We start from the raw sequence: 115343 nt of genomic DNA on the forward strand, positions 1-115343 counted from the left end.
TCAAAAGTAGGATCGAGGCCGCAAGTAAAGAACTTGTTCCCGACGAGGAGGCAAAATGGGATAATAATAAAAATCTAAAACACTGGTTAAAAAGCTTTAATCAACAACGGTGATTATGTAAAGAAATATCACCTGCGTTTCCGTTATGCATGGGAATGAATAGCCCTTTCTTTACATAACGGAACGCTTAACATAACCTTTTTTACGTGGCCAGTAGCAGGGGCAGGCGTTTAGCTCTGTTCCCAGATGTTTTGCCATCATCAGTGCATGGGGATTATATCTCACTTCGTCTTCGGTTTTCGGATTATTCGTGATAACAAGTGCTTTGGGATTGTCGATCAGCAGTTCCAGTGTCACGCCACCAAGATCATCATACAATTCCTGAATTGCCTCATAGATTGCAGCGCCATCGACTTTAAGTGAAAAGCAGACCGCCTTTTTTCTCGATGCAGCCAGAATCATCGAAAAACAATAGACTTTCCGGTATCTGCCACCAACAACAACTTCGTATTCAGACCAGTCAAACTGCGCCTGATCACCTGGCGGACTTTCGTGTCTAACCGTAGCTTTATTACTGATGTGGTTGCCGACATCTTCATCCACCTTACGGAGAAACCGGTAAATGGGTCCACTACTTCCTTCATAACCCTTTTTCTTAAGTTCTCTGTATATCCTTGTCCCGTTAAAACAGTAGGGTTCGCACCTCCATTCAATGATCTGTTCTTTGTACTTGTCAATCTTAGATTCATATGCCGTTCGCTGATACTTTGGCGGTTCGGTTAACCCAAGCAGTTTTTTAACCGTATTTCTGGAAATGCCAAGAATCTCAGCTGTTGCACGTTTGGATTTAGTCTGCTTGTACACCTTCTGTACAGCTGCCCAGTCTTCCAAATCTTTCACCTCTTTTTTCCTCCTGCCTGCATAATTTTCATGCTGACAGGATTATAATTCTCTTTTTGAGGTGGGTCAATTCACAGTGTCAAATTTCTATGCTTCGGTGTCAATTAAACCAGGATCTTTCTTTCGAGGTGGGTCAATTTTAACCGTTAATGGTGGGTCAGTTTTAATTATAAATCAATACCTGCCGGATGACTTCAAGAAGATATTTAAAAACATCTTATGTTATGGTTCAGCTGGATCTACAATCTTTGTTTTCAAATAATCTAAAAACATTTAAAAACATCTTATGTTATGGTTCAGCGAAGCTTTAGAGGAAACTTGTTTTCCAATCCAAATATTTAAAAACATCTTATGTTATGGTTCAGCGTTGTTGGGGAAGATGCTTCTACCCGGCGAATTTGCATTTAAAAACATCTTATGTTATGGTTCAGCGGGGGCCTGAAGGAGAAATCTTTGAGCTTAACGCCAGATTTAAAAACATCTTATGTTATGGTTCAGCGTCTGTTTGAACAAGTTTTTGAGCACGTTCTTTTTTTATTTAAAAACATCTTATGTTATGGTTCAGCTGAATCCCGATAATTGATCTCGCACATAATTCCGCAATTTAAAAACATCTTATGTTATGGTTCAGCTTTATATTCTGCCAAATTCTAAAGCTGTAATTATATTTAAAAACATCTTATGTTATGGTTCAGCTGCCTTGGCTAATGTGGATCGCTGGGTTAACGGATTTAAAAACATCTTATGTTATGGTTCAGCGGCTTTGAAAATCTGCTTTATTTTGTGGATATCTACCATTTAAAAACATCTTATGTTATGGTTCAGCGCGTGGACGATCACCAACAATTGAAGAAGCTTACTAATTTAAAAACATCTTATGTTATGGTTCAGCAAAAAAGGACGTATGGCACGAGTTAATCAAAGACCTATTTAAAAACATCTTATGTTATGGTTCAGCACAACTCAGTATTTTGAAGGGGCGTAAGGCTGAACTATTTAAAAACATCTTATGTTATGGTTCAGCTTCAGGTACTCAGCGTGATCCGCTGCCCAATCAGCCATTTAAAAACATCTTATGTTATGGTTCAGCAAATCTGCCGGTCAACTTCTCTGGTAGTTTTTAATATTTAAAAACATCTTATGTTATGGTTCAGCATTCCAACAATAACTCCTAATGGGCCAGCCAACATATTTAAAAACATCTTATGTTATGGTTCAGCAACGGTTGTTTCCTTATAGGCGGGAAACACGCATGGATTTAAAAACATCTTATGTTATGGTTCAGCCTGTCGGCTTGCTTTTTTCCCGCTCATACTCACGTATTTAAAAACATCTTATGTTATGGTTCAGCGAGAACAGTTAAATCCATAACCGGCGCTGTCTTCGAATTTAAAAACATCTTATGTTATGGTTCAGCGATTCAAAAAGATCGTAGTCTGGATTGGTAATGACGAATTTAAAAACATCTTATGTTATGGTTCAGCTATTTTATTTTTGCTCGCTGTTATAGGCACTTCATTATTTAAAAACATCTTATGTTATGGTTCAGCCCAACCCGCCAAATATAAGCCAAAACTCGCCATGAAATTTAAAAACATCTTATGTTATGGTTCAGCTGAAAAATTAATAATAGAAACATCAGACACTAAACTATTTAAAAACATCTTATGTTATGGTTCAGCCTAAAGCAATTAGCATCAATATTCGAGGTATCTACATTTAAAAACATCTTATGTTATGGTTCAGCGCGGCGTTTTCGATGGATTGCGTTTACTTAATCAAATTTAAAAACATCTTATGTTATGGTTCAGCATGATGATGGTAATGTATCTACTCCAGTTGAAATAAATTTAAAAACATCTTATGTTATGGTTCAGCATAACCGATGCCGCACTGGCCGCCAAACCCGTCACCTATTTAAAAACATCTTATGTTATGGTTCAGCGTTCAGTCGAAATAACATTAATCAGATCACCAACCTATTTAAAAACATCTTATGTTATGGTTCAGCCTGGAAGAGTTGGAGGATTAAAATGTCTGAAGAACATTTAAAAACATCTTATGTTATGGTTCAGCCGATATTTGCCATTTCCTTAGCCTCCGATTTTCTTATTTAAAAACATCTTATGTTATGGTTCAGCGGCCATATCCGAGTCTGGTGATGAGTTTAATATAATATTTAAAAACATCTTATGTTATGGTTCAGCGGCCATATCCGAGTCTGGTGATGAGTTTAATATAATATTTAAAAACATCTTATGTTATGGTTCAGCGGTTGTGACCCTTAATAACTGTTCCGATGTAATCTTATTTAAAAACATCTTATGTTATGGTTCAGCGCAATACCGCTTTCGACAATTTCATCAAATTGATTCATTTAAAAACATCTTATGTTATGGTTCAGCGGCTCGGTTTGGGGGTTTTATTTTAGGGGGTGGAGGATTTAAAAACATCTTATGTTATGGTTCAGCGGCAGCTTGCAAATCTATAACAGCCGAACATTTTGTATTTAAAAACATCTTATGTTATGGTTCAGCCCCGTGATATCCCTGCCGCTAGTGCTGTATCGGCTGATTTAAAAACATCTTATGTTATGGTTCAGCGTATTAAAGCAGCAACGCCTAGTCGAATATAATGGATTTAAAAACATCTTATGTTATGGTTCAGCTAATCACACAGCCCTCAGCAATGGGGGCTTTTAATTATTTAAAAACATCTTATGTTATGGTTCAGCTTGGCAGCGGGAAAGTATTTTCGCCGGTTATAAACCATTTAAAAACATCTTATGTTATGGTTCAGCCATATGAAGCGTTCTTATAATCAAAATCCATCCCGATTTAAAAACATCTTATGTTATGGTTCAGCCGGGTTTCCTTGCTTTTCTTTTTCACATTGTGAACGATTTAAAAACATCTTATGTTATGGTTCAGCGGTGATCCAGTTGCTCCTGTTCTCAAAATACCATTATTTAAAAACATCTTATGTTATGGTTCAGCAAACCCAAACCTCATTCATGGCTGCAATGTTGGCAAATTTAAAAACATCTTATGTTATGGTTCAGCGCTGACATTTTTTAAAACTTCCTGCCAGATATCGATATTTAAAAACATCTTATGTTATGGTTCAGCGTGCCGCCACCAAAAGCTGCACTTACCCATGCCAAATTTAAAAACATCTTATGTTATGGTTCAGCAAGATCTCTTAAAATATTCGGACAGGTTTCCCAGGATTTAAAAACATCTTATGTTATGGTTCAGCTAACCGCTTTACAAACTACGTTTACTGGGGCTATTGAATTTAAAAACATCTTATGTTATGGTTCAGCGCTTTTCTTGGACGATTCAATACAATCCATTTCCCAAATTTAAAAACATCTTATGTTATGGTTCAGCTATCGGGGTAAGCGCTGCCAATATTGCCAATGTCGCATTTAAAAACATCTTATGTTATGGTTCAGCGGGTTTGGTTAATGTCTTTTTCCTTTGTTTCATTGGATTTAAAAACATCTTATGTTATGGTTCAGCTGTGTTGCCGGAAGCAAAAACAGCTTATGAATACATATTTAAAAACATCTTATGTTATGGTTCAGCGTGGAGGGAAAATGAAAAGAAAACCAAATTATCTCGATTTAAAAACATCTTATGTTATGGTTCAGCGTTGAGAGTGGAGGTGAATAAGAATGCCTGTTGAAATATTTAAAAACATCTTATGTTATGGTTCAGCCAGTGCGGCATCGGTTATTGCGATGGCCGGTTATTGATTTAAAAACATCTTATGTTATGGTTCAGCATCCGGAAAAAAGACAGTGATGAGATCGGTTTTATATTTAAAAACATCTTATGTTATGGTTCAGCACCTCAATACGTACTTATCATCATCGCTTACCATCATTTAAAAACATCTTATGTTATGGTTCAGCGGCAACATTACCTACATTGGCACCATCACCGGCAGATTTAAAAACATCTTATGTTATGGTTCAGCAAAAGTGAGGTGTTAAGGATGGGTCGACCAACAAAATTTAAAAACATCTTATGTTATGGTTCAGCGATGATACGGGTTGATCCGGTTGCCCGGGCATACCCATTTAAAAACATCTTATGTTATGGTTCAGCCAATTAATTTTGATAAGATAAAAAATCTAAACTCTGATTTAAAAACATCTTATGTTATGGTTCAGCGAGGTCGAACGGGGTTACTTGGCGGTTCCCGTAAAATTTAAAAACATCTTATGTTATGGTTCAGCTTTATGGATATAAAACACATTACCAAATCTTATTCATTTAAAAACATCTTATGTTATGGTTCAGCAGATTCACAGAAAAACTAATAATTGTACTCTGTATATTTAAAAACATCTTATGTTATGGTTCAGCCCGATCCTGGCGACTGAAAACTTCGAGGGTTATATATTTAAAAACATCTTATGTTATGGTTCAGCCGATAAATTCCTTTATAAATTCTTCGTCTTTTTCTGATTTAAAAACATCTTATGTTATGGTTCAGCGTTTTTGGATTATTTAAAAACTAAATTTATTTCTAAATTTAAAAACATCTTATGTTATGGTTCAGCTAAACCAAAGCATAGTCTTTGGTTTTTTTTTAGCGAATTTAAAAACATCTTATGTTATGGTTCAGCTCAATAGTATTAATTATATCGCCAGTTGATTTATAATATTTAAAAACATCTTATGTTATGGTTCAGCGTCGTACTACTCGCATCGATGTGGGCAAACGTCAATTTAAAAACATCTTATGTTATGGTTCAGCGTCGTTTGGGCATCGACGATAAAACTTGAAAACATATTTAAAAACATCTTATGTTATGGTTCAGCGGATTAAAGGTCAGTGTCATTTGATAACCAATCTTATTTAAAAACATCTTATGTTATGGTTCAGCGGCTCGCCACCGATTATTTTAAAAGCATCCTCAACATTTAAAAACATCTTATGTTATGGTTCAGCCGAGTTGCCAGACTTCAAAGCAATCAAAAACTACACATTTAAAAACATCTTATGTTATGGTTCAGCCGCTCAAGAAACGCCATCCCAGGCAGAGCTTGGCATATTTAAAAACATCTTATGTTATGGTTCAGCTTCGGTGCAATCTACAATGCTTTCGTACTCACTGCAATTTAAAAACATCTTATGTTATGGTTCAGCTCATTTACCGTTCCCTCCGCTTGATTACAATAATCATTTAAAAACATCTTATGTTATGGTTCAGCGATAAAATCAAATGGATTACGGAGGAAAAATAAAAATTTAAAAACATCTTATGTTATGGTTCAGCATAATTTTTCTATTCCTTCTACTGCATTTCAAACATATTTAAAAACATCTTATGTTATGGTTCAGCAACGTTGCGGGATTTGAAGAATCTCGAAGTTAAGTATTTAAAAACATCTTATGTTATGGTTCAGCGAAGATGATGCTGCGGATGCAGTCAAGGCGATGTAATTTAAAAACATCTTATGTTATGGTTCAGCTTTTGCGACATTGTAAATATAATGCTCGCCTACAAATTTAAAAACATCTTATGTTATGGTTCAGCGACCACCCGTTTTTCGCTCATGATCAGATCAGCAAATTTAAAAACATCTTATGTTATGGTTCAGCCAAGTATCGACGCCGGTACATCGCCCGTTTTTATTAATTTAAAAACATCTTATGTTATGGTTCAGCTCTTTGTCTTCAGCCCAAAACAGTCAATCATTGCTCATTTAAAAACATCTTATGTTATGGTTCAGCCATCATTATCCGTCGAGAACGCCACACCATCAGTGTATTTAAAAACATCTTATGTTATGGTTCAGCTTTTCTTGACACTTTTTTGATATCGAGATTGCTATATTTAAAAACATCTTATGTTATGGTTCAGCGAAAGAATTGGAAAAGGCATCAACGCTCTACCACGTATTTAAAAACATCTTATGTTATGGTTCAGCACGGAATCTACAGACCTGTTGAAACGAATGCAAAAAATTTAAAAACATCTTATGTTATGGTTCAGCAGGGGGTGCTCAGTGGCAGTTAGTTATATGCAGCCGATTTAAAAACATCTTATGTTATGGTTCAGCTCCATACTCACGGATGGCTGTCACGGCCCGGATCAGATTTAAAAACATCTTATGTTATGGTTCAGCTAGATTTTACATCACTACCGATGACGGCAAAAAGCTATTTAAAAACATCTTATGTTATGGTTCAGCGCCGTTTGCATTGTTTGACTGATCGATTCAAAAGCATTTAAAAACATCTTATGTTATGGTTCAGCCAAAATAGTATAAATACAACAAATCATGTATATTCATTTAAAAACATCTTATGTTATGGTTCAGCTGCTTTTGAACTTGCTGGAAAGCTGCCCCGGCATTTATTTAAAAACATCTTATGTTATGGTTCAGCTTACCCTGTGGGACGTTATGGCGAAGCGGTTTGGGCATTTAAAAACATCTTATGTTATGGTTCAGCCGAGCAAAAAGGGGCTGACGGAACGCTGATAATCAGATTTAAAAACATCTTATGTTATGGTTCAGCCTCAACTGGAATGATCCGACTGATGTAACTATTACATTTAAAAACATCTTATGTTATGGTTCAGCTCGCTTGTCAACGTCCCAACTGTTGCCAATATAATATTTAAAAACATCTTATGTTATGGTTCAGCGGGTTGTTGCAGAAATCAGAAAGCGTGGATAAAGAATTTAAAAACATCTTATGTTATGGTTCAGCCGTCAACCACTCGTAAACCATGCTGCGCAGCAGTGCATTTAAAAACATCTTATGTTATGGTTCAGCCGAGATTGCTATTGATGGAATTTTTATTCTCAATATATTTAAAAACATCTTATGTTATGGTTCAGCTGCCTTAGTGTCGTAATTCTCAAAGGCTTTCAAGGATTTAAAAACATCTTATGTTATGGTTCAGCATCAAAGAAGCATTAATTCAAGATGATCGGATTACATTTAAAAACATCTTATGTTATGGTTCAGCTTATTGCTCAGGGGCGGGAAACCGTCCCTATTTATTATTTAAAAACATCTTATGTTATGGTTCAGCCCATCAGCTGAAAAGTTCGAAAGCTGGGTATTCGAATTTAAAAACATCTTATGTTATGGTTCAGCATATCGTTACCGATCTGATCCAATACCCGGATTGACATTTAAAAACATCTTATGTTATGGTTCAGCGGCAAATTTCGCACAAAAAGCCGATGGATCGGCCAGATTTAAAAACATCTTATGTTATGGTTCAGCTTGTCGCCTAAAACGTCAGTGATCCGCTTATTTGCATTTAAAAACATCTTATGTTATGGTTCAGCGCGTGGCGCTGAAATTCATGTATTCCCTGCTGGAACATTTAAAAACATCTTATGTTATGGTTCAGCGGCAAGCGGCAACAGTGATTATGAATAATCAGTTTATATTTAAAAACATCTTATGTTATGGTTCAGCGGTGATCCTCGGATATCCTGCCAATCACGCAAAAAATTTAAAAACATCTTATGTTATGGTTCAGCCCCAAAAGATCGGCAGAAACTGGGTGATTGACGCATTTAAAAACATCTTATGTTATGGTTCAGCCTGTCCATAGCCCGTTAGCCGATGATGCACCGTTGCATTTAAAAACATCTTATGTTATGGTTCAGCCGTTACGCTCTGATACGGAATGGTCAAGGTCTTTAGATTTAAAAACATCTTATGTTATGGTTCAGCTGTCATCCTTATTCTAGCTGGGAACGTGGCTCCAAATTTAAAAACATCTTATGTTATGGTTCAGCTAAAAAGCGATGCAACGAAAACGCCAATAGATGTAAATTTAAAAACATCTTATGTTATGGTTCAGCTGTCTTCGTAGCTGCCGCCGTCTGTTACTGTATTCTATTTAAAAACATCTTATGTTATGGTTCAGCTCACTGTCTACCGTGTCAGATACCAAGATTCCAGAATTTAAAAACATCTTATGTTATGGTTCAGCGGTAACCTACGGAACCCTGATTGGAGGAATGGCCATATTTAAAAACATCTTATGTTATGGTTCAGCTATAGGCGTTGTTGTTGTTCAATGCCCCGGACGAATATTTAAAAACATCTTATGTTATGGTTCAGCGGCCATTCCTTACCCAGGCGGCCCAGGCTAAGTTTATTTAAAAACATCTTATGTTATGGTTCAGCTATAGTAAAATTGCTAAAAAAATAATAATGGAGTTGATTGAATCCCTAAATCATGGCATTATAGAAAAAATTACCAGCTTCTTTTAAGAAAGTTGAAATAAAGGCTGGCGCTCTATAGAAACCCCATTAATTAAGGAAATTTTAATAAAAAATATAAAAAACGCCTGGTAAATTAAAGAAATAGATTTTCAGCAGATTGGAAATTACCTAAAGTTTCTTCTTCAAAAACATCGCCATTAATCAATTTAATTATACACACAAAATCCTCGTCGCCAACAATAATATTTTTTAATTCCTGACGAAGTTGAATGAGTTTAGAAGGTGTAATTGCACCGCGAAAAACAGATTTTTGGTAATGGACTAAATATTTTTTGCAAATTTTAAAAACTTTGTTCACACGTTTTTCGTTAATGTCATAGAATACGAAGGCATAGTTATAATTAAGCGATTTTCCCATGAGTTATTGTTTCTCCTTACTATTGAACGGAATAAATGATTTGTCTTCGAGGATATCCTTGATTAGTTTATAACAATCTAATTTGATGGCGGTTCGATAACTAATCTTTCGTTTGAGTTTGGGATGCTGAAAGACACTTTCAAGTCGTTCTTCGAAAGCGCCAATAAATATTTTGCGGCCATCTTCATTGAGGATACAATAATTCAGTTTCTTCTCAAAGTGTTTATCAACTTGAAGGCGACGATTATTCACAAGATCAAAGATCGTTTTAAAAACAATCACGGGTTTAAAAACTTCGCATAAATCGAGACTCAAAGAAAACCGACCTTCTGATGGCTCGTGAAGAAAACTAATACGCTGATCCAAATGTGTCTGGTAAATCACAGATATTGTCTTGGAATAGAGTAAACTGTTGCCAAAAGAAATCAAAGCATTGATTGGATTATCCGGAGGACGCTTGACACGTCTATTCATTATAAAATCCTCAGGTAAGAAATATTTAAAGCATGAATAAAATCGCTGCCACAATTCCCCTTCAATTTGTAAAATTTGTTTAATGTTGTATGCATTAGATAAATTTAACGGTAACTCCTTTCGAATCCAGTCAATGGTTGGTTTTACATCTTTCTTCTCATGTTTATAATAATGATAGAGAAGTTCATCAATATTGTCTGCGATACCCGAAATAATTGCCTTAGCAATATCGAGACGCTTATTTATTGAAGCGTTTACTTGAGCAACCAGCAAACGGCCGCTGATCAAAGTTTCTTTAGGATAAAAGGTGCCACTATAGCCCTCATGATAGTTGAAAAAATGGATAATGACGTTGTTTTTTGAGAGAAAATCAAGAAGTTTTGTATTGAGGCTTACTTCAGACAGGCAATAAAGTTCCCGGATCCCTTCAATAGGAATATAAGTATTTCGTCCATCCACACGAAAGCAGAGTGAATTATCCTTTCTGGTCAATTCACCCATCGATGTTAGATATCGGGTATGTCCCATAAGAAACCTCCTTTTAGATACAGCAATAAGTGTAATAAGCGCACTTGCTACACTTCCGATTAATAACAACAGCCGGTGGTGCCGGTTTGATTAACAGTTCAACAATTGCCGCTTCAATAACTGATAGCTTTTGAATGTTTTCATCGTCCAAATCTACATAATATATTTTGCGGTCGCTTTTATTTTTTTCAATGAATTCGATTTTCCCCTGGCGTTCAATTCCTTTGTTCTTTAGAACGTTGAGATAAAAAAGAACTTGCCACTTGACGGCTTCATAGTCAGCATCCGATTTTTTGATCTCAACCAAGTAATCTCTGGTAATCTTATCAATTTTGATATTTTCAACAGCGATTTCCGTTTGGGCACTTTCTGCAGCTTTAACCTCATGCAGTGCTTTTCCAATTTTAACATCCTCGCTGTTGTCTTCCAGATTGATCCGATTACCATGAAGCCAGCATTGCCGTTTGCAGTGAATATAATAATTCACCAGAGTACCAGTTATTCTCATGAGCTAACTCCTTTACAAAAAAAGATTATTTTCATGATATTCACGAAATGCATTTCGATCAAATTTGCCATTGGGGAAAAACGTTTCATCACGTACACATCGATAAAGATCACCGATCTGACCTTGATAAGCAAAAGAATATTTTGGCATGGGAATCTGATAAATAAAATAATCCATTTTCTCCGAAAAATTAGATAATCGCACTCGTTTTTCGGCATAGTCCATGGAATTGTCTTTCAGTAAATCAATATAGTCATCCCAAAGGGCACTGCTATCAATAAGAATCCCATCAATTTCGACAGCTTCACCACAAATGAACAAAGAAATTTCCTGGCGTTCATCATCGATAAGCTTCATGTGCTTCTGGAGCTGGAAATAATCAAAATTCCATAAGGTTTCCCGGGCAAAATTTTCAATATTTAACACATTGTAAGCCTGTTTGGATGTATTGATTTCTTTGAGAATGATATCATAAAAGGCAGCAAAATTTTTGTTCTCAAGCAGACTCCACATGGCTTGATCCTGAATCGTGAGGTGCTCCTGTTTTCTGAAATCGTTGTGGTATAAAAGATCGGCAGGATCATAGTTGAAAAAGAAAACCTTGGCACCTTTCTTTTTACAGGAGCGATTAATACGGCCAAGGAACTGTTCTTCTGCATCAAAAAGCGAAATGTCTTTAAAACCCATATCCATATCGATGTCAACGCCAGCTTCAATCACCTGAGTGGCAACCAGAATCAAATTTTTTCCGGTTCGTACCTTTTCAATAATCCGCTTTCTTTCCGCCTTATTATCGTCGCCAGTCATGCATAAAACTTCACGGTTGATACCTTGTGATATGAGTTTGTTATTTAATCGCGTAAAAAAATCTAAGGCTGTCGATTTCTTGATAAATTCAACAAGGATTTTGTTGTCAAAACCAACAAAATCGGGATTGTTTTCGAGTGTGATGCTGGTTTCAATTATTTTGTCTAAAAGCTTATCAAGAATGGACTCCCGATTATATTTTAACAGTGAGAAATCTAAACTTACGCGGTCTTTAAAGAGCGGGTGCTGGTAGTACCGTTGCGGATCTTTAATGAGTCTTGGCATAGGGAGAGCATCTTTTAAACTAAGTTGTCCCAGATCTGGCAAGGTCGCGGACATGATGATGATGCGCATATTTAAAAGTTGGGCATAATCCTGAAGAAATAGGATAATCTCTTTCCAAAGATGGTTCGGATAACTTTGTATTTCGTCCAGAATAATAACGCTGTTGGCAAGATGTGCCAAGGGAAAGACAGATTCCCGGTCGGTACCAAAAAGGGTGTTAAAGAAATTGACATGGGTGGTCAGAACGATTGGATAGTGCAGAAATTGCCGTGCTAAAAGAGATTGCTCATAATCAGTGCATCGATTTTCTATGTCAGGATGTCGTTGTGCTGCGGATGTATACAACTCGCCATCTGGATAATCATCGCTGGAAGTTGTCAATGATTTAATGGAAGTAATACCATTAACCACAGTGATATCATCAGCAATGGATGGGTCAGCATTGAAAGTATTTACTAAACTGCTCTTGGTTTGCTCGACCAGCGTATTAAAAGGAAAAACATAGGTGATTTTATTGAGTCTCGAATCGGATTCCAATAGTTTTAGGGCAAGATTGATAGAGGTATTGGTTTTACCGCTTCCGGTGGGGGCTTCAAAAAAGAAAAGTGATTCATTGGGATTTTTCAGCAGGTTTTCTTCGGCCTCTAAGAAAAGTTCGCTGCGTAAGGTGTTAATATCCTCTTTTTCAAAAGGACTGCCAGTAGGACAATTTTTACTTAACTGATGTTTGTGGATGTTTTGAGTAATGGGCGATTGATTAAATGCCATTTGATAGTTGCGAATATCCTTGATTGTGCCAAAATTTTGAATGGACCCGTTCATGAAATCGGAGGTGGCATAGAAATCGCAGGAAACCAGAAGGCCGAATAGAAATCGACCATAGATGATCCAGGGGATTGACTGCCATAGTTCATTTCTTTTTAGTCCGGTTAGGATCTTATAGTAAGATTGCTCAATAATCCCCGGTTTGTTTATGGCGCTACCAAATGATTCCAGATACAAAATACAATCATGGGGTTTTTCCTTGGCTAAATCTCGACTGATTTCTTCCAGAAATTTTGGGAAACTACTGAGATAACCATGATGCTTGCTAATGATATAGGAATTAAAGACCAAGGTAAAAAACAGAAGATGCTGCTCTTTTCCTTTAAAAGAAAGCACTTTATTGAGATAGTGATTTGTATAAATAAGTGCTGAAAAGTAAGAATGATTGGTGTTTTTTGAGAGGGTAGTCTGATGGGCATGGTTATTCATTTTCTGGCACTGGAAATTTGGATTAGTTTTCCCCAGGTCATGGGTATAGATGGTATTGTAAAGAAGTTCCTTCCACAAGGCTTTGGCTGGATCTGATAAATCGCCGACCAGTCGGTCTTCGAAATGATGAAAAATTGGGTTTAAATTCTTTTCCGCACAAAGTTTGTCAAAATAGCTCATGGTCAGGTTCATGTGTTCTTCTAATAACTCGGATTTAATATTTCCATGCACATCTTTGCTAAGATGCGCATGGAACGGAGTAGCAGTATTAAAATGCTCTTCAAAATTAAAGAGTGGAATTTGATCAAAATACATGGCAGTCTCCTAAAAAAAGATAAGATTTGTTTTGTTGGCATGGTGTAAGGTTGTCGTTTCCGATAATTTTACCGGAATATTGGTGTAAATAAATGGGATGGTCTGATACTGATTGGAATAGGAATCAATTGTCAGTGGCAGTCGTTCTTCATATTTAAAATCAAGTTCGTCAATATCATCTGAAAACAAATCATCTTGAGGAACCAGAGTACCGGATAATTTAGGGAAAAGGCTGTGGATGCGAACGGGTGAATCTGGTGATAGAATCTCGAGTGGGTCAACCGTGATTTCTTCGATATTTGCGTAGTGATCATTTTTCCCAAGGTAGGGGAGATAGACGAAACGTTTTTCGAGGAGTCGATTTTTTAAATCTTGAAGTAATAAGTCTGCTTCTAAATTTTCTAATAACAAATAAATTTGCCAGGTTGGTTTTTCTAACCATTGCTCCTTAACAATCAGATTGCCACCCTCTTCTTTAGACGCATAGCCAACAGAATTATTGAAAACTTGTACTTTTTTAGGAATATAACCTTCTTCATTTAAAGGTTGAATGGCAACTTTTAAATGCTGCAGCTGGTCATAGAATTGAGGATAAATATCTGATTTTTGTTGTTGGTTATAACCATCTAATCCTAGAATTCCACCTAAAATTCCTAATAATGCGATTTTATGAATATGGCCATAGGTATAATATTGATAAGTATTGACATCCGGCTGCTTGAAAAAACCGGTTTCGCCGCTAAGCTTAAAGGTGAGTGTCTCCATTTTTATACCTCGGCTTTGGTAAAGATATTAAAGAGCTTGACTTTGTTTAATTCTCCTTCAAGAATAGTCGTATAGGGATTATAATAAATTTCCACCGATTGAATGCGGTTTTCAAGACTGTTGATCAAATCAGTTATGCCTAATTGAATGATATCTTTGCTGTCTGGATTTTTTTCAAAAGTAATATATTGGGCCAGGTCCGGCAAATAAAGTTCGGGCTCCGTTTCAATAAAAAGCGCAAATTCGTTTTCACAGCCAACCTTGGCATTGGTGTTATACGAAGTAGCAGCAATGGATGCCGCAGTTTTAAATTTTTCATAATCTTCCTGAGTATAACCTTCGGTAACACCCATTTGAATGAAGTTTTTATAAACACTAGGATTAATAGCAAAACCATAAAAATAGTGGGCTTCATTGCTGACGATTTTTGTTCCCAAAGTGGATTGTTCAGCTTCGTCTTTAGTGCTGTCTCTAAAGGGCGAAAGAATCTGTTGTTCTTCAACATTATGACCGTTATATTTATTAAAACCTTGAGTAATCTGAACAGCACCGGTAATTGAAAGGTTATTTCCCTCTTCCGCAAAAGTAGCACCGAAGTTTTTTATATCAATGGCGGTGAAAAGATTTTTAAGAACTGTAATATTATCTCGTTCGTCTTTGAGATTTTGAACATTAAAAACTTCTTCATAGCGTTCTTTCAATGATTTCGGACGAACTTTTATTGCGTCAGACTCGCCCTTTTTTTTAACAATGTCAGTTTTGAAAGACTTAAGATACACAACTTTTTCATTTTGATCTTCCCACATTCGTTTGATTGGGTATTTTAATGCTTTATCGCTTCCGAAAACCTCTCCGGTAGAAATGGATTTAGGGAACCCGGTAAAATCCGCATTCCAATTTGCCATCACCGATTTAATCCCGAGAACGCCGTAAATTCGCTTATTCAACATTAGTTTTTTCCTCCTGTGTTTTTGTTTCTTTGTTGGATTCATAAAGTAGGTTTGGACTTAAATAACCAGCAATCAATGTAACTGAATCGATAGGACTATCAGGAATATATGAAAAAATCATACTTTGAAGATTACCAAAGCGTCGGCTCGGTTGGATTGCATAATTGTATTTCAAAAAAAGCCGTTTAATTAAGTCTTTTAATTTTTCATCCGTTTTACAATTGATAACAGGATTAATTGTTGAGTATACGGGTTGGTTAGATTTGGTTTTGGATAGATAAAAGTTCGTAATCTGTCCAACGGCATAGAAATATTCCAGATCGCTTTCAATGGAATGATCGCCAGTACTGTTTATCTTTTTACGCAATACCTTTCTAATTGGATTCAACTGATCTGCCATGCTTTTTCCTCCTTTAAAATAAGTGATAAATCCGTCACGAACATTGAATTGTTCAATGGCTTTAATAAAATGACCGTTACTGATCGAGTTTTTAATCAGTTCATGTGAGCTTTTGGGGAAGAGGTTTTTAATTGTCCGGGAATCTCCCTTATAAAACCAGGTAAAAAAACCGTTTCGACACCGTAAAAGCTCTTCTTTGACTCTGAAATCATTTAGCCTGATATCGCCAGCCTCTGTAAAATAATTTGTGGTTAAGAATTTTCTAAAGAAGGTTGAATTAATGAGATGTTCAACACTTTTTAAATTAAGATTGTCCTCGTAGGTTAGGTCGGAATGGGCATCCTTGGGAATAGGGATAGCCTGATGAATGACAAAGTGATCAAGATCTGGTGAATAGCCGGCTATTAAATCGTAATCCCGTATTTCCAGCTCTTTGCCTTTTTGGATTCTTAGAAAATAACCATTAAAATTCTTGGAGTGAGCCTGGCTGCTTTCATAAGGATAGATGGGGTCTGGATCATCGCTATCGGTGCTGAAATACACATTTGTTTTTCCCTGGTTGGCATAATTATACAAGTAGTCGAAGAACTTTTTTTGAATATAAACATCATTAGTAGAAAGTAGATAAGGGACTTTGCTTTTGATGCGGGTTTTATTCTCAAGATATGGTTTTTTGGCGTTCATTCCCATGTTGTTGTTGGGAAGACCAAAGATCTGGTTATTAATTAAAATGTTGTAATCGGTGGTGTTATAAATATTTGGCAGGAAGTAACGTTGACTTTCCTGGTGATACAGATTCAAATCGGCCAGAAAAAAGATTTTTAAATAAGTTTTATCAAATTTGATTTGGGGATCGTCAATGAATGAAAAAATGTGCTCGGTGATCCAGGTTTTGCAAAACTCGAGTATTTGAAGGTCAGGAGAGCCAATTGATGTTTCAAGGTCATCATAAAGTTCAAGGCTTTTTTTTGTATACTTGAGTCGTGGATTTTTTAGAATGGCATAGTAGTTGTTGACAATGTCTAAACTAAGTTTGGCATTGCCGGTATTGTCAGGTTGCAAATTGTCTTTTTTTATCCAGAAACTTAAATAGTTATTGCTGTGAATCACTTTTTTTCCATCAATGGGCTTGTTCATATCCAATAATTTTGACAAATAATCACGTTCAATAAAATCATCAAACCCAATTCGTTCAAACTTATTTCTAACCACATCTTTTTGATCAATGATTTGGCCGTCCATATCAACCAGGATATAGGTACCGGGATCAAGCGTATAATTGTCCGTAATCAAAGCATCGCCAGCTGAAGAATATTTTCGCTCAAAAATATCAATGCAATCTTTTAGCATAGTAACACCTCCTAGGCGAATTTATAACCACAGAAACCAAAGCCGCGGGAGCTGGCTTCTAATAACCCACAACCCAAGGCCGTATAGGCAAGCTTTTGGGCGGATGGATTGGGTTCAACCATGAGAGTTATCTTGTCGCCCAAAAGCTTGATGTTTTTATAGGGGACAGCGATTGGCTTATGGTTATCGAATTTAATGTGAGAAAAAAAAGGGAAGTCTTCATCGATTTTTGTATGGGTAATATGGTTATATTTCTTAACTAAATTTGTTTTTAGTCGCTTTTCAAAAGTATCAAGATCCATAACAGTTCGCCAATAACCTTGATCGGTCTTAAGTATGCATGGAGTAAGGGTATAGATTTTTGTGAGTTGAACTTGGGGTAGTGTTTTGGATTGGATGGTGAGGACTTTTAGAAATGGGGTATGAGCGTTTTGTAGGATCAACATAAATAAATGTCCGAGTTCTTCATTGACAGTTCGGAGGGTGAAGGAATAGATGTTACCTTCACGATAGATTTTTTTTGCCTCCACAGGGATAAAACCAGCAAATGAATAGCCCTTAAACTGATTTGCTTCATGCCATGATGACCACGTGATATCGTTTTCAAAACAGGTATCAATAAGTTCACACTGCTTCTGCATCAATTGGGCGATAGAAATGTCTTTTAACACATAGACTTTTACGTCATAGGATAATATTTTCATTCTGCACCTCCTTTGTAAGAATAATACACCCGAAAAATACATCTGTCAACGGTTTTATCCAACTAATTACATATGATGATACAATCTAATTGCATATTTGAAAAAAATCTAAATAAAAACGACATCGCATGTTGAGGTTCGGCAGGTTATCAAATGGTTGGTCATCTAATAACATAATTTAAATACAAAGAATCTGTTGTGGTTCGAAGATTGATTATACCCGAATTTTTTAAAACTGTATATAAGAATTTATGATTTTACCAATTCCTCAAAGGCGACCTGATGTTTGGATAGTATTCTTCTGGCAATGGTATTCACTTCCTTATCATCACTGCATACTTCTTTTTGAAACTGACTAAATTCAATTAAAACGTATCGCGGGGTATTATTTTTTAAAATTATCGCAGCGCCATTCTCATCGACCAGACGGGCGACTTTGGAAAAATTTTGGTTTGCTTCGGAAATTGAAACCAAGTTTTTAGTATCGATCTGCATTTTAAACACCTCACCTTATCTTATCGCAACCAATTATACTATGAATGCAACCTAAAATATTGGCAAGCGTGTGTAGACACACTTGCCAATATTAAGTAATACATGTAAATTATTGCGGGTTTCAGTCCGAAAAAATTACTGGAAAGACTCGCAGTCTTATTCGTTGCAGGGTAAGCCATCAGCTGGTGATCACATCATCTTAATCGCTTCCATCGGGCAGGCTTTGGCGCAACGGGTGCAGCCGGTACAGCGATAGTATTCATCCAGCACCGGATAGGCTTTCTGGTAGCTGTCGATGTCGGTTTTTCGTAGGACAATGCAGCTTAAAGGGCAATCGCCGGAGCAGATCCCGCAGGCCATACAGAGTTCATAGTTGATAACCGGTTTTTTCTTATCAGCCATGGGTTATGCCCTCCATTTCCAGATCGCAAAAGCCCAGATCCTCCAGGGCTGTTTTGGTGGGGATACCGGTTTTTTTGTCCCAACCCATAAACTGGTAGTGAATGCTCATCATTTCATCCATGTTAAACTGCTTACCTTTCAATGGCCCTTCAGTCAATGGCGGCTTACCGCTGAGACGGTCATTCATTTTAAAATCCCGGGGATTGATCCCCTCCCGAACGTTAAAGGACTGGCGCAGGGTTTGCATTCGCAGACCGATGGTCATGTATTCGTTAGGGGTCTTATTCCAGCCGGTAGCAGCATTGAGATAGTCAAATAGTTTAAAGTGATTCAGTCCGCTGACCAGCGCAAAAAAACAACCACCAGAGCCATCCAGAATTTGTTTGATGCAGGCATTAATCATCGATTTCAGGCCGACCTGATTGGTCGCCTCGTATTCGCTATTTTTATCCTCCCCCAGTTTGACCTTGGGCGCCCAGGTGACATCCTCCCAGATTCGCATATAGGTGTAATAGCTGCCAGCACCGATGGTGTGGCGGCCGGGGGTGGGGTCGCAGGAATAATGAATACCGAGGATTGGATCGAGCCGGGGATCATGCATACCGGGTTCCTGACCACCAGCATGGACGGCCAGGGGCGCTGATTCGACACCTAAAATTTCACTGGCTTTTTTAACACCGTGTTGTAAAATTGCCCCGAAACCGGTTCCGGCAATCATCTGTTCAACCAGGGTAATAATGGCAGCGGCATTGCCCCAGGAGAGATCCAGGCCGCCGGTGACTTCCTGGCTTAACCAGCCTTTTTCATAACACTCCATAGCAAAGGCGATGGTGTTTCCCGCAGAGATGCTGTCCATCCCACCCCGATTGAGGAGCTCATTGATCGTAAAGATGGAATCCCGGTCTTTATTGAGAAGCAGGGCACCGAAGGCGGCGACTGTTTCATACTCGGGCTTGTGGGTATGGGTGAAGCGACCTTTGCTTACCGCGCTGATATCGCACAGGCCCCCACAGCCGATGACACAGGAATAACAGTGATATTTCTGCCTTTCATGTTTTTGAATAAGATCCGGATTCATTTGACGATACTTGCGATAGGGGAAATCGGTGATCGAACCCTTCCAATTCTTTACAGGCGTGTCACCCATGGTCATTCCCATGGTATTGGTAAAACCAGTTCCCCATTTTTTGATAATGGCCGTGGATAACATGCCGTCGATAGGGATTGCCTTATCCGTGGCAACCATGGATTTGCCCATCAAAGGCAAGATTGCCCCGGTTGTCATTGGTGGCAGGTTGGAAGCTTTGATTTTTCGGGCATAGTCCTGGCTGATGGCTCTGAGGGTTTCCGGATTCTCAGAACGGATCATCTTTGAACCTGCCAGAACTACGGCTTTTAGTTTTTTTGAACCCATTACCGTACCTACCCCGGAACGGGCCGCCATTCGGCCACCATCGTTGGAAATCCCGGCGATTTGCGATTGGTGTTCACCAGCCGGGCCAATGGTGGCAATTGCCAGCTTTTTGTTGGCGGTAATCATCTGATTGATGGCCGCTTCGGTGGCGACGGTATCCAGCCCCCAGAGCATACCAGCATCCAGGAGCTGGGGGCCGGTGTTATCAATAAAGAGCAGCATCGGTTTGGGAGCCTGACCCTTGAAAAAGATGCCGTCATAACCGCATTGCTTAATGGCTGGCGAAAAGGTGCCACCACAATTGGCATCACCGAAGCCCCCGGTAAGTGGCGATTTACAGACTGCCAGCCAGCGGCCAGTCATAAAACTACCAGTGCCGGTGAGGAGACCACTGACAAAGCCGAGAATATTGTCAGGCCCCAGGGGATCAGCTCCGCCAGGTATATATTTGTATAAAATATAGGCTCCCAGACCGACCCCGGAAAGAAAATGTTCATATACCGTATCGGGAATTTTGATTTCGTCAAAGGTGGAATTTGAGAGATCCACCATCAGGATTGTTCCGCAATAACCTTTCAAAAAATACCTCTCATCCTCCCGCCAGGGGCAGTATAAAACTGATCACATCGCCGTGTTTTAACGGGGTGCTTAATTTGACTCGTTGGTAATTGACATGGCAGATCAGCAGCGGCTGCAGCACCAGGGGAATTTTCAGCTGGCGGTAAACAGTCAATAATCGAGCGCCTGGGGGTAATGTCATCATACCATCCTCATCCAGATGGGTCAGGCTGGCAAGGGGTGGGGGAAAGACCTGGACTTTCATTTAAGCCTCGGGAGCTCTTTCCGGGCACAGCTGTCTCAGGATGTCGCAACATTCCTGATAATTCATAATCCGGGGAACCGGGTAGGTGGGATTCCCTTCTTTTAGAATCCGCTTGGCCAGTTCGGGAATATCCTTTTCCTTCAGAGCGTAAATGGTGGTGGGGATACCCATATGGAGGTTCATCGATTTGATTTTTTCGATGAAGAGTTCCGCCAGGGTTTCGTCATCATACATGGCTTCGCCCAGACCGGCATAGAAAGCCAGTTCGGCCAGTTTTTTTTCAGCGGCTTTTTTGGAAAACTCAAGAATGTAGGGCAAAATAATGGCATTGGCTAAACCGTGGGGAACCCCGTAAAAGCCACCCATGGCATGGGCAATGGCGTGGACATAGCCCACATAGGCTCGGGTGAAAGCCAATCCAGCATCAAAGGAAGCCTGAGCCATTTTCAGACGGAGCTCCAAATCCTGGCCATTATGATAGGTATCTTCAAGATTATTGATAATAATTTCAGTGGCATTCAGGGCTTTTTCTTTAACAAAAGCAGTGTCGTATTTTCCGATGTAGGCTTCCACTGCGTGGGTTAGGGCATCCATTCCGGTCGTAGCTGTCAGGGAAGGGGGCAGGCCGACACTGAGCTCCGGATCAAAAACCGTAGCCAGGGGAACCAGTTTGGGATCGCTAATTACAAATTTCTCGTGATTTTTAAGATCGGTGATTACGGCACAGATGGTTGCTTCTGAACCGGTACCGGCAGTGGTGGGGATGGCAAAAAAAGGCGGCAGTCTTCGGGTCAGTTTAAACAGCCCCCGCATTTTTTCAATGCTTTTGCGGTTGGTGACTTTGGCGGCAATAATCTTGGCGCAGTCGATGGGAGAACCACCGCCAAAGGCGACGATGCCCTGGCAGTTGCTTCTGTAATACAGAGCCAGACCGTCCTCGATATTTTCGAAAGTGGGATTGGGTTGGACCTTGTCAAAGACGATGGCGTCAATGCCATTGGTTTCCAGAGAACATAAAAAGGAATCCAGTAAACCCATTTTATGCAGGGGTTTGTCGGTAACAACCAGAACTTTATTCACCCCGGAAATCGCAATGATTTCGGGAAAACGGCGAACCATGCCAGGGCCCTGAAGGACCGGAGGAATCGGTAGGGGCAACACCTGGGCGACTTGCTTCATGACTAACTGAGAACTGCGGTAAGGAGCATTTTGAATGGTCTTAAGTACTCTTTGCATCAGATAACCTCCATTTTGTTACGGTAGCATTGATTAGAGCTTTAGGGATCGAAAGCACAAGGTTAAGTTTATTATCGTTCAGGAATCATCCCTTGGCTTAAATATGTTATTCATTATATCACAACGAAAAATAAAGAAATTAAATGGCTGAAATTTAAGGTTTTATAAAGAATTTTGACATTTTGGGATGAATCCGGGCTCGGGTCGGTTTCGACCCGGAACCCGGTGATGTCAGGTCATCATAAAATCTGGAGCAAACCAGTAACGATACGATAAAAGCGGATCATTACTCAATACAGCCCTGGGGGAACTCCGGGGAGCAGACAATTTCTTCGTAATCCAGCTCGGCATTGTTGACCATCCAGAGGCCATGAACATCACAATAGGCATAAACCCGGATAACATCCAGTGATTCGACGGTGAAGAAGGCTTCAGGTGGATGTTCGGGCGTCAATTGCACATATTGGCCACCGTTTCGGGTTTGGACAAAGATCCATAAAATGGAATGATCGGTTGTCATCGGATGGGGAACGCTTCCCACCTTAACCTGAAGCTGGTGGTCGGAAAAAACAAGCACCGGAAGGTGTTTTTCCTTGGCGGCATCAACGGTATTAGGGGCCAGCAGCGTCTGGGAGTGGTTGCAGTATTGGGTCAGGGTGCCGTTTAGTTCCAACAGCACGGCGTTGCAGTCGTTGCATTGGTAAAATAACTTGGGATCCATACGATTACCTCTTTCTTCTTGATTCAGATATAGCTTTTAATTAAGGTCTCGATAGCGCTCTGGGGAACGTGTTTATCAACAAGGGGAGTGTTATCAAAAAGTTCCGGGCGTTTATCGGCGTAGGTGGGGGTGGCTTGTTGATAAAGGATGCCAATCGGAATGGCATCTCCGAATTCCATTGCTTTTTCGATGGCGGCCAGTTTATTGGTCGGATCATAGCGATCATCCAGGGGTTTCACCCGTTGCTTATAGTAGGCAAAGGTGTTGACTTTATTAAAGCTGACACAGGGCTGGAGGATATCGACCAACGCGTAGCCGGGATGCTTAATTGCGGCAGACATCATGTCGGCCAGATGTTTTTTGTCACCGGAAAAGGAACGGGCCACAAAGGTGGCGCCAGCGGCCAGGGCAACCAGGAGTGGATTAAAGGTTGCACCCATATTGCAGGCAGCCGCTTTATGAAGCGGATCGCAGGGGTCGGAGGTGGGCGAGGGCTGGCCCTTGGTCAGGCCATAGATCTGATTGTCGTGGACAAAATGAGTAATATCGACGTTACGGCGAATGTTATGAAGAAAGTGATTTCCCCCTTCGCCGTAGGAATCACCATCGCCAGTATTGACAATTACGGTCAGATCATTGTTGGCAATTTTAATGGCGGCCGCCGCTGGCAGAGAACGGCCATGGAGCCCACTAAAGCCATTGGCAGTGATGTATTGATTGGTTTTGGCGGCTTGGCCGATCCCTCCGACCAGAACCACCTGATGGGGTGGGGTAGCCAGCTGATTCAACACTCCGGTGAGGGTCTCGAGAATGGCGTAGTTGCCGCAGCCAGGGCACCAGGCGGTATCGTAGGTGGTAAATGCTGGTTTGTTCATGTCAAAAGCCTCCTTTAAGATTTTTAATACCATTGAGAATATCGTCTACAGATAACTGGCGGCCATCATATTTGAGAATGCTGTGGTCGCAGTTGATCAGCGCTTCTTCCCGGATTAACGATGCCAGTTGGCCGGTGGCGTTTTGTTCGACATTGATTATATCGACCACCTGGGCGGCAAAATGACGAAGCCGTTCGGTTGGCAGGGGATAAATATCGCCAAAAATCAGGGCCCCATAGTTATTTTCGTTCTGATTGAGAATATCTATGGCTTCTTTAATGGCTCCGCTGGTGGAACCAAACCCTACCAGCAGCGACTGGCATTGATGGGAGCCCCAGAATTCCGGTTCGATCAGTTCTTCTTTTAGGGCGTTTAGTTTATTTTGCCGTTTATTGACCATCTGATTGCGGACGGTTGCCGATTCGGTAATCTGGCCCCAGGGATCATGTTCATCACTGTCCACCCGGACCAGGGCCGGGCTTTTCCCCGGGATGGCTAGTGGTGAGATGCCGTTTTCAGTGAGGGCATAGCGTTGATATGGCAAATCATCCGTTGCCGGAACCATCGGGCCTGGTTGGTCAAAGTGGACAATTTTGTTGACATCAAAAAGCGGGACGGTGGTGGTGGAATCGGCCAGATACTGGTCGCTTAAGAGAATGACCGGAATTTGGTATTTCTTGGCCAAAGCCAGACTCCGGGCAGTCTGATAGAAACAATCGGCATGATCCCGCAGGGCGATGACCATCCGGGGGAATTCCCCCTGGGAGGCCGAGATGACAAATTTCAGATCACTTTGTTCAGTTCGGGTGGGAAAACCGGTGGCCGGTCCGGGACGTTGGACATCAACAGCGACCAGCGGGATTTCGGCGATACCGGCAAAGCCCAGGGCTTCCACCATCAGCGAAAAGCCTCCACCAGAGGTGCCGGTCATGGCAGCGGCTCCGGTATAGGAGGCCCCAATAGCCATGTTGATGGCGGCAATTTCGTCTTCAGCCTGTTCGACGGCAATGGACATGGAGCTGCTTTGAGCATTAAAGAAATCAAGCAGACTGGTCGATGGTGACATCGGATAGGCTGAGTAAAACCGGATTCCGGCGGCTACAGCCCCCAGGCCAATGGCGGTATTGCCGGACAGTAAAAGCTGTTCTGACGTTACAACTGGCGATAAATGATGAGTGGTGTTTAATAAATCATAACCCATTTTGATGGCAGACAGGTTGACATCGACCAGGTCAGCCCGAAGACTTGCTTTTAAAATACCCGCAACCTGATCAAGGGGAATATCAAAAAGTTTCAGCAGGGCTCCGGTAGCCACGCTATTGATGACCTTGGAGTTGCCAAGGTTGGCAGCAGTTTTTTTCAGAGGACATTTAATGGCCCGGAAGTCATCAATCGCTAACGACTCATCGCATAAAATAAAACCATCATAGGATAGTCGGGACTGATGTTCCTGATAGGTGGTCTCATCGATGGCAAAGATCCCATTCAAGATGTCCCGATGGGCGTGAAGGGGTTGATCGCCAAAGCGGATCTGGGTGAAATTGTGGCCACCTCGGACCCGGGACATAAAATCACGGATTGTAAAAAGATGACAACCCGATTGTTTCAGCATTTTTTCAAAAATTGCGGACATTGTTTCAATGCCATCGCCGGCGGCGCCGCCTAAAAGTATGTTATACATACAAAACCCTCCATTCAAAGATAATAGCCCAAAAGAAAAATAGGCTTTATTATTGATTACCCAATTATTGGAGTTCTAAAAGAATGATTCTGATTTTCTCGTTTTTTTAATTCAGGATGGCTAAAAAGTTTTGATTTGGCTGATCAAAAAAGATAGAATAGGCAGTAGCAATGAATTCGATATAAAAAAGGGGGAAAATTATGTCAACACGAACAAAGCGCCAGCGATCGCTAGCAGTTTTGGCGGTTTTGATTCTAATGGGCATGCTCCTGGGAGGGTGTGTCCAATCAGCAGCGGTGGTGGATTACAGCGAGCCGGAGAACTGGGCCTATCTGCCGATTGAAAGCGACCGCAACAAGGCGTGCGATGTATTTTTTGTGGCGCCGACTGTTTATCTGGGCACCGCTGAGATTCATTCCATGGATCTGGCCGACGAAGCGACCAAAGCCCAGTTTTTAGGAGCCACCACGATGGAAAAGGGAATTTATGACGGGTCAGCCAATTTTTTTGCTCCCTACTATCGCCAGGCCGGACTGAATGCTTATACCATGGAGCCAGCTGAAGCTGAACCGTATTTTGATCTGGCTTATGACGATGTCGCCCGAGCGTTTGATGTTTACATGGAAGATTACAATCAGGGCCGACCCTTTGTGCTGGCCGGGTTCAGTCAAGGATCAGAAATGCTGCTGCGACTGCTGGAAGAGAAATTTTCCGATCCGGCCTTGAGTGAGCAGCTGGTGGCCGCCTACTTAATTGGCTGGCGGGTGACGCCGGCGGATCTGGCTCAGTATCCGCATCTGAAAATGGCCCAGCAGGCCGGTGATACCGGGGTGATTATCAGCTTTAATTCCGAGGCGGTGGGGGTCGAAACCTCGTTGATCGTTCCTGATCAAACTCTGGGGATTAACCCTCTGAACTGGAAAACCGACAGTACCCCGGCGACGGCTGCAGAAAATCAGGGAGCCGTCTTTACCGACTACTCCGGGGCCATTATCAAAGAGATCCCCAACCTGACGGGGGCCTATCTGGATCCCACCCGGGGTACACTTCGGGTTACCGATGTCGCAGTGGCGGATTATCCGCCGGTGCTGGATATTTTTTCGGACGGCGTGTACCATCTTTACGATTATCAGTTCTTTTATCGTAACCTCCAGGAAAACGTCACCCAGCGGATTGCTAATTATCAGGACAAGGCATCCTGAGACTTTCTTAAGCGATTTATTTTTTCTTGTCAATTATACATTAATAGGCTATAATGTACAGGTCGTGCTAGATGGAGAGTTAGCGGTGCTTTGTAACCTGCAATCCGCTGTAGCAGGGTTGAATTCCCCATCGAGGCGCCAGGGTTTGAGGTCTGCCAGAGGAAAGTGGCGTTGAGAGTTGGACCCTTCGCAATAGAAACTTATGAACCCCGTCAGGTCAGGAATGAAGCAGCGGTAAGTAGGATCTTCTATGTGCCGGAGGATTATCTGATTTGAGCCAACTACCTGTGTAACGCTTGGAAATTGGTAGTCGAAGTGGGGTGCACGACAAAAAAGTCTATTGAATGTCAAACAGAGTTTGGTATTCAATAGACTTTTTGCGTTGCGGCAGAATCATGATACTTAATGGTCATCATGGAATAAAAATTAGGGATAATCTATATTTTAACAAGTATTCTTGCTATAATGAAAAAAGTTCAATCTGACTAGAATCGGATACCGCCGTGGCGGAAAGAACCATTGAGAAAGTTAAAATTAAGAATGTGAGGAAAAACCCATGCGATTTTTTCAAGTGAAGCCAGCAATTTATTATGGGGAAGGTTCCCTGAAACAAATTGAGAAACATAATTTTAAAAACGTCTGTATTGCCACTGACCAGGGGATGGTCAAGTTTGGCTTGCTAAAAAAACTAACCGATGAACTGGATGCCAAAGGGATTTCGTATCATGTTTTTGCCGATATTGAGTCTGATCCTTCTACCGAAATCGTCGAAAAAGGACTGATGCATATCATCATGAACAAACCCGATGCGCTGATAGCCATTGGTGGGGGATCGGTTATTGATGCTGCCAAGGCGATTATTTTTTACTGCGTCAATTTCAAACGGATCTTTTTCGAAGACCGCTATGTTCATAAACCGACTTTTATTGCTATTCCGACCACCGCCGGAACCGGCTCTGAGGTTACCGAATACGCCGTCATCACCGACAAACAGAAGAATACCAAAATTCCCTTGACCGATATCCTGATGATGCCGGATGAGGCGATTCTTGATCCGCAGCTGATTGAAAGCGTCCCAGCCGGGGCCACCGCCGCAACCGGAATGGATGTCATGACCCATGCCATTGAAGCTTTTATTTCCACCCAGAACAATCCCTTTGCCCGGTGTTATGCCAACAAGGCCGTGGAACTGGTTTTCCGCAGTCTCTATCCCAGTTATGTGAATGGCTCGGATCTGGAAGCCAAGGGCAGCATGCAGATTGCCTCCTGTATGGCCGGGATTGCCTTTAACAGTGCCGGTCTGGGTATTACCCACAGTATTGCTCATGCCTTCGGTGCGATGTTCCATCTGCCCCACGGATTGGCCAATGCCATTGTACTGCCCTATGTGATCAAATTTAACGGCCAGGACGAAAAGGTTCAGCATCAGTATGCCCGGCTGTTAAGTGGTTCCGGCATTCTGAATGTCTCCGGCAACGCCACCGAAACCCTTTATAACAGTGTGGTAGCGCTCAGTGCTTCATTGAATATTCCTGCTTCGTTAAAAGCCTCAGGAGTTTCGGAAGCGGATTATCTGGACGCCCGGGAAGAAATGCTTAATAAGGCGATGGCTGATATCTGCACGACGACCAACCCGGTGGAAGTGACCAGAGAAAAACTGGGAGGCGTTATGGACCAGGCCTACTACGGCATCTAAAGGCATATTAATAATCAAACTTGAGCTCTGGTGTTTTGCGCCGGAGCTTTATTTTTGTTATAATAGATAACTAAATTAGTAAAAAAGAAACGACCACCAAGTGATGAACAAGCGATGAAAAGAGGGAAAAGAGATGACCATGACGATTGTTTTTTATGGATTGGCGGCCATTGGGCTCGTTTTTTCCTTGGTCAAAAGCCGGGAAAAAACAAAAATGGCCTTAATCAAGGCGTTAAAAGCTTTTGAGAATATTTTGCCCCAATTTTTGGGGATTGTGTTGCTGATTGGGGTGATCCTCAGCCTATTATCACCGCAGCAGATTTCCCAACTGATCGGAGAAGACTCAGGATGGGTTGGGGTAATTATTGCGACCGTGATCGGTTCAATTACGTTAATACCGGGTTTTCTGGCCTTTCCATTGGCGGCGGCATTGTTGGAAAATGGAGCCGGCTATATGCAAATTGGCGCTTTTGTATCCAGTTTGATGATGGTGGGAATTGTGACCATGCCGGTTGAATTTCTGTATTTCGGGAAAAAGGCGACGTTTTTACGAAATGGCATGGGACTGATCTTTTCGATATTGGTTGCGCTGGTTATAGGAGGGGTTTTGTCATGAAAAAGAAGAGCGTCGAATTGGTCAAGCGGTATCGTTTTTTTGGGATAATGATTGTAGTCACCCTGGTTATACTGGCTGTCAAACCAGCCATGGGGGTTCAGGTTTACAGCCTGGCAATCAGCAGTGTGTTAGAAATGCTGGGGGTACTGCCGCCGATCTTTATTTTAATTGGTCTATTGGATGTCTGGGTAAAAAAAGAAACCATGGTCAAATACATGGGCAAAGATTCGGGGATTATTGGGGTATTATTGGGATTCTTTCTGGGAGCTGCCGCCGCCGGTCCGCTTTACGGGGCCTTTCCGGTGGCTGGGGTATTCTTAAACAAAGGCAGTCGGTTGGCCAATGTTTTTATTATCGTCGGGGCCTGGGCATCGATGAAAATACCATTGCTGCTTTTTGAAGTGGCGGCCATGGGCTGGCAGTTTACCCTGATCCGTTTGGTGATGGATGTTATCGGGGTACTGGTGATTGCCTATAGTATGGAAAGAATTCTCACCGATGCGGATGAGCGGCAGATCTATGAGTTGGCCCGCAAGATGAATCAATAGCTAACGGTGGCAGCACCACATAAAAAAGACACCCTTTCATTGATGAAGGTGTCTTTTGATTTAATGGTGGATTCGAAAAATTTAACTCAGTGAAGCTGCCAAGCCAAACAGTGCAATCATTGCCACAATGGCAATAACTGCAAAGACGATGTTGATAATAATCAGCACCAGACCAATGGTTTTACCGGTCTTGGCTTTTTTATTATCCGGATCAGCGGCATACTCTTTTTTGCCGTAGACAAAAGCCATGATGGCAGTGACTAGACCAGCCAGGCTGACAATTGAGGCGATGGTACTCAGACCGATCGTTGTCAAAATGATATTGACACCAATACAAATTAAAGAAATAATGCCAAAGGTAAACCCCTTCATTCCATCTTCAAAACTCATAATCATACTCCTTCCCTATTTCAAAATTGTTTCTGAGTTTATTATACCCGAAAAGAATAGCTGTAAACGAGTAATTTATTAGAAAATCAAGATTTAACAAATTTTAGTGGTCGGGAAATGAAACGATGTGGTTTTTTTTAGCGCGCTGACGCAGACATTGTGATAGCCTGACTGCTGATAGACTGGATAAAAAAATATATTTCAGCTATAATGGGGTCATGAAAAATTTTGAAACCTTTAAACAATCCTATCAAATAAAACTGAATCCCCAGCAGGAACAGGCGGTGGTGCGAACCCGAGGTCAGAGCCTCTTGCTGGCGGTGCCGGGCAGTGGTAAAACGACAGTGATTATCTGCCGGATCGCCTATTTGCTGGAGGTTTTACAAATCGATCCGGGGGAAATTCTGACCCTGACTTTCAGCCGGATGGGGGCCCGGGATTTAAAAGCCAGATATACCAAACTGTTTGGCGAATCCCAGGCAAAAACCCTCCATTTCAGCACCATCCACAGCTTTGCTTTGGGGGTCATCCGTCATTATGAGCGGAGCTACCGGCGCCGGGCCCATACGGTACTGGGGAATATCACGCCGGTGATCCGGGAGTTATACCGGCAGCTTTTTCAGGAGCATCCGGGGGAAGTTGAACTGGGCGAAATTTGTCAACGGATCGGCTTTTGTAAAAACATGATGCTGACCGAGGCAGAAATAAAACTGCTGCCACCACTGGAGGTTGATTTTCTGGCAATCTATGAAGCCTATGAAAGCTATAAACGCCAGGAACAACTGATGGATTTTGATGACATATTAAAATATGCCTGGGGACTATTAAAAAAGTACCCTGAAATGCTGGCCTTTTTTCAGAATAAGTATACCTATATCCATTTGGACGAAGCCCAGGATACGTCAAAGATTCAGTTTAAAATCATTGAACTATTAACCGGGAAAAACGGGAATCTTTTTATGGTGGGGGATGAGGATCAGAGTATTTATGGTTTTCGGGGCGCTTTTCCTGAGGCTTTACTGACCTTTAAAGAGACCTGGCCTCAGGGCGAGGTCTTGCTGATGGAAACCAATTACCGCAGCACCCGGCAGATAGTTGACAAGGCCAATGCCTTTATCAAGCTAAACCATGAGCGCTACCAAAAAGAAATGGTGGTGCCTGGGGACAGGTCGTTTACTGGGGTGCCAATTGCCCGGGAATGGGTGACGTCCAGCGAAGCTCAGTATCAGCTGATCATTGAAGCAATCCGCCGGGAAGGCAAGGAAATCGCGGTGCTCTATCGCAACAATGAGTCGGCTATTCCCCTGGTGGATCTCTTCGATGTGGCTGGGATCACGTATCAGATCAAGGAACATAGTCCACAGTTTTTCGGTCATTTTCTGATTAAGGATATCCAGCTTTTTTATGCGTTTGCCGTAAATCTGGATGATATCAATTTATTCACCCAGGTTTACTATAAGATGGATACGGCCATCTCCCGGGAAACCATCAACCAGCTGGAGCGGCGACATAAACCTGGCGAAAATGTCCTTGACACCCTGATCAAGATCAGTGGTGACCGGGCCTGGCAGGTTAAACGGCTAGAAGAACTTAAGGCCGGGTTTGAAAAACTACAGGCGGTGCCGCCGCAGCGGGGAATTGTGATGATTCTGGATAGCCTGGGGTACCGCTCTTATCTCAATTTCCGGATCAGTTCCGGACAATCAGAAGAAAGTATAGAGCAGAAGCTGACGGTGCTGAAGATCCTTGGTGGCCGGGTTAACAATTTTCCGGACTTTTTTGATAAGCTGGAAAGGCTGGCCGAAAAGTTGCAGGAGCCTCAAACCAGAAAGGCGAAAACACCCCGAGTGACCCTATCGACCCTTCATTCCAGCAAGGGTCTGGAGTTTGAAAAGGTCTTTATCATTGATGCCACCGAAGGGCAGATTCCCAATGTCTCCAATGCCCCGGAAGATGCCAAAGCCTACGCCGAAGAAGTCCGGCTCTTTTATGTCGGTGCCACCCGGGCCAAACAGGAATTGATATTTCTCTGTGTTAAACACCGGGACAAGGACATCAAACCTTCGCCGTTTATTTCTTATTTAATTGACGGTCTACCCCGCAAAAAAGCGGCGCCGGAAAAACCGGGGCTTCGGCATCGTGAGAGTTTTGGCCGTCAGCAGGGCAAATGGCAAGATTATCATACCGGTGCGGCCAGCGGTGCTACTGTTGATCTGGGGGCTTATCAGCAGGGTCGGGTGGTGATTCATCAGCGTTTTGGGGCCGGTACCATTCTGACCCGTAACGGCAATATTGCCAGTATTCATTTTGAAACAGCCGGGGAAAAGAAAATGAATCTGGCTGTCTGTCTGGAAAACGGCGTGATCAAATGAGGGGTCTTGACAAAAATAAAAATTAGGGCTATACTCAGAAAAAACAAACCGGTGATGGTGGAGTAAAGTCAGCAGCGCATTTAAAGCGAGTTGGGGATGGTGAGAGCCAAACAGGAAGCGGACTGGCATAATGGGCACCTGAGGGTGTGAGGAAAGGGCAGGGCCTGAGTATTTCACAACGTTTCATCCACGTTAAGGGATGGCAGATGTGATGGCATTTGCAGATCAAGTGCACAGGTTAGATTAGCCTGTGAATAAAGGTGGTACCGTGGGTTATTTTGACTCATCCTTTTATTGTTGCAGACAATAATGGGATGGGTCTTTTTTATGTCAGGAAAGAGGAAAAGAAAGATGGAAACTTTAAAAAATTTACAGGCACTGGTCAAGCGACTGGAAGAGAAAAGTCCTTTTTATCAGCAACGGTTTAAAGCCGCCGGAATTGTGGCGGATGATATTAACACCATGGCTGATTTTGAGCAGCTGCCTTTTACTGATAAGGGTGATCTCCGCAATGCCTATCCCCTCGGTTTGCAGGCGGTACCGGACAGTGAGGTGGTACGGATTCATTCTTCATCGGGAACCACCGGCCAGCCGGTGATCATTCCCTATACCGCCAGCGATGTAGCTGATTGGGCGGAAATGTTCGCCCGTTGTTATCACTATGCCGGGATGACCGATGAAGACCGGATTCAGATTACCCCAGGCTATGGGCTCTGGACTGCCGGGATCGGCTTTCAGGCCGGGGCCGAGAAAATGGGCGCCATGGCGATTCCGATGGGGCCGGGGAACACCCAGAAACAATTGCAGATGATGGTCGATTTAAAAGCTACAGTGCTGGCCTCGACCTCATCCTATGCTCTGTTGCTGGCCGAAGAGGTGGCCAACCAGAACCTCGGCGATCAGATCCATTTAAAGCGGGGTGTCATCGGTTCAGAACGCTGGGGTGACAAGATGCGCAGCCGGATTGCCGAAGAGCTGGGGATCGAGCTGTTTGATATTTATGGCCTGACTGAAATCTACGGCCCCGGCATTTCCATTGATTGCAGCGAACACGACGGGCTCCACTACTGGTCGGATTATCTGTACTTTGAAATTCTTGACCAGGAAACTCTAAAACCGGTGCCGGAAGGCGAGTATGGCGAGCTGGTGATCACCACTTTCCGGAAGGAGGGGGCGCCGCTGCTGCGCTACCGTACCCATGATATCACCCGCTTTATTCCTGGCCCCTGTGCTTGTGGCTCGGTTTATCCCCGTCATGATCGGATCATCGGCCGTACTGACGACATGGTCAAGGTAAAGGGGGTTAATATCTACCCCGGCCAGATTGATGAGCTGTTAAAAACCGTCGATGGGGTCAGCAGTGAATATCTGGCTACCGTGGATCATCAGGACGGCAAAGACCGGGTGGTTCTGGCTTTTGAAGTTTTAAATGGTGTTGATCAGAATATGATTGAAGCTGAGGTGAAACGGCAGTTTAAATCCCGGGTGGGCTTAAGTGTTATTCCCCAGGCCAACTCGATAGGATCGTTGCCTCGATCCGAGAAAAAAAGCGTCCGGATCATCGATCGTCGCTTCAGTTAAGAAGATATCTCTGAGGAATCACAGCGATCAGATCGGTACGAAAACCCGTCTTTCCAAAAAAATGCCAGAAAAATTGATTTTTTATCCGGAATTGGGTATAATGAAATCGGCCACCTTGATTTAAGAGGAGAAAAAAATGAAAACAAAAAAACAAAAGAAAAACCGATTCAAAATCGTTCTCAACGAACCCACTGGCGAGAGTTCCGGGTGTAAGATCATTGAAGATACCGAAACAGGAATTAATTACTTATATCATTTTGATGAATTTGGCGGCGGACTCACGGTACTGATTGATGAAGAAGGTGAACCTTTAGTTGCCCCTGAAAAATAAAATACCCAGACCCTGAAAGAGATTTTCTTTTTCAGGGTTTTTGTATGCATTTTATTTCCGGTAAAAGTTTATTTCCATAAAATAGGTGTATAAACAAAAAAGGATATAAAAAATTGAACCCAAGAATTTAGCACCGAAGTGTTTGGCAGAGACCAGAATAAAAAAATGGAGGAAAAAATGAATACTTATATTGAAGATATTTTTGCCAGAGAAATACTGGATTCCCGGGGAAACCCAACCATTGAAGTGGATGTGATACTGGAAGATGGCACCATGGGCCGCAGCATTGTCCCATCAGGGGCCTCCACCGGGGCCTTTGAAGCGGTGGAACTACGGGACAAAGATTGCAGTCGCTATCAGGGTAAAGGGGTATTAAAGGCGGTCGACAGCGTGGCTTATGCCCAGGAGTTTCTGGTGGGCATGGATGCTTCCGATCAGATAGCCGTTGATGGAGTGCTGATTTCTCTGGATGGCACTGAAAACAAAAGTAAGCTGGGTGCCAATGCGATTTTGGGGATTTCCATGGCTACGGCCCATGCGGCGGCCAAATCATTAGGGTTGCCCTTTTATAAATATCTGGGTGGCGTTAATGCCAAACTGCTGCCGACCCCGATGATGAACATTTTAAACGGCGGGGAACATGCCGACAACAATGTTGATATTCAGGAGTTTCTGATTATGCCGGTGGGTGCCCGGGACTTTCGGGAAGCGGTGCGGATGGGCTCAGAAATCTTTCATCAGCTCAAAAAAGTGCTTGGCGAAAAAGGGATGGCCACCTCAGTGGGCGATGAAGGCGGTTTTGCCCCGAATCTCAAATCCAATGAAGAAGCGCTGCAGTTGATTGTAGAGGCCATTGAAGGCGCTGGCTATCTTCCGGGTGAAGATGTCCAACTGGCGATGGACGTAGCAGCTTCGGAAATGTATAATGAAGAAACCAAAAAATATTTTTTGGCTGGTGAAGGGGTTGAAAAAACTGCCGAGGAAATGATTGCGTTTTATGAAATGTTAATTGACAAGTATCCGATTATTTCAATTGAGGACGGTCTGGACGAAGAGGACTGGGATGGCTGGAAAATCATGACCGAGCGGCTGGGAAAAAAGGTGCAGCTGGTTGGGGACGATATTTTTGTCACCAATACCGGGCGGCTTAAACGGGGCATTGATACCGGCGTGGCCAATTCAATTCTGGTCAAAGTCAATCAGATTGGGACCCTGACCGAAACCCTGGATACCATTGAAATGGCTAAACGGGCCGGTTATACCGTGGTGGTTTCCCATCGCTCCGGTGAAACCGAGGATGTTACTATTGCCGACCTGGTGGTGGCCGTCAATGCCGGACAGATTAAAACCGGGGCGCCATCCCGAACTGACCGGGTGGCCAAATACAATCAGCTGATGCGGATTGAAGAACAGCTGGGTCTGCTGGGTGACTACGCCGGGAAAGATGCGTTTTATAATATCAAATAAAGAAAACACAAATAAGGAAGTGAAACAATGTATTTAAAAGGATTGGGTATTGCCTGTCATCCGCCGGTGTTGATCCCGGAGGTTGGGCAAGGCCGAGAAAATGAAGCACAAAAAACGATCCGGGGATTACGGGATCTGGCGCTGAAGGTGGCCGAAATTAAACCGGAGGTGATTGTTTGTATTACGCCCCACGGCAATGTATTTCGCGATGGCGCAGCAGTGGTTTATGAAAATCAGATCAGTGGTGATTTGCGAAATTTTGGATATCCGGAGATCAGCCTGACAAAAGACTGCGATATGGGGCTACTGGATGAGCTGAATGTGGGTTTTGCCAAAAATAACTGCCACACCATTTTTTTGAATCATAAAATTGCCAAAGAGTATAAAATTGGTCTGGAGCTTGATCATGGGGTGTTGATACCACTTTATTTTATCGAAAAATACTATCGAAGCTATAAGATTGTCCATGTAACCATTGGTGATCTGAGTTTGATTGAGCTTTATAAAATGGGGACAGTAATAAGAGAAGCCATCGAAGCCCGGGGCAAAGAAGCGATGATTCTGGTTTCGGCTGATCTTTCGCACTGTCTTAAAGATGAGGGGCCATATGCCTTTAATCCGATGGGGCCGTTGTTTGATGAAAATATTGTTAATGGCATCAAAACCAAGAATTACTACTCGATTCTAACTGTTCCCCACCAGGTCTATGAACCCGCCGGTCAATGCGGGTTAAAACCGATCGTGATGGGATTGGGCGCCACTGATGGTCTGGATACCGAAGCCACGGTCTTTTCTTATGAAGGACCTTTTGGGGTTGGTTATATGTCGGCCTTTATCGATTTGACCGATAAAAAAATCCCCAGTCTGCTTAGTCGTTATGAAGAAGATAAAGTGCTTTCCTATAAAGAACGGCGTTTAAACGAAAGCCCCCTGGTAGCATTGGCCAGGGCGACCATCAATACCTGGGTACAACGGGGCCGGAAGCTGAATTTTGATCATTACAAAAGTCAGGTTGAAATCGAAGCCGATGTTCTGGGTGAACTGGAAAACAATCAGGCCGGGGTTTTTGTCTCGCTGCATAAGCATGGTGAACTGCGGGGCTGCATCGGCACCACCGGTCCGGTGACCGAAAGTATCGCTCAGGAAATTATCCGCAATGCCATTGAGGCATGCACCTATGATCCCCGGTTTATGCCGGTGGAAGAGCAGGAACTGATGGAGCTGGAAATCAAGGTGGATGTCCTGGGTGTGCCCGAAGTGGTAAACAGTTTGGCCGAATTGGATGCTAAAAAGTACGGGGTTATTGTCGAGAAGGATCTCCACCGGGGTTTGCTGCTGCCTGATCTGGAAGGGGTCAACACGCCGGAAGAACAGATTGCCATTGCCAAACGAAAAGCCGGTATCGCTGAAAGTGACAGCGATGTGATTTTGCAGCGCTTTCAAGTGATCCGGCATCAGTAAGCATTAAAAATTGGTCAATTGATCTAAAAGTTTTGAAAAGGCAACAGGTAAGGCCAGGTCATCGATCTCGGACAGCGCCTTAAACTGATAGTCTGTGCGTGTGTGCGCCTGGTTGGAGACGAGGTGGGAAGTTGACACTGGTTCCCGGATTGCATTGCCCAAATCAAAACCATAGATGGACATCTCCCAGACAATATGGGAAAAAACATGGCGGTTGGTGCCGATAAAGATAGGTTCATTTAGCTCGTGGAAATTTTCTGCGAGCTTTTTTTTGATGTCCTGGCCATGGCCAGCCACGGTTTCGGTAATCGGAAAGGACCACATCCCGGATAACAGACCAGAATCTGGCCGGCGCACAAAAAATAGGCAACTGTTTTGTTTGACGATGCCAACTTCCATTTTTTTAGTGAGCTGCTTCGTTTTTTTCTTTTTGACCGGAAGCTGTCCGGTGGTTCCGGCGGCATGACTCTGACAGCCACTGCGGATCGGGCAGATCAGGCATTTGGGACTTTGGGGAGTACAGATCACGGCGCCCAGCTCCATCAGTGCTTCATTAAAATCGCCAGCGGCATCTGGTAGAATACCTTCAATAAAGCCAGTCATCCGCTTTTTTGTTTTGGCATCGCCAATATCATCAAAGCTGTTGCCATAACGGCTGATTACTCGGAGAACATTGCCGTCCACGGCACTAACCTTCTCATTAAAGGCAATGCTGGCGATGGCACCACCGGTATAAGGGCCAATGCCCGGGAGCTTAAGCAGTTTGGCAAAGGTTTCGGGCATGTTACCCTCATAGTCAGAGACAATAATCTGGGCCGCCTGATGGAGGTTGCGGGCCCGGGAATAATAACCCAACCCCTCCCAGGTCTTAATGACCTCATCGACCGAGGCTTGAGCCAGGGAAAAAACAGTGGGGAACGTTGCTATAAATCGGTTATAATAGGGTATTAATGTATCAATCTGGGTTTGCTGCGCCATAATTTCCGAGATCCAGATATAATAGGGGTTCCGGGTTTGGCGAAAGGGCAGATCCCGCTTCGCTTTTTGAAACCATTTAAGTAGATCGGTCTGTAACATTTCAATTTGCTGCTGATTTATTTTGGTATCGAGCATTTGGTCTCCGTTCGTTAAAGTTCATTCATTTCAAAGTATAAAATAAGGCACAAGATGTAGTATAGAACAGTTTCCTAAAAACTATCTTGTCCGGCTTTAATCAGCCCCGAAAGGCCAGGACAAGAATTTACCCCATCCCCCATTATGGCATTAGAATGGGCGAAAACACGGTTTGTAATTGGGATGGGGTCACCATTTAGACCCGCAAACGCCACAAAAAACTTGACATAAAATGGGTAGGATGGTAAACTTGCTGTAACAAACGTGTAACTTTTATTTATGCAATTTTGACAAAATGAAAGGTTTTATTTATGAATAGAGAGAGAGAAACCGGTGGTTTTCTCAAGAAATATCCAGGCGTCAAGATCGGAATCATTGCTTTGATTCTGCTTCTGGTCGTGGGTGTTTCCAGTGCTTTTACCGTTGAAAAAGAAGTTTCGGTCAACTTCGAAGGCAAGGTATACACTGCCAATGGAAAACTACTCGAATCCCTGGAAGAAGTTCTGATTGCCAATGAACTTCCGGTCAGTGACGAATATAAATATAGCGTGCCGTTGACAACCTTGTTTAAAGATGTCATTGATGTAACAATTGAAAAGAAGATTTCCGGAAATATCCAAGTTGATGGAAAAACCATTGCCTACTTATCAGGCGGTGCCACTGTTGGCGATGTTCTTGAAGAGAACGGGGTCAAGCCGGATGAGGATGACAAGGTTGAACCGGGATTAAATACCCCATTAACTGAGAAAACCGGAACAATCAAAGTAACCCGGATATCCTACGTGGAATCAACTGGCATTAAAGATGTGCCGATGAAGGCCACCATCAGAGAAAATCCTGAGTTGCCGATGGGCACCCGAATTGTTGTTCAGGTTGGACAAAACGGTAAAGCCAACAAGAAAGAAAAGATCCGCTACGAAAATGGTGTCGAAGTCAGCCGGGAAGTGATTACCTGTGAAGTCATCATGCCAGCGGTGGAAGAAATTATAGAAGTGGGTCCCTCGACAACCATAACAATGCCGGAGGCGGTAGAAGTATCTTCGGTTATTGGGAATGTCAATGTCGAAAAAAGTGCTACCGGTGACGGCAGTACAAGCATAAATCAGGAAAGTGGTTTTAAAGGGAGTATGGTGGTCAGTGCCACTGCTTACACCGCCACTGGCAATAACACTGCTTCGGGAACTGTGCCACAGTCAGGCCGAACGATTGCCACCTGGGGAGGAATTCCTTTCGGAACCAAAGTTTACATCCCGGCGCTTGGCGGTATTTATACCGTTGAAGATCGGGGTGGCGCAGTCGGCTATGGTATTATCGATATTTATATGGATAGCGAAGCTGAATGCGAAGCCTGGGGCCGACAAAACATTGAAATATACTTTGTTGAGTAGTAAAAAAGACGATGATTTTCATCGTCTTTTTGTTTGCCGATTTTTAGCGGAGCAATGGTGGTTTGGAGGCAAATGTAAAATGGCGGACCGAAAAAGGTGATGTTGGGAAAAAATAGAGGTATCGTTTTTGTACTCAGAAAAAACATTATTCTAAAAAAATACACTTGTACTTTGTATACAATGCTTGTTATACTACTCCTATATACGAAATAGCGTGTTGTTTTGCTATGGAACTCGGAGGAAGACATGGAAATTAAAATTGTTAAAACAGCAAACCCCAAGGAAAAACCAGAAGAGGACTCGTTGATCTTCGGTGTCGAATTTACGGACTATATGTTTGAGATGGACTATACTGAAGGGATTGGCTGGCATGATGCCGTCATTAAGCCCTACGGCCCCATTGAGATCATGCCTTCAGCCATGGTGCTTCACTATGCCCAGGAAGTTTTTGAAGGCTTAAAAGCATATAAAACGCCAGCTGGTGAGATTCAGCTGTTCCGACCAGATGAAAACTTCAAACGAATGAACCGCTCCAATGCCCGGATGTGTATTCCGCAAATCGATGAGAATTTTTTGCTGGAAGCCTTAAAAGCCTTGGTTAAGATGGATGAAAGCTGGATTCCTAAATCCCCGGGAACATCGCTTTATATCCGGCCATTTGTTTTTGCCACCGATCCGTTTATCGGGGTGCGGGTTTCCAAACGCTACAAATTTATGATTATCATGTCGCCAGTGGGATCTTATTATAAAGGTGGGATGGTTCCCAGTCGCATTTATGTGGAGTCAGAATTTGCCCGAACGGTTCGTGGTGGTACCGGTGAAGCCAAATGCGGTGGTAATTACGCTGGTGGTCTGGCGGCTCAGCAGAAAGTTCATGAAATGGGTTTTGAACAGATTCTCTGGCTGGATGGCGAAAAAAGACAGTACATCGAAGAAGTGGGCACCAGTAATGTCTTCTTTTTAATCGATGGCGTTTTTGTTACCCCGTCACTGGAGGGAACGATCTTAAACGGCATTACCCGAAAAAGTGTGATCGAACTATTAAAGCACTGGGGCGAAACCGTGGAAGAACGTCGGATCACCATCGACGAATTATATCAGGCCTATCAGCAGGGAAAAATCACCGAAGCCTTTGCCACCGGCACAGCGGCCGTTATTGCGCCGATTGGCACATTAGGGTGGAAAGATGTGGAGATGACCTTTAACGACGGTAAAATCGGCGAATACTCGCAAAAAATATATGATACCCTCTATGATGTCCAAACCGGCAACAAGGAAGATCCGCTGAACTGGATTGTTAAATTATAAAAATTAAAAATTTAAAAAAAGTTTATCAAAACACTTGACAATAGGCGTTTTCACTGGTAATATTAGTCTTGCATTTTGAATTACGAGAGGTACCGAAGTGGTCATAACGGGGCGGTCTTGAAAACCGTTAGGGTGCAAGCCCACGTGGGTTCGAATCCCACCCTCTCGGCCATCAAATGCTTGAAAAGTAAATAATCACATTTGCATTATTACCTTTGGAGAAGTACTCAAGTGGCTATAAGAGGTGCCCCTGCTAAGGGTATAGGCCGTTAACGCGGTGCGTGGGTTCAAATCCCACCTTCTCCGCCACCAAGAACTACGCATCAAATATGATGTAAGATATGAACCTGTTACGTAAAGTAGCAGGTTTTTTTTAGAATATAATATTTGGAGGAAAAAATGAAACCAGAATTAAATAAAATGATTAAAGAAGATATTGAAAGATGTAAATCTGCACAATCGACTAAATCTGGATCACCAAAATTATATCAGGAATTAATAGCTAAATATGAAGATATTTATCCAGGCTTTAAAACTTCAATACCTGTATATGTTAAAATGGGGACATTGGGAGAAGACTTTGATTATCGAGATGAACTTAATGTAATTAAATCAAAATTAGAGACTAAGTTGAGACTTGATCCGATCGATGTTTCAGAAGATGTATTAAATAAAATAAAAAGAGAATTGGAGCAGTGCAGGGAAATAATTTCAAATCCTGAAAAGCAAAATGAGAACACTATTAAAGGATTTTATAGACCTTTTTCAAAGAGATATAATGATTATATTGAAAATAAGTCGGATTCTATTATTGGGTATAACGAGACAGAAAATACATATGATGTCGAACTTTCATGCGATGAATTTTTGGATAATTTATCATTAATGCAAAATGATCTTGAATTGTTTTGTGATGAACACACTAAATTTGGGCAAAAAACCTATGAGGAAGAATGCGATTTGACAAAAAATGAGATTTCCAAACCGAACATAAACAATTCAAAAGATGTATTTGTTGTGCATGGTCACGATGAGGAAATTAAGCAGGAAGTTGCGAGGTTTATACAAAAGTTTGATCTTAATCCAATTATTCTACATGAACAAATAAGTGAAGGTAGGACAATTATTGAAAAAATTGAGGCATATTCAAATGTGGAGTATGCTATAGTTTTGTATTCGCCATGTGACATTGGTTATAAGTACGGAGAAGAAAATAATAAAAAAGGAAGAGCGCGACAAAATGTTGTTTTTGAACATGGTTACTTAATTGGTAAATTAGGGAGAAAAAACGTTTGCGCACTGAAAAAAGGTGAAGTTGAAACTCCAAATGACATTTCGGGAGTAGTCTATATTGATTACGATACAGCTGGAGGTTGGAAACTTATAGTTGCTAAAGAAATGAAAAAAATATGGCCGCACCTTGATTTAAATAAGCTATATTAGTCCTATTTCATTTACTGAACAGGAACATGAATCGCTGGAGTGTTTGTTGAGGAAAAGAGCGATAAGTTAAGGGTGGTTGAGACGAGAAAACATAAGGATTAAGAAAAGAAATGATACAATGAAAGTCATTGGTGATTGATATAGTATACTAAAAAAATTATGTTACAAAATATTGTATTACTAAAAGAATAGTGGTATGATAAAAATGCCTTAAGGGAACTTTGTTTAGCATAGTAGGCTTAAGGGTTGAGGTTTATTGTCAATAGACACGATAAGAATTTATCTGGCTCTATTGAGCTGGTACATCCACCAAGGATTACCAGAGTAGTGATAATCATTAAACATATTGATTTCATTTCGAACTCCTCTGAGGTTATTATAATATAATAATCTATTAGCGAATTAGGATAGCAATTATTCTAAAACATGTTTGCTTATGCAAACAAAAGATAATTCGGTTTTTTGTATACCTGCTGGCTTAGGGATGCTATCCCCCATGTCAGTGGGTATTGCGCTTTTTTGTGAAAGGAATAATATGGAACTTGAAGAATGGAAAGAGTCCAAAGGTTGTGATTTGAAAAATTATGCGCATTTTGACAAAAGAGTTTCCATCAATGATAGGTGGTCATATATTAGCAATCCTAAAAAAATTAGTCAGCACAGCTTTTATCCCTTTATTCACTATAAGCAAAATTTTAATAAGTTCAATAAATTGAAAGGAAAAAAAACGAAGGAGCGAGATATTTGTTATTCAGCGCATATTGATCGATGTATTTATCAATACTATTCTTTTCTCATAAATGAGGAATATAATAAAAGAGTTATCCAAGATGGAATTAATAATGTAGCAGTTGCTTATCGCAACGAATTAGGGAAAAATAATATACACTTTGCAAAAGAAATGTTCGATTTCATAAAGGCTGGCTATTGTAGGGATATTATAATAGGTGATTTTACGGATTTCTTTGATACATTAAATCATAAATATTTAAAAGAAAGATTATGCGATCTATTAAAAGTCAAAGAATTAAAGGGTGATTATTATGCCGTTTACAAAAATATTACAAAGTATTCCAAATGGGAGTTAAAAGAATTATTATCCTTAAATGGTTTGAAGGATACTGTGAAAGATAAACGGGAATTGAATAAAAAATACAAAGTGATTTCGTTTACAGTATTTAAACGACTTAAAAAAAGTTCATGTTGTAAAAATACATGTGATTATGGGATCCCTCAAGGTTCAGCGATTAGTGCTGCGCTGTCAAATGTGTATATGTTAGAGTTCGATAAAAAAATTACTGACTATATTGAACAGAACAACGGAAAATATATGCGCTACAGCGATGACTTTATTATTGTTTTGCCCCACAAGGAGAGCGAAGAATTTAAAAAACATTATGATTTTATATTCGAAGCTATAGGAAAGATCCCAAATTTAAAATTACAGGCAGATAAGACACAGGTTTATAATTATGAAAATGGTGAGTTGTGGGATCAGAATTTAGAGACCGGTTCAGGTAATGAAAAAACCAATCCAGAAAAAGTAAGCTTAAGTTATCTTGGTTTTACCTTTGATGGTTCAGAAATAACAATTAGAGATAAAACAATAAGTAAATATTATTATCGTTTATATAGAAAAATAAAAGCTACAGTTAAACAAATTGAGAGTGGTAAAAAAGTAAGTTGTAAAAAAATATATTTAAAGTATTCTGAGAAGGGTGCTTATGTAAAAGAAGGGAGGCATATCGGTAATTTTATTACTTATGTTGATAGAGCAAAAAAAGATTTTGGACAAAAGGAACCGATTGATCGTGGAACAAAAAATCACATGTATAAAATTAAAAAACACTTAAACAAGTGATCTTTTAGTGGGTATTTTCGGTTTTCTTATTTAAGCCATAATTTGCGAAGTTCTGAAATGAAAAAAAATTGTCGTTAAGTTATTAGGGCGAATTACCGAATAAGAAGAGCCCAAATCTCGATTATAAGAGATTTGGGCTTATTTACAATCAGAAGAAGAATTTTTATGCCAACACCAAATAATTATAGAAATATTTCATTTCAAGATATCTCCTCTCAAAACCTTTGATTTAAAGGGGGGTCGAAATTCCTCGTTACGTGTTCTCGGGAATTCTGTTTTTGCTTCTCCCGTTCATTAACTTCTTTCGTAAGCGCTTAACAACAGTTACCAAACCAACGGAAACAATCGATATCTTACCTTTTTGCAATACGCATCATATCCCTTTAGCTCATCTTTAAGCAAGGCTTCTTCTTTTTGGATGCGAAGCACTAACATTGGTACAATTAAAAGCATCGGTACAATCGCAACGTAAGAGCCCAAAGCCAACGGAAGAAATAGGGATATTACAATCATTCCCGTATACATCGGATGTCGCACCAGTGCATACGGCCCTGATTCTATCACTTTCTGTTCTCTTTCCACCCGGATAACTGCGGACGCAAACATATTTTCCCGAAAGACAATAAATATAAAAAGATATCCCAAAAGTGCCAAGACAGCTGATGTAAAGATAAGCCATAGTGGCACTACCGACCAGTGAAAACGATAATCAAGTCCTGGTAAAATAAATCCGAGATAAAATAATTTAAATATAGCTGGCGATTGATTGGTTTTATCTTTTTTTTGAACCGTTGATCTTCGCTCTAGAAATTCAGGTGCTTTTTTTGAAAAATAAAGAGTGATTCCAAGTGTAATCAGAGTGAAACCACCCCATACCATCCAAGCCTCCCAAAAATGCAGACTTCCTGCTGGCAGAAAAAAGATTACCCACAATAATATAGTCAGTATTAATGGAACTAGAATCTTTTTTTCTTTCATAAATAATCCTCCGTTCCTTTATAATTTAAATATTTTTGAATAAGTGCCTTGTGACGCATTTGTGCTGGTGATAGCACTTGCTTTGCCATATCATCCATCAGTTGTTCTTTGGACTCACCCAAGCCAATCTGACCATAAAGCATTTCTTTCAGTTCTGGCACTGCCTTAATAAATTCGCTTCCTTCTCTGGCAAGACGCTCCACTTCTGGATCATTCTCTGCCATTGTACGTAAAGCAGCTAAACGTTCCCCAAATGCCACCGCTCTCTGATAGTCATTGGGATGTTCTTTGAAATATTGCGCAATACCGTGTAAATTCTCCTTAAACTGGTCGCCCCACTGAAAATCCTCTATGATCCCAAAGGCTTTATGATGCTGTTGAATTGCTTCTGGACTTTCCCGAATTTTATAAGCCTCTTGTATGGGCTCAAGTGTTCTAGTCAAGCAAAATTGTAATACCGAAAGCTAGTTTGAATGCCTCATTTCGAATGGTGTTTTACCATCATTATATGTATGCGGACGACGGTAATTATACCAGTCAAAGATGTATTCATAAATACCCTGATTCAAATCTTCATCGGTTTCAAATGAATACTGATAAACGAATTCTGTTTTCATCGTATTATAAAAACGCTCCATTGGAGCATTATCGTATGGATTTCCAGCCCTGCTCATGCTTTGGGTAATGTCATTTTCAGCGCAAAAGGCAATGAATTCTCTGGATGTATACTGAGAACCCTGATCACTATGGAGGATCAGTTGATTGTTAGTCGAATTGGATTCTAAAGCAATCGCCAGTGTTTCAATGGCAAGATTTGAATCAATCCATTTACTGTTAAGGCTGGCAACGATGCTCCGATCATAGAGATCGATTATGCTGCAATTATAACGTTTTGTACCATTTTTTAAATTCAGGTATGTGAAATCGGTACACCAGACCTGATTCGGTTTTTCAGTCGTAAAATTCTGTTCAAGCAGATTATCAAATATATGATGCTGATGGCCTTTAATATATGGCTGCTTTTTACGGCGGACAATAGCTTTGATGCCGATTTCACGCATATAGGAATAAACGGTACCGTAAGAACACTCAATACCTTTGCGGTTCAGTAGATCACAGATCATTCGGTATCCAACCGTTCCATTCAGTTCATGATATGTATTTTTAATGTGCTGCTTCAATGCTTCTTTTTGTTGGCGATAGGCTGATTTCCGGTTTTTAAGGTAGTTGTAGTAATCATTTGGGTAAAGATTAAACCGGTTTAACAACCAGTTAACACCAAACTCCAGGTGATACTCACGGATAAACTCATATTTTTTTAGTCGATTTCCTTCGCAAAGAATGCTGCTGCCTTTTTTAAGAATTCATTTTCCTTTTTGGCTTCAGCAAGTTCTTTTTTCAATTGTCTGATTTCAAGCATTTGATCTGTTTCATTTTGAAGTTGAGGATTTGTTTTGCATTCTTTGCGGTGCTTATCAAGCCAGTATCTGAGCGTACCACTACCTAAGTTGTATTCGTCTGTCAGACTTTTGATGGTTCGGCCTTCCTCTAGATGAAGGCGGATGATTTTTTCCTGAAGGACACGATCGTATTTTTTATTTGACATGTTTTGTAACTCCTTTTCAAGTTTGAATTATATCATCAAACTCGCTCCGGGTGTTACAATTTCATTGTAGCAGAACACACGCAGGCAATTGATTAAGAAGCGCAGTCCATGATTTAAATTCCAATATGGCGAAACTCTCATTGATAAATTTGTCGGCAATGAAGAACTGGAAAAACATTTAAATTCCAATATGGCGAAACTCTCATACTTGCCGACCTTCTTTTAAATAGGCTAACACCTTCATTTAAATTCCAATATGGCGAAACTCTCATGATATCATCTCCCGGGGCTCCAAGGGGCTTGCCCCAATTTAAATTCCAATATGGCGAAACTCTCATTAAACAGGAATTTACCAACGATGCGGTCAATCTGCATTTAAATTCCAATATGGCGAAACTCTCATTAAACAGGAATTTACCAACGATGCGGTCAATCTGCATTTAAATTCCAATATGGCGAAACTCTCATAAAGCTAAAAAGTACATGACAATGGAAGATGTTAATTTAAATTCCAATATGGCGAAACTCTCATTCGATCACGCTCAAAGCCTATGAAAAATACGATACAAATTTAAATTCCAATATGGCGAAACTCTCATTAAAAATCCCGGCCTGACACTACCAAAACGACCAAATTTAAATTCCAATATGGCGAAACTCTCATTGTGATGGATTTAGAATTGAAAGGGGATGATGCACTATTTAAATTCCAATATGGCGAAACTCTCATCCCCAACACCCTGGCATCCTGGGCAGTCATCCATGATTTAAATTCCAATATGGCGAAACTCTCATTGAAATGACTTCCATGTTCTATGATTATAAAAATATTTAAATTCCAATATGGCGAAACTCTCATTTTTTGTATCATGGTTGAACAGTAAATGTCAATCAAATTTAAATTCCAATATGGCGAAACTCTCATCAGACGCAATTGCTCCCTCCCGCTCTTTTAGGCCTATTTAAATTCCAATATGGCGAAACTCTCATCAATCGTGGCCACAGCAAGTTTCGTAGTATACAGCTATTTAAATTCCAATATGGCGAAACTCTCATGTGTTCAGGAAACCATGCGCCGCCACGATTGAAGACCATTTAAATTCCAATATGGCGAAACTCTCATCCTTCGGAGTTTCTGATATAAATATAGATATCAAGTATTTAAATTCCAATATGGCGAAACTCTCATAAAAGTTTGAGCATGGACTGTTTTAATTTGATTGCAATTTAAATTCCAATATGGCGAAACTCTCATATTATCGATCATTATGGAAGCTGTTTCTGATGATTTATTTAAATTCCAATATGGCGAAACTCTCATGGTGGCGTTCCAGAACAAAGAACTGTCCTCATCCATATTTAAATTCCAATATGGCGAAACTCTCATAAGATCAGTATGCCGATGGAACCCCAGCTTAACCATATTTAAATTCCAATATGGCGAAACTCTCATTTCGAAGCATTAAAATATTTGCAGTATATTACGTCATTTAAATTCCAATATGGCGAAACTCTCATTAGGATTTCCATTTTTAGATAAATCACCTTTTTTAAAATTTAAATTCCAATATGGCGAAACTCTCATCTGAATAAACGGTAACGCCAGCAGTTCCGCTGGACCCCATTTAAATTCCAATATGGCGAAACTCTCATAATTAAAGATGCGGAATTAATCGAAATCGAACCGAATTTAAATTCCAATATGGCGAAACTCTCATCTGATTTTACAGTTGTCTCAATTTTCGGCAATTTCCCATTTAAATTCCAATATGGCGAAACTCTCATTCAACTCAATCAACCAACGATCCGGACAATAACAAATTTAAATTCCAATATGGCGAAACTCTCATTTTTGGTTCGTTGCAGCGTCGCCCCGTTTTTAATTGGATTTAAATTCCAATATGGCGAAACTCTCATCGCTTATTTGCTGAATCATTTCCCACATCAAATAAATTTAAATTCCAATATGGCGAAACTCTCATTGGATCCATTCAAGAGCAGTGTATGTTTATAACTTAATTTAAATTCCAATATGGCGAAACTCTCATTCAAGGGCCTCAGCGATCTTTTGAAGTGTTTCATTTTATTTAAATTCCAATATGGCGAAACTCTCATTCGGCGTTTTGTTGATTGTCACATGCCCGTCACTGATTTAAATTCCAATATGGCGAAACTCTCATCAATGTCATCCACCTTTCTGCGCTTCCAGCCGTCCCAGATTTAAATTCCAATATGGCGAAACTCTCATCAAATCTATGAGTATGCCCCGGATCACCTGCGTTGTATTTAAATTCCAATATGGCGAAACTCTCATACAGAAACCCTAAGTGGCAATTGACGAATAATGATTAATTTAAATTCCAATATGGCGAAACTCTCATGAATATGGCGCGACGAAGTACAAAAGCGATGACAACATTTAAATTCCAATATGGCGAAACTCTCATTTCAACGAACGGGCCAGATCCCAGGGTCTGAGTTAATTTAAATTCCAATATGGCGAAACTCTCATGGTGCTATGATCAGAATGAACGTGATGGGGGTATCCATTTAAATTCCAATATGGCGAAACTCTCATAGGTGGTTAATCCGTTGGCATTAACTACACTTACGCATTTAAATTCCAATATGGCGAAACTCTCATCAGGTTGCAATAATTGAGCAGGTAATTAAAAATAAAATTTAAATTCCAATATGGCGAAACTCTCATTGGAATCCATCAGTCAAGAACGTTACCTTTTCTCCAGATTTAAATTCCAATATGGCGAAACTCTCATGACTGCACTCGAATTGATTAACATCCGACTTAATGCATTTAAATTCCAATATGGCGAAACTCTCATTTGTAACCTTCCCGTCAATAATGACTGAAAAATAACATTTAAATTCCAATATGGCGAAACTCTCATCAGGCGGTCAGGCGCAGAGTAACAATCCGGAAACAATTTAAATTCCAATATGGCGAAACTCTCATTCGCTCTGATCCAATATCCCCAATATTGAAACCGATTTAAATTCCAATATGGCGAAACTCTCATCCAAACGTGGCCAGCGGATGTGATTTGGAATTAAGATTTAAATTCCAATATGGCGAAACTCTCATTAAGCCTTTAAACATTGACGTCATCTGTGACATTGAATTTAAATTCCAATATGGCGAAACTCTCATCGGGCCTATTGCAAGGGCTGCCCGGAAAGTAAATACATTTAAATTCCAATATGGCGAAACTCTCATGCGATTTCGGCATTGCTTAAGCCCTTTCCCATACCGTATTTAAATTCCAATATGGCGAAACTCTCATCAAACATTGACGCCGCTATTAATGCCGCTATCGATCATTTAAATTCCAATATGGCGAAACTCTCATGCGCGTCGGGATTAGATTATGGAATCTCAAATTTCAATTTAAATTCCAATATGGCGAAACTCTCATTTTTGTGGTCCTGTAATGTAGCACTTTCGTCTTTCCGATTTAAATTCCAATATGGCGAAACTCTCATGAGTGCTGGTGCTGGGGTTGTTCTAAGTGTAGCATCAATTTAAATTCCAATATGGCGAAACTCTCATTCCCCGGCTGCTGCTGGCGATAATCAGTATATCCATATTTAAATTCCAATATGGCGAAACTCTCATAGTGATTACCTTCTTTCTCTAGCTGAATGAAGCTTCATTTAAATTCCAATATGGCGAAACTCTCATGATAAGCAGCTGCTAAACTCGCAGCTTGTGATCTCATTTAAATTCCAATATGGCGAAACTCTCATGGTCGGCAACGATGAAGTCGCCGGAACTGAGAGTCATTTAAATTCCAATATGGCGAAACTCTCATTCATACGCTGTCACATCGATTTCGCCATTTTTGTTATTTAAATTCCAATATGGCGAAACTCTCATAAAATCCCCGTATTCCTGCGCTTCGTCATAACCTTTATTTAAATTCCAATATGGCGAAACTCTCATCGGCCATCATAACGAAAGAACAGTTTAACCGAGTTCATTTAAATTCCAATATGGCGAAACTCTCATTCGGACTTGAGTATATATTCCGGGGTCAATGCCACATTTAAATTCCAATATGGCGAAACTCTCATAGAAAGGTTTCGGCGTCGGTTTTGACGTCATGAAGCATTTAAATTCCAATATGGCGAAACTCTCATGGAAAAAATGGTGGATGTGCATCTATGATTATACCAATTTAAATTCCAATATGGCGAAACTCTCATAATTGCCGTTCTTCGAATGATAAAAACCGCTTAACAATTTAAATTCCAATATGGCGAAACTCTCATGGAATAATATTTTTATACTTTGCAATTGCAGTTCTATTTAAATTCCAATATGGCGAAACTCTCATGATAAAAACGATTATACTTTAATGCTGTTATCGTCCATTTAAATTCCAATATGGCGAAACTCTCATGTGAGTGTTAACATTGATTCATATGACTTTTTTAATATTTAAATTCCAATATGGCGAAACTCTCATTCTATTTCAGCCTGTAAATTATCTGACGTCACATTATTTAAATTCCAATATGGCGAAACTCTCATGGTCTTGGCAAAATTGCACAAAAAGTTAGTTCAACAATTTAAATTCCAATATGGCGAAACTCTCATTCTTAACAAAAATCTTGACATAAGTCAAAATTTATATTTAAATTCCAATATGGCGAAACTCTCATAAAAACGTATCGGTAAGCGAAGCGGCTCAGCTGCTATTTAAATTCCAATATGGCGAAACTCTCATAGAATACTTGATGGTGACATTGTTTTCATCCGTAAACATTTAAATTCCAATATGGCGAAACTCTCATGGATACCCAAACCGCCGACAGCAATTGATGCAGCATTTAAATTCCAATATGGCGAAACTCTCATTTTTCCATATTTGATTGCAATAAATGTTACGAAAACATTTAAATTCCAATATGGCGAAACTCTCATATTGGACAAAATTGCAAACTGATTATTTAGCTAAATTTAAATTCCAATATGGCGAAACTCTCATGAAATTACACATAAGTTAGATGATATTAATGATCCTATTTAAATTCCAATATGGCGAAACTCTCATACATTTATGGCTTGTTTGTCAGGTTTAATTGTATTAATTTAAATTCCAATATGGCGAAACTCTCATCCGACGGTGATCGGGAGCGTAGCGACCGTTTGCCGTATTTAAATTCCAATATGGCGAAACTCTCATTGTATAGTGCAAATGATCTTAGAAAATTATTAGACATTTAAATTCCAATATGGCGAAACTCTCATTGCACAGCATCGGAAGTTTGGTTATTCCATTGTTTATTTAAATTCCAATATGGCGAAACTCTCATAAGGGAGTAAATAAAATGCAAAAACATGAAGACCAAAATTTAAATTCCAATATGGCGAAACTCTCATATAAAAATATAATATTAAAATCACTTGCTTTAACTAATTTAAATTCCAATATGGCGAAACTCTCATTTAAGCCCAGAAGCTGCCATAACAGGTAACGCCAATTTAAATTCCAATATGGCGAAACTCTCATAAATGTAGATTTTCACAGAAAACCCTTCAAGAGTATTTAAATTCCAATATGGCGAAACTCTCATTAAATTTATATTTGTAACCTTGACTCAAAGAAATGTAACATTTAAATTCCAATATGGCGAAACTCTCATTGCATTATATCTATTGTGACAATTCCAATGATAATCATTTAAATTCCAATATGGCGAAACTCTCATTGTTTAAAAATTTTAAATGTTTGGATTATATAAATGAATTTAAATTCCAATATGGCGAAACTCTCATTTAAATCACCTCATTATTTTATATATCCTATTATATGATTTAAATTCCAATATGGCGAAACTCTCATTTGATCATCGTCCTCGTCCTCGTCGATGCTATGCCAATTTAAATTCCAATATGGCGAAACTCTCATGCGCTTTCTTTTATAGCGCTCGTTTAGTATGTTTCAAAGGTCTGTTTTGTCGACCTCTATAATTTAATAAATTTAAAATCAAATTATTCAAATTTAGCTCAACAATCATTATTCTTTTCCCATGCTATCAACAATTGTCAACCCCACTGTATTTTTACATGATCTCAGGTCGACAATTATAGAAAGTTATCCGTTTTATCATCTTCCCTTGCCCATAGTTCTTTTTTCAGCCATCGCTCATTTCGACTTTTAAATAAAATAACCGAATCTATGTCTTTACGAACATATTCATTTAATTCATATCTTAAATTCATGATCTGAGGTTCAGATAATTCCCCTTCAAATACAGAATTTTGGATGTGGTTTAAATATTTCTTGCATATTTTAAACGTCTTACTAAGTACACGCTGTCCACCATCATCGCCGCAGATATCATATACTAGAATAACATACATTTCGTTGCACCTCTACCACCAAATTTTAAATGGTTCATATTCTTTTTCTCCCAGCAGATGTTTAATCATTTTATAGCATTCCAACCGAATTAAGTATTGATAGGACACCGATTTCTCCAGATCCCGATGTTTGATTGTCGTCTGCAATTTGGCATCCAATTCGGCTACAATTGTTTTAGAGGCTTCTTTGGTTAAATGTAAATAGTTCAAATTCTTTGTGAAACTCTTTTCTGTAATCTGATTGCGATTCAACAACGAAAAAATCAGTCGATCTGCTAACAATGGTTTAAAGATCTCAGCTATATCCAAGCATAATGAAAATCGTCTTGTTCCCGGTTCATGTAAAAAACTGATCGTTGGGTTTAATTGAGTCTGATAGATTTCTCCCAAAACTTTAGTATAAACAAGGGTATTGACAAATGAAATCAGCGTATTGATCATATTGTCCGGAGGATTCTTAACACGTTTTGTAAAATCAACATCCTGGTCTATGATTTTATTCCAAACCGAATAATAAGTTTTACGAATATTGCCTTCATATCCCATAAGTTCTTTTATTCCTGTCGTATTGGGTACGTTTTTTCGCAAATCTTCAATGGTCTCCATTTCAGTTTTAACATCTTTTCCGCGACCGTTATAATAACGTAAATTTCTGAATATATTATAGGATGCGCCATCGATCAGAGCTCTGGCTATCTGCATTCTTTTTTCATTGTCCTGATAATACTCAACCTGTTTAACAATGATATTCCCCGAAACCAACTGTTCTCTGGGATAGAAACTGCCTGTGTAAAAGCTGTAATAATTGAAAAAATGTATGCACACACCATATTTTGCCAACAAATTGATCAAACTGGTGTTCAAACTCATTTCTGACATCACATAAAGATTCCCCATATTTTCAATGGGCAAATCCCTATTTCCATTCGCTTCACTCGTAAAAGTTATGGTATTATCTTTTCTACGAATGATACCATCATTATAAAAATAATAATCTCGTTTCATCGTCACCCTGACTTTCAAATAAAACACAAATCATGATAGGCACATGCTTTGCAGATCGCCATTTTCCTAAATGGCGGCGGTATTTCTTCTTTTATGATCTTTGTAATATTAGCTAGAATTTTTTCAATTTCGACAACATCTTCTTCTGACAGCGATACTTCAACACTTTGTTTCAATAACGGATAATCGATTTTTGCGGTAATCCCGATTGCACCTTTTTTCAGCAAATAATAGAGATAATATTTTACCTGGAGAATACTAGCTTCTTCAATTTTTCTGCTCTTTTTTAATTCGTGAAGAACTTTTTTCGTGCGAATATAGTCAATATTAATGACATTGTCGATATTGATATGCTTATCATCCCTGCTATAAGCGTTCTCATCGAGGAGTTTTCCTATTTTGACTTGATCACTGTTTTGTTCCATTTGAATTTCATGATAAAAATACCAAAGCTTTCGGTGGCAAACCTGATAGTAATAAACCATTACTCCAGTAATCTCTTTTTCCAAAATGCATACCTCCTTCATTATCATTGCTTGAGTTTCAAAAGAACTCTGCTTTTCTGATGGTTTGAAAGTCCATCTTGCGAAACCCCAGCAAGTCATCATATTGACATTCCAAAACCTTTATCGATTCAAATCTTCCAATTTGAATCGGGGTATAAACTGTGGCCTCTCCACGAGCTTTTGCCTTTTCGTAATTTTTTGCGTGATATGATTCTACTGAAAGCGAATAAGCATATAGCTTTTCCTTTAAAGCCATTTTTTCTTTTGTGTTTGTTTGGGGATGATTGATCTTTTCTGCCAATTCAAGTATTTCTTCCCTGTGAGCATCAAAAACCGGGCTGGGAATGATCTCCGCAGTTAGAATATTACGGAGTTTAATATCATCCTGCTTTAATTGATAAGGCTTGATGGTCGCAATCCAATTACATTTTTCGATATAGGCCTGGTAATAATTAGAATTTTTTAATTTTTCGGTTGTGAGGTTCTCATTGATCAAAGCGAGTTTTTCCGCTTCTGTAATCGGCCCGTTCCAGTTCCCCAGGGCTTCCTTTGAAATATTAAAAATATCCCGATCAATAAACCCGCGATTATCCATAATAAATAGATTCTCATTGATAACGGTATACACAAAGCAATTTGTCACTTCAGTCGGTTTTACACCCTTGCGATTACAACGTCCAAGTCTTTGAAGCAGAGAATTAAGATCCTGCAACTCTGTGAACAAATAGTCAAAATCAATGTCCAGACTCGCTTCCACCAGGGAGGTTGACACCCAGATGCCATTCTGAATGTCAACGGTTTGGTCATCTGCATCATAAGTTTTCCCAAAATCTTTAATAGCGGCTTCTTTTTCAGCGCGATCCCCCCGGGTAAATTTACTGTGCAGTAAGAATAATTCATCTTTCGATACCGTGTCTGCTTCGCTGAGTTTCTCATAAATCTCCTGCGCTTTTTTTACGGTATTACAAATGACCAGTATTTTATTGCCTTGTTCTAATGCCTTGTTGTTTTCATATTGGTTTATAATATCGCTAACGCTTAATTCTTCCGCTTTGACCAGCATATTATGACGCAGAGTATTATCATAAAAACTCTGCTTGATCAACCCAGGGATTGCTTTATTCAGCTGATCTTCCACAAAAGGCGCTAGTGTGGCCGTTAAAATAGCAATCTTACCGCCCAATTCGCAAATCCGCTTTAACCCCATCACCAGATAAGCTAACAAGTCACTATCATACATTTGTATTTCATCAATGACAATTTTTGAATAGGACAAGGTTGTCAGTTTAAGCTCATACCCCTGATATTTAAAAACGAAATCAAAAAGCTGATCCATGGTGGCGATATTTAATGGTATTGAGTGTTTTAGACCACGATTACAATATTCTTCAACATCAAAATCCTCCCGATCAATTCCAGTCATTTCTGTTTTACTGTTCTCCATCATGCCCAGATAGTAAGACAGTGAAGAAGAGTGGAGCAGTGCCACCCGTTCATCCAGTTTTTCGGTGACAATTTTTTTCTTTTGATCCGCTACAATGCGATGATAAATAGCATTAATAGAGGTTCTTAGCGGCAACACAAAATAGCCTTTATGATTACCGATCCATAAAAGCCCGGCTTCGGTTTTACCCATGCCGGTTTGTGCCACAGCAATGATATTTTCATTTCTGTTTTTAATACAGAAATTCTGTAAATCATTCCACTGGTACCCCAGGCGATCGAGACCACTTTCTAAAAAATCATTGGGGTATTCCGATACATAACCGCCACTGGCACTATAATCGCATTTGTGAAGTAGGCCCTTGATCAACACAACCTGATCATCTTCAGTCCACATATTCAATTTATATTGAAGACTATGCTTGACAGGATAACAAGTAAAATTCTTTAAGAGTGATTTACACAAATCTTTTTTATCTTTTAACACTTCATAAGGATCAGCATAATCGTGATGAAATAAAACAGCTTGGACCACTTTGTAATAGTCTTCCTGGCTATCGAATGCCTTGGGATCAATGAGAAAAATCGATAAAATGTTGTGATAAACTTCCCGTTCCAATGACATCCGGATTTTTTTGTCACTCATTACTCGATTTTGGAATTCGGCATTCGCCTTCCCAAAATCATGAAACCAGCAGGCTTTTTTTGTTAGTTCATATACTTTTTCATTGTCGATATAGCCAAGGTTTTTGATCCGTTCCAATTCTCTTAACAGTTCGAGGCTATGTTCCTTTATGGTCTTATCCGGTTTAGCCTGATATTCTTCTGGCTTCTTCATAAATCCCCCTATTTCAGAAACGTGATTTAAATCAAATTAACAATATACGCTTGCTCACCATCTCTATCCAGCCAGACCCTGTCGCTCGTTTCTTCAATACAGTATTCTGAAAGATATAACACTGATTTCTTGTTGAAAATGCGTTTCCCATCGATTATTTGATAATTTTTGTTCAAGCCATATCGTGTGCCGCCTTCGCCTTTTGTCTCATCTCCGATATTAGTTGGCATCAGCAAGCCTTTTTTAATGTCACGATAATCCAGGTACGCTGAATAGGAACTCGTTACATCACAGTCATCATCCTGCACCAGTTCAACAATTTTTGCTTCGATGACTTCAACAAAATCTTCACTACGACCAATGGCTTTCAAATTGTAGATATTGTTCAAGATGTCTTCTAAAATATTGTCTTCGGCTGCCACATGTATAAGCAGTTCAATATTATTGAGTATTTCATAAAACTTCAGTGATGTTATCAAGGAACGAAACTTTGAAATGGGTTTGGTATAATGATTTTCTTTATACTTTTCAAACTCGTCTTTTATGTGTTTTTCGGTCGCTTTAATTTGCGCTTCTCTGCGGTTGAGTTTAAGATATTCTTCCGATTTTTTATCTAGCCTGTTTTTTTTGCTTTTTAAAGTTGCTTTACGACGTTTGATCACTTCTAGAACCGGTTTAATACGAGAATTCTTGAACACCTCAATTTGGTTATTCAGATCTTTTAAATCAATAAACTCCTGGTACAATGCTTCATTGAAGATGTTAGCATCTGCTCTTATTCGAAAATCACAGCCTTTAGACTTCCGTGGTGCCACAACCTTTTCAAAAGCCGTGGATAGTAACTCCGGATTTCTCATTTTGACCAAAACACCCCGATCAGGAAAAATTGAATTCAAAAAGCAATGATCGGTATAGGGTTCACGGTGCATTGACTCATATTTTCCCTGGATACTCAAATCCATGGGGTGATATTCTCTGTAGCCGCAGGCATCATGGAGTGCTCCGATAACGGTTGAAAAGGGTGGTAATGGATAGGTCATTTTATTTGTGTCGCTTTCCTCCTTACGATAATTGGCACTGCTCTGCTGCAACCGGATTCTTAATGCCTTCATAAAAATCACCTTCTTTCTAGCTGTTTGTCATCACACCCCATACCAGGCATCGATTTCTTTGTATAAATCGCCAAAGAATGCTGTCATCGATTTCGGCTTTAACTGTTTCACAATTTCATCCTCATTTAAAAACTCTTTGCCTTTAAGTAAACCACAGCTAAATCCTTTTTCCAGCTTACCGATTAAATCTTCACTTAATTCCAGATTTTCGCCTTGGACCCTAACCACATTTTCAAAGTAATGGGTTTTACGGGGTGACATGCCACCCACGATAAAAATTGGTTCAGCATTGTCCAGGTTTCCTTTGACAACCAGACTCAAATTTTCAACGGTTTCGACAATGGCTTTCACGCGTGCTGCCTTTTCTTCAGAGCTGGCTTCATTGTTAAAATTTTCATCCTTGCCAACCATTTCCAGATCAATGGTTAAGCTATATACTTTTAATGATTTATCATACTCATACTGATATGGCATTAAACCTGCGGGATTATCTTTTGTCTTTTCCTGTAAATTAATTCCTTTCTGCCGTGCTTCAGTACTGGCCAAATAAAGGTTATTGTGGAAACGGGTCTCATTGACAAAGTTATCGGTTGAAATCGCATCAGTAAGATAGAAGGAGCTCTTACGGATATAGGTCGTTCCTTTGGTGCTCATATAACCACCCTCCAGTGCCTTACAATTGGCGGCGTTTAAATCTTCGGTTACCAATTTTTGTGTAGCACCGTCGACTTCTGTCTGGAGATCATCATATAAACCACTTTGTACCATTATCGCATTTTTTAAGCTTTCACGACTCCGTATCGAATAGACTTTTTTATTCTTGAATACTTTTTGCACACTGGAAATATTTCCCAAACCTTCTGAGTAATTGGCGGTCATATTTGCCACAATCGTTAGTGTTAATGCTTTTTTCATGCTTGTGTTCCTCCTTCATTTTTTGTCTTATAATCAGTCTCGTTTCGCAATGCATTGATAAATGTATAGGCAATGTCTTTATTGTTTTCAAAATCTTCAAATAAATCATAGGCAAAATTAAACGAAACATCTGAATAATTGGATAATTGTAAAAGGATCTGACAAACCCGATCATAATCCTTAAAGACAATTGCGCTGGTTAATTTTTGGCGATAGGATTCAATTTTATTAGTCGGTATTTTTTTTACCACTTCTTTGGCACAGGCATAAGCGCCACTCATTTTCTTTTTCATCATTTCTCCCCCCCTGCGGATTAACCAATTAATCTCAATAAACTGACTTATTAAATAATCATTGCCGTTTTTTTGTTTTAAGAACAGCTCGATGAGTTCATCGGTTAATATTAAATTTAAAATACAATTGGTCACTTTTTCCTGAATATCGATGTAGTAATTGTCATTGATTTTTAAAGAAAAACAAAATGACTTGTAATTAATAAAATCAATTTTACCCATGGTTTTTAAAATTTTCATACTTTCTTTACGGATATAGAGGGTTTCAAAAAAATCACGTTCCCGATTTTTGTAAATCACTTCTACATCTTCATCGATAAAACCCGCCGAATGAATAATACTGTTGAACAAGGAAGAACGGACATTCTGATTATTGTTTTTGTTTTCATCATGATCTTTTTGGATCTGATGACTTAAAAAGGTATGCGTCTGTTTTAGCTGCTTTAATGAGCGATTGGCATTGATAAAAAACGCCTCCCGATCGCCATTAAAAGCGAAAGGAACCCAGTCAAAGAGAAGAGAATCTATTCCAGTTTTTGTTTTTGCATTGAAATTATAGGCACTTGAACGACCTTTTTTCCCCACATCGAGGGAATAACCTGTTAATCGGCAGCAGTCTCCACTTTCATTGCACAGTTGATAGGTATTGTTGTAATTGGCATAGAGATTTTTCTTATACCGGAAACTCTCTTTGGTTAAATGATCCCTGTTTTCTTCGATAGCTGTCAGAATCTCCTGCTTGTTCTGACCATCAAACTTCATTTTGCTAAAAACACTTTTCATCACAGTATTTCCCGCTAACCATGAATTGATTTCTTTCAATTCGTCGTCATTAAACTGCGATTTCTTCAGCTGTTCCTGGATCAGCAGTGGGTATAAGTCTTTTGAATAAATTTTTCTAACAAAATCAAAATAGCTTGCTTCTGTCAAAAGCGCTTTTGCAAAACATAGATATTCAAAACCTGTTTCACTTTCATACACAATTAGCGCCTGATCCGGTAAATCTTTTACTATCTCTACTTCATTGAGCAATTCAACTTCTTTTTCAACAATCGGAATTGCCAGAAAGTCAAAATACTTCATCAATCCCAAAGCCGCAGCCGAATAACGCCACTCGTTAGCTGACAATTTAATGTAGGTTTTTTCGTTAATTATAAATGCTTCAATCACCTTGAACCTCCTTTCAGAACAAATCCTGGGCAATTAATTCAAGTAGTCCAAAACCAGCACTGTGACGGGAACCCATTCCGGCATCATAAAAATACTGAAGCAAGTCAGCCTCTGCTTCGAATTGAAACAACCCTGTCGAAACAGGTATAAAGCGGTTATAATGCTTAACTGGCACAATTTTGCAATTTAAAGGTTTACATTTTAAGTTCTCGGCTTTGTTTTCTCCCAATCCTGCCCGGACAGCCTGGTTAATCAGGACCATTTTCAACTTCTCAAGAAATAAATCATCATTATGGACGTAATAATTGTCGGTATTTTGTACCCGGTCATGGTCTCTGATACAAAGACCCGAACCCATTGCGGTCTGAAAAATAACTCTATTGGTGATTATCTTTTCGATCTTTTTTTCATGAATGGCAACAAGTTTCATTTCATTGCTGTTCGGTAATGGAAATGGCTTATTTTTCTGGGCAATAAAAGCTGCATACATAATAAGGGCAACCTTATCCTGATCAACAGCCGAAAATAAAACTTTCAACTGGGGTTTACCCAATATAATTTTTTCCTTTTGAAAATCAGGTCTATTAAATACGATCGAGAATGAAAACGACTTTGCAATGGTATCCTTATAAAAGCGATCAAAATACTCACCGCCTTTTGCTTCAGACAGTGACTTTTTTATAAAAGATATCATGATCTTCCGGTAATCCAATGGAAATTCCAAATTTTTTAAATTAAAATATAATTCGAGTTTCAATAGATTTCACCTCCTTTAATCCTAAACAGCTCAATACGTCCCAAAGAAGACGGCTGTTATAAACTGATCGTTTTAGCAAGCTCTTACATAACAAAACCCTCCTTAAGAATTTATACTTCTAATTTATAACTTTAATGCCGAACTTTTTTCAGCACAATGCAAATGATAATTAATCATTTAGATTTAATTATTTTTAACTTTATCTTAACATATCTTTTTATTATGACAAATTATTTTTCAACTTTTTTGTTTGATTTTCATTTTTTTATTATTATATCTTTATTGTTGTGCCATATGTGGGATAGGTTCTCATAATTTTCGCAATTTTTAAATAATTCTACATAATTTCTTTTAAGGTTATTTATCTAACCGATTGCGCTGCTTAAAACCTCGGCGTAACCATAATCCTATTGAGAAAAAACAGCCACTACATTATAATCAAGGTAAATAGAGGAGGTTACGACCATGTATATTATCAACGACATCGCTTACGCCGGGGAACCTCCGCCGATGCTGAAAATCAAGTCGGTGCGACCGCTTGGCGACTACCGTTTGTGGGTGTGCTTTAGCACCGATGAAACAAAAATTTTTGATTTTAAACCCTTGCTGGATGACCCCGTCTTTATCCCCCTCAAAGACAAGGCCGTGTTCGAGCAGGTGTATGTCGACTATGGTGTGGCCGTATGGAATGATGGCGATATTGATATTGCCCCAGAAAAACTCAATGCCGACGGGATTGCGGTCAACGACGCTGAAATTGCCTGAACGCTTTCACTTAAGCTTATTTAAATAACTGCCAAACAAAAAAACAGCGACCCGACATCGCTGTTTTTTAATTGCTTTTTTTATTTGCTTTCCCTACTCCCGCTCCTCCCCCAGCTCCGCCACCACCTGTCTCAGCCGTTTGGGGATCGGCACCCCCAGGGCACCGAGGTTTTCGATGATGCTTAAGCCTTCATTGGAGAGGTAGAAGAAGATCATCGCCGAACGCAGGGGCACACCGTGTGCGCCCGGGTTGACGGTTTTAAGAAAACAGGTTGAAAGGGTTAGGGCTGCTTTTTCCGGTTAACTGATTACCGAAAACGAATCACCAATTTTAACAATTTGTCAAAAAATGTTTCCCTACCTTTACAATGGCTTGATACCGCCAGATCATACTACAGTTCCCGGCCGTCCCGGAGGCATTTAATCTGAACGATGCCCGGCCTATAAAAATTGAGCATCAAAAGATTGTCGTTTGCACAGCTCGCATTTTTACAGTTTCATCAGCTGACTCAACCATTTGTATTCCACCGTTTCCGGTTTAATATGCCAGACCTGATTGCCATTAATCACCCTCGTCATAACCTTTTTCTGATAAAGATGGTTTTTTAGGGTATACTATACCCTATCAGCAGACGATCAAACGGACTGAAATAAAAAGGAGGTGCCCGATGAAAAATGACACTGCACCCAACACAAAGTTATCCACCAACGTGATCCGGATCACCGTGATTGCTCTGGCCATTAATGCCCTGGACTATTTTTTAATCCGCAACCTGTTTTCTGACGTTGCCAACCCTACTATTTTTTACGGTCTTGGTTTTATGGTGCTGTTTATGCCAGTGCTCGCTGTTTATCTGCACCGACAACAAAAAAGCGCTAATCCGGAGGACAACGACCAGCCTGACAGCTGTGAAATCGATAAAACTGCTTTAACCCGTGAAATTGATGAAAGTGAAGCCCGCTATCGGGTTCTGGTCGAAAACTCACCGGCAGGCATTATCACCTGTGACCTCGACGGTAACATCACCACCGTCAATCCGGCTACCCTGAAACTACTGGGATCGCCTTCCGCACAAGCCACCAAACAGATCAATGTGTTTACCTTCGGGCCCTTGGTTGAATGCGGTATCGCTGGCAGTCTGAAAAAAAGTCTGGAAACCGGAGAAATCGTCACCTGCGAAACTTTCTATACCACCAAATGGGGCAAAAAGGTTTATATGCGGATGCATTGTGCCCCGCTTCACAGCTTTTCCGGTGCCATCGTCGGGGTTCAGGGAATTCTTGAGGATTTCACGGCTAATAAAAAAGCCCAGGATCAACTTAAGACCTATTATCACGTCATTGAGCACAGTCCGGTGGCGGTGCTCATCAGTGATAATAAAGGGCAGATTGAATACATTAATCCCAAATATGTTGAGCTGACCGGTTATACGCCGGATGACGTCCTCGGCAACAATGTCAGTATGTTATATGCCAGAGACCAAGCGTCAGCGGAATATTATCAAGAACTACTTCATGAGGTCCAGACGGGTAATGTCTGGCGTAGAGAAGCTTTTAATGTGCGCAAGAATGGCGAGGGTTACTGGGAGAATATTTCCGTCTCCCCGGTACTGGATGAAAATGGCCAAATTTATCATTTTGTTGTTTTGAAGGAAGATATCACCAAGCGCCGGGAGGAATCAGAAAAAGCAAAATACCTGGCCTATCATGACAGTCTGACCGGGTTGTCCAATCGCAGCCTTTTTTATGACCGACTGATGATAGCCGTGGCCAATGCCACCCGTTATCAGAGCCAGATGGCGGTCATGTTTCTGGACCTTGACGGCTTCAAGGAAATTAATGACACCTATGGACATGATACTGGCGACGACGTTTTAAAGGCCGTCGCCGAACAGCTCAAAACAGTCATGCGCAAAGGCGATACCGTCGCCAGAATGGGTGGTGATGAGTTCACCCTGATTGTTCCGGAGTTTGAAGATATAAGGGATGTGGAATTAGTGGCCGAAAAAATTCTTAAGTCGCTGCGTCAGCCCTTAACGGAAAAAGCACTACTGATTACCCCCAGCATCGGGATTGCCTTTTATCCCCAGCACGGCATCAATCATGAAGCCCTGTTAAGCCATGCCGACAAGGCCATGTATCAGGCCAAAAAACAGGGTAAAAATAATTATCAGATTTATGAACCGGATCAGGAAACCACAAATCCAGACCGGCACCAGTACAACACGTAGCCAATAAAACCAAACCCGCAAAAAAAAGACAGCCATCACTAGCTGTCTTAACTATTTTTTAATGGTCGGAGTGAGAGGATTTGAACCTCCGGCCTCATGGTCCCGAACCATGCGCTCTACCAAGCTGAGCCACACCCCGTAATATGTTGCATTTCCGACTCATATATTGTAAACTATAATAGATAAAAACACAATCATAAATTTAAATTTTTTCGATGTTAAGGAGGAACCCTACCATGCACAAAAGAAACCCACTCTATCGTGTTGGCGCATTGGTTTTAGTCGCCGTTATTGTTTTAAGTCTTCTTGTTGTTTACAGTTTCTAATCTGAATGAATATTCGCGTTATTGCTGTTGGAAAAATAAAAGAAAAATATTTAACCCAGGCTATTCAGGAATACACCAAACGACTAAGCGCCTATTGTCGCCTGGAATTAATCGAAGTTAAAGATGAGAAAATTCCAGAAAACGCCAGCGAAGCTCAGCGCCAAAAAGCCGTGGACAGTGAAGGACGCCGAGTTCTTTCTCATTTGAAAGATGATGAAATTCTGGCCACCCTGGAAATACAGGGCGATCAACTGGACTCACCAACTTTTGCCAGGAAAATCGAAAACTATGGCATTCAGGGAAAAAGCCAAATCACCTTTGTCATTGGCGGTTCCATCGGGCTTTCCCCTGAGATTACCAGTCGTTCACAATGGAAATGCTCCTTTTCTAAAATGACATTTCCCCACCAGTTATTTCGAGTGATGCTGTTAGAGCAAATCTATCGTTCCTTTAAGATAATCCGTGGCGAAACATATCATAAATAGCTAATTCAATTTAAACACTGAGAGGTAAAACATGCCGGACTATGTACTAAAAGCCACCGCCGGAAACGGACAGATTCGGGTCTTTGCGGCAACGACACAGGGACTCGCCGAAACCGCCCGTAAGCTTCATCACACCAGCCCAGTCGTTACCCAGGCATTGGGCCGATTATTGACTGCCGGTTCACTGATGGGGTCAATGATGAAAAATGCGGATGAACTGATCACTTTAAAAATCGCCAGTGATGGCCCACTCAGCGGCTTATTGGTAACCGCCGATGCCAGCGGCAATGTCAAAGGTTATCCCTATGTCAGTGATCTTTCTGACACCATGGAATCCCCCATGCCGGTTTCAGAAGCCATTGGCGATGGTGCCTTGAACATTTTAAAAGATATCGGTTTAAAAGAGCCTTATGTTGGTTATTCACCACTTGTCAGCGGTGAACTGGCCGAAGATTTAACTTATTATTATGCGCAATCTGAACAAATTCCCACCTCGGTTTCCCTAGGCGTTTTATTAAATGATGATGGCACAGTCCGACAGGCTGGGGGATTTATTATTCAATTAATGCCGGATACCGATGATGACGTGATTGATGCCCTGGAAGCAGCCCTGGCTGATACCCCATCTTTGACCAAACAGCTTGACGAAGGAAAAACGCTGGAAGAAATTATGGAAGGTCTGTTTAAACACCTGAACTTAAAGATTTCCAAAACAGAAATCACCCGGTTTATTTGTGATTGCTCCCGCCAGCGTATTACCAAAGCACTGATATCGATTGGAAAAAAAGATCTAATCGACATGATCGCAGATCAGGAAGATATCGAAATCAACTGTGACTTTTGTAAGGAAAAATATCTCTTTACCCCCGAAGACCTACAGTCCATCCTGGATCGCATCATAGAAAAAGAGGGTTGATATGGCTATAAAATCGCGCTCCAGTGGTGTCTTGATGCCAGTTCCCGCCTTACCGGGGGATTACGGCATCGGAACGTTAGGCAGTGATGCCCGCACTTTTGTTGACCTGCTTCAATCCATGGGCTTTGGCTACTGGCAAATTCTGCCAGTAGGTCCTGTGGACAGCTGTTTTTCGCCATATAAAAGTACATCCGCTTTTGCTGGTAATCCCCTTTTGATTGACCTTGAACGGTTATACCAATGGGGTTTATTAACTGCGGATGAACTGGCAACCGGTAAATCTACTGCTCCTGCTTACTCCATTAATTATCCCGATCTGATCTGCAATCGTCATTCTATTTTCAAGCTGGCTTTTTCTCGACTCACACCAAAGCAAAAAACAGACATTCAAAACTATGTCGAAGCCAACAGCGAGTGGCTTCCAGATTTTTCCTTATATACAGTTTTAGCCCAACATTATTCTGAAGAAGACTGGACTAAATGGGACAATCCGAATCTGGTAAAGCGAACGCCAGCCGCACTTTCCATCGCCCGATCTGACTTTTGTGAAGAGATTAATTTTCAGAATTTTCTCCAATACACCTATGCTAAACAATGGTCGGCTCTTAAAGATTATGCTAATACAAAAGCGATAAAAATTATCGGCGATATGCCCATATATGTTGCGCATACCAGTGCCGATGTGTGGTGCCATCCGGAGCTTTTCCTGTTGGACGAAAAAGGCTCTCCCATTGAAATTTCCGGGGTTCCTCCAGACTATTTTGCCAAAAACGGTCAACTATGGGGTAATCCATTATATCGTTGGGATGTGATGAAAAAAGACCACTATTCCTGGTGGATGCGACGGATAAAAAAAGCACTGGCGGATTTTGACATGGTTCGAATCGATCATTTTCGGGCCTTTTCTGCATATTGGTCAGTCCCGGCAAGTGAAGCAACTGCCAAAAATGGTCGTTGGATTCCCGGCCCGGCGATGGATTTCTTCAGGCAATTGGAAAAGACCTTTCCCAAACCGAGTATCATTGCTGAAGATCTGGGGCTTCAGGATGAAGACCTGGTCAAATTGTTAAAAGACACCGGTTTTCCCGGAATGCGGATCATGGAATTTGCCTTCATTGATGATTTGGATAATATTCATCTGCCCCATAACTACAGCGCCAATACCGTAGCCTACTCAGGGACCCATGACAATAATACACTACTGGGGACTTTTTTTGACTACACCCCGGAACATCGTCGTTATGCTTTTGACTACTGCGGCTACACTGAGGCCTGGGAAAACCAATGGCAGATCGGCGGCCACCAGAGTCCTTCCTGTCGGGCTTTTATCCGCACCCTTTTTCAGAGTGCTGCCAATTTAGTCATCCTGCCCATTCAAGATATTTGCGGATATGGCTGCGACACACGCATGAATGAACCCGGAACCACAGCGAATAACTGGGTTTTTCGAATGACCCGGGACGGTCTTTTACAAATCGATGTTGATTGGTACAATCGTATCAATCATCTCTATCATCGAAAAGCTCTGTCTGTCATCTGACTACGGACGATCTGATTTCCTGATTTTTTCTGCAAACCATTACTTTAGCGCGCTAATGCAATACTGCAGATTGTGTAAATCAGTGTCATTAAAACAAGTGTCCGTATGATTCAAACATTTCTTAATATAAACTTGCAATAAAAGTGTAAACTTTGGTATAATAGCCACAGGTAAAAATTAGGAAAAAAAGAAAAAGGAGGACTTTACCTTGAAAAAACCTTTATCAGTATTATTGTCTCTGGCTTTGGTCGTAACCATGGCCGCTGGTTGTTCTAGCGGAACAACAACAACTTCTTCTGGGGATAGCGACGTCATTAAAATTGGCGTATTCGAACCCTTAACCGGTGCAAATGCCGCTGGTGGCGAGCTGGAAGTTGAAGGGGTCGAATTGGCCAACAAATTGCGTCCAGAAGTATTAGGCAAAAAGGTTGAATTGGTCATTGCTGATAACAAATCAGACAAGGCTGAAGCAACAACTGCTGCTGCCCGTTTAATTGAAAAAGACAAGGTTGTTGCCATCTTAGGTTCCTGGGGATCTTCACTCTCCATTGCTGCTGGTGACGTTGTCAAAACAAACCAAATTCCTGCCGTTGCGCTTTCAGCAACCAATCCACAGGTTACCGCCGGAAATGATTACTACTTCCGTGTTTGCTTCCTTGATCCCTTCCAGGGAACGGTCATGGCCAACTATGCTTCTAAAAAACTGAATGCAAAAAAAGTTGCCATCATCCAGGAAGTTTCCAATGACTACTCAGTTGGCTTAGCTAAATTCTTTACCGATTCTTTTGTTAAACTAACTGGCGATCCAAATGCCATCGTAGCTACTGGTAATTACAATACTGGCGATCAGGATTTCAACGGAATCTTAACCAATATTAAAGCTGCCAATCCCGATGCCATTTTTGCTCCTGGTAATTTCACCGAATCCGCATTGATTATCAAACAGGCCCGTGCCCTTGGCATCACTGCTCCATTTATTGGTGGTGATACCTGGGAAACAAACGAATTCATCACCGTTGGTGGTGCTGATGTAGAAGGCGCAGTCATGTCAACATTCTTTGACGATACCAATCCACTGACAGAAGCCGGTAAAACATTTGTTGCCGAATACAAAAAAGCTTATCCTGACCGTGAAAACATTGCAGCTGTAACAGCCCTTGGTTATGACGGCTACATGATGACCCTGGATGCGATTGAGCGAGCCGGATCTGCTGATCCTGTTGCCATCCGTGACGCACTGGCGGCCACTAAAGACTTTGAAGGCGCTACTGGGATGATTACCATTGATGCCAATGGTGACGCTACTAAAAATGAAGCGATCATTAAAACCGTTAAAGATGGTAAATTCACCTACATGGATTCCGTTACAATTGACTAACAAAAGTCACAAATTACCATAAAGAAGTCATATTTTATGTGACTTCTTTTATGCGCAAGGGTGCGCAAAACAAAACGTACACTGTCTGTTTTGTTTGTGCTGCCTTCACAACAACTAACTTTGAGGGTATTTGTATGATCAGATACCCTCAATTTAAATTAAATGATATAACGAGGTTATAATTATGGTCGTTGGAATGACAATGGAAACATTCTTGCAGCAACTAATAAATGGTTTATCTCTTGGGAGTTTGTACGCGTTGATCGCCATCGGTTACACGATGGTTTATGGTATCTTAAGACTGATCAACTTTGCCCATGGCGATATCTTTATGATGGCTGCCTATTTCACATATTTTGGGATTGCCGTGTTCTTTCTTCCCTGGTATGTCACGTTTATTATTACAATTGGGTTAACCATTTTACTCGGTGTCACGATTGAACGGGTAGCCTATCGTCCGCTCCGTGATGCACCTAAAACATCACTATTAATTTCAGCGATTGGGGTATCATTTTTGCTTGAAAATGTTGCCACTTACTTATTTTCAGGAAAGCCACAAGCGTTTCCAGAATTCCCGCTTTTGACAACACCTTTCTTTATAGGCGGTTTGTCGATTCAACCGGTTTCTATTGTTATTCCAATTGTTGCGTTTATCTTGATGTCAGCACTACTTTTTATGATTAATAAAACCAAACTTGGTATGGCCATGCGGGCTGTCGCAGTCGATTATGATACCGCCAAACTCATGGGTATTAAGATCAATGGGGTCATTTCTTCAACCTTTGCCATCGGTTCTGCGCTAGCTGCCGTCGGTGCTATTTTATGGTGTATGAAATACCCATCGGTGTTACCCCTCATGGGCGTTGTTCCCGGATTAAAATGTTTTATTGCCGCCGTAATCGGTGGAATTGGTAATGTTAAAGGCGCCGTTCTTGGGGGCCTGATCCTCGGGTTTTCGGAAGTACTGATGGTCGCCTTCTTTCCAGCACTTACCGGTTACCGGGACGCCATCGCATTTGTCATCTTAATTATTATTCTGCTCTTTCTTCCCAATGGTCTCCTTGGTAAGAAACAAGTGGAAAAGGTTTAGGGGAGGTACCAAAAATGAACGAAACTCAAAACAGCCTCGGTGCCTACTTAAAACTTCACTGGAAAACAGCGGTTTTCTTAGTTGTTCTCCTGATTGGAATAGGTTTAGCCGATATTTTTGTTGATTCCTATATGCGTCGTTTACTGAATTTATGCGCAATTTATGTCATCGTCAGTTTGGCAATGAATCTGGTTAATGGTTTTACCGGTCAGTTTTCATTGGGACAGGCCGGTTTTATGGCGATCGGCGCCTATACTGTCGCCATCTTTACAGTGCCTGTTGAATCTCGTGCGGCCATTTTTTATCTGGAACCGATGGCGCCTTTCTTAGCTAACATCCAGTTGCCCTTTGTGGTGGCATTGATTCTGGGTGGTCTGGCTTCAGTGGTGGTGGCCTTCTTTATTGGCTCCCCCTGTCTACGGCTTCGGGGTGATTATCTGGCCATCGCAACTCTCGGGTTTTCGGAAATTATTCGTATTGTCTTTACCAATACGCAATCGATCACAAATGGCGCCCTGGGTATTAAGAGTATTCCCACCATCAGCAGTCTCTGGTGGACCTATGGAACCGCTCTGCTGATCATTATCGCAACCATTTTACTTGTTTACTCGTCCTATGGCCGGGCCTTCAAGTCCATCCGAGAGGACGAAATTGCTGCCGAAGCGATGGGGGTTGGGCTCTTTAAAACAAAGATGACTTCCTTCCTGATTGGAGCATTTTTTACTGGCATCGGTGGTGGATTATTCGCCGCCCTATTGGGTACTGTTGATCCCAAACAGTTTTATTTCACCCTGACGTATAACTTTTTGCTGATCATTGTCCTTGGTGGAATGGGCAGCATCTCCGGAACCATCATTGCCAGTTTCCTGGTTACACTGGGACAGGAAGCCCTGCGTTTTCTGGATGAGCCCATGGCCTTCGGCCTGGATCTGCCGATCTTTCGACCCGGTCTGCGAATGGTTGTATTTTCATTCCTGCTGATGATTATCGTACTTTTCTATCGCAAAGGCTTAATGGGTACCAATGAACTCACCTGGGATTTCATGGCGCAGAAATTCCAGTCCATCAAGAAAAAACTGAGCCGAAAAAAGACCTCGACTGAAGGAGGTGGCAAGTAATGAGTCTGCTTAGAACAGAAAATGTCATCATGCAGTTTGGCGGTGTTGTCGCCGTCAACGACTTAAATATCAATATTAAAAAGGGTGAACTGGCTGCCCTAATCGGACCCAATGGGGCCGGTAAAACCACTGCCTTTAATGTCATCACCGGGGTTTATACGCCCACCAGCGGCAAGGTTCTTTTTACCCCAACCGATAAAAGCGGCACCGCCACTGAAATTGATATTACCGGTAAAAAGCCGGATAAAATCACAGCTCTGGGTGTCGCCCGAACCTTTCAGAACATCCGCTTATTCAAGGAATTGTCTGTTCTTGAAAATGTTCAGGTTGCTACCCACTTAAATACTGATTATAGTTTTTTATCTGCGATTTTGAGAACCCCCAAAGCCCGGAAGGGCGAAGCTCAGGCTAAAGCCGACTGTGAATTTTTGCTGGAACGATTGGGACTTATTGATTTAAGAAATGAAAAAGCTTCATCGCTCCCCTATGGACAACAGCGGCATCTGGAAATTGCCCGGGCCTTGGCAACCAAGCCACAGTTACTGCTGCTTGATGAGCCAGCAGCCGGAATGAATCCTCAGGAAACTGATGAACTGACGGATCTGATTTTTAAACTGAAAACGGATTTTGATCTGACCATTTTTATGATTGAACATCATATGGATCTGGTCATGGAAATTTCTGATCATATCTATGTATTGGATTTTGGCTGTACCATCGCCAAAGGAACCCCAGATGAGGTTCAGAATAATCCTAAGGTTATTGAAGCATATTTGGGGGTAGACGCCGATGTTGAAGATTAGTAATTTACAGGTCGCTTATGGCGGTATTGAAGCGGTTAAGGGCATTGATCTGGAAGTGCCAGAAGGCAAAATCGTGACTCTGATCGGAGCCAATGGGGCGGGAAAAAGCACCACGCTGCGAGCCATTGTCAATTTGGTTAAATCAAAAGCTGGCAGCATCACCTATAACGGTGAAGAACTGCTGGGCCTTGATACCACCAAAGTCGTTGACAAGGGTATTACTCTGGTTCCGGAAGGACGGCATGTATTTCCCGATCTGACAGTGCTGGAAAATCTCAAGATTGGCGCTTATATGCGCAAGGATAATCTGGACGCCGACATCAAGCATATTTACAGTCTCTTCCCCCGGCTGGAAGAACGTTCCTGGCAGGCCGCAGGCACCTTATCCGGTGGCGAGCAGCAAATGCTTGCAGTTGGTCGGGCCATGATGAGCCGGCCAAAACTATTGATGATGGATGAACCATCCTTGGGTCTGGCCCCCTTGGTTGTTCAGGGTATTTTTGATATCATCGAGACCCTTAATAAAGAAGGAATGACCATTCTTTTAATTGAACAAAATGCCAATATGGCCCTTCGGGTCGCTGATTATGCCTACGTACTGGAAACAGGCAAGATTACCAAAGCTGGAACTGGCCGGGAACTACTGGCTGATGAAAGCATTAAAGAAGCCTATCTGGGCAAAAGCCAACGAAACAAATAAGAAAAACTCCAATTATTCAGTTTTGAATAATTGGAGTTTTTTTATCGTCGCGAAATAATGACTTTGTTATTAATCGTCAGCGTTTTGTTAAACACCCGTTTGAATTTTTTGCCACATTCGTTGATGATCATATTATCAAATACTGAATGACCGGTTGTGAGGACATTCAGCTGGACTTCTTTTTCCAGAATCACGCAATTCACATCCTTGACGACACCATCCATACTGCGATCCAGATATTCTGATATTTGCAGAAACAAGCTCAATTGATCGATGAGGTGCCGCTCTTCATTCTGGAGCAGCCCCATGTATTCTTCCGAAATATGGATTTTTTTATTGGTACGATGATTAAGCGCAATAAAGGCACTCATTAAAAGCTCTTTCTGTTCGATCCCCAACAAACCGGAGTTTAAAATAATATAAAAACTATGCTCGTGATGATTTCCAAATTGAAGCTTGATGCCAACATCATGAAGCATGGCCGAGGCCCGGATCATCTTGCGGACGTCTTCTTTGATGCCATGGAGTGGTTTGAGCTGCTCAAACAGGTTTTCGGTCAGCTTCAGCACATGATAGGCGTGAGGGATATTCACATTAAAGTTTAACATGATATTGACCAGCGACAGTTCAAAAATATCATAAACCAGATTGTCTTCATTATAGCCAAAATAATCGTAGATGATACCATCCCGTAACCCGGCATTACTGATAATGAGTTCTGGCGAATCAATATGTTTCATAACCCGTTCCAGGGTATGGCTCGAACCCACGAAAATATCGATCCGACCCTTGGACAATCCTTTAAGATTTGAACGTTCCGCTAAATTCATACTGGCGGCCATTTCGCAGATCCGCTTGACATCATTGGATTTCATCCGATAATTATGGGCAATTTCCAAAGGATAATCGATGAAACTCCGGTGGATCCGGCCAACATTTCGAATTGTCCCACCCACGCCAATAACCGGCAACCCCTCAGCCTTTTTAAGGATTGCAATCGTACTAAATGCTTCTTTTAAAAACTCATCGAGAGCTTTCAGTTTTTTCTCTGATACCTCGTCGGTCAAATCAAATTTTTCGGCCAAATCGATGGAACCAAAGGGCAAACTCACCGCCTCTACCTTCTTGCGGTCTTTGATCAGCACAAACTCGGTACTCCCACCGCCGATGTCCATCAGCAAGGCGTCTTTAACATCAAGGGTGTTAATCGCGCCCAGGTAATCCATTGAAGCCTCGACTTCTCCGGGAATAATGGCCACATCCAAACCGACTTCGGTTTTAATTCGCGCCACATAGTCAGCTCCATTTGATGCTTTACGAACCGCAGCCGTTGCTACCGCAATCACCTTTTCGATCCCATAGGCATCACACATACTGACAAACATGGTCAGGGTTTCAATTCCAAAGTCCATCCGATCCTGCTGGAGTTTTCCGGTTTCAGCCAGCTTATCATTTAGACGGACATTCACCTTGACATCGTCAATTATCTGAAAATATTCGTTATTGTAGTACTCGCCAATCACCAGATGGACACTGTTTGAGCCAATGTCGATGACTCCAATATTTCGTCTATCCATTGCTATTCTCCCTCAATATTATGTTTTATAACGGCTTTATTCTTGACCTGTTCAAATTCTGCTTCAGCTTCTTTGCAGAAGTAATCCTGACAGGAAAGCAATTCCTTGCCACGTTTGTCAACCCGGATATACTCTCCTGTTTCAGTCATTATCCGGGTTTTGATGGTGTCTTTTAAGGTAATCTCCAAAATGTGTTTTAATTTTTTCTTTAAGCTCTCTTCTTCAACCGGAAACAGGGTCTCAATTCGCCGGTTCAGGTTTCGCTCCATCCAATCGGCACTGGACAGAAAAATATCTTCCTTGCCCTGGTTGTAAAAATAATAGATCCGGCTGTGTTCCAGGAAGGTTCCCACAATGCTGTGAACCGTGATGTGCTCACTGATGCCCGGTAACCCTGGTTTGAGTGAGCACATTCCCCGAACAATCAGTTGAATTTCCACCCCAGCCTGAGAGGCCTCATAAAGCTTATTGATGATATCTTCATCAATAAGTGCATTCATTTTGGCAAGGATTTTACCTTTTTCTCCCATTTTGACATTTTCAATTTCCCGGTCAATGGCGATGTAAAAGGCATTTCTGAGCGTTTTCGGCGCCACCTCGATCTTTTTCCACAAAGTGTAGTGACTGTAGCCGGACAAGAGGTTAAACAAGGTTGAAACATCCGACCCATAACTCTCTTTGGCAGTGAACATTCCCAAATCGGTGTAAAGACCGGCGGTCACATCATTATAATTCCCGGTTCCGAGATGGACATACCGCCGGATCCCATCGGACTCTTTGCGAACCACCAGAATCATTTTACAATGGATTTTTAGCCCTACCAACCCATAAATGACATGACACCCAGCCTGCTCCAGTTTCTTCGCCCAGACAATATTATTGGCTTCGTCAAAGCGCGCTTTGAGTTCGACCAATACAGTAACCTGTTTACCATTTTGGGCTGCCTGAATCAAGGCTTCAATGATTGGCGAGTCGCCACTGACCCGATACAACGTTTGTTTGATGGCCAGCACATCGGGATCGATGGATGCCGCCCGGACAAAATCAACCACTGTTTGAAAAGACTGATACGGATGGTGCAAGAGGCGATCCTTCTCCCGGATGACTTCAAAGATGTCGTCAACCTCATAGAATTCATTGGAGATAAGCGGGGTATAGCGGGGCTCCCGGAGTTCATTAAACTCGCTGCGGTTCTGAAATTTCATAAAGCAGGTCAAATCCAGGTTTCCCTTGAGTTCATAAAGCTCACTTTCGACAATTTCCAATTCATGCATCAACCATTTTTTCATTTTTTTACTCATGTCCCGGGTTACTTCCAGTTTAATGCTGGCTCCCCATTTACGTTGCTGAATTGATTTCTCAATTTCAATCAGTAAATCCTCGGCTTCATCCTCATCGATGGCTAAATCGCCATTACGGGTAATCCGGAATTCACTGACCTGCTTGACATCATAACCGGTAAAAAGTTCATTTACAAACGGGCTGATTAAATCTTCAATAAAAATATAGTTTAGCACTTCCGACTCTTTCGCTTTCGGTAAGGCAATGATTCGATCCAGAACCTTGGGGATTTCCAGGATCGCCATAAAATCTTTTTCATCCTTAATCTTCGCCTCGGTGTCATGGAGCATGATACACAGATAAACCTGATTGTTTTTTACTAACGGAAACGGGCGACTGTTGTCAATTGCTTGTGGCGTCAAAACCGGATAACACTCATGCCGGAAATAATGAAGGGCAAAGTCTTTGCCTTCCTCATTCAGTTCATCATAACGCAAAAAAAAGATATTGTTCTGATTAAGCTCCGGAATGATCGATTTTGATAAGCAGGTATACTGCCGGGCCATCATTTCCTGAGTCATGCTGTTAAGAACTGCCAACTGTTCGATCGGGGTTAGTCCATCTACCGATTTTTTGTTGTAGCCAACATTAATCTGATCCATAATCCCAGCAACCCGTACCATAAAAAACTCATCCAGATTCGATGCCGTAATCGCCAAAAATTTCAACCGATCCATTAACAGGTTGCATTTGTCATAAGCCTCGTCTAATACCCGGTAATTAAAATCCAGCCAACTGATTTCACGGTTTATAAATAATCTACTTTTCATGATTCAACCCTCTTAATCTTTAATATCGGTTTAATGCCATAAACATTCTCCATGGTTGCCCGACTTGCCTTAAAGAAATACTCTTCCAACTGAAAATTTTTCCCGGTGGTTAATTCAAGCATCAGTTTTTCGTCCTTGACATGACAGTGAAGGTTTTGTATTTTTTGCTGATAACTCTTATCCAGGGCAATGGCCAGCTTTAAAATAGCTGCCAGTTTAGCTACCAGCAACTGTTCTTTTTCATCACTGGAATGAACCTTTTCTTCCACTTTAATAAAATTCGTTTTAACCGCCTCGGCGACCTTACCCATCACCGCTTTCTCTTCCTGGTTAACCCCGATAATGTCGGTTGTTTCAATAATATAGCGGCTTTGCACCCAAAAATTTTTATGATCAATAAAACTGCCCACCTCCATCAGATAACAGAGCATCGATAAGAGCTGCCGCTCTCTTTTTCCCAGTTGGTGATATTTTTTGAGCGAGTCAAATATCTTTAAGCTGATTTTTTCAACAAATTCCGAATGCCTGTGACTGGTATGATACTTTTTACCGATGGTTTTAGCAGAAAGATAACTGCCCTCTTCGATCCATTCAATCAACTGTTGTTTTTTTGTGATCTGGAATTCAAAATCCAAAAAAGCATCGCCGATAATCATCGGAATCAAAATAAAGGTTTCGACTCCTGTTTCAGCCAGTAGCTTTAAATAAAGCATCAGGGTATGATTCAGGGTTTCTGCTTCACTTTGATCCAAAAGTGGGTACTTTTTCAATAATTGGTTCACGGTCAGATCGCCCGCCACCTTGCACAGCTTCCCAAAATCCTCGGCATTGATCACATAATAATCCTGTCGTTCCGTGATGCCACAAAGCTGAGCAATGACATCAACTTCGTGGGAGGATACAAAAAGTCTTTTAATGTGACGTTTTCTGATGTTTTCAACAATATCCTGGGTATTGATGGAGATGAACTCCATCAATAGCGTTTCAAAGCGCTCCGAGTTTTCTTCGATGGATTTCAGGATTTCCTTCATTTTTAAATAACCCAGCTCAGCGGTCTGATGATAATCAATGACTCCATTTTTTAGGAGTGCCACTGACACATTCCCGCTGGAGATGGATGCCAGCATCTGATCCTCTTTGGTATCAGTGATTATATTAAATTGCGGATCGCACTTTAACACCATATGGCGATAAATAAGATGGGTCTCTTCTTCCTTGTCGAGAATTTCCACCTCGTAACCACCGGTATTGATTTTGATTTGTTCAAGAATATAAAGCCGATTTCTGGCTTCACGGAGAGCTGTTGTTCCAAATATTTTAATCGATTCAACGCCGTAGGTTTTAGACATTTCGATGTATTCATTAATCGTTTGACACAAGGCATATACAGATTTAAATGAGATCTCCCCTTTAGTAAAGCTCTGACTCCCAAAATTAATGGGAAACATGGCTCGATCCAATATTTTAATGCAGCCTTTGCCCCGCTGTCCAACGATCAGTTCACAACGGATTGAACCAATATAGATTACTGAAAACCGCTTAATCATAAACGTCACCTCGCATTCTTTTTTCTATTTTATCACAATTTAAACACTTTTTTTGTTAAAACTAATCGAAACACTGATTTTTTTTCAATAAAACAGCTCATCAGGGTAGTTATGTTTTCAGCGCTAGCGCTTTTATGTTACAATAGTAAAAGACTTTACATCAGGAGGAAAATCTTTTGCTTGGAACCATTATCAATGCCGCCGCCATTGTTGTCTGCGGCCTCATCGGCCTATTATTTAAACGGGCTTTACCACAACGTCTCTGTGAAACCATTACCCAAGGTCTGGGACTGGGCGTAGTTGTCATTGGCATCACGATGACCATCGAAACCGAAAACATTATGCTGATGCTGCTGAGTCTATTATTTGGCGGCATCCTGGGGGAACTGATCAATATTGAAAAACAATTAAAACGAATTGGCGACAGCCTGGAAAAAAAGATGAAAAACAATAGCAATAATATCTCCCACGGCTTTGTCAGTGCCTCCCTGCTTTTCTGCACCGGCTCGATGGCCATTATGGGTGCTTTGGAAAATGGACTCACCGGGACGGTCAGTATTCTTCTGAGCAAGTCGCTCTTGGATGGTATTTTTTCGATGATTCTCTCATCGACTTTAGGAATCGGCGTCGTCTTTTCCGCTATTCCAGTTCTTCTCTACCAGGGCAGCATTTCACTTTTAGCTGGCTCAGTCAAAACCCTGCTCTCTCCGGAAATGATCACCGAAATGAATGCTGTTGGTGGCGTTCTAATCTTGGCCATTGGTATTAATATGCTTAAAATCAAAGAGCTTAAGGTCGGCAACCTGCTGCCAGCAGTTTTTATGCCGATTCTGTTTATCTGGATCATGGGAATTTTGGGAATTTAGCATAAAAAAAGTGTAGAATTCAAAACCGATTCGGTTAAATTCTACACTTTTTAAGCAAGCCATCATTACGACTTTTTTTATACTAATTGAAAACGCTGTTTAGACTTCTGAAAATGCGTTTTTATCAACGCCACATTCTGGACATACCCAATCTTCAGGAATATCGGCAAACGCAGTTCCAGCTGCTACCCCGTTGTCTGGATCTCCTAATTCTGGATCATATACATAACCACAGATATCACATTCAAATTTTTGCATTGTATTTCTCCTTTACTCTTAGAATGACATATTTCTATTATAATCATTCTAAGCAATATTACAATGTTTTTTTTTTACTATTCAGTTTTTTCTCGCAATTTTCATTAAAAAGCAAATGCGTCAGATGAATTGTCGAAGATTGGCCGCACCGATCAAACCGGCTTCATTTCGAAAGGTAGCCAGCACAATTTCAGGCATTGCATACTGGGGATAGGTTAAACAACTTTTGGCGCTGGCCTGAATCCGGTTTAAAAGAAAAGCTCCAGCCTCAGACAAGCCACCACCAATTACGAATATCCCGGGATCTATGAGATCGTTGATGTTGGAAATGGCCCAACCTAAATATTTAGCCAGCCGATTGACTGCTGCCAACGCCAGCCCATCACCAGCTTTGGCAGCATCAAAAATTCGTTTGGCATCATAAGTGTCGTCTTTTTTTAATTCGGACTCCACGCCTTCATCTAGTTGTTTCTGACAATAGCGAATCAGTGCTGTTGCCGAAGCAAAGGTTTCAAGACAGCCGTTTTTGCCGCAATTGCAGTCGTAGAAATTTTCTTCCATGATCATGTGGCCGGCTTCTGAGGCGACCCCATGGGCTCCCGAAATAATCCGATCATTGATGATCACCCCACCACCGACACCGGTGCCAAGGGTTAATAACACCGAGCTGGTTCGACCCCGAGTGCTGCCAAATGCCGCTTCAGCAATACAAGCTGCCGTGGCATCATTAACCAGAAGCACCTCAAGTGCCAGGACTGCTTCGAGATCTTGCTTTAGTGCTTTGTTCTTCCAATTAAGATTAGGACAGGAAACGACGGTTGATCCATCCCCTGAGAGGATTCCGGGAATTCCGATTCCCACGGTGGTTTCTTCCGGTGAAAGCTGAACCAGTTCGTTTATTAATGCAGCAAGATCACTCACTACACGATCATAGCCCATTTGGCTTTGGGTTTTGACTCGCCGTTCTTCCTGAATGACACCCCGATGATTGACAATACCACCTTTAATTGCGGTGCCACCTAAATCAATACCGATTCCCATCCTACTCCTCCCTTTTTAACTGATGGCTGTGGTTGATAATCCCGCCATCGAATTAAGACTAATCAACGACACACCTAGACTAAGACCAGCGGCTACCACTTCCAGTCCAATCACTGGAAGCGCCGTTTTTTTGTAACTCACACCGTAGACAATGGCCAGACCAATAATGGTCAGGACAATCTGCCAGATATTGAAAATGCTGAAAATCCCTCCCAGGAAGGCCACCCAATCCATCTCATAAACCTTGGTCATATCAATCGGTTTTTGAAAGAAAATATTGAGAATGTTCTGGAAAATTTTGGGGAAATAACTCAGGCCGACCACATACACTGCTGTCTTAAACGAACCCTCACCCCCCATTTTCTTTAACACCAGATTAAAGATGGCTGCCTTCACCACCATGGCAACTGCCACGCTGATGATCCCGGAGATGATTCCGGTAACAATGCTAATGGTTTTAACCATTCCCATCTGATCAGCTGGCAGATCCATGGTGCCTACCACATTTCCGGCAATGACACCTGTTAAACAGCCGATCATGGCAATAATCAAAATTGGGATAATCAGAGAATGTTTTTCTTTTTCGGCAACCTGTTTAAAAAATCTGACCGGATTAATTAATAAATATAAATAGTTCATCCTTACTCCTTCTCGTTTCAAATTTTTATCCTGTCTTTGCAACCGCTTATTCACACCTTAAAAATTGCAAGCTCAGTTATTTTTATTATCGCTTTCTGATATTTTTGCGCTCTTTCACTATTCACTGCGGATCGCATCCAGGGAACTGAGATTGGCTGCTTTGATAGCCGGACGAACGCCGGACAAGAGCCCGACCAGCGCCGAAAAAAACAAGGCAAAAACAACCAGACCGGGGGTGATGTAGGAAATCGTCACACCCCCTTCACCACCGATAAATAAACCCGCAATCAGATTGATCAGTACCGATAGCACCAGGCTGATGACAATCCCCACCAGACCGCCGATCAATCCAATCATGGTTGATTCGGCAATAAACATGTTGCGGATATCCGAAATCGATGCCCCAATGACCTTCATGATCCCAATTTCCTTGGTGCGTTCATAAATGGACATGGTCATGGTATTGACAATGCCGATACAGGCAACCAACAAAGCGACCCCACCGATACCACCCAGCAGAATCTGAAGCATCTGAAAGACGCTGCCCATCGAATCCAAAATCTGTTGCATCGAAAAGACTGTAAATTTCATCGCTTCAACTTCAGAAGTGACATCATTTACCACCGAAGAATCCTCGACGGTCACCAACGCCTGGGAATAGCCCTGCTTCTTGACATTGGCTTTCCTCCCGGTCTGCCATTCGTTCAGGTCTGTCACCAGATGATAGTCAGCGATGATCGAGTAATCCTCATTTCCCCCAGTGGCTTCCAGCACACCAGTCACCTTCAGCTTCTGAGTCTTTATCTCTTCTTCGCCGTTGGCATTGGTACGTTTGATGGTCATGGTAATGTTCTGGCCTATTAGATCTTCCGGTTTAACCGCACTGGCTTCAAGTTGGGTTGACGCACCGGTGTAGGTAAAGCTGGTTAATACATCTTTGCCAAGGATCACACTGTTTTCATCGTTGGCTCCAGGCTTTTTACCACTGGTTGTAACATAGCGCATATCTTCCAGGACAGCATAGTCCACGCCCATCAGAGAAACCCCATATTGCTCACGATCAACTTCTATTTCCCCGCCGCTTAGATTGACCACCGGCGTAACCGCCACGACCCCATCGATTTTCTTTAAATCTTTGATGGCATCATCATTAAGGATTGCTTTATCGTCCGTTTTTCCACCAGCCATCGCAGTCATCCCCATCGAAGAGAGATCCTGATAGACCTGTAGCGTGGTCACAGAACCAATCCCGGACAATTCATCCGTAATGCTCTTTTGAGCCCCGTTTCCAATGGAAACCATCACGATGATCGAGGCCGTTCCGATGACTACCCCAATAATTGTGAGGATTGTTCGAAATTTCATCCGCCAGAGATTCTCCCAGGATAATCGCAGGAGTTCTTGCTTATTCACACCTTCACCCCGCTAAGCGCCAATGCCAAAGATGACTCTGAGAAATTTTTGAAAAAAGTTCTCGTCTCCCGATTCCGCCGTCTGAGTTGTGGCTTCCTCAGAAACAATGGTAATGTTCTTTTCGATTACCCGTTCATTATTGAAACTGTCCATGTATTTTACGGATATTTTCCCGGGAAATTCACCACTTTGACTCGTGGTGACATCAGCGGAGAAGTCATCGTTATCATCTTTTTCGAAGGTGCCATAATACTGATAATCTTTGGAGAAATCGACACCATCAGCAGATACACTAACCTGCACCCCACGCACCGGATTTGATCCAAAATTAGCAATTTCAAAATTGATCGGGGTAACCCCTTTATCATTCTTAGCTAAAACAAAACGATCTGGGGCAATAATCGACATCGATTCACTTTCATTGATTACAATCCCCACTGTTTCTGTGAAATTATAAACACTGCCACCACTGGTTTCGCAATTGATTTGCAAATTTAAATTATAATTTTTAGCCTCAGCATTTGGTGATGTCACCATGGGAATCTCAATCGTTGCACTTTCACCAGAAGGAATTTCTTCCCGATAGAAATGACTGCCGCTTCCTACCATCGAAAAGACCCCCAAGTCATTCGCGCCCGACTGGGACAATACATCCAGGGTTACATTATGGGCATCATAGTCACCATGATTGGTTAAGGTAACCACCATCTTGAATTCCTTACCGGGTGATACCGTCGCCGGATTGAAAGTGACTGAACTGATCTGAAGCAACGGTTGTTCCGGTGCCGCCAAAGCTGTTGGCATAAAACATAATGATAGCAGGATAATCACCAATAGGGCTGAAAGCAGCGGTTTTGTCTTCATTTCAATTTTTGTTCTTTCTTTCATAATTTCTCCATTTCTTTGAGTATTCATTCTGATCAATGTTTATTGATTGACTTCGGCCTCAATCAGGCCATCACACATGTGGATTACCTTGGTGCAGTATTTAGTCGTATCCGGATCATGGGTGACGATGACAAAGGTCTGCTTCTCTTCCCGGTTGAGTCGGGTAATCATTTCCATGATGTCGGCACTGGTTTTGGAGTCCAGATTCCCGGTGGGCTCATCGGCCAGAATTATTTCCGGATGATTAACCAGCGCCCGGGCAATACTCACCCGCTGTTGTTGGCCTCCAGAAAGTTCACTTGGTTTGTGTCCCATCCGATCCACTAAGCCAACAACTTCCAGCGCTTCCTGTGCCCGTTGTTGCCGGATTTCTTTTTTGACCCCGGCAAAGGTTAGTGCCAGTGCAACGTTTTCCATGGCTGTCATGGTGGAAATCAGATTATAGGACTGAAAAATAAATCCCAGGTGCTCCCTGCGAAACAGACACAGTTCATTTTCAGTCATGTCGCTGATGCGATAATCACGAATCATAATGTCGCCGGAAGTAGGCGGTACCAGTCCCCCCAGAACGTTTAAAAAGGTGGATTTGCCTGATCCTGAAGGACCAAGCAGGGCCACCATTTCTCCCTGTTCAATATCCAGATCGATTCCCTTGAGGATATGAATGTCTTCCTTCCCCAACTTGAAATCTTTGTGCAAATCTCTGACTTGAATAAATATTTAGATCGCCCCGCTTTCATTTTATCTTTTTCAACCATTTAATTGCAGATTATTATAACACAAATCAACACAAATTATTCCAGATTTAGTCTTTTTTTCATAATGGTTAGGGTCGTGTAATAAAAACCCACTCCCATTACCACATTAAGTACGGTTGAACTATTAAGAAGCCAATTGATGGTAGTGATGGCATCGCTGCCATTTAGAACACTGTTCTCCAGATTTCCGATGGCAAAAACAGTCATAAAAATCGACATGATAATCTGGAGTGCAATCGTAATGACGATATAAGCCCCAAACGCAGCGACAATCCGGTGCTGATTAAATAATTGGCCAATGGCTATGGCTGCATAGATCATCAGAATCGAAGCAACGGTTTCAACCAGTAAAAAAATGATCATTTCAAAAATAAAAAAATTCAGTTCCATTCCAGTCTGCAGGTAAAACATTGAGTAAGCTGACCGGATCGCCTGAGTCAACTCCATCATCGAAAAGTTCCCCAGCGAGAAGATAAAAAAAGTCAAAAAAATCATAATTGTACAAACAGCCGACCAGATTAGGCCAACGACAAGTTTGGAGCATACCAGCTCCCAGGTTTTAACTGGCAGCGAAAACATCAGGTAGCCTTCGTCAGTAAATAAATTTTTATAAAAGCGCTGAATGATCATGACCAACGTCATCACACATATGGCTACTACCAGCACAAAATAGAGAGTGAAGCTGATACCTAAAATGATTTCCGCTACCTTATTATTGGATACCGCTTCAGAAAAGAAATCCGGAGCACCAATTGCCATCACCAATTTGGTGAAAACTGTTAAAATCAACAGGGCGCCGTAAAGAGGAATAAAAATTCGGCTGGTGGCCCTGGTTTCATGCTTAATTAATTTTGCTAACATTTAAAAACCTCCCTGAATAATCCATCCACAGACTTATTATGGGTTTCCCGGATTTCATCCACACTGGAACTCAATGCCAGTTCGCCCTGATTAATAAAAATAATGTCATCCAATATCTGCTCAACATCAGCAATCAAATGCGTCGAAATAATTACCGAGGCCTCTTCTTTATAATTGGTGATGATCGTATTCAATATATAGTCTCTGGCGGCTGGATCCACCCCTCCAATGGGCTCATCCAGGAGGTAGAGCTCAGCTTGACGGCTCATCACCAGGATCAGTTGCACTTTCTCCTTGGTTCCCTTGGACATGGTCTTGAGTCGATCATCAGGGTTGATATTTAGATCTTTTAACATGTTTTCAGCTTTAATGCGATTAAAGTCAGCATAAAAATCTTCAAAGAAAGCAATGATTTCACTGACCCGCATCCAATCATTTAGGTAGGTTCGTTCCGATAAATATGATACTTTCGCTTTGGTATCGACCCCTGGAGGCTGACCGTCAATAATAATTTCCCCTGCTGTTGGCACCAGCAAACCAGCTGCTATCTTTATAAAGGTGCTTTTCCCGCTGCCGTTTGGTCCCAGTAATCCAATGATCCGGCCCCGGGATATTTCCAGGTTGATTTGGGAAAGGGCTGTTTTCTTTCCATAGCTTTTGGTTAAATTCTTAGTGCTTAATATGGTCATCTTCCTTCTCCCCTTCCTCGATCTTTTCCATCAATTCCAATATTTCATTACGACCCATCCCCAACTTTTTCATTTTTTCAAGGAATGCGCTAATTTCCTGAACTGCCAAACCCTTTTTTGCTTCTTCTATCACTTTCATATCCTCCGTAATAAATCTGCCGCTGGTTCGTTGTGCAAAGACGAGTCCCATTCTTTCCAGTTCTGCCAATGCTTTTTGCATCGTATTGGGATTGACGCCTGCATCCATTGCCATCTCTCTCACTGATTCAAGTTTTTCTCCCGGTGCATAAATACCGGAAATGATTCTAAGCTCTATTTGTTCCACCAACTGTTTATAGATGGGGCGATCGGAATCGATAATCCATTTCATGGCTGTCCTCCTTTGTATTATTGTATTACTTGATTAATACAATAATACTATTTAATTAAATTGTCAAGCGTTATTAAACAAAAAAGAAAAAAACAGAACTCCGAGAGCTCTGTTTGAAGTTTACTCATCATACCGCTTTGATATATCACGGCTTAGACTTCTTTGATTTCAAAAGCACTAACCATCTGTTTAAGCAACTGTGCCTGTGCGGACAGCTCTTCACTGGCAGCAGAACTTTGTTCGGCAGTGGCGGAATGGGTTTGAACTACCGTCGATACCATTTCAATTCCCTGATTAATCTGTTCGATCGCGCAAGCCTGATCATGAGACGCCTCGGCAATATTTTTTACCAGATCGGTAACAATTTCAATCTCTGCCAGAATTTCTTTTATGCTGAGCGCTGTATCATCGGCGATTCGGCTACCAACTTTAACCGCATCAATGGAGTCTTCAATCAGACTGGTGGTTTCTTTGACGGCGGATCGACTGCGTACTGCAAGATTTCTGACTTCCTGGGCAACGACTGCAAAACCTTTGCCGTGCTGTCCGGCCCGGGCCGCTTCCACTGCGGCATTCAAGGCTAAAATATTGGTCTGGAATGCTATATCATCAATAACCTTGATAATTTTGGAAATATTTTGTGACGATTCATTAATCGCTGTCATAGCGGCCACCATTTTCTGCATTTGGGAATTGCCATCGATGGCATTTGTTCTCACTGCCAGCGCCCGCTCATTGGCTTCATTGGCGCGACTAGCATTATCTTTGGTTTCAACGGCCACTTCCTCAATCGATGCCGACAATTCCTGAATTGAACTGGCTTGTTCGGTCGTCCCCTGTGCCAATGCCTGGCTACTGTCAGAAATTTGGATGGCACCTCCCTCCACCTGGGCTGAAACCCCATCAATATCGGCAAGGGTGGTACTCAGTTGCCGATTGATGTCGTTAAGTGATCGTTTGATGGCTGAAAAATCGCCTCTGAATTCGGTGGTAATTTCCTGATTTAAATTACCCTGTCCCATTGCCGCCAACGTACCTGTTATTTCACCCACATAGGCCGCCAATGAAGTGATCGTCTGATTAAGATCCTCTTTAATTCTGGCATGATCGCCCTTGTATGCACCCTTAACCACCGTTTGAAGATTTCCTTGGGCCAAGTCCTGAAGCACGCTGGATGCTTCTTTGACCGGTTCGATAATCGCATCAAGCGTCTGATTAAATCCCTCAATGACCATGGCATACTCACCACAAAACTTACTGCTATCGCCTCGATGGCTTAAATCACCTTCCACCGCAATCTGAGCCATGGTTTCAGTTTCAGCCACCAATTGATAAATATTTTCCATCATCCCCACCAGGGTCGGCATCAATTTATCATTTTCGCTGCGCTTGCCATTCTGCTTTAAATCGGCCAAATCACTGAGATTGCCTTCCCGAATATTCCCTGCTATTCGTGTGATGGTCAGCAGCAGCCGACGAATCCCATTGATGGACTCGGCAATTTCGGCATAAATCCCCAGGTAATCACCCTGAATTGACTGAGAAAAATCATTCTGATTCATCAGACCCAGCACCCGATTACCATCTTCCAGCGCCGCTAAGCCATCAATGCAGGCGTTGATGCTATTCTTAAAGGTTTCGAAATCACCATAGTAGGTGTCTTCTATTTTTTCGGGGATGATCCCACATCCAATCTGACTGACATATTCAGCGGCAACGTTTATTGGTACAACCAGGGCATCCAGTGTGCGATTAAAGCCAATCAGAATTTCTTTGAACCCGCCATTAAAGGCATCGGCATTGCTACGGATCTCCAACTGCCCGGCAACAGCTGCTTGAGCTAGCAAAGTAGACTCGGCAATCAGTCCCCGAATGGTTTTTATGGTCTGCTTTAACGCCGGGGTTATTTCATCCTGATCATCCTTGGCCTCAATGTTAGCCGACAGATTCCCGTTTGAAATCTGATGCATGGTTTCAATGACAACGTGCTGCAGATCATCCGCAAAATGGTCCATGGCCTCCGCCATTTCTCCCACCTCATCCTGACACTCCATCTTCAGTCGCATCCCCAAATGACCCATACTCATTTCTTTGATCATCACATTAATTCGAGCCATCGGTTTCGTGATGGTTGACGTAATCAGAAAGCCCAGCAGTAACGAGAGGATTACTCCAACAACCAACAAGATGATCGTTAACAAAGTTGATGATGCCGCAATAGCCTGGTTACTTTTAGCGGTATCTTTTACAATCACCAGTTTAAGCTCCATCATTTCACGATAATTGGCTTCAATTTGCGTATAGATTGTTTCAAACTCACTGCTCTTTGCTAGAACTCCTGCTTCGGCTGATCTCCCCGCACGTGTCAGATTGATCATTTCGGTGACCATGGCATCAAATTGATCTTTAAGCAGATAGGTTTCATCGGCGATTTCAATGGCTTTCGAATCCATCAAGGTCGTTTGAAACGTTTTAAGATTGGAGTCGAATCGAGCGTTTCTTTTTAAAATTTCTTTTTCAATGGCATCAATGTCTTCCGGCGTTGTGGCCCGGGTTAAATCATCAACTTTGCCGATAATTCCCTGAAAGGAATCGACAATATAAACCAGCTCGCCTAGCGGCTTGGCCATTTTCTCATATAGATAAACATCCTGCTCACTGATTTTGTAAATCCCCCATAGTCCCATGGTGCCAATGCACCCAGATATGGCGGCAATGATCAGATATCCCAGAATTATTTTTCGGCCTATTTTCAAATTATAAAACAATTTCATTTACGCTTCTCCCCTCTGCTGTTGATTTATACCATTAACGCCCTGATAAACTAAATAACAGCGGTAAAGATGACAGATTTACCTGTTTTCTTCATCGCTGTTAAAAGTCTAACATGCGTGGCAATGCCATATGTTAACGGCATGGAAAGATTCTATTAAGAGTCTGTTAATTAATCCTCAAAATTAGTTTAACTCAGGATCGTTCCGATCGTCAGAATAATGATTACTGGAACTAATGAGATAACCAGGTTTTGAACACTTAGGGGAAATGTGATAGTCTTGGACTGCTGCTTTCTGAATTTTGAAATATTTTGATAAATTGGGATTAAACCGACAATCGCGATTAGTCCATAAATTGGTAACATTCCGAATACTACCATGATAATAATAGCGGCAAACCCCAGATAATAAAGCGCCGCAAAAATATTCAGAGCGTTTTTCACACCAGTGTAATAAGGCAGGGTAAAACGATTGACTTTCACATCTTCATCAAGGTCACAGATATTATTAGCCAACATAATATTGGCAATCCCGGTTATCGCCGGGATTGTAACAACTCCCAATTTCAGTAGGTCCATGATGTTAAATGACACTTGCAGAAGCCAGTTTGTAAAAGTAACATAAATTAGACTAGCTTCAGGCGCATTAATAAAAACCACTAAGAAGGGAATAAACAAGCCCATAAATAATCCCGAAAAAATTTCGCCTAGCGGCATCCGGGAAATCGGTACTGGACCGAAGGTATAGAAAATCCCCACACCAAAACAGAGGGCGCCCAATACTAGAACAATCACTCCGGTATAAAATACCAGGACCAGCCCCAATAATATGGCCAGAATCAAAAGGAAATACAATATCTGCTTCGCGGTTTTTTGAGAAAATTCCAAGATCTTGCCATTTGCTTTCACATCGATATAATTATTTAAGGCGGTTGTTGCCATATCAAAGCACAGCATTGAGATGAAAAATAGCAGTGTATTGCGAATATCAACCTGTTTGTAGGTATACAGAACATAACTCAAACCCAGTAAAAATGGCAACAGACTGGCTATTTTTGTCCGAATTTCGACATAATTCAAAAACCGTTGGATCATCCGTTAATTCTCAACTTTCCAAATTCGTCCCAAAATCTTACTCATTAATTGCTGCTGATACGTGTTCGGCAGGGTCGCGATCATTTTTTTTGTCTTGTGATAATATTTTTCGGCCACCTCATGGGCCATTGATACGCCACCGACACTGACCACCTCAGCGATGATTTCGTTAATCTCCACCACTGTCAATTGTTGCTGCCGGATCCGCTGTTTGAGCTCGGGTTTTTTCAAAAAAGCAAAAATTAACGGCAAGGTGATGACTTCATCGGCCAGGTCATGCTTAACCGTTTTTTTCGTTACCATAACATCGGCTTGATAATCGGCACAATCATCCAGAATCTGAAAAGCCAAACCCATATTGTGACCAATCCGCCCCATAAAACGGGCTTCTTTATCACCACTTCCATTGATGATGGCTCCAGAATACATCGCCAGCGCAAAGAGTGCCGATGTTTTCCCAGCAATTATTTTCAGGTAATTTAAAACACTTAGATCGGTGTCTGAGTTATGTTTAAATTGACGCAGTTCGCCTAAACATATTTTTGTCATAGCCTGGGTAAATTCTTTCAGCTTTTCGGGATAATGATTGGAAATCTCAGCCACCATGGCAATCGCAATGCAGAAGAGGTAATCACCACAGATTACCGCTTCTTTTTTGCCAAACTTTTTTTGCAGACTGGCTTGTCCCCGGCGGATATCAGCCTCATCGATGATGTCATCGTGAACCAGGGTGGCAAGGTGCAGAATTTCCACTGCCGCTCCGGCAATAACAGCATCCTGCGGGACAAGTCCTTCTTCATCCATTGCCGACCCCAACAATAACATCGCTCTTAAATTTTTTCCAGTTCCCAAAGTCAGGTGTTGCATCATCGCCTGGATTAATTCATCAGTATCCAACAAGGTCTCATCGATCAATCGTCTAACTGCTTCAAGAGCAGATTTGTAGTCCAGTCGTGGTGATAATTCACTCTTAATCATGATAAATATATAGTTTTCGGACGATTTTGATATTCTTATAGTGCTCTTTTAACCAGGGTATTGCATAATAATCAAGTCCGAATACGCTCCCTCCGCCAAAAATAACTGCCACTGCCGCAAAAATCATCCACCATGTACTCAGATAAAGCCCGGTAGTTGTCACAAACATCCCCTGGAGAACGATTGAATATAGGGCGGAAATGGTGGTGAACAGACCTAGAATCAACAAGACTCCGACAAGTATTTCAGAATAAACGATCACCGACTGAAAAAACACTTCTGAGCTCCCACTACTAAGAATCACAGTGTTGGTAAACCAATCCATAAGACCCATTTGTAATTTAATGGCAATATCCGATGTCTGAATTACAATAATTTTAAACAACCCTAAGATATTCCAATTGATGAGCAGATTTCCGGCCGCTTCAGCACCCGCTCCGGCTGCAGTAGCACTTGATACCGCATCGCCGCCACCAGTACCAGCCTGGAGAATCGAGTAATACAAATCATTTGCGCCTTTAAAAAACGGTGTCAGCATCGGCTTTTGGAGCCAACCTTCATTGACTTTCTTGATTCCCTCATAGACCCAGAAGGCGCCCAGAAAAACCCGTAGGGGCACCAATAAGAAACTGGGGGTTCGATTTGAAAAATGGCCGCCAACGAAACTCCGGCAATTTCGGATCGTAAAAAACTCATGTCGCATATAACTAAAGACCTTATTCCATCCCAAAATTTGGATAAAGTAAATAATATTAATAAAATGTTTTACAAACTGAGAGAGAAACGAAGGTAAGGCAAATTTCTTTTTGTCGGTGCCGACATAAGAAATCCCATAACGCCCGCCGATACTAACCATTACCCCATGGAACTTGGGCGCATATTTCTCCATTTTTCCAGTTCCGGTAATGACACTGGTTAGATTATGGGCGACAGTAGCTGCGGATTGTTCACAGTTTTCGACCATTTGTGGTACTGGCGTTGATTCACCCTCAGGAATATAGAAAATATTATCCCCGGCGATAAAAACATCATCTTTTCCTTCCGCTCTGAGAAATTCATCGGTTTTAATACGGCCACGACCAACCTGGGTAAGTTGAACGGCCTGGTTGGCAATATCTGAACTCTCAATGCCAGCCGCCCAGACAACCGTGTTGGTAGGCAGTTCCTGATGCTGATCAGCCTGTTTGAGGCCAATGAAGTCGGCGCCAATACAATCAACAGCTGTTTTTAACCTTACTTCCACGCCCATTTTTTCCAATCGTCTTTTTGCTTTTTCTGAAAGTTCCTCTGACAAATTAGGGACGACTCTGTCCATCATATCAACCAGCGTAATTTTTACCATCTCGCGCTCAATTTCAAATTGCTTGCAGAGTATCGGTACCCATTCCGCCAGTTCTCCGGCCATTTCGACGCCGGTAAATCCGGCCCCTAAAACATAGAAGCTTAGTAATTTCTGTTTTTCTGCTTGATCCGTTTCCTGCAAAGCTCTGGTGAACATTTCAAAAATATGTCCCTTCAGCTTGATTGCATCTTCATAAGACCAAAGTTTATAAGTATAGTCTTCCGCTCCACAAATACCAAAAAACGACGGCTGTGAACCCGAAGCCATTACCAGATAGTCGTAGCTATAGCTGGATTTTTTTCCCGTTAATTGTTTTTTTTCATAATCAATCGCAGTGATCGTATCCACTTCCACATCAACATTTCGACCTTCAAAAATACGTTTGATGCTGATTCGGATACTATCTTCTTCAACGCGATTTGCGGCTACCTCGTGCAGCTCCGTGAGCATGGTATGATAGCTTTCTTTGTTGATTAAGGTAATTTTAACATCCGTCTGACTTTTCAAACGTTTGGCAAGCTTCTTTGCAATCAGAATACCCGAATATCCGGCCCCTAATATAATAATATTCTTTTCCATAATGCACCTCCGGATTTTAACTTTTTATTTCACAACTTTTTTTCACTATTCTCATCATTTACTTTTTGCTTAAATAAATGAAAGCCTCTAAATTGATGTATTTCACACTTCAATTTAGAGGCTCCCAAAATTTTTATTGTGAAATGTCAAACAATTACTGCTATTGCTTTAATTCCTGAACGCCAGTAACTGAACTTGTTGCATCCATTTTAAAAGTAGCCTGGGCTTCGGGATTTGTAAAATACAAATTCCCTTCTATTTTTTGATCTTTAAGCTGGAAATCTGTGGCGGTTACGTAAACATCGCCGACAAAAGTACCATGCTCAATGCTAGCTTTGGGACTATTAATGGTGATCTTTGGTGCCGTCAGCGTGAATCTGGCCGTGACATTTCGGGCGTCATCCTGGGTATAGAGACCAATCTTTCGTTGAACAATGTCGTTTCCGGCATCATCTTTCTTACCATTGACAAACTCACCATCCAGGACCAGGTCGGAATCGATTTTTAAATCACCGAGTGTGGCAATGATCCAGGTACCATCCTTACTGATGGCTTTAATAAAAGCATCTTCAGTATTGACAAGTGAAGCCGTGGTGACAACGTCTGTTGTCTCTGCATCTTTTTTGTCTGTGGTTGCCGGAGCTTGCGTACAACCTGAAATCAGTATTGCAAGAACCAGCAGCATTCCCAAAATTACATTTCTTTTCATTTCTTTCTCCTTTTCATTGAAAGTATTTTAGCTTTAATAAAGCTTGTTATAATGATACCCAAAAGAAACCATTGTGTCAAATTAAAAAAACCGCGCTAACGTTTCCTTTTCTTACGGTGAATGGAAATCATCAACCCCAAGCTTAAGATAATTGCGGTGAAATAGCCCAGCGCCCCCAAAGCCGGGATTCCCATGAACAGTGGTGTCATATCGGTGGTGGCAATGAAACTGGAGCTGATCAGAAGTGCTGCCAGAATAATGCAGATCACGATCTTATTAACCATCTGGTCGATTTCAGCCAAGGGCTCATCCGAACCCATCACCTCCAGATTGACTTTCAACTGCCCCTTATTGGCCAGACTCAAAAAATCGGAAATTTGGCCGGGAACACTGATGGCCTTTTCGCCAGAAATCAGGATTTTTCTACGATTTGTTTCCATAAAATTATTCAAGTCAAAATTGGCAACCTGCTGACCGGCCATATGATTGGCCATGATCCGGACAAAATTAGCGTCCGGAGAGATTTCGGCAATGACCCCTTCGATGGTGATCATCCCGCGGCTCAGCATGCTGATCCCCCGGGGCATGCCGATATGATTTTCAGCAGCGATCCGCAAAATCTCTTCTAAAAATCGGCCCATATTGATATTGCTGAGTTCTTCGGTGCCGTAGACATCAAGCATCCGGTCAATCGATTCATATAACAGTGAATGATTGATCCGTCGACTCTTGTGAACCCCCAACGATAGAATGGCCCCTTCCAGGCTTTCGACATCACGACTCGCCACGGCCTTGACACTTCGCCGTAGTAGTCCCATTTCACGCTTGGACAGTTTCCCCATCATCCCCAGATCAATCCAGACAATCTGACCATTTCTGATAAAGATATTGCCCGGATGGGGATCAGCATGAAAAAAACCATCATCGATGATCTGTTTAACATAATTTTCAGCCAGTTTAACCCCGATTTCCTGAAGATCATAACCGGCGTCCTGCAGTCGTTTTTTTTCATTGATTTCGATACCGACAATGTCCTCCATAACCAGAACCTTTGAGGTCGTAAACTGATTGTAAATTCGCGGACAACCGATGTATTTGATTTCGGCATTGAGCTCGTTGAATAATTGGGCATTCTTGGCTTCAAACAAAAAATCCATTTCCTGCTGGGCAGTACTCCACATTTCATCGACGATCATCTTAAAATCGACCACATCGCCAATGTTGCTGGCAAGATTGAGAATCCCGGTGGCCCGGTTTAAAAGTACCACGTCCTGAGCCATCACCTTATAGATTCCTGGGCGCTGCACCTTGATCACCACCTTGGCACCATCAACCAATTCGGCAGCATGAACCTGGGCGATTGAAGCCGATCCCAACGGTACCCGGTTGATTGTCCGAAATACCTCATCGATCGGGCAATCATACTCGTCTTCAATAATACGAATAAATTCATCAAAGGGCATCGGGGTAACCTGTGAACGCAGTTTTTCAAGCTCGCTACAATACTCACTGGGAAAAATATCCCGACGCATCGACATAATCTGGCCAATTTTAATAAAGGTTGGCCCCAGGTCTTCAATGATCAATCGAAGTTTTTCCGGAGTCAACCCTTTGGTAATCTCATGTTTTACCAGAATGGAAATAATTATTTTAAGCCGTCTTCCATTGGTTTCCATTGAATTTTTGGTTAGATCTTTTACTGTTACACCGGCATCACTTAAGTTCATCAATTTCCTTTTCGCTGACATTTTCTTCTAAATCAGAAACCTCGATGATTTCCTTCTCAACTGGGGCTGCCGTCGTCATCGCCTCCAGTTTGTCTTTAATCTTCTGAAGCTCTTCGGGGGTCATCTGATCGAGACTATCAATAACGACTTTCGCACTCGGAGCTGTTTCTTCTTTGACTACATTAACCGTCACTGTATCTCTGATGGTTTCTTTGATATTATGTTTTAACTCTTCATTGAGAATTTTGCCCTGCTGAACCGTCAAATCACCTTTTTCCACCAGTTCATCGATGAGAATCTTTGATTTCTCAGCGGTGATTGCCACTGCACCGACGCCAAATAAAAACACCTTTTTTAAATCTTCGCTGATATTGGTTAACATTTTTCTCCTCCTGTTTTCATCAAATTTATTTAGTTTTTCCATTGGAATAATAGACGATTTTAGCTATGATGATCTTTATTTATCTCAGTGTGCCCTTTTGGGGAGTCGCTCCATTCTTATAAAAAAGCACACCGCCGATAAAAACAGATGTTAAAAGACCTATCGCAAAAAATATACCCCGTTCTTTTTAAATCAATCACCAAACGGCATTATTTTCATTTTAATTCTGCAATTTAAAACCACCTTGAATCAGACCTTCCCGAATCTGGCGAATGTGTTCGTAATTCCGGGTTTCCAACTCGATCCGCAAAAAACAGCCATTGATATCTGATCCTTCATTGCTCCGCTCATGGTGAATGGAGATGACATTGCCACCGAGATCGGCAATAATCTGGGAAACCTTCTTCAGCTGACCGGGCTTATCCAGCAGCTCAATGTTAAATGAACAGGTTCGACCGGAAGTAAGCAATCCCCGTTTAATGATTCGGGATAAGATCGTGACATCAATATTCCCGCCGGAGACAATGCAGACCGTCTTTTTCCCTTGAATCGGTAGTTTGCCAAACATCGCTGCTGCCACCGCCACTGCCCCGGCCCCTTCAGCAATGAGCTTTTGTTGTTCAATCAGAGTCAGAATAGCCGTCGAGATTTCGTCTTCGGTCACCGTGACAATTTCATCGACAAAATCACTGCAGAGGCTGAAAGTCAACTCACCCGGTTCTTTCACCGCAATCCCATCTGCAATGGTGGATACCTGAGGTAACCGACAGATTTTATTGTTTTTAATCGACAGCTCCATACTGGGTGCGCCACAGGCCTGCACCCCATAAACTTTAACATCCGGCTTTAAGGATTTAAGGACATAGGCAATCCCGGAAATCAGACCTCCGCCGCCAATTGGGACGATCACTGCCTCCAGATCCGGCAGACTTTCCAATAATTCAAGTCCGATGGTGCCCTGGCCGGCGATGACAAACTCATCGTCAAAGGGATGGATAAAGGTATAACCCTTCTCAGCCTGAAGCTCCAAGGCTTTGGCATAGGCCTCATCATAGCCGCCTTCAACCAGACAAACCTCGGCGCCATACGCTTTGGTGGCCTCCACCTTAGAAATCGGCGCACCGTCCGGCAGGCAGATCAGAGCTTTGATCTGATTAATCGCCGCCGCCATCGCCACTCCCTGAGCATGATTGCCAGCTGAACAGGCAATGACGCCTTTGGCTTTTTCTTCGTCACTAAGCTGGGATATTTTATAGCAGGCCCCCCGAACCTTAAATGATCCGGTGATCTGCAGGTTTTCGGTTTTTAAATAAATATCACTGTCTGGACAGATTTTGGGCGCATGAATCAGATCAGTGGGACGGACGTATTTTTTTAATGTAAATGATGCGTGGTATATTTTATCCAGTGTTAGCATTAGCTCTCCTATAATATTTTACTGTTAGGTAATTGCGAAACTGCCGTGAGCTTTGTGCCCAGTTTCGCACGAAACAATTGTTACACTGTACGGCGGACAGTTCGCTGAACTGTTCGCCTACACGTTACACAATTGTTTGTGGAAACTGCACTCAAAGCAACCATTGTTCGGTGCTTTTTCATTTCGCAATTACCTATATTTTACTGTTTTTATTTGGGTTTGGCCATCTCACTGGGGTACCATTTTAGAAACCACAGTGAAAATGCAAAGGTTGGGATGCTCAAAAGAATCGGAATGATCGCTGCGAAATTGATCAGCAGCGTGGTATTAAGCCATAGGGCCAGGCCTGCCTGGGCCAGAAATACCAGTGACCAGATATAACATAACAACCGATTGGTTCTTAGAAACAACACGTTTTTAAGGGCGTTGCGGCCATTGAAATAGTGGGTGTAGTCTGCTGTTAATGGAACCGTCTTTAAGGTCGAAATGACCCAAATCAGGGCCAGGGCAAAATACCCGATGATTGCAAAAGTGTTTCCCTGATAATCCGATCCAAAGGTTACCACCATTAAACTGAGCAGAGAAAAAGTTAATAAAGTCGCCCGTTCAAAATAAACCAGATCGGTGCCCCGCTTGATACCGCAAAGGATACCACTGATCATCATCGGAATCACTACTCCAATCAAGGGATTGTAATTGGCAAAAAGAAAACAGAAAATCCAGGGGCACATTGCCACAAAGAACCAGTAGGGGGTGTTTTTAAAACTGATCGGCACCAGCCGTTTTTTCTTATCGGGATTTAAATTGACCGGTCCAAACAAGCCATCGAGAAAGGCATTGAAAACCCGCATATCGCCAACAACGGCGTATTTTTTTTCTAATAGCGATTGGGCGGCATCAATTTTACCTTCCAGGATACGCTCCAGAGTGGTCAGCGTGATGCTGATCGCCGTTGTCTCCCGGGCAAAATCATTTCGGAGTAAGGTACAGGTTTCATCCTTGATCACCAGCTGATAGCGTTCTTTTATGTCGGTAAAATCAATCTGGAGCACCGCATTCATTTTAGGCCGGATCTTGGGATTAAAGGCAGCCTGAACCTCTTTCATATAATTCCAGGCGATCAGACCACCATCAGAATCCTTCATCCGGGTATCATCCACTCCCCAACTCAGGTTGGTTGTCTGAAGATAGGTTGGCGTTTCCACAAAGGGTTTTGCCAGACCTTCCCGTATTTTTGGTGAAATGCTCAAGTTTTCACCGTATTCTTTTCCGGCTATTTTAACCAGATCCAGATACGGGCCGGTCAGATTGTCCAGCTGGTGGATCCCCAGCAGTTCACCTTCAACGCAAATAATTTTTTCCCACTTATCCTTGCCAAAAAGATTATTAAACTGTTCTTCGACTCCCTCATAATTGTTCTTTTTCGATGGAAAACCACATGTGCTGATCAGCACATGTTTTTTATTTTGCATTTTTTCTGGGTTCCGGAAGGGATGTCCGTAGGTTCCCCTACCTTCGTTGTCAATAAATGGGAGCAGTGCCGGTTGGGTTCGTTCCATAAATTTTTTCATGGCGCTGGAGATCCCATAATGGTACAGCGGCGTGGCCCAGATCACAATATCGGCCTCTTCATATTGATGGAACAGTTCCGTCATATCATCCTGAAAAACACATTCTCCCGGGGTGGTCGTCCAGCAGCTATGGCAGCCGGTACAGGCACTAATATTCTTCTGGATTAAATTGATGGTCTCGACGACTGTTTCCGGATCATACTCAATTAACCCCGATGTAAATTGTTCGGCAATGATCATTGTATAGCTTTTGGTTGATTTATGACTGCCGTTTAACAAGAGAACTTTACGCATGGTATCCTCACTTTCTTATTTAACTAACTGAAAAAGGTCATCAAATAAACGATCCTGTTGGTGGCATCGTTTTTCCTAATATATAATACCTCATCTCCCAAAATTATAACAAAAAACATCGCCGACGAATACACCTAATTTGAAACTTATGTTTTATCAGTTCTGGGATTAAGGCATCCTTCGTGTGTCACGTGTTATAATGATACACAAAAGCGTCTCATTTTGACACACGAGACACAGATTCACCATCAAAAAAACCAGTTTCCGGCTTTTTTAAGCGTACTTTGTTTTGGCATGATTATTGCGGGTATATAATTACACGTCCATGTTTATGGGCAAATATATGGTGACTATACCAAAAGGAGATTATCATGAGTAAAACAAAAGTATCTGTTGTAAAGGTTGCACAACCTGAAGGCAATGCCTCTTTCATGAACGGAAAATATGTCCGGATTGAAGAGGATGTCAGAAAAATTGAAGCCGCTGTTGCCGAAGCAGTTGAACTCGCTATTGGTTCCCTTGATACCATCATCAAGGAAGGCGATACGGTCTTAATTAAACCAAACCTTGCTTTCCAGGCTCCCCCTGAAAGCCACGCCGTTGTTGATCCCCGAACCATCGAAGCTGTTGTTTCTTATGTTAAGAAAAACTCCAAAGCAGGAAAAGTCGTCGTCGGCGATAACCCTTCCTTAGGCATGCATGTTGGCCGGGCCAAACCTGCCTTTAAAGATTCCAAAATGGAAGAAGCTGCTAAACTTGGCGGCGCTGACGAAGTCATTTATTTCGATGAACATGATGTTGTTCCGGTAGAAATTGAAGGGGCTAAATTATTCAAACATGCCACCGTTTTTAAACCCTTCATGGATGCTGATGTAGTCATCAACCTGCCAAAAATGAAGGTTCATTTAGCTGGTACCGTTACCTTAGGCCTTAAAAACTGGAATGGGATCATCCCCAATTGTCACCCCAACGATCAACAGCAAGGGGCTCACCGTATCGAGTTGGGGCAAAAAATGGCCGATATGTATCGAATTCGCCATGCCGATCTGACGATTGTTGATTCCGTTATTGGGATGGAAGGTCAGGGACCGCACGCCGGAACCCCGATTGAAATGAACCTGATTGTCGCTGGCACCGACACCGTCGCTGTCGATTCGGTCGCCTGTTCGATTATGGGCTTTGAACCGATGGAAATTCCTGCTATCCGCTGTGCCGGAACCGAAGGTCAGGGCGAAATCGATTTAGATAAAATCGACGTTCTCGGGAACTCCATTGAATCAGTCATGAAACATTTTAAACGTCCCGGTGGTGATCCCATTGGGATGTATGCCGGGTTGACATGTATCATGCAACAAACCTGTCCCGGTTGCTTTGTTAACGTCCGCGGTGCCCTGGACTCATTTGCGATCTCTGGAATTGACATGAACAAATTCCTGGCTAAATCCGGCGAAGTTGTGGTCATCGCCGGTGGTGTGCCAGACATTGATCCGCAATTTTGTGCCGGTAAAAACGTCTTTATTTGCGGCGATTGCTGGGAACTATTCCCCTCAGCAGACAAGGTTCGGGAAGCCGCCTCACTGGCTAAATCAGTAACCTATTATCCCGGTTGTGCACCCGTATACATTTTTGCCCAACTCAATGGTGATCTTCAGAAACTGGCTGCTGGCAAATAGATTTTCTACTCTCGGTATCAGGGGATTCTCCCCTGATACCCTTTGCTAATCAATTGCAAAAGCAATCGCCTTCGCAAGAAACAAACCAACAAAAAAGAGGAGTGTAAACGCTTTGAAAATTTCTGCTGATTTTGAGATGGTCAAAAAAACCTGGGAGGACTTTGTTATTTCCGGGAACATCGGTAATCATGTCCGTAAACCGATTATTGATTCCTGGCTGCGCTGTCAACGAGCAGGACTTGATCCCCGGGCTTTAAATCGCACCCCAACAGTCAGCGAAGAAAATTTTAGAAAACGCCTCGAACAGAATCAGTTGCTTCTGAATGTCAGTATTCCCTTTATGGTTGAATTACAGGAATTTGTCAACAAATCTGGTTTTTCCACCACCCTTACCGATCCTAATGGCGTCATTCTTGAACTGATTTGTGACCAAGCTATTTTAAAAGAAGCCTTCACCAAAAATCTGGTTCGGGGCAGCATCTGGAATGAACACATGGCCGGCACCAACGCCACTGGTTTAGCCATTGATCTGCTCCAGCCAATTCAGGTAATCGGCGCCGAGCACTACTATGAATGCTATCACGAACTAACCTGCTCTGCCGCACCAATTCTTGATGCCAACGGCAAACTGCTGGGCGTCATGGATATGGCTGGACCTAAAGAAATGGCCTATCCCCATACATTGGGCATGGTTGTTGCTGCCACTAAAGCAATCTCCCGACAACTCTGTATTGCCGAATCCCATCGCCAGGTTGATTTAACCAATCACTACCTAAGAACCCTGATCGACTCGATGACCGATGGGGTGGTGGCAGTCGATCTCAAAGGCAAAATCATTGGCATCAATTCTCAAGGTGCCAAGATTTTAAAAACCACTACCTTTGAATCCTACGGGAAAAATATTCTGGAAATTATGGACGGCGAAACGATTCTCGATCATAACGGCGATGTACCGCCATCATTTGAAGAAAAAGATAAGCACATTATTACAAAGAGCAAAAAAATCAACTGCCTGATTAACAGTAAACTGATTCTTCACGACAATGGCACCGTCGCCGGAGCCGTTGCCACCCTGAAAGATCTGGATAAAACCATTCTGGTTTCGGAAAAAGCCAAACGCAAAGGCACCCGATTTACCTTTGATGATATCATCGGAGAAAGCTCCGAGCTACTACGCTCTGTCCATCTTTCGCAAATTGCTGCCAAGGGTAGCGCGACCGTTCTTTTAGAAGGCGAAAGTGGAACCGGTAAAGAAATGTTTGCCCAGGCCATTCATAATGCCCATCAATCAGACCAGCCCTTTATTGCCATTAATTGTGCAGGAATTCCCGAAAGCCTGATTGAAAGTGTGCTTTTTGGCTATGAAGAAGGATCTTTTACGGGAGCCAGCAAACACGGAAAAATCGGAAAATTTGAACTGGCCAGGGGCGGCACCATTTTTCTCGATGAAATTGGTGAAATGCCCTTAAACACCCAGACCATCCTGCTACGGGTTTTACAGGAGCGGTACATCCAACGCATCGGTGGAAACAAGGATATTCCCATTGATGTGCGGGTTATTGCCGCTACAAATAAAAATCTTGCCGAAGAAGTTAAAAAGGGGCGGTTTCGACAAGATCTTTACTATCGACTGAATGTATTGCAAATCAATATTCCACCGCTACGCAAACGAAAAAAAGACATTCCCATTCTGGCTGAGTTTTTTCTGCGTGACATCACCCAGACCTGCGGTAAATACATCGAGCCCCTCCACCCTTCCACTATCGCAACGATGCAGGAATATGAGTGGCCGGGCAATGTGAGACAATTTAAAAATGCCATTGAACAGGCCGTCAATTTTACCGAAACCAATCGCATTGACAACTATTTTATTGCCAGTTACTTACCCAATATTAACGCTGAGCTGACCCCGAAAGAAAACCTTCCTGTACAAAAAAAGATTATTGAAACACTAACAGAGCAACCCAATGTGGACTTAAAAAATATCGAACTCACCACCATTAAAAAAGCCCTAGCTCTTTTTTCTGAACGCAAGAAAGCAGCTGAGTACCTGGGTATTTCCCGGAGTACCCTGTACCGCAAAATGAAACTGTATCACCTGGAGGACTAAGCATGAAAAAAGACCTCATTTGGATTGACCTGGGACTGATTTCCTATGAAGATGCCTTTGTCATCCAGGAACAACTCCATAAAAAATGTGTCACCAAAACATGCCCGGACACCCTGCTTTTTCAGGAAAACTATCCGGTTATCACCCTGGGTCGGGGCACTCATGAGCAGAACCTGCTCCTGACCCCAGCTGAACTTTTGGATCAAGGTATTGCTCTGACAGCGGTTAGCCGTGGCGGTGATATTTCCTATCATGGCAATGGTCAATTCATTGTTTCACCAATTCTGCACTTTGATCAGTATGTCAAGGGGGCACATCAATATGTTCGCTGTCTGGAACAGGTGGTTATTAATCTGCTGGCTCATTATCAGCTAAAAGGCAAACGTATCAAAGGACGCAGCGGCGTCTGGGTTGTAGAACCCGAAACCGGCGAAGAAAAGAAAGTCTCCGCTCTGGGCATTGCGGTATCCCATGGGGTTACCCTCCATGGCATATCGATTAATGTCAACCCCAACCTCGAACATTTTAAGGCCATCATTCCCTGCGGCATTGCAGACAAAGGTGTCACCTCCATGGAAGCCTGTGGATGTCCCCCGATCAACCTGCCTGATCTGCGTGACCAGTTCATTTTGGCCTTCGATGAGATGTTTGGCAGCAACACTACTAAAAGAACCATTGACGAAATTGTCAGTCATAAACGTTAAACTGTGTCTTAAACAAATAGTTGTTAATCTTGAAGAAAAAATTTAAAGGAGAACCAAATGAAATACGAAATAGCAATCCCCGAATTCGCTGAAGGCGCTGAAGAAATCAATTTAAGACAATGGCTTGTGGCTGTTGGCGACACGGTTAAAAAAGGTGATAACATTGCTGAAGCAGCCACCGATAAAATTTCTATCTACATCGAATCCCCAGCCGACGGGGTTCTTTCTGCGATCCTGGCGCAAGAAGATGATCGCGTTTTAGTTGGCCAGATTATTGGCGAAATTGAGGGTTAAGAACATGGCCGGTATACATCAGGATAAGGTTATTATCATCACCGGGTCGTCCCGGGGAATTGGTTATTCGTTTGCTGAATATCTCAGTAATGAAGGGGCCAATATTGTTATTATTGGTCGAAATATTGAAACTGCCAAGGCTGCTGCCGAAAAGCTGCCGACCAAATGTATTGCTATACAATGCGATATCTCGTCCGAAGCAGACGCCATCAGAATGGTCGACATTGTTATGGAAACCTACGGGAAAATTGATGTGCTGATTAACAACGCCGGAATCTTCCCCGTTAAAACCTTCAGCGCCATGACCCTGGACGACTGGAAAGCGGTGATTGACATTGATTTAACCGGCACCTTTATCGCCACTCATGCGGTTTACAAGGTGCTGGAAAAGCAAAAACGGGGTAAGATTATTAATGTGGCTTCCATCGCCGGTCGGGTTGGTGGACTCGGGTTTACCCATTATTCCGCCGCTAAAGGTGGTGTCATCGCCTTTACCAAAGCCCTGGCCCGGGAAGCTGCTCGTCTCAACATTCAGGTTAATGCCATCGCTCCAGGAGTTATTGAAACCGACATGGCCAATTCAAACTTCCCCAAATATGCCCTGACTGAGCACACCAAAAATACCCCGGCCGGTCGACTGGGAACAGAAGAAGACTTATTGGGGATTATCTCCTTTCTTTGCTCATCAGGCAGTGATTACATCATCGGGCAGACCATTGCCATCGATGGTGGTTATACCATGATCTAATGTGGATCTGACCAAATTGTTGAGGAGACTTCCATGAATATACAAGACTCGTTTATCAAGCTAAAAACCAGTGATGTCACCATCACGTATCTGGAGGCCGATGGCCAGGAATTTACTCAGACCTACGCCACGCTTTTTGAAAATGCCATGAAAGTCCTCGGCGGTTACCAGTCAGCCGGTCTAAAAAAAGGATCCCTGCTGGTGTTTCAGCTAAAAAGTATCCAGGCCCAAATCACCTGTTTCTGGGCGGGCATCCTGGGCGGCATGGTTCCCGCCATCCTACCCCTGGCCCAGGATGAAAAATCACGGGCTTATCTGCAAAGTGTCCTTAACACACTGGAAGACCCCATCATTGTCAGTGATCTGGAAGGGGTAACAACCCTGTTTGAAAACAACCAGCTGATGTTTCGGGCCTTGACCGAATCGTCCCCGGGAACCATTGTTTCAGTGTGTGACACAGATCCTGGAATGATTCAGTTTACCTCCGGTACCTCTTCGGATCCGAAAGGCGCTGTTCTGACTACCCGCAACCTCCAAGAAGGCGGTGTTGCCAGCAGTATCATCGTCCGCGACAATGTGCAGGAACGCTATCTAAGCTGGCTGCCGCTATCCCATTGCTTTGGTTTTGTCGGCTATCATCTGGTTCCGATTGTCAACAACTTTCCTCAGTATTTAATGAGCCCGCTGCAGTTTGTAAAAAACCCCAACCGCTGGCTGGAAAAGCTCTCGCAGTTTTCCGCCACTGTCACCGGAGCGGCCCTTTTTGGCATCGAACTATTGCTGAAAGTCGGCATTAAACAGAATCGGGCAGTAAATCTTGACACTCTTTATATCTGCTTTTGCGGTGGCGAAGATGTCAATCCCCTTTCCTTAACCGCTTTCGAAGATCAAACAGCCCCAATGGGTTGGACCCGGGATACCTTAAAACCAGCCTACGGTCTTAGTGAAACCACCATGGGTGTGGCTTACACCCCCTACGGTTCACCCTTCCGGATGGATTATTTTTTGGGCAGCGGCATTGCCATTGGCGAAAAACTGTTCTTCTGTGATCCTGATGATGATACCATCGGCCGGATGTCAGTAGGTGTTTTGGACGAATGTAATGAGGTCGTCATTAAAGATCTGAACGGAAATGTTTTGGATCCGGAATATCTGGGTCTGATCCATATTCGTGGCACCAATGTCATGCAGGGATATTATTCCAAAACTAAAAACACCCCTACCGGGGTGGATGAAGACGGTTATTTTAACACCGGCGATCTGGGCTTTTTTCGAAATGGCTGGTTGAATATATTTGGCCGCTATAAAGATATTATTATCGTCAACGGTGAAAATTATCTGGTCTCCGATCTGGAAAAAACCGGCAAGCAGGCCTTGCCTGAGAATACCAACCTGATTGTTGTTCAGGGCAAAAACCGGAACACTCAGGACAACTGTCTGATTCTCTTTAGTGATTCCAAAAATCCGGAAACTTTTACCCTGGCTGGCCAGTCTATTTCTGCCATCTGGCAGCTTCCGATAAAATGGGGTGTGATGATTGACGAAATACCCAGAACCACCTCTGGAAAAATCAACCGGTTAGCTTTGGCTGTTGCCTGGGAAAACGGCGACTATGATCATTATGATCTGGCCATTCCCTTAAGCAACGTTTCTGAATCAACCCTGGATGGACCATATAATGAGATGGCAAATTGCTGGGCCAATATTCTGAAAATTTCGCCAGCGATGATTGGGCTTGACAGTCATTTTATTTTTGATCTCGGCGGCGATTCGCTGGGTCTGATTGATCTGATTAACCAACTGGAGCAGACCAATGGGATTAAAATAAACACCAATCAGTTCCGCAACTACCTGACCTTAACTGAAATGACCAATTATATTTTGTCACTTTAACAAATTTTTTAATATTTTGCTGACTCATCAGCAGTAATGGAGACAATTATGAATGTAGATCAATTAACAAAATTATTGGAAGACGTCAAAAACCACGAATGCGAGGTCAATACCGCTCTGGAGTTGCTAAAAACCTTGCCCTATGAAGACCTTTCCTATGCCAAAGTGGATCATCACCGGGAGCTACGAAACGGTTATCCGGAGGTGATTTACAGTCCCGGAAAGTCGCTGAACCAGATTAAGGGGATTGTCGAAAACATGCTGACCCGATCCACTGGCAACATCCTTGCTTCCCGGGCTGAACGGAACGTCTTCGACACCATCAAATCCATTACCCCTGATGCTATTTATTACGAAGAAGCCCGCTCCGTGGTCGTCAAACGGGAAGAATATAAAACCACCGAAGATTATATTCTTGTCGTCACGGCCGGAACCTCAGACATTCCGGTTGCTGAAGAAGCCGCTGTAACTGCCATGGTGATGGGCAATCAGGTCAAACGACTCTATGATGTGGGAGTCGCCGGGATTCATCGGCTACTTGGCAACGTCCCAATTATCAATCACGCCAAAGTCATTATTGTGGTGGCTGGTATGGAAGGTGCTCTGGCCTCAGTCGTCGGTGGACTCACCGATAAACCTATCGTTGCCGTTCCCACCAGTATCGGTTACGGCGCCAGCTTTGGTGGAATCTCGGCTTTACTGGGGATGCTGACCTCCTGCGCCAGCGGGATTGGTGTTGTCAATATTGATAATGGTTTTGGGGCTGCCTGTATGGCATCAAAAATTAACAAACTATAAACATAAGCGAAATTTCATCAGGGCGTGGCCCAAAGAAGGAGAATTGTCCATGAAGGTTTTATTTTTCGATTGTTTTTCCGGTATTAGTGGGGATATGGTTTTGGGTGCCTTTATTGATTTGGGTATTGATCCAGCATACCTTGACGCTGAACTGAAAAAGCTGAATCTCAGCGGGTTTCGCATCGAAGCCGAGCAAACCATGAAAAAGGGAATTTCCGGCACTCGCTGTCATGTTATCCTGGAAGCTGACCGACACCATCATCGGCACTTTAACGATATAAAAGAAATCATCGAAAATTCAACCCTCTCAGACGAGGTTAAAAAAACTGCTCTGGCTATTTTTATGCGGGTGGCAGTCGCCGAAGGCAAGGTTCATAATGTTTCGGTTGAACGGGTTCATTTTCATGAGGTTGGCGCTCTCGATTCAATTGTTGATATCGTCGGGGCGGCCATCTGTTATCATGCCTTAAAACCGGATCTGGTTTATGGTTCCAAAATAAATGTCGGCAGCGGCTGGGTTCGCTGTGCCCATGGTCTCTTACCGGTACCAGCTCCAGCCACCGCAGAGATCCTCTGTAATTCCAATTTCGAAATGTATTCCAAGGCCATAGACGGTGAATCAGCCACGCCCACCGGGGTGGCCATTCTCGCTGAATTGGCTACCTATTCCCCGACCACCCCCAGTTTTATTCCGGAAAAAACCGGCTATGGTTTTGGCGGCAAGGATTTTGGGGTTTTAAATGCTCTGCGGATTATTCAGGGGCGTAAATCTGAAGCCAACACCATTATGGTGGTAGAAACCAATGTTGATGACATGACTGGCGAAATGGCTGGCTATGTCCTCGAAGTTTTATTGCAAAACGGTGCCCTGGATGCCTTTTACACGCCGGTCTATATGAAGAAAAACCGCCCAGGCATCCACCTGACGGTTCTCTGCAGCGAAGCCCGGCTGCCGCTGATTGAAGAAATTATTCTAAAGGAAACCTCCACCATCGGCATTCGCAAATACCCGGTTGAGCGAACCTGCATGCACCGGCATTTTAAAAAAATAGCAACTCCACTGGGTGAAGTAACCATTAAAATATCCCAACAGGGCGATATTACCCGGGCTACCCCGGAATATGAGGATGTCAAAAAAATCGCCCAGGAATCGGGCAAATCGCTGTGGGAAGTATTAGAAATGGTTGAAAAACTAAAGTAGCGTTGCAAACCAGTAAAACAAAAGACTCAGATGCTTAGCTTTCTTAGTCTTTTGTTTTGTTGTATCCACTGATATTCCTTTTAAAATTACCCTGATTTACTGAAGCTTAAATTGATTGGTCTGTCTTTTTAATATCTCAGCCTGGTTAAAGAGTTCTTGACTGGCGGCGGCAGTTTCTTCCGATGTTGCTGAATTAGTATGAACCACGTTGGCAATAATACTGATCCCTGAATTGATTTCGTGAATATTTTGGGTTTGCTGCTCTGATGCTTTGCCAACTGCTTCAACCCGGGTTTCAACGGCTTTCATACTCGCTTTGATTTCGTCCAGTGCTTCCGACACCCGATTTGCCACTTCGATACCGATTTTGACATTCTTTCCCGATGCTTCAATCAAACTGGAGGTTTGTTTTACTGCGTCAGTCGTGCGGATGGAGAGGTTTCTTACTTCGCTGGCGACCACTGCAAACCCTTTGCCATGTTCCCCGGCCCGAGCGGCCTCCACACTGGCATTTAATGCCAGTACATTGGTTTGAAAGGCAATCTCATCGATTACTTTGATGATGTTTCCGATATTCTGCGATGAATCATTAATGTCATCCATACAGGCCAGCATATTATGCATTTCCCGGTCACCGCTGTTAACCTTAGCCTGGGCATCACGGACCAATGCAACAGCTTGACTGACACTTTCGCCGTTGATGGTAGTCTGCTCATCAATTTCGTTGATGGAGGCAGTCAGTTCCTCAATGGAACTGGCCTGTTCCGTGCCGCCAATCGACAGGGATGTGCTGGCCGTGGAAATATTCTGGGCACCCATGGCAACCTCTTCCGAAGAATCCGCTATTTTTTTTAAAGCTGTTCGCATATTAACGATCATCCGCTCAATCGCCACGGCTAATACGCCGATTTCGTCTTTACTTTTGACCGTTTCAACTTGTTGCGTCAGATCGCCTTGCGCTACCCGATTGGTGACTTTTTCCAGCATCACTAATGGTCGGGTCATCCGGTCAGTAATGATCCAAATGACAATGCCCGCCAGCGTAACGGCCACGATGGAAAATAAAATCAGCATATTTCTGAAATCCGTAGCCAATTTGTCATAGATGGTATTGGGAATTCCCACGTACCAGATGCCGATCACCTCGCCCTTGGCATTGGTGATCGGTTTATAGACTGTTTGGTTCCAGACACCCACTACATTGGCCTTACCGATGTATGTTTCGCCCTGATCCAAAACAGTTTTTTTAACCACGTCGGTTGCCTGCGTATTAACCGCCCGATTACCTTCTGCATCTTTTACGTTTGTGGCAACCCGGGTATCATCTTGAAAGACCGTTACCGTATCCCCTGTTAACTCCCCGATTCGATCAACAATTCCGAAATTATCATTCATTTTCACCGAGCCTTTGTACAAATCGCCCTCTTTAATAATCCAGTCCCCGGGAATCTGCTGATCCAGGAAAGCCTCGCCCAAAGCAGCATCACTCAGGAGCTTGGAGCGGGCTGCATCAAGCACTTTATTCTGCATGCTGTTTACCGCATAAATACCGATTCCAAGGTTGATTAAAACAATGGCCGACACAAACAGGGCTACGATTTTATACTTGAATTTCATCAATCATTCTCCTTATCGGTAAGTATATTGGCTTATTTATATTTTTATCCAATTTGCGCGCCGATAAACAAAAAATGCCAGCTTCCTGTTTTCAATTACCATAACCTGAGCTATAAGATCCGTCTATTTTCTTTATTTTAACATAATAATCCTCCGTATCACGCAATAAAACACCGATAACTTGTTAAAAACAAGGTGCCGGTGTTTTTTTGCTTACCTTTGATTTTCAGACAGCTTCTTGATTTGTCGTTGGATTATCTTCTGCTGTCGTTTTTTCTTTTGTATCTGCCAATTTATTTTGGGTCGTAAAGACCTTGCCTTCGCGGTACCCCTGAGCATAAAACGAATAATGATCATCATGATTCTTCTCTTTAATGTGCGCACGTTCCATCGGTTCAAGAATTGCTTTAACTTCCGGTGGGACCACCATCACCAGCCCCCACTCCTGATGCACATACTCCTGGGTCGTGTAAGCGTCATCCAAACCTTCATAAAAACCCTTACCATAAGTTTCACACGCTTCATTAATGATATTAGCTGGCTGCTCATTTAACTTCATCACTTTTTTTATCGCTTTGATCTGGGTTCGCACACAATCAACAGCATAGGCAAAAATGCTGTTGCAAATCAGCGCATCTTCCTCGTAACCATGAAAAATAATATAATGGCGTTGCGATCCGGACGGCGTGACCATATAAAAGACACAGCAGTTGTTCTCCGAAATCACATCCGCCAGGCCAGTCATCCAATGCTCACTGCGGGTTGTATAATAAATATCACTATCCACTTTAATCGGATTTTCATCATGGCGCAATAATTCCCGTTCAGTCAGCTTGTATTCAACCATCAGCTTTTTTGCTTTTAATATTGCGTAATTTGCTTCATTGGGATTGGGACTTCTACCAAGGGCTAACAGTTTTTTTATTCGATCTTTGATATTGGCTTCCATTTTTCTTCCTCGTTTTGAACTTTCTGCTTTTTGCCAAAAACAAACACTTCAATATAGAATCCATCTTAATTAAATATCATTTTACTATACATCTCTTATTTTATTTGGTATGGCTCCAACTGTCAAGAACGAAGACGGAAAAATTTATGGATTCTTAATTATTTTAGGATGGGATTTTCAAACCGTCGCCACTTAAGGGTTTTCTTTCCATACTGAATCGCTTTCTGGGGACAGCGGTTGATACAGGCGGTGCAGTGCGTACATTGTTTTGCCGTCCAAACCGGCTTGTTATTAACCATTTGAATCGCCGAAACAGGACAAATTTTCTCGCATTTTCTACAACCGTTACACTTGTTATCAGCATAAAAGAGCCTGGTTTTTCGGCCATGGACGTATAGCGGATAGGCCACCTTGGTCAAAAACGATTTTTTTCGTTTGCTGCCATCATTTTTCTTTTTCTTAGATATCGCTGCGATAATGTCAGTTAGCTTTTTATCTGTTGCAATCTGTATTTTCTTTTGTAGCGCTGGCCCTGTTGGTTGGTACATCATAATGTAATTGCTGGCCATCTTAAGTTCAAACGCAGCATCAAGCGATACGTTTTGTTTTTTCAGCAGATCTTCCAGCATTTTCGGTGTTCCACCCATTCCGCCGCCGCACGTTATCACACTAAATACATATGGTTGCCTACCGGCTTCCAGATTTTGTTCAATTATGAGCTCAGCGATAAAATCAGCTACAATTGAAGGTACGCCATAAAAGTAAACCGGGAAAATAAAACCAATTCTTTCATCGACTGAAAGCGAATAAACAAAATACTTCTCTTTCATAGCCGTGGTTATATCGACGAGTCGCTCTCCCAGCTCATCACCAATCCTTTTTGCCACATACAACGAATTACCGGTTCCGGTAAAATAAAATATCATCTTCTTCTCCTTTATTTTGAGTATGTAATTTGATACGCTACTTGCATTGTTTCATTAACAGTTCAATATGCTCCACCAATGTTTTTAAGTGCAGCAACCTGCTTTTTTCCGGATCCAGATAATAAAAATTCATGGTTCCTTGCTTACTCACATTAACAATCTTAGCATCCATCAGGATTTTGATATGATGGGATACTGCTGGTCGGGACAGATTGACTTTTTTGGTAATTTCCCCTACCCGAATGCCAGGATAGCACCCATTTTCCATAATTGCCACCATAATTAACTGTCGGGTTTCATCCCCGATGGCGGTGAGTAGTGGTTGACAATCTTTGAACATTTCAATCAGCGCTTTTTGCTCGTTACGCATTTCTAGCACTCCCTTCCTCCGTTTAATGGTTTAATTCATTAAACCATTGCTAACAGTATACATGAATAAATATTTTTATCAACATCGGGAAAGAAATTCGAGACCATTCAAGTTGATTATCTGCGTTTTTTTCATCCGATCCGTATTCAACGACTGTAAAGCAATTCCCTCCTTCAGGCCATTTATTCCCCACAATCACACTTGACAACGGGTTAAAAATACAATAAAATATTAATCATATATAGTTACTATGATTAATGTGAAGGAGTGTATTATGGATAACCTGACCAATAAATATCAAGCGTTAAAAGATTACCTGAGCAAACTGGAAAGTGTCGCTGTAGCCTTTTCTGGTGGTGTTGATTCGACGTTTTTGCTAAAGGTTGCTTACGATGTCTTAGGAAAAAAAGCGGTTGCAGTGACCGCCCGGTCCGAGAGCTTTCCCAAGCGCGAATTACAGGAAGCCACCGCCTATGCTGAAGAATTGGGTGTCGATCACTTTATAATTGATTCGGAAGAGCTGGATATTGAAGGTTTTTCCCATAATCCCAAGAACCGCTGTTATTTATGCAAGTCCGAGCTTTTTACCAAGATCAAAGAAATTGTGACTCTTCAGAAATTAAATTACGTTATTGAAGGCTCCAACACTGACGATGATGGTGATTACCGACCGGGACTATTAGCGGTAACCGAGTTAGGTGTCAAAAGCCCGTTACGATTTGCCAAGCTTTCCAAGGATGAAATCCGTCAGCTGTCGAAGGAATTGAATCTTCCCACCTGGAACAAACAATCCTTTGCCTGTCTGTCTTCCCGATTCCCTTATGGCGAGAATATTACCCCAGATCGCCTGCAGATGATCGACCAGGCTGAACAATACCTTCTTGATCTCGGCTTCCATCAGGTGCGCGTCCGCTATCACGGTGACCTGGCCCGGATCGAGACCGATGAAGCCGGTTTCGAAACCTTAGTTAATGAAGGTATTCGCAGTAAAATTCATGATCGTTTTAAAACCATTGGCTTCACTTATATCAGCCTTGATTTAAAAGGCTATCGAACCGGCAGCATGAACGAGACGCTATAAAAAAACAGGATTGCTAGACTCTTTGATTTAGTAATCCTGTTTTTTGTCGTCTCTTTTATCATATTCTAATCTAACTAGCTATTGTGCCAACGCATTGTTTTTTCATCATTTTGTGCTGTCACAGCTAAATCATAAAAGCGCCTTAATAAGGCTTTACCATATGTTTTATGTTCAATAGTATTACAAAATACATCGCCTACACATTCTGGATGAAATTGAACGCCCCAGACGTTTTCCTTATATCGAAGTGCATGGGTCGTCTCAAAATCATTTTCTGCCAATATCACGGTATCAGGTGGTATTTTGGTAACGGTCTGAAAGTGGGACGAATATGCACTAAAACGGGCTGGTAATACCCCCAGCAATGGATCTTTCTTGCCATCTTCTGTAAGATGAATCTCAACCTCGCCCTTTTCTTCCCCCAGTTCATGATAGTCAACCGAACCACCAAAGGTATGGGCAAGCAATTGATGTCCAAAACAGATACCCAAAACAGGAATGTTCTTTTTAACAACCTGTTTTAACCATTGCGCGGTTGCTACCCCCCAGGGTTCCAAATCCGTTACCATTGAAGGGGAACCAGTAATAATAATGCCAGCAATATCGTCCGGCAGAATTGGTACGGCATTTTCATAGACTGAAATTACCCGGACATCATCATATGGTATTCCGATACATTGGGCAATGCGGACATCACAGTCGCCACATTTGTTGATCACATGTTGATCCGATGATCCGGTCTTTATAATGAGTAGTTTTTTCATAATAGTTCCTCCTTCAAACAACGTTCTTTTCATACTTTTCCTATATGTAATAAATTATATATAATAACGTGCTAATTGTCAATAGAAATGGCTGATGAAATAAATAACATTATTCATATTATTTTTATATGTTTTATGTGTTTTATTCTTGCAAAAACAAATGGTTCCTGTTATAATAAATCGCATTAAACATATAAAATTACTATGATATGAAAGGTGGTGACCTCATGACTAAATCCATGTGTTGTCTGATGTAGTAATTACATGTAGTAGATAAACTAAAAAAAATTAAAAATTTTATGATTAGAAAAGAGAGGATCTCAAATGAAAACTAAACGAATTATCGGATTTATTGCAATTATAAGCATTTTGCTGATCGCCCTGACAGGTTGTTCTTCATCAAGTGCTGCCACAACCGAACCAGCAAAGGTTTTGAAAGTAGGCGTGTGTGCTGGACCATATGGCGATATGTTCACAGAAGCCATTCAACCATCCTTAGAAGAAAAAGGCTACACCGTTGAAATCGTCGAATTCTCAGACTATGTTCAACCAAACAAAGCATTAGCCGCCGGTGAAATTGATCTCAACCTGTTTCAGCATTCTACTTACTTGACCAACTTTGCCAAAGAGAACAACTTAGACCTAACCTTCATCAAAGAAGTTCCCACTGCTGCGATGGGAATTTTTTCCGAAAAATATAAAACCATTAATGACATCGAAGATGGCGCTACCGTAGCGATTCCAAATGATGCGACTAACTTATCCCGAGCTATTCGAGTCTTGGCGCAAACCAATATTATCACCATCGACCCAGCTGTCGATCCTAAAACAGCCACTCAAAACACCCTTTCCAGCAATCCTAAAAATTTACAGTTTGTCGAAATCGAAGCGCCCCAATTACCAAGAAGTCTTGACAGTGTCGGCATTGCCGTGATTAACGGTAATTATGCACTCAGTTCTGGACTCAACCTTTCTGATGCCCTTTATAATGAAAAACTGTCTGAGGGCTACATCAATGGTGTCGCTGTCCGAATTGAAGATAAAGATTCCGATTTTGCGAAAGATGTCATTGCCGCAATCGAATCCGATGCCTTTAAAAAAGTAATCGAGGATCCGACCAAACAATATGTTTCTTTCCAAAGACCATCTGACTATTAAAATTTTAACAAAAGCTCAGTTAATTTAAAGAACTGAGCTTTTGCCTTAAATCCTATAGAAAAAGGTAACGATTATGATTGAATTCAAGCATGTCTCTGTCAGCTTTAAACAACACAAACAAATTTTTGAGGCTGTTAATGATGCCCATTTTAAAATTGAAAAGGGTGAGATCTTTGGTATCGCCGGTTCAAGTGGTGCTGGCAAAAGCACCCTGCTTCGTACCATCAATTTATTACAGACTGTTTCCTCCGGTGAAATATTGGTAGACGGCGAAAATGTCACCAATTATCGGAGAACACAGTTGCGAATACTCCGTCGCAATATCGGGATGATTTTTCAACACTTTAATCTGGCCCGAAATCTAACCGTCTATCAGAATATTGCCTTTGTTTTAAAGGCAGCAGGGAAATCAAAAGTGGAAACTGAAACCCGGGTCAATGAATTACTGGATCTGGTCAATTTATCGGAGAAGTCCAATTCCTACCCCGCCAACCTTTCAGGTGGTGAAAA

At 41.8% G+C, this 115343-nt stretch carries 92 protein-coding genes, 3 tRNA genes, 1 other RNA gene and 2 CRISPR repeat arrays (1 of these 98 running past the window's edge); of the genes, 38 read left to right on the top strand and 58 right to left on the bottom strand.

Annotation, left to right across the window (positions count from 1 at the left end):
• Nucleotides 1–171 precede the first annotated feature (171 nt).
• The 17 genes from istA to BI182_RS15565 form a co-directional block, all read right to left on the bottom strand.
• Nucleotides 172–900, bottom strand: a complete 729-nt coding sequence (istA, locus tag BI182_RS15485) for an IS21 family transposase (RefSeq protein WP_286809195.1) — start codon at nucleotides 898–900, stop codon at nucleotides 172–174.
• Nucleotides 901–1104: 204 nt separating this feature from the next.
• A CRISPR array of direct repeats spans nucleotides 1105–9078; the repeat unit is 30 nt; unit sequence ATTTAAAAACATCTTATGTTATGGTTCAGC.
• Between the two features lie 172 nt (nucleotides 9079–9250).
• The gene (cas2, locus tag BI182_RS15490; RefSeq protein WP_286809197.1) at nucleotides 9251–9535 is read right to left on the bottom strand and encodes a CRISPR-associated endonuclease Cas2; all 285 of its coding nucleotides are present in this window, start codon (nucleotides 9533–9535) and stop codon (nucleotides 9251–9253) included.
• 3 nt (nucleotides 9536–9538) lie between these two features.
• Entirely contained in the window at nucleotides 9539–10537 is a 999-nt protein-coding gene (cas1b, locus tag BI182_RS15495) for a type I-B CRISPR-associated endonuclease Cas1b (protein ID WP_286809199.1), read from the bottom strand.
• Nucleotides 10538–10550: 13 nt separating this feature from the next.
• Entirely contained in the window at nucleotides 10551–11045 is a 495-nt protein-coding gene (locus tag BI182_RS15500; RefSeq protein WP_286809201.1) for a CRISPR-associated protein Cas4, read from the bottom strand.
• A 12-nt stretch (nucleotides 11046–11057) separates the two neighbouring features.
• Complete coding sequence (gene cas3, locus BI182_RS15505; protein ID WP_286809202.1) at nucleotides 11058–13706, bottom strand: CRISPR-associated helicase Cas3'; 2649 nt, start codon at nucleotides 13704–13706, stop codon at nucleotides 11058–11060.
• A 9-nt stretch (nucleotides 13707–13715) separates the two neighbouring features.
• Nucleotides 13716–14471 carry a type I-B CRISPR-associated protein Cas5b gene (gene cas5b / locus BI182_RS15510; protein WP_286809203.1) on the bottom strand — a complete coding sequence of 252 codons (756 nt, stop codon included), beginning with the start codon at nucleotides 14469–14471 and terminating at the stop codon, nucleotides 13716–13718.
• A gap of 2 nt (nucleotides 14472–14473) precedes the next feature.
• Nucleotides 14474–15463: a type I CRISPR-associated protein Cas7 gene (locus tag BI182_RS15515; protein WP_286809205.1), complete on the bottom strand. Its 990-nt coding sequence runs from the start codon at nucleotides 15461–15463 to the stop codon at nucleotides 14474–14476.
• Nucleotides 15411–17171: a type I-B CRISPR-associated protein Cas8b/Csh1 gene (locus BI182_RS15520; protein WP_286809207.1), complete on the bottom strand. Its 1761-nt coding sequence runs from the start codon at nucleotides 17169–17171 to the stop codon at nucleotides 15411–15413. Before BI182_RS15520 ends, BI182_RS15515 begins: the two co-directional genes overlap by 53 nt.
• An 11-nt stretch (nucleotides 17172–17182) precedes the next feature.
• Nucleotides 17183–17875 carry a CRISPR-associated endoribonuclease Cas6 gene (locus tag BI182_RS15525; protein ID WP_286809209.1) on the bottom strand — a complete coding sequence of 231 codons (693 nt, stop codon included), beginning with the start codon at nucleotides 17873–17875 and terminating at the stop codon, nucleotides 17183–17185.
• A 249-nt stretch (nucleotides 17876–18124) separates the two neighbouring features.
• Nucleotides 18125–18370 carry a type II toxin-antitoxin system Phd/YefM family antitoxin gene (locus tag BI182_RS15530; protein ID WP_286809210.1) on the bottom strand — a complete coding sequence of 82 codons (246 nt, stop codon included), beginning with the start codon at nucleotides 18368–18370 and terminating at the stop codon, nucleotides 18125–18127.
• A gap of 189 nt (nucleotides 18371–18559) precedes the next feature.
• Entirely contained in the window at nucleotides 18560–18772 is a 213-nt protein-coding gene (locus BI182_RS15535; RefSeq protein ID WP_228881669.1) for a 4Fe-4S binding protein, read from the bottom strand.
• Nucleotides 18765–20765 (bottom strand): aldehyde ferredoxin oxidoreductase family protein, encoded by a 2001-nt coding sequence (locus BI182_RS15540; protein WP_286809213.1) that lies wholly within the window; start codon nucleotides 20763–20765, stop codon nucleotides 18765–18767. The genes BI182_RS15535 and BI182_RS15540 overlap by 8 nt, the downstream gene beginning before the upstream one ends.
• 10 nt (nucleotides 20766–20775) lie before the next feature.
• Nucleotides 20776–21009: a MoaD/ThiS family protein gene (locus BI182_RS15545; protein WP_070371001.1), complete on the bottom strand. Its 234-nt coding sequence runs from the start codon at nucleotides 21007–21009 to the stop codon at nucleotides 20776–20778.
• Complete coding sequence (locus tag BI182_RS15550; protein ID WP_286809216.1) at nucleotides 21010–22245, bottom strand: iron-containing alcohol dehydrogenase; 1236 nt, start codon at nucleotides 22243–22245, stop codon at nucleotides 21010–21012. It abuts the gene before it with no gap.
• A 286-nt stretch (nucleotides 22246–22531) separates the two neighbouring features.
• Nucleotides 22532–22966: a desulfoferrodoxin family protein gene (locus BI182_RS15555; RefSeq protein WP_148638114.1), complete on the bottom strand. Its 435-nt coding sequence runs from the start codon at nucleotides 22964–22966 to the stop codon at nucleotides 22532–22534.
• Between the two features lie 23 nt (nucleotides 22967–22989).
• Nucleotides 22990–23841 carry a thiamine pyrophosphate-dependent enzyme gene (locus BI182_RS15560; RefSeq protein WP_286809218.1) on the bottom strand — a complete coding sequence of 284 codons (852 nt, stop codon included), beginning with the start codon at nucleotides 23839–23841 and terminating at the stop codon, nucleotides 22990–22992.
• Between the two features lies 1 nt (nucleotide 23842).
• Entirely contained in the window at nucleotides 23843–25522 is a 1680-nt protein-coding gene (locus BI182_RS15565) for a 2-oxoacid:acceptor oxidoreductase subunit alpha (protein ID WP_286809220.1), read from the bottom strand.
• A gap of 200 nt (nucleotides 25523–25722) precedes the next feature.
• On the opposite strand from BI182_RS15565, the gene BI182_RS15570 reads away from it, so the two are divergent.
• The 5 genes from BI182_RS15570 (at nucleotide 25723) to BI182_RS15590 (ending at nucleotide 29584) form a co-directional block, all read left to right on the top strand.
• Nucleotides 25723–26724 (top strand): DUF3089 domain-containing protein, encoded by a 1002-nt coding sequence (locus tag BI182_RS15570; protein WP_286809221.1) that lies wholly within the window; start codon nucleotides 25723–25725, stop codon nucleotides 26722–26724.
• 62 nt (nucleotides 26725–26786) lie between these two features.
• Nucleotides 26787–27052: signal recognition particle sRNA large type (ffs, locus tag BI182_RS15575), an RNA gene on the top strand.
• Nucleotides 27053–27280: 228 nt separating this feature from the next.
• Entirely contained in the window at nucleotides 27281–28420 is a 1140-nt protein-coding gene (locus BI182_RS15580) for a 1-propanol dehydrogenase PduQ (protein ID WP_286809223.1), read from the top strand.
• A gap of 133 nt (nucleotides 28421–28553) precedes the next feature.
• On the top strand, nucleotides 28554–29036 hold the full coding sequence (locus tag BI182_RS15585; RefSeq protein ID WP_286809224.1) for a permease: 483 nt from the start codon (nucleotides 28554–28556) through the stop codon (nucleotides 29034–29036).
• Complete coding sequence (locus BI182_RS15590; RefSeq protein WP_286809226.1) at nucleotides 29033–29584, top strand: permease; 552 nt, start codon at nucleotides 29033–29035, stop codon at nucleotides 29582–29584. Before BI182_RS15585 ends, BI182_RS15590 begins: the two co-directional genes overlap by 4 nt.
• An 81-nt stretch (nucleotides 29585–29665) precedes the next feature.
• On the opposite strand, the gene BI182_RS15595 is transcribed toward BI182_RS15590, so the two are convergent.
• Nucleotides 29666–29974 (bottom strand): hypothetical protein, encoded by a 309-nt coding sequence (locus BI182_RS15595; protein WP_070371009.1) that lies wholly within the window; start codon nucleotides 29972–29974, stop codon nucleotides 29666–29668.
• A 218-nt stretch (nucleotides 29975–30192) separates the two neighbouring features.
• Here BI182_RS15595 and BI182_RS15600 point away from each other — a divergent pair, with 218 nt between their 5' ends.
• From BI182_RS15600 to amrA, 5 genes are all read left to right on the top strand, one after another.
• Complete coding sequence (locus BI182_RS15600) at nucleotides 30193–32346, top strand: ATP-dependent helicase (protein WP_286809228.1); 2154 nt, start codon at nucleotides 30193–30195, stop codon at nucleotides 32344–32346.
• A gap of 351 nt (nucleotides 32347–32697) precedes the next feature.
• Nucleotides 32698–33927, top strand: coding sequence for a phenylacetate--CoA ligase family protein (locus BI182_RS15605; protein ID WP_286809229.1), 1230 nt, complete (start codon nucleotides 32698–32700; stop codon nucleotides 33925–33927).
• 136 nt (nucleotides 33928–34063) lie between these two features.
• Entirely contained in the window at nucleotides 34064–34258 is a 195-nt protein-coding gene (locus BI182_RS15610; protein ID WP_070371012.1) for a DUF6440 family protein, read from the top strand.
• A 177-nt stretch (nucleotides 34259–34435) separates the two neighbouring features.
• Nucleotides 34436–35725, top strand: coding sequence for a phosphopyruvate hydratase (gene eno / locus BI182_RS15615; RefSeq protein ID WP_070371013.1), 1290 nt, complete (start codon nucleotides 34436–34438; stop codon nucleotides 35723–35725).
• A gap of 27 nt (nucleotides 35726–35752) precedes the next feature.
• Nucleotides 35753–37186: an AmmeMemoRadiSam system protein A gene (gene amrA, locus BI182_RS15620; RefSeq protein ID WP_228881708.1), complete on the top strand. Its 1434-nt coding sequence runs from the start codon at nucleotides 35753–35755 to the stop codon at nucleotides 37184–37186.
• A 3-nt stretch (nucleotides 37187–37189) separates the two neighbouring features.
• On the opposite strand, the gene mutY is transcribed toward amrA, so the two are convergent.
• The gene (mutY, locus tag BI182_RS15625; RefSeq protein ID WP_286809233.1) at nucleotides 37190–38299 is read right to left on the bottom strand and encodes an A/G-specific adenine glycosylase; all 1110 of its coding nucleotides are present in this window, start codon (nucleotides 38297–38299) and stop codon (nucleotides 37190–37192) included.
• A gap of 311 nt (nucleotides 38300–38610) precedes the next feature.
• On the opposite strand from mutY, the gene BI182_RS15630 reads away from it, so the two are divergent.
• From BI182_RS15630 to BI182_RS15655, 6 genes are all read left to right on the top strand, one after another.
• Nucleotides 38611–39687, top strand: a complete 1077-nt coding sequence (locus BI182_RS15630; RefSeq protein ID WP_070371016.1) for a resuscitation-promoting factor — start codon at nucleotides 38611–38613, stop codon at nucleotides 39685–39687.
• A 246-nt stretch (nucleotides 39688–39933) separates the two neighbouring features.
• Nucleotides 39934–40995, top strand: coding sequence for a branched-chain amino acid aminotransferase (locus BI182_RS15635; RefSeq protein WP_070371017.1), 1062 nt, complete (start codon nucleotides 39934–39936; stop codon nucleotides 40993–40995).
• Between the two features lie 83 nt (nucleotides 40996–41078).
• A tRNA-Ser gene (locus BI182_RS15640) sits at nucleotides 41079–41167 on the top strand.
• Between the two features lie 45 nt (nucleotides 41168–41212).
• Nucleotides 41213–41304 (top strand) — tRNA-Ser (locus BI182_RS15645).
• Between the two features lie 90 nt (nucleotides 41305–41394).
• A complete protein-coding gene (locus BI182_RS15650; protein WP_286809236.1) occupies nucleotides 41395–42438 on the top strand; it encodes a TIR domain-containing protein in 1044 nt (347 codons plus the stop codon).
• A 436-nt stretch (nucleotides 42439–42874) separates the two neighbouring features.
• Nucleotides 42875–44299, top strand: coding sequence for a reverse transcriptase domain-containing protein (locus BI182_RS15655; RefSeq protein WP_286809237.1), 1425 nt, complete (start codon nucleotides 42875–42877; stop codon nucleotides 44297–44299).
• Between the two features lie 324 nt (nucleotides 44300–44623).
• Here BI182_RS15655 and BI182_RS15660 read toward each other — a convergent pair whose 3' ends face one another.
• From BI182_RS15660 to cas6, 11 genes are all read right to left on the bottom strand, one after another.
• Nucleotides 44624–45277 carry a methyltransferase family protein gene (locus BI182_RS15660; protein WP_286809239.1) on the bottom strand — a complete coding sequence of 218 codons (654 nt, stop codon included), beginning with the start codon at nucleotides 45275–45277 and terminating at the stop codon, nucleotides 44624–44626.
• Nucleotides 45274–45720, bottom strand: coding sequence for a hypothetical protein (locus BI182_RS15665; RefSeq protein WP_286809241.1), 447 nt, complete (start codon nucleotides 45718–45720; stop codon nucleotides 45274–45276). Before BI182_RS15665 ends, BI182_RS15660 begins: the two co-directional genes overlap by 4 nt.
• A 21-nt stretch (nucleotides 45721–45741) precedes the next feature.
• Nucleotides 45742–46883, bottom strand: a protein-coding gene (locus BI182_RS15670; RefSeq protein WP_286809243.1) for an IS3 family transposase whose coding sequence is annotated in 2 segments (ribosomal slippage) — nucleotides 45742–46628 and nucleotides 46628–46883 — 1143 coding nt in all. Because the reading frame shifts where the segments join, the coding sequence is not laid out codon by codon here.
• Nucleotides 46884–46994: 111 nt separating this feature from the next.
• A CRISPR array of direct repeats spans nucleotides 46995–52816; the repeat unit is 30 nt; unit sequence ATTTAAATTCCAATATGGCGAAACTCTCAT.
• A gap of 176 nt (nucleotides 52817–52992) precedes the next feature.
• Entirely contained in the window at nucleotides 52993–53271 is a 279-nt protein-coding gene (gene cas2 / locus BI182_RS15675; protein WP_286809244.1) for a CRISPR-associated endonuclease Cas2, read from the bottom strand.
• Nucleotides 53272–53283: 12 nt separating this feature from the next.
• A complete protein-coding gene (cas1b, locus tag BI182_RS15680; RefSeq protein WP_286809246.1) occupies nucleotides 53284–54276 on the bottom strand; it encodes a type I-B CRISPR-associated endonuclease Cas1b in 993 nt (330 codons plus the stop codon).
• Between the two features lie 14 nt (nucleotides 54277–54290).
• The gene (gene cas4 / locus BI182_RS15685) at nucleotides 54291–54785 is read right to left on the bottom strand and encodes a CRISPR-associated protein Cas4 (RefSeq protein WP_286809247.1); all 495 of its coding nucleotides are present in this window, start codon (nucleotides 54783–54785) and stop codon (nucleotides 54291–54293) included.
• A gap of 34 nt (nucleotides 54786–54819) precedes the next feature.
• Nucleotides 54820–57063: a CRISPR-associated helicase Cas3' gene (gene cas3, locus BI182_RS15690; RefSeq protein ID WP_286809248.1), complete on the bottom strand. Its 2244-nt coding sequence runs from the start codon at nucleotides 57061–57063 to the stop codon at nucleotides 54820–54822.
• A 26-nt stretch (nucleotides 57064–57089) separates the two neighbouring features.
• Nucleotides 57090–58175, bottom strand: coding sequence for a CRISPR-associated protein Cas5 (cas5, locus tag BI182_RS15695; RefSeq protein WP_286809250.1), 1086 nt, complete (start codon nucleotides 58173–58175; stop codon nucleotides 57090–57092).
• 30 nt (nucleotides 58176–58205) lie between these two features.
• Nucleotides 58206–59090, bottom strand: a complete 885-nt coding sequence (gene cas7i, locus BI182_RS15700; RefSeq protein WP_286809252.1) for a type I-B CRISPR-associated protein Cas7/Cst2/DevR — start codon at nucleotides 59088–59090, stop codon at nucleotides 58206–58208.
• Entirely contained in the window at nucleotides 59087–60553 is a 1467-nt protein-coding gene (gene cas8a1, locus BI182_RS15705) for a type I CRISPR-associated protein Cas8a1/Csx8 (protein WP_286809253.1), read from the bottom strand. Before cas8a1 ends, cas7i begins: the two co-directional genes overlap by 4 nt.
• Nucleotides 60554–60566: 13 nt before the next feature.
• A complete protein-coding gene (gene cas6 / locus BI182_RS15710; RefSeq protein WP_286809255.1) occupies nucleotides 60567–61310 on the bottom strand; it encodes a CRISPR-associated endoribonuclease Cas6 in 744 nt (247 codons plus the stop codon).
• A gap of 465 nt (nucleotides 61311–61775) precedes the next feature.
• Between cas6 and BI182_RS15715 the strand changes: the two genes are divergently transcribed.
• Nucleotides 61776–62075, top strand: a complete 300-nt coding sequence (locus BI182_RS15715) for a DUF2442 domain-containing protein (RefSeq protein ID WP_286809257.1) — start codon at nucleotides 61776–61778, stop codon at nucleotides 62073–62075.
• A gap of 93 nt (nucleotides 62076–62168) precedes the next feature.
• Here the strand turns inward: BI182_RS15715 and BI182_RS15720 are convergent, their stop codons facing one another.
• A complete protein-coding gene (locus BI182_RS15720) occupies nucleotides 62169–62309 on the bottom strand; it encodes a phage holin family protein (protein WP_148636394.1) in 141 nt (46 codons plus the stop codon).
• 434 nt (nucleotides 62310–62743) lie between these two features.
• On the opposite strand from BI182_RS15720, the gene BI182_RS15725 reads away from it, so the two are divergent.
• Nucleotides 62744–64306 (top strand): sensor domain-containing protein, encoded by a 1563-nt coding sequence (locus tag BI182_RS15725; protein WP_286809259.1) that lies wholly within the window; start codon nucleotides 62744–62746, stop codon nucleotides 64304–64306.
• 62 nt (nucleotides 64307–64368) lie between these two features.
• Here BI182_RS15725 and BI182_RS15730 read toward each other — a convergent pair.
• Nucleotides 64369–64445: transfer RNA gene (locus tag BI182_RS15730), tRNA-Pro, on the bottom strand.
• A gap of 192 nt (nucleotides 64446–64637) precedes the next feature.
• On the opposite strand from BI182_RS15730, the gene rlmH reads away from it, so the two are divergent.
• The 8 genes from rlmH (at nucleotide 64638) to BI182_RS15770 (ending at nucleotide 72662) form a co-directional block, all read left to right on the top strand.
• Nucleotides 64638–65117: a 23S rRNA (pseudouridine(1915)-N(3))-methyltransferase RlmH gene (gene rlmH / locus BI182_RS15735; RefSeq protein WP_070371127.1), complete on the top strand. Its 480-nt coding sequence runs from the start codon at nucleotides 64638–64640 to the stop codon at nucleotides 65115–65117.
• 31 nt (nucleotides 65118–65148) lie between these two features.
• The gene (gene hslO, locus BI182_RS15740; RefSeq protein ID WP_148636391.1) at nucleotides 65149–66033 is read left to right on the top strand and encodes an Hsp33 family molecular chaperone HslO; all 885 of its coding nucleotides are present in this window, start codon (nucleotides 65149–65151) and stop codon (nucleotides 66031–66033) included.
• A 1-nt stretch (nucleotide 66034) separates the two neighbouring features.
• Nucleotides 66035–67573: a 4-alpha-glucanotransferase gene (malQ, locus tag BI182_RS15745; protein ID WP_286809262.1), complete on the top strand. Its 1539-nt coding sequence runs from the start codon at nucleotides 66035–66037 to the stop codon at nucleotides 67571–67573.
• Between the two features lie 208 nt (nucleotides 67574–67781).
• Nucleotides 67782–68951 (top strand): ABC transporter substrate-binding protein, encoded by a 1170-nt coding sequence (locus BI182_RS15750; protein WP_070371124.1) that lies wholly within the window; start codon nucleotides 67782–67784, stop codon nucleotides 68949–68951.
• A 196-nt stretch (nucleotides 68952–69147) separates the two neighbouring features.
• Nucleotides 69148–70041, top strand: a complete 894-nt coding sequence (locus BI182_RS15755; protein ID WP_070371226.1) for a branched-chain amino acid ABC transporter permease — start codon at nucleotides 69148–69150, stop codon at nucleotides 70039–70041.
• Between the two features lie 14 nt (nucleotides 70042–70055).
• Nucleotides 70056–71159, top strand: a complete 1104-nt coding sequence (locus BI182_RS15760; RefSeq protein ID WP_148636389.1) for a branched-chain amino acid ABC transporter permease — start codon at nucleotides 70056–70058, stop codon at nucleotides 71157–71159.
• Nucleotides 71159–71962, top strand: a complete 804-nt coding sequence (locus BI182_RS15765) for an ABC transporter ATP-binding protein (RefSeq protein ID WP_070371122.1) — start codon at nucleotides 71159–71161, stop codon at nucleotides 71960–71962. The genes BI182_RS15760 and BI182_RS15765 overlap by 1 nt, the downstream gene beginning before the upstream one ends.
• Nucleotides 71949–72662, top strand: coding sequence for an ABC transporter ATP-binding protein (locus BI182_RS15770; RefSeq protein WP_070371121.1), 714 nt, complete (start codon nucleotides 71949–71951; stop codon nucleotides 72660–72662). Before BI182_RS15765 ends, BI182_RS15770 begins: the two co-directional genes overlap by 14 nt.
• 41 nt (nucleotides 72663–72703) lie before the next feature.
• Here BI182_RS15770 and BI182_RS15775 read toward each other — a convergent pair whose 3' ends face one another.
• Genes BI182_RS15775 through BI182_RS15785 form a run of 3 tightly spaced genes read right to left on the bottom strand, consistent with a single transcriptional unit; the run spans nucleotide 72704 to nucleotide 77897 of the window.
• Entirely contained in the window at nucleotides 72704–74239 is a 1536-nt protein-coding gene (locus tag BI182_RS15775) for a Ppx/GppA phosphatase family protein (protein ID WP_286809264.1), read from the bottom strand.
• A gap of 2 nt (nucleotides 74240–74241) precedes the next feature.
• The gene (locus BI182_RS15780) at nucleotides 74242–76350 is read right to left on the bottom strand and encodes an RNA degradosome polyphosphate kinase (protein ID WP_286809266.1); all 2109 of its coding nucleotides are present in this window, start codon (nucleotides 76348–76350) and stop codon (nucleotides 74242–74244) included.
• Nucleotides 76347–77897, bottom strand: coding sequence for a Ppx/GppA phosphatase family protein (locus tag BI182_RS15785; protein ID WP_286809268.1), 1551 nt, complete (start codon nucleotides 77895–77897; stop codon nucleotides 76347–76349). Before BI182_RS15785 ends, BI182_RS15780 begins: the two co-directional genes overlap by 4 nt.
• A 176-nt stretch (nucleotides 77898–78073) precedes the next feature.
• Here BI182_RS15785 and BI182_RS15790 point away from each other — a divergent pair, with 176 nt between their 5' ends.
• Complete coding sequence (locus BI182_RS15790) at nucleotides 78074–78763, top strand: DUF554 domain-containing protein (protein WP_250932950.1); 690 nt, start codon at nucleotides 78074–78076, stop codon at nucleotides 78761–78763.
• 99 nt (nucleotides 78764–78862) lie between these two features.
• Here the strand turns inward: BI182_RS15790 and rd are convergent, their stop codons facing one another.
• From rd to BI182_RS15880, 18 genes are all read right to left on the bottom strand, one after another.
• Nucleotides 78863–79021: a rubredoxin gene (rd, locus tag BI182_RS15795; RefSeq protein WP_070371116.1), complete on the bottom strand. Its 159-nt coding sequence runs from the start codon at nucleotides 79019–79021 to the stop codon at nucleotides 78863–78865.
• 120 nt (nucleotides 79022–79141) lie between these two features.
• A complete protein-coding gene (locus BI182_RS15800; RefSeq protein WP_286809271.1) occupies nucleotides 79142–80062 on the bottom strand; it encodes an ROK family protein in 921 nt (306 codons plus the stop codon).
• A gap of 15 nt (nucleotides 80063–80077) precedes the next feature.
• Nucleotides 80078–80701, bottom strand: a complete 624-nt coding sequence (locus tag BI182_RS15805) for a Yip1 family protein (protein ID WP_070371114.1) — start codon at nucleotides 80699–80701, stop codon at nucleotides 80078–80080.
• A 117-nt stretch (nucleotides 80702–80818) separates the two neighbouring features.
• On the bottom strand, nucleotides 80819–82114 hold the full coding sequence (locus BI182_RS15810; RefSeq protein WP_286809273.1) for an ABC transporter permease: 1296 nt from the start codon (nucleotides 82112–82114) through the stop codon (nucleotides 80819–80821).
• Between the two features lie 12 nt (nucleotides 82115–82126).
• Nucleotides 82127–83002 (bottom strand): COG1361 S-layer family protein, encoded by an 876-nt coding sequence (locus BI182_RS15815; RefSeq protein WP_070371112.1) that lies wholly within the window; start codon nucleotides 83000–83002, stop codon nucleotides 82127–82129.
• Nucleotides 83003–83041: 39 nt separating this feature from the next.
• Nucleotides 83042–83722, bottom strand: coding sequence for an ABC transporter ATP-binding protein (locus BI182_RS15820; RefSeq protein WP_070371111.1), 681 nt, complete (start codon nucleotides 83720–83722; stop codon nucleotides 83042–83044).
• Between the two features lie 74 nt (nucleotides 83723–83796).
• A complete protein-coding gene (locus tag BI182_RS15825) occupies nucleotides 83797–84621 on the bottom strand; it encodes a hypothetical protein (protein ID WP_070371110.1) in 825 nt (274 codons plus the stop codon).
• A complete protein-coding gene (locus BI182_RS15830; protein ID WP_148636382.1) occupies nucleotides 84615–85310 on the bottom strand; it encodes an ABC transporter ATP-binding protein in 696 nt (231 codons plus the stop codon). Before BI182_RS15830 ends, BI182_RS15825 begins: the two co-directional genes overlap by 7 nt.
• Nucleotides 85291–85680, bottom strand: coding sequence for a GntR family transcriptional regulator (locus tag BI182_RS15835; RefSeq protein WP_070371108.1), 390 nt, complete (start codon nucleotides 85678–85680; stop codon nucleotides 85291–85293). The genes BI182_RS15830 and BI182_RS15835 overlap by 20 nt, the downstream gene beginning before the upstream one ends.
• A 152-nt stretch (nucleotides 85681–85832) precedes the next feature.
• Nucleotides 85833–88454, bottom strand: coding sequence for a methyl-accepting chemotaxis protein (locus tag BI182_RS15840; protein WP_286809277.1), 2622 nt, complete (start codon nucleotides 88452–88454; stop codon nucleotides 85833–85835).
• Nucleotides 88455–88642: 188 nt separating this feature from the next.
• On the bottom strand, nucleotides 88643–89548 hold the full coding sequence (locus BI182_RS15845) for a UbiA family prenyltransferase (RefSeq protein WP_286809279.1): 906 nt from the start codon (nucleotides 89546–89548) through the stop codon (nucleotides 88643–88645).
• Nucleotides 89549–89551: 3 nt separating this feature from the next.
• The gene (locus BI182_RS15850; protein ID WP_286809281.1) at nucleotides 89552–90526 is read right to left on the bottom strand and encodes a polyprenyl synthetase family protein; all 975 of its coding nucleotides are present in this window, start codon (nucleotides 90524–90526) and stop codon (nucleotides 89552–89554) included.
• Nucleotides 90519–92447, bottom strand: a complete 1929-nt coding sequence (locus BI182_RS15855) for an NAD(P)/FAD-dependent oxidoreductase (RefSeq protein WP_186892940.1) — start codon at nucleotides 92445–92447, stop codon at nucleotides 90519–90521. The genes BI182_RS15850 and BI182_RS15855 overlap by 8 nt, the downstream gene beginning before the upstream one ends.
• Nucleotides 92448–92607: 160 nt before the next feature.
• Complete coding sequence (locus BI182_RS15860) at nucleotides 92608–93156, bottom strand: hypothetical protein (RefSeq protein ID WP_286809285.1); 549 nt, start codon at nucleotides 93154–93156, stop codon at nucleotides 92608–92610.
• Between the two features lie 95 nt (nucleotides 93157–93251).
• Entirely contained in the window at nucleotides 93252–94883 is a 1632-nt protein-coding gene (locus BI182_RS15865) for an ABC1 kinase family protein (protein WP_286809286.1), read from the bottom strand.
• Nucleotides 94870–95265: a hypothetical protein gene (locus BI182_RS15870; RefSeq protein WP_250932967.1), complete on the bottom strand. Its 396-nt coding sequence runs from the start codon at nucleotides 95263–95265 to the stop codon at nucleotides 94870–94872. Before BI182_RS15870 ends, BI182_RS15865 begins: the two co-directional genes overlap by 14 nt.
• A 220-nt stretch (nucleotides 95266–95485) precedes the next feature.
• Nucleotides 95486–96682, bottom strand: coding sequence for a threonine ammonia-lyase (gene ilvA / locus BI182_RS15875; RefSeq protein WP_286809288.1), 1197 nt, complete (start codon nucleotides 96680–96682; stop codon nucleotides 95486–95488).
• Between the two features lie 209 nt (nucleotides 96683–96891).
• The gene (locus tag BI182_RS15880) at nucleotides 96892–98547 is read right to left on the bottom strand and encodes an NAD(P)H-dependent oxidoreductase (RefSeq protein ID WP_286809290.1); all 1656 of its coding nucleotides are present in this window, start codon (nucleotides 98545–98547) and stop codon (nucleotides 96892–96894) included.
• Nucleotides 98548–98918: 371 nt separating this feature from the next.
• Between BI182_RS15880 and BI182_RS15885 the strand changes: the two genes are divergently transcribed.
• The 8 genes from BI182_RS15885 (at nucleotide 98919) to larC (ending at nucleotide 107968) form a co-directional block, all read left to right on the top strand.
• Nucleotides 98919–100220 (top strand): DUF362 domain-containing protein, encoded by a 1302-nt coding sequence (locus BI182_RS15885; RefSeq protein WP_228883143.1) that lies wholly within the window; start codon nucleotides 98919–98921, stop codon nucleotides 100218–100220.
• A gap of 112 nt (nucleotides 100221–100332) precedes the next feature.
• A complete protein-coding gene (locus tag BI182_RS15890) occupies nucleotides 100333–102330 on the top strand; it encodes a sigma-54-dependent Fis family transcriptional regulator (protein WP_286809293.1) in 1998 nt (665 codons plus the stop codon).
• Between the two features lie 2 nt (nucleotides 102331–102332).
• Nucleotides 102333–103034 carry a lipoyl(octanoyl) transferase LipB gene (gene lipB, locus BI182_RS15895; protein ID WP_228883139.1) on the top strand — a complete coding sequence of 234 codons (702 nt, stop codon included), beginning with the start codon at nucleotides 102333–102335 and terminating at the stop codon, nucleotides 103032–103034.
• A gap of 57 nt (nucleotides 103035–103091) precedes the next feature.
• Nucleotides 103092–103328 carry a biotin/lipoyl-containing protein gene (locus tag BI182_RS15900; protein WP_070371954.1) on the top strand — a complete coding sequence of 79 codons (237 nt, stop codon included), beginning with the start codon at nucleotides 103092–103094 and terminating at the stop codon, nucleotides 103326–103328.
• 4 nt (nucleotides 103329–103332) lie between these two features.
• A complete protein-coding gene (locus BI182_RS15905; protein ID WP_228883137.1) occupies nucleotides 103333–104076 on the top strand; it encodes an SDR family NAD(P)-dependent oxidoreductase in 744 nt (247 codons plus the stop codon).
• A gap of 33 nt (nucleotides 104077–104109) precedes the next feature.
• A complete protein-coding gene (locus BI182_RS15910; protein WP_286809297.1) occupies nucleotides 104110–105969 on the top strand; it encodes a non-ribosomal peptide synthetase in 1860 nt (619 codons plus the stop codon).
• A gap of 48 nt (nucleotides 105970–106017) precedes the next feature.
• Nucleotides 106018–106767: a nickel pincer cofactor biosynthesis protein LarB gene (larB, locus tag BI182_RS15915; RefSeq protein WP_286809299.1), complete on the top strand. Its 750-nt coding sequence runs from the start codon at nucleotides 106018–106020 to the stop codon at nucleotides 106765–106767.
• Nucleotides 106768–106816: 49 nt separating this feature from the next.
• A complete protein-coding gene (gene larC / locus BI182_RS15920; RefSeq protein ID WP_070371958.1) occupies nucleotides 106817–107968 on the top strand; it encodes a nickel pincer cofactor biosynthesis protein LarC in 1152 nt (383 codons plus the stop codon).
• Nucleotides 107969–108064: 96 nt separating this feature from the next.
• Here the strand turns inward: larC and BI182_RS15925 are convergent, their stop codons facing one another.
• From BI182_RS15925 to BI182_RS15940, 4 genes are all read right to left on the bottom strand, one after another.
• Nucleotides 108065–109585: a methyl-accepting chemotaxis protein gene (locus tag BI182_RS15925; RefSeq protein ID WP_228883133.1), complete on the bottom strand. Its 1521-nt coding sequence runs from the start codon at nucleotides 109583–109585 to the stop codon at nucleotides 108065–108067.
• 226 nt (nucleotides 109586–109811) lie between these two features.
• Nucleotides 109812–110534 carry a DUF2786 domain-containing protein gene (locus BI182_RS15930; protein WP_070371960.1) on the bottom strand — a complete coding sequence of 241 codons (723 nt, stop codon included), beginning with the start codon at nucleotides 110532–110534 and terminating at the stop codon, nucleotides 109812–109814.
• A gap of 158 nt (nucleotides 110535–110692) precedes the next feature.
• Complete coding sequence (locus tag BI182_RS15935; protein WP_286809302.1) at nucleotides 110693–111460, bottom strand: EFR1 family ferrodoxin; 768 nt, start codon at nucleotides 111458–111460, stop codon at nucleotides 110693–110695.
• A gap of 37 nt (nucleotides 111461–111497) precedes the next feature.
• Nucleotides 111498–111830: an ArsR/SmtB family transcription factor gene (locus BI182_RS15940; RefSeq protein WP_286809304.1), complete on the bottom strand. Its 333-nt coding sequence runs from the start codon at nucleotides 111828–111830 to the stop codon at nucleotides 111498–111500.
• A gap of 274 nt (nucleotides 111831–112104) precedes the next feature.
• On the opposite strand from BI182_RS15940, the gene larE reads away from it, so the two are divergent.
• Complete coding sequence (gene larE / locus BI182_RS15945; RefSeq protein WP_250932977.1) at nucleotides 112105–112911, top strand: ATP-dependent sacrificial sulfur transferase LarE; 807 nt, start codon at nucleotides 112105–112107, stop codon at nucleotides 112909–112911.
• 74 nt (nucleotides 112912–112985) lie between these two features.
• Here the strand turns inward: larE and BI182_RS15950 are convergent, their stop codons facing one another.
• Nucleotides 112986–113675, bottom strand: coding sequence for a glutamine amidotransferase (locus BI182_RS15950; protein ID WP_286809306.1), 690 nt, complete (start codon nucleotides 113673–113675; stop codon nucleotides 112986–112988).
• A 324-nt stretch (nucleotides 113676–113999) separates the two neighbouring features.
• On the opposite strand from BI182_RS15950, the gene BI182_RS15955 reads away from it, so the two are divergent.
• Complete coding sequence (locus BI182_RS15955; protein ID WP_286809308.1) at nucleotides 114000–114833, top strand: MetQ/NlpA family ABC transporter substrate-binding protein; 834 nt, start codon at nucleotides 114000–114002, stop codon at nucleotides 114831–114833.
• Between the two features lie 73 nt (nucleotides 114834–114906).
• Nucleotides 114907–115343 carry the 5' portion of a methionine ABC transporter ATP-binding protein gene (locus BI182_RS15960; protein WP_286809310.1) on the top strand. 577 nt of this gene lie beyond the right edge of the window, so the window shows 437 of its 1014 coding nt (coding positions 1–437); the start codon lies at nucleotides 114907–114909; the stop codon falls past the right edge of the window.

Source organism: Acetobacterium sp. MES1, from assembly GCF_002237635.1.
In the GTDB taxonomy this organism is placed as follows: Bacteria; Bacillota; Clostridia; order Eubacteriales; family Eubacteriaceae; genus Acetobacterium; species Acetobacterium wieringae.

What these genes read in the sequence shown, in the direction of transcription:
- BI182_RS15660 (WP_286809239.1), bottom strand. Translation starts at nt 45,277, where the DNA reads ATGAAAGAAAAAAAGATTCTAGTTCCATTAATACTGACTATATTATTG.
- BI182_RS15925 (WP_228883133.1), bottom strand. Translation starts at nt 109,585, where the DNA reads ATGAAATTCAAGTATAAAATCGTAGCCCTGTTTGTGTCGGCCATTGTT.
- BI182_RS15590 (WP_286809226.1), top strand. Translation starts at nt 29,033, where the DNA reads ATGAAAAAGAAGAGCGTCGAATTGGTCAAGCGGTATCGTTTTTTTGGG.
- BI182_RS15530 (WP_286809210.1), bottom strand. Translation starts at nt 18,370, where the DNA reads ATGCAGATCGATACTAAAAACTTGGTTTCAATTTCCGAAGCAAACCAA.
- BI182_RS15650 (WP_286809236.1), top strand. Translation starts at nt 41,395, where the DNA reads ATGAAACCAGAATTAAATAAAATGATTAAAGAAGATATTGAAAGATGT.
- cas3 (WP_286809248.1), bottom strand. Translation starts at nt 57,063, where the DNA reads ATGAAGAAGCCAGAAGAATATCAGGCTAAACCGGATAAGACCATAAAG.
- BI182_RS15880 (WP_286809290.1), bottom strand. Translation starts at nt 98,547, where the DNA reads ATGCGTAAAGTTCTCTTGTTAAACGGCAGTCATAAATCAACCAAAAGC.
- BI182_RS15630 (WP_070371016.1), top strand. Translation starts at nt 38,611, where the DNA reads ATGAATAGAGAGAGAGAAACCGGTGGTTTTCTCAAGAAATATCCAGGC.
- BI182_RS15585 (WP_286809224.1), top strand. Translation starts at nt 28,554, where the DNA reads ATGACCATGACGATTGTTTTTTATGGATTGGCGGCCATTGGGCTCGTT.
- larC (WP_070371958.1), top strand. Translation starts at nt 106,817, where the DNA reads ATGAAGGTTTTATTTTTCGATTGTTTTTCCGGTATTAGTGGGGATATG.
- cas2 (WP_286809197.1), bottom strand. Translation starts at nt 9,535, where the DNA reads ATGGGAAAATCGCTTAATTATAACTATGCCTTCGTATTCTATGACATT.
- cas1b (WP_286809246.1), bottom strand. Translation starts at nt 54,276, where the DNA reads ATGAAACGAGATTATTATTTTTATAATGATGGTATCATTCGTAGAAAA.
- BI182_RS15760 (WP_148636389.1), top strand. Translation starts at nt 70,056, where the DNA reads ATGAACGAAACTCAAAACAGCCTCGGTGCCTACTTAAAACTTCACTGG.
- BI182_RS15725 (WP_286809259.1), top strand. Translation starts at nt 62,744, where the DNA reads ATGAAAAATGACACTGCACCCAACACAAAGTTATCCACCAACGTGATC.
- larB (WP_286809299.1), top strand. Translation starts at nt 106,018, where the DNA reads ATGAATGTAGATCAATTAACAAAATTATTGGAAGACGTCAAAAACCAC.
- ilvA (WP_286809288.1), bottom strand. Translation starts at nt 96,682, where the DNA reads ATGCTAACACTGGATAAAATATACCACGCATCATTTACATTAAAAAAA.
- cas7i (WP_286809252.1), bottom strand. Translation starts at nt 59,090, where the DNA reads ATGAAAAAAGCATTAACACTAACGATTGTGGCAAATATGACCGCCAAT.
- BI182_RS15830 (WP_148636382.1), bottom strand. Translation starts at nt 85,310, where the DNA reads ATGACCATATTAAGCACTAAGAATTTAACCAAAAGCTATGGAAAGAAA.
- BI182_RS15580 (WP_286809223.1), top strand. Translation starts at nt 27,281, where the DNA reads ATGCGATTTTTTCAAGTGAAGCCAGCAATTTATTATGGGGAAGGTTCC.
- BI182_RS15500 (WP_286809201.1), bottom strand. Translation starts at nt 11,045, where the DNA reads ATGAGAATAACTGGTACTCTGGTGAATTATTATATTCACTGCAAACGG.
- lipB (WP_228883139.1), top strand. Translation starts at nt 102,333, where the DNA reads ATGAAAAAAGACCTCATTTGGATTGACCTGGGACTGATTTCCTATGAA.
- BI182_RS15900 (WP_070371954.1), top strand. Translation starts at nt 103,092, where the DNA reads ATGAAATACGAAATAGCAATCCCCGAATTCGCTGAAGGCGCTGAAGAA.
- BI182_RS15850 (WP_286809281.1), bottom strand. Translation starts at nt 90,526, where the DNA reads ATGATTAAGAGTGAATTATCACCACGACTGGACTACAAATCTGCTCTT.
- cas5 (WP_286809250.1), bottom strand. Translation starts at nt 58,175, where the DNA reads ATGAAGGCATTAAGAATCCGGTTGCAGCAGAGCAGTGCCAATTATCGT.
- rlmH (WP_070371127.1), top strand. Translation starts at nt 64,638, where the DNA reads ATGAATATTCGCGTTATTGCTGTTGGAAAAATAAAAGAAAAATATTTA.
- BI182_RS15855 (WP_186892940.1), bottom strand. Translation starts at nt 92,447, where the DNA reads ATGGAAAAGAATATTATTATATTAGGGGCCGGATATTCGGGTATTCTG.
- BI182_RS15940 (WP_286809304.1), bottom strand. Translation starts at nt 111,830, where the DNA reads ATGCGTAACGAGCAAAAAGCGCTGATTGAAATGTTCAAAGATTGTCAA.
- BI182_RS15845 (WP_286809279.1), bottom strand. Translation starts at nt 89,548, where the DNA reads ATGATCCAACGGTTTTTGAATTATGTCGAAATTCGGACAAAAATAGCC.
- hslO (WP_148636391.1), top strand. Translation starts at nt 65,149, where the DNA reads ATGCCGGACTATGTACTAAAAGCCACCGCCGGAAACGGACAGATTCGG.
- BI182_RS15545 (WP_070371001.1), bottom strand. Translation starts at nt 21,009, where the DNA reads ATGAAAGTCCAGGTCTTTCCCCCACCCCTTGCCAGCCTGACCCATCTG.
- malQ (WP_286809262.1), top strand. Translation starts at nt 66,035, where the DNA reads ATGGCTATAAAATCGCGCTCCAGTGGTGTCTTGATGCCAGTTCCCGCC.
- BI182_RS15520 (WP_286809207.1), bottom strand. Translation starts at nt 17,171, where the DNA reads ATGCTAAAAGATTGCATTGATATTTTTGAGCGAAAATATTCTTCAGCT.
- BI182_RS15770 (WP_070371121.1), top strand. Translation starts at nt 71,949, where the DNA reads ATGTTGAAGATTAGTAATTTACAGGTCGCTTATGGCGGTATTGAAGCG.
- BI182_RS15860 (WP_286809285.1), bottom strand. Translation starts at nt 93,156, where the DNA reads ATGAAAAGAAATGTAATTTTGGGAATGCTGCTGGTTCTTGCAATACTG.
- BI182_RS15570 (WP_286809221.1), top strand. Translation starts at nt 25,723, where the DNA reads ATGTCAACACGAACAAAGCGCCAGCGATCGCTAGCAGTTTTGGCGGTT.
- BI182_RS15550 (WP_286809216.1), bottom strand. Translation starts at nt 22,245, where the DNA reads ATGCAAAGAGTACTTAAGACCATTCAAAATGCTCCTTACCGCAGTTCT.
- BI182_RS15955 (WP_286809308.1), top strand. Translation starts at nt 114,000, where the DNA reads ATGAAAACTAAACGAATTATCGGATTTATTGCAATTATAAGCATTTTG.
- amrA (WP_228881708.1), top strand. Translation starts at nt 35,753, where the DNA reads ATGTATTTAAAAGGATTGGGTATTGCCTGTCATCCGCCGGTGTTGATC.
- BI182_RS15595 (WP_070371009.1), bottom strand. Translation starts at nt 29,974, where the DNA reads ATGAGTTTTGAAGATGGAATGAAGGGGTTTACCTTTGGCATTATTTCT.
- BI182_RS15755 (WP_070371226.1), top strand. Translation starts at nt 69,148, where the DNA reads ATGACAATGGAAACATTCTTGCAGCAACTAATAAATGGTTTATCTCTT.
- BI182_RS15870 (WP_250932967.1), bottom strand. Translation starts at nt 95,265, where the DNA reads ATGTTAACCAATATCAGCGAAGATTTAAAAAAGGTGTTTTTATTTGGC.
- BI182_RS15555 (WP_148638114.1), bottom strand. Translation starts at nt 22,966, where the DNA reads ATGGATCCCAAGTTATTTTACCAATGCAACGACTGCAACGCCGTGCTG.
- BI182_RS15775 (WP_286809264.1), bottom strand. Translation starts at nt 74,239, where the DNA reads ATGGATAGACGAAATATTGGAGTCATCGACATTGGCTCAAACAGTGTC.
- cas1b (WP_286809199.1), bottom strand. Translation starts at nt 10,537, where the DNA reads ATGGGACATACCCGATATCTAACATCGATGGGTGAATTGACCAGAAAG.
- BI182_RS15765 (WP_070371122.1), top strand. Translation starts at nt 71,159, where the DNA reads ATGAGTCTGCTTAGAACAGAAAATGTCATCATGCAGTTTGGCGGTGTT.
- BI182_RS15600 (WP_286809228.1), top strand. Translation starts at nt 30,193, where the DNA reads ATGAAAAATTTTGAAACCTTTAAACAATCCTATCAAATAAAACTGAAT.
- BI182_RS15815 (WP_070371112.1), bottom strand. Translation starts at nt 83,002, where the DNA reads ATGAAAGAAAGAACAAAAATTGAAATGAAGACAAAACCGCTGCTTTCA.
- cas5b (WP_286809203.1), bottom strand. Translation starts at nt 14,471, where the DNA reads ATGGAGACACTCACCTTTAAGCTTAGCGGCGAAACCGGTTTTTTCAAG.
- BI182_RS15865 (WP_286809286.1), bottom strand. Translation starts at nt 94,883, where the DNA reads ATGAACTTAAGTGATGCCGGTGTAACAGTAAAAGATCTAACCAAAAAT.
- BI182_RS15910 (WP_286809297.1), top strand. Translation starts at nt 104,110, where the DNA reads ATGAATATACAAGACTCGTTTATCAAGCTAAAAACCAGTGATGTCACC.
- BI182_RS15885 (WP_228883143.1), top strand. Translation starts at nt 98,919, where the DNA reads ATGAGTAAAACAAAAGTATCTGTTGTAAAGGTTGCACAACCTGAAGGC.
- BI182_RS15805 (WP_070371114.1), bottom strand. Translation starts at nt 80,701, where the DNA reads ATGAACTATTTATATTTATTAATTAATCCGGTCAGATTTTTTAAACAG.
- mutY (WP_286809233.1), bottom strand. Translation starts at nt 38,299, where the DNA reads ATGCTCGATACCAAAATAAATCAGCAGCAAATTGAAATGTTACAGACC.
- BI182_RS15635 (WP_070371017.1), top strand. Translation starts at nt 39,934, where the DNA reads ATGGAAATTAAAATTGTTAAAACAGCAAACCCCAAGGAAAAACCAGAA.
- BI182_RS15715 (WP_286809257.1), top strand. Translation starts at nt 61,776, where the DNA reads ATGTATATTATCAACGACATCGCTTACGCCGGGGAACCTCCGCCGATG.
- BI182_RS15535 (WP_228881669.1), bottom strand. Translation starts at nt 18,772, where the DNA reads ATGGCTGATAAGAAAAAACCGGTTATCAACTATGAACTCTGTATGGCC.
- BI182_RS15605 (WP_286809229.1), top strand. Translation starts at nt 32,698, where the DNA reads ATGGAAACTTTAAAAAATTTACAGGCACTGGTCAAGCGACTGGAAGAG.
- BI182_RS15800 (WP_286809271.1), bottom strand. Translation starts at nt 80,062, where the DNA reads ATGGGAATCGGTATTGATTTAGGTGGCACCGCAATTAAAGGTGGTATT.
- cas3 (WP_286809202.1), bottom strand. Translation starts at nt 13,706, where the DNA reads ATGTATTTTGATCAAATTCCACTCTTTAATTTTGAAGAGCATTTTAAT.
- BI182_RS15780 (WP_286809266.1), bottom strand. Translation starts at nt 76,350, where the DNA reads ATGAAAAGTAGATTATTTATAAACCGTGAAATCAGTTGGCTGGATTTT.
- BI182_RS15560 (WP_286809218.1), bottom strand. Translation starts at nt 23,841, where the DNA reads ATGAACAAACCAGCATTTACCACCTACGATACCGCCTGGTGCCCTGGC.
- BI182_RS15835 (WP_070371108.1), bottom strand. Translation starts at nt 85,680, where the DNA reads ATGAAATGGATTATCGATTCCGATCGCCCCATCTATAAACAGTTGGTG.
- cas2 (WP_286809244.1), bottom strand. Translation starts at nt 53,271, where the DNA reads ATGTATGTTATTCTAGTATATGATATCTGCGGCGATGATGGTGGACAG.
- BI182_RS15840 (WP_286809277.1), bottom strand. Translation starts at nt 88,454, where the DNA reads ATGAAATTGTTTTATAATTTGAAAATAGGCCGAAAAATAATTCTGGGA.
- BI182_RS15950 (WP_286809306.1), bottom strand. Translation starts at nt 113,675, where the DNA reads ATGAAAAAACTACTCATTATAAAGACCGGATCATCGGATCAACATGTG.
- BI182_RS15785 (WP_286809268.1), bottom strand. Translation starts at nt 77,897, where the DNA reads ATGATTAAGCGGTTTTCAGTAATCTATATTGGTTCAATCCGTTGTGAA.
- BI182_RS15825 (WP_070371110.1), bottom strand. Translation starts at nt 84,621, where the DNA reads ATGTTAGCAAAATTAATTAAGCATGAAACCAGGGCCACCAGCCGAATT.
- rd (WP_070371116.1), bottom strand. Translation starts at nt 79,021, where the DNA reads ATGCAAAAATTTGAATGTGATATCTGTGGTTATGTATATGATCCAGAA.
- BI182_RS15935 (WP_286809302.1), bottom strand. Translation starts at nt 111,460, where the DNA reads ATGATATTTTATTTTACCGGAACCGGTAATTCGTTGTATGTGGCAAAA.
- larE (WP_250932977.1), top strand. Translation starts at nt 112,105, where the DNA reads ATGGATAACCTGACCAATAAATATCAAGCGTTAAAAGATTACCTGAGC.
- BI182_RS15515 (WP_286809205.1), bottom strand. Translation starts at nt 15,463, where the DNA reads ATGAATCCAACAAAGAAACAAAAACACAGGAGGAAAAAACTAATGTTG.
- BI182_RS15565 (WP_286809220.1), bottom strand. Translation starts at nt 25,522, where the DNA reads ATGTATAACATACTTTTAGGCGGCGCCGCCGGCGATGGCATTGAAACA.
- BI182_RS15930 (WP_070371960.1), bottom strand. Translation starts at nt 110,534, where the DNA reads ATGGAAGCCAATATCAAAGATCGAATAAAAAAACTGTTAGCCCTTGGT.
- BI182_RS15655 (WP_286809237.1), top strand. Translation starts at nt 42,875, where the DNA reads ATGCAAACAAAAGATAATTCGGTTTTTTGTATACCTGCTGGCTTAGGG.
- BI182_RS15610 (WP_070371012.1), top strand. Translation starts at nt 34,064, where the DNA reads ATGAAAACAAAAAAACAAAAGAAAAACCGATTCAAAATCGTTCTCAAC.
- eno (WP_070371013.1), top strand. Translation starts at nt 34,436, where the DNA reads ATGAATACTTATATTGAAGATATTTTTGCCAGAGAAATACTGGATTCC.
- BI182_RS15525 (WP_286809209.1), bottom strand. Translation starts at nt 17,875, where the DNA reads ATGAAAATATTATCCTATGACGTAAAAGTCTATGTGTTAAAAGACATT.
- BI182_RS15905 (WP_228883137.1), top strand. Translation starts at nt 103,333, where the DNA reads ATGGCCGGTATACATCAGGATAAGGTTATTATCATCACCGGGTCGTCC.